This is a genomic window from Streptomyces enissocaesilis, assembly GCF_039533765.1.
Taxonomy (GTDB): domain Bacteria; phylum Actinomycetota; class Actinomycetes; order Streptomycetales; family Streptomycetaceae; genus Streptomyces; species Streptomyces enissocaesilis.
Genome location: NZ_BAAAUD010000061.1, coordinates 57,672 through 165,553, shown reverse-complemented (window position 1 = coordinate 165,553; position 107,882 = coordinate 57,672). Strand labels below are relative to the sequence as shown.

Sequence of the window (107,882 nt, the reverse complement as noted above, 5' to 3'; positions counted from 1 at the left end):
AGGCCGGGCCGGGCGGCGCCGCCGGCCGGCCCGCGGGCGCCGGGGCCGGAGGGCACCTGCGGCTGGGCCGCCGCGCCGGTCTTGGCCGGCGCCTGCTTGCCGCCCTGGGCGACATCGACGGGCAGCATGACCAGCGCGGTCGTGCCGCCGGAGTCGGAGGGGCGCAGCTGGATGCGGATGCCGTGCCGCAGGGACAGGCGGCCGACCACGAACAGACCCATGCGGCGCGAGACGGAGACGTCCACGGTGGGCGGCGAGGCGAGGCGCTCGTTGATCGCCGCGAGGTCCTCCGGCGACAGGCCGATACCCGTGTCGTGGATCTCGACGAGCACCCGCCCGTCGGGCAGCGCGTGACCGGTGACGCGGACCTTGGTCTGCGGAGAGGAGAACGACGTGGCGTTCTCCAGCAGCTCGGCGAGGAGGTGCACGAGGTCGTTGACGACGCGTCCCGCGACCTCGGTGCCCGGCACCGAGGACAGCTCGATGCGCTCGTACTGCTCCACCTCGGAGGCGGCGGCACGCAGGACGTCGACGAGCGGCACGGGCCGGGTCCAGCGGCGGCCGGGCTCTTCACCGGCGAGAACGAGCAGGTTCTCGCCGTTGCGGCGCATGCGGGTCGCGAGGTGGTCGAGCTTGAAGAGCGAGGACAGCTGGTCGGGGTCGGCCTCGCGCGACTCCAGCTCGGAGATGAGCGAGAGCTGGCGCTGGATGAGACCCTGCGAACGCCTCGACAGGTTGGTGAACATCGCGTTGACGTTGCCTCGCAGCAGCGCCTGCTCGGCGGCGAGGCGGACCGCCTCGCGGTGCACGTCGTCGAAGGCCGCGGCCACCTTGCCGATCTCGTCGCGCGAGTGCACACCGACGGACTCCACGGACGTGTCGACGTCCTGCGGGTCGGCCTCGGAGAGCTGCTTGACGAGCTCGGGGAGGCGGTCCTGGGCGACCCGGGTGGCGGTGTCCTGGAGCCGGCGCAGCGAGCGGATCATGGAGCGGGCCACGACGAACGCGCCGACGAGTGAGACACCGAGGACGAGCAGGATCAGCGCACCGTTGAGGATGGCGTCCTGCTGCGACTCCTCGCGCAGCTCACGGGCCTTCTGCTCCATCTCGTTGAGGAGCGTGGCCTCGATCCGCTTCATGGCCAGGATCTTGTTGGAGTCCGCGTCCGTCCAGTCCATGTACGAACGCGGGAGCTCACGCCTGAGCCCGCCCGACGTCTGCAGGATCCGGTGCGCGTACTTGTCGGCGGCCTCGATCTCGGGCTTGCCGGTGTCCAGCGACGCGGTCAGCTTCTCGGCGTCGCCCACGTAGACGGAGGCGAACGAATTGCGCGCCGCGTCCTCGTTCTCCATCGCGGACTTGGCGAAGAGCCGGTCGCCCTCGTTGAGCTTGCCCGTCTCCCGGTTGTTGGCCGGCAGCGCCGCGGCGATGATGGCGCGCTGGATGGAGGCGTACTCCTTGGCGGACGAGAAGGCCGCCAGGGCGCGCGTCCGCTTGATCATCTCCGGGTTGGAGGTGGCCTGCGCCATGTCCTGGGAGAGGCTCAGCAGCGAGGTGATCAGCTGGCTGTAGTTGTTGACCGTCTGCGAGTTGGACGTCTCCTGGTACGCGTCCTCGCGGATCTGGCGGATGGAGTTCAGCCGGCCGGCGATGTCCCGGAGGCTGACGCGGATGCTCCGGAGGCTCTCGTCGCCTTCCGTCTCGACGCTGTTCGTACCGGCGATGAACGCGTCCCTGGCCCGGTCGGTCCTGTCCCGGGGACCCTTCACCTTGAAGTCGGCGGGGCTGGTGCCGTTGGCGAGCGGACCGGCCGACTTGTCGCGCTCCTCCTGGAGCGCGGTGGCGAGCTCGGTCGCCTGCTTGGTCATCTCGGTCAGCAGCTGCATGTGCTCCAGCTGCTCCATGTCGTTCATGGACTCGTTGATACGCAGACCACCGAGCGTGGTCGCCGCGACCACCGGCAGGGCCAGCAGGGAGACCAGACGGGTGCTGATGCGCCAGTTGCGCAGGGCTATTCGCGAGCCGGTGGAAATGGGCTCGCCGGCTCTCACGGGAGCCGCCTGAGCAGCCTGCTCGCCGCCGCCCCTGGCCCCGGTGCGCACGGCACGATCGCCGCCACCGTCGCCGACCGCGGCCCGAGCGTGCTTCTGGGCGTGCTGGGGCGAGGATCCGCGGTCGGTCCCGCGCGGCTCCTGCTCCGCCGCAGCGCTGCCATCCCTCTTGAAACGTCCCTGCACTAGCGTCGCAACCTCTGGACCAGGCGTTCCTCCGCGCGAACGGCGGAACGGTGTCGAGTCGTGGGGCACCGAACGGCCCCATGGGTGGTCGTGAGTGACCGGCGCTTCTCCCCTTCCCGCCGCCACTCGGCGCTGCGTTGCGCCCTGCGCGCCGGCTGGAATCTCGCGGCGGTCCGGGGAATTCCAGCACAGTGCCGGATCTCCAACAAGGCCCGCGTGTCGGGCCGTGACCGGCGTGACACGGCGTGAGGGGCGCGTGACAAGTTGTAGAAACAGTTCAGGGGCAAAAGGGGCAAAAGTGAGCGAGTCGCTTAGGGGTGGGGGGTGTCCCAGTCCTGATGATCAGGAGCGGAATGATGGCTTCGGTGGGGCAATGTCCGTTTCTCCGACCACCAAATCCCGCCCGAAATGATCGATATGCCTGCCATCTCGTGAGGAAACTCACACACTGTTCCCGTCTGCTTCACATCTTTGACGGGGAAACGGGTGTTTAGCCTGACGCTTTACAGGGATGGCGAATCCGGCAATCACCGCGTCCGGCCGACGGGCGCCCGTACCGACAAGGCTTGAACAACAGATGAACACCACGACGATGTTCCGCAGCACCGCCAACCCGCGCCGCACCACGCTGGCGCACCTCGAGGACGCCAGGGACCTGCGGACGGCCGAGCGGCCGGAGCACCCCGTCGAGCTCCCCGCCGAGACCGCCAACCCGCGCCGGACCGTCCTCATGGAAGCCCCCGCCGCCTAGGCGGACGCGGCGGCGTCACGGGAGGCGGGACCCCTCGGCCGCGTTAGCCTGGAGCGTCAGTCTCCGGCCAGCCAGCAAGTAAGGGGCGGCAGCATCCCGTGCGCATCGCCAGGTTCTCCATCGACGGCAATGTCGCCTTCGGCGCGGTTGAGGGTCCCAGCGCCCCCGGCGCAGAGGCAGACCTCGTCCTCGACATCATCAAGGGCATCCCGTACGCCGACTTCGAGCTCTCCGGCGTCAAGGTCCCGCTGAGCAAGGTCCGGCTCCTGCCGCCCGTGCTCCCCAGCAAGGTCGTGGCCGTCGGCCGCAACTACGCGGAGCACGCGGCGGAGCTGGGCAACGCCGTCCTCGACGATCAAGGCCGTCCTGACGCGCCCCTCACCTTCTTCAAGCCGTCCACCTCGGTGACCGGCCCGGGTGACGACATCGCGTACCCCTCCTTCTCCAGCGAGCTGCACCACGAGGCCGAACTGGCCGTGGTCATCGGCCGCATGTGCCGTGAGGTCCCGCGCGAGCGCGTCAAGGACGTCGTCCTCGGCTACACCTGCGCCAACGACGTCACCGCACGCGACGTCCAGCAGCGCGAGAAGCAGTGGGCCAGGGCCAAGGGCTTCGACACCTCGTGTCCGCTCGGCCCCTGGGTGGAGACGGATCTCGACCCCGCCGACCTCACCGTCCAGTGCACGGTCAACGGGCAGCAGCGCCAGCTGGGGCGCACGAGCGACATGATCCGCTCCGTCGAGGACCTGATCGTGCACATCTCCGAGGCCATGACGCTGCTCCCGGGCGACGTCATCCTCACAGGGACCCCGGCCGGGGTCGGGCCCCTGAACGTCGGCGACGAAGTCGCCGTCACCATCGAAGGCATCGGCACTCTCACCAACAAGGTGATCAAGCGTGGCTAGCGCACCCGTACGTGTACGTTTCTGTCCCTCGCCGACCGGCAACCCCCACGTGGGCCTGGTCCGCACCGCCCTGTTCAACTGGGCGTTCGCCCGGCACAACGGCGGCACGATGGTCTTCCGCATCGAGGACACCGACGCCGCCCGCGACTCCGAGGAGTCGTACCACCAGCTGCTCGACTCGCTGCGCTGGCTGGGCCTGGACTGGGACGAGGGCCCCGAGGCGGGCGGCCCGCACGCCCCGTACCGCCAGTCGCAGCGGATGGACCTCTACAAGGACGTCGCGCAGAAGCTGATGGCGGGCGGTTACGCGTACGAGTGCTTCTGCACCGCCCTGGAGCTGGAGGTGCGCCGCGACGCCGCCCGCGCCGCCGGCAAGCCCTCGGGTTACGACGGCACCTGCCGCAACCTGAGCGCCGACCGCATCGAGCGGTACAAGGCCGAGGGCCGCGAGGCCATCGTGCGCTTCCGGATGCCCGACGAGCCGATCACCTTCACGGACCTGGTCCGCGGCGAGCTGACCTTCAACCCGGACAACGTCCCGGACTACGGCATCGTCCGCGCCAACGGCGCCCCCCTCTACACGCTCGTCAACCCGGTCGACGACGCGCTGATGGAGATCACCCACGTCCTGCGCGGCGAGGACCTGCTGTCCTCCACCCCGCGCCAGATCGCGCTGTACAAGGCGCTGATCGAGCTGGGCATCGCCAAGGAGATCCCGCGGTTCGGACACCTCCCGTACGTCATGGGCGAGGGCAACAAGAAGCTCTCCAAGCGCGACCCCGAGGCGTCCCTCAACCTCTACCGCGAGCGCGGTTTCCTCCCCGCGGGCCTGCTGAACTACCTCTCCCTCCTCGGCTGGTCCATCGCCGAGGACCGCGACATCTTCACGATCGAGGAGATGGTCGCCGCCTTCGACATCGCGGACGTCAACGCCAATCCGGCGCGCTTCGACCTGAAGAAGTGCGAGCACATCAACGCCGAGCACCTGCGCAAGCTCTCGGTGGAGGAGTTCACCGCGGCCTGCGAACCGTGGCTGAAGGCGCCGTACGCCAACTGGAAGCCCGACTCCTTCGACCGCGCGGCCTTCGAGCGGATCGCCCCGCACGCCCAGACCCGCGTGACGGTCCTGTCCGACATCACGGCCAACGTCGACTTCCTCTTCCTCGACGAGCCGGTCGAGGACGAGGCGTCCTGGGCGAAGGCGATGAAGGGCGAGCCGGTCCCGCTCCTCACCACCGCCCGTGCCAACCTCGAAGCGGCCGACTGGACCAGCCCCGAGTCCCTCAAGGAGGCCGTCCTGGCCGCCGGCGAGGCCCACGGCCTGAAGCTCGGCAAGGCCCAGGCCCCGGTCCGCGTAGCGGTCACCGGTCGCACGGTGGGCCTGCCGCTCTTCGAGTCCCTGGAGATCCTGGGCAAGGAGAAGACGCTCGCCCGCGTCGACGCGGCCCTGGCCAAGCTCGCCGCCTAGTCACGCCCGTACGCACGAAGGGCCCGGAAGCCGCACCGGCTTCCGGGCCCTTCCCGTGCCGTCTGGGCAGGTTGGTCCGCGCCGTGGTCCGGGACATCGGCACTGTGTTCTTCGGGGGGTTCTTCGGGGGCGACCCCCGGGCCCCCGGCCGGGGGCGGGCGGCGCGGGTATCGTCGGAGCATGCCGATCCGCGCCGTGGTCTGGGACATCGACGACACGATCTTCGACTACGCGACCGCCGACACCGCGGGCATGCGCGATCATCTCGCGGCCGAGGGCCTGCTGGACCGGTACGACTCCGTCGACCAGGCCCTCGACCGCTGGCGCGAGCTCACCGAGGTGCACTGGGCGCGGTTCGCCGCCGGCGAGGCCGGCTTCGAGGAGCAGCGGCGCGACCGCGTCCGGTCCTTCCTCGGCACGCCGCTGAGCGACGACGCGGCGGACGAGTGGTTCCTGCGGTACGTCGCCCACTACGAGGCCGCCTGGAAGCTGTTCCCCGACACCGTCCCGGCGCTGGACGTCCTGGCGGACGACTACCGCCATGCCGTGCTGTCCAATTCCAGCATCCACAACCAGGACCGCAAGCTGCGGATCCTCGGCGTGCGCGACCGCTTCGAGGCGCTGCTGTGCGCCGCCGAGCTGGGCTTTTCCAAACCCGCGGCCGAGGCGTTCCACGCGGCCTGCGACGCGCTGGACCTCCCCCCGCACGAGGTGGCGTACGTCGGCGACCAGCCCGACATCGACGCCCGGGGCGCGGACGCCGCCGGCCTGGCGGGCATCTGGCTCGACCGCGGCGGAGTCGGCGGCCGGCCGGAGCTCGTCCGGATCACCGGCCTTGAGCAGCTACCTGGCCTGTTGCGGGGCGATACCCGTTTTGGAGCGCCGTCCACCTTCGGGTAATGTTCTTTCTGCGCCGCCCGAGAGGGCCGAAAGGTCCGGCACGGGAAGCGCAAACCAAACAAACCCCCCACCAGGGGGTTGAGTTTTGGTGGGCTATGGTGTAATTGGCAGCACGAGGGTTTCTGGTTCCCTTAGTCTAGGTTCGAGTCCTGGTAGCCCAGCTCGCAGGAGCTGTTGATTCAAGTGCAGCATCTGCAAGGCCCCCGTTGTGTAGCGGCCTAGCACGCCGCCCTCTCAAGGCGGTAGCGCCGGTTCGAATCCGGTCGGGGGTACAGATCCTTTCTTTCCATCACCTTCGGGTCGCTCCCGGATGCGATGACGCAAGGATCGCTAGGGCCCCCGTTGTGTAGCGGCCTAGCACGCCGCCCTCTCAAGGCGGTAGCGCCGGTTCGAATCCGGTCGGGGGTACTGTTTAAACCGCATTGGTCTAAACCACCATGGGCTATGGTGTAATTGGCAGCACGAGGGTTTCTGGTTCCCTTAGTCTAGGTTCGAGTCCTGGTAGCCCAGCTCGCAGAGCTCGTTTCTGCAAGGCCCCCGTTGTGTAGCGGCCTAGCACGCCGCCCTCTCAAGGCGGTAGCGCCGGTTCGAATCCGGTCGGGGGTACGTACGAAGAAGGCCTCCCGCGCTGCGCGGGGGGCCTTCTCGCATACCGGCTGCCCGCACGGGCGGACCGGGCCCGCGCCCAGCGCTACGCTGTGCCGCGCACCGCAGTCTTACGCACCCGCCCACCCGAGGAGCGCCCGCGTTGGAACCCCTCGTACGCACCGCGGAGTTATGCGTCGTCCGGACCCGCCGGCCCGACGGACTCCGGATCGAAGGTGTCGTGGACGCACAGGGCCACCAGCACCTCCGTGCCGCCCTGAAGGCGGTCGAGCAGGTCGACGGAGACATCCAACTCGACCTGTCCCGACTGGAGTTCCTCGATCTCGGCGGGCTGCGGCTGCTGATGGCGTTCGCCCGGTCACGTGCTGCGGGAAGCCAGGTGGAGCTGGTGGGCCTCGCTCCGCATCTGCGTGAAGTGATCTCACTGGTCGGCTGGGACGAGACCCCCGGCCTGCGCCTGGGAGGCGGCCATGGCAACTGACAGTGGTACGAGCGGCGCGGGCTTCGTCCACCACGCCTCCCTGTACGACAGCGACGAGGCGTTCCTCGCGATGGCCCTCCCCTTCGCCGAGGAGGGGCTGGAGGCGGGGGAGCCGGTGCTCGCCGCGACCACGCCCGCCAACATCGAGCTGCTCCGCGACGCCCTCGGCGCGCGGGCCCACGGCCTCGACACGGCGGAGACGGCCTACTTCGGCCGCAGACCCGTGGAGCGCGTCTCCTCGTTCCTGCGCTATGTGAACCGCCGCGAGGTGCCGGGCCGGCGGACGCGGATCATCGCCGAGCCCCTGTGGGCGGGCAGGTCCGCCCGTCAGATCGCGGAGTGGAAGCGCATGGAGTCCGGGCTGAACGTGCTGCTCGCGGACGCCGACCTCTGGATGATCTGTCCGTACGACACCAGGACGGTTCCCGAGGACGTCGCGGCGGCCGCCCGCGCCACCCACCCGGGACACGTGGCCGGGGCGGAGATCCTGCCCTGCGCGGCGTACGTCGATCCGGACGCGTACGCGGCGGCGGACGCCCCGCTGCCCCCGCCGCCCCCGGGCGCGGACCGGCTGGACGGACCGGCCACACCTGCTGCCGTACGCGCCTTCGTGCGCGGCAGCGCCGCGGCGGCCGGCCTCGCGGGGACGCGCCTGGCGATGGCCGAGATCGTCGTGAACGAGGCGCTGGCCTGCCTGTTCGACCACGGGGCGACAGGTGCGCGGGTATGCGCCTGGGAGCAGCCCGGCATCGTCGCCTGGGATCTGTCCGCCACCGGGCCGGCGACCTCGGTTCCGGCGGCCTGGGCGGGGTTCGCGCCCCCCGGTGAGCGGGCCGGGCCGTTCGACGGGCTGTGGCTGATACGCAGCCTCTGCGAATCGGTGGAGATCCGCACGGTGGACGCCAGGCTGCGGCTGCGGCTCAGGTACTCCGGAAAGAACGACGCCGAGCGCATCTGAGCGGGGCGGCGCTCCGGCCCGCTCGCGGACCGGTACCCCCCCCTCGGCCTGGCCGGCCGCCCCGGCTGCCCTCCCGCCCTCAGCCGCCCGAGCGGCGCAGTGCCTCCGAGAGGCGTGCTGCCGAGTCGATGACCGCCTGGGCGTGCATCCGGCCCGGGTGGCGGGTCAGCCGCTCGATCGGTCCGGAGACCGAGACGGCCGCGACCACGCGGTTGGACGGGCCGCGCACCGGCGCCGACACCGACGCCACGCCCGGCTCGCGCTCGCCGATCGACTGGGCCCAGCCCCGGCGGCGTACACCGGACAGGGCGGTCGCCGTGAAGCGGGCGCCCTGGAGGCCGCGGTGCAGGCGCTCCGGCTCCTCCCAGGCCATCAGGATCTGGGCGGACGAGCCCGCCTTCATGGTGAGCGTGGAGCCCACCGGGACGGTGTCCCGCAGTCCGGACAGCCGCTCCGCCGCCGCGACGCAGATGCGCATGTCGCCCTGGCGGCGGTAGAGCTGCGCGCTCTCGCCGGTCACGTCGCGCAGGTGCGTGAGCACGGGTCCTGCCGTGGCCAGCAGCCGGTCCTCGCCCGCCGCGGCGGACAGTTCCGACAGCCGCGGGCCCAGGATGAACCGGCCCTGCATGTCCCTCGCCACCATCCGGTGGTGTTCCAGTGCCACGGCAAGGCGGTGTGCCGTGGGTCGTGCGAGCCCGGTCGCCGCGACCAGCCCGGCGAGGGTGGCCGGACCGGACTCCAGAGCGCTCAGTACCAGAGCTGCCTTGTCGAGAACGCCGACGCCGCTAGAGTTGTCCATGCGTCGATACTCGCGTCTCACTCTGTGAAACGCAAGTTCAATTTTTCCGGGAACTTGCGAATCTGTGGGGGAGGCCGCACAACGGCCCGCAGTCACCGCCCCGTACGGGGGTCGAGGCGAGGGCGATCCGATCTCTAGATGGGCCGGCGAAGACGCCGGCCGAAGGGAAAGCGATGGGTAGGACACTTGCGGAGAAGGTCTGGGACGACCATGTCGTCAGGCACGCCGAGGGCGAGCCGGACCTCCTCTTCATCGATCTGCACCTGCTGCACGAGGTGACCAGCCCGCAGGCCTTCGACGGCCTCCGCAAGAGCGGCCGCCGGGTGCGGCGGCTCGACCTCACCATCGCCACCGAGGATCACAACACCCCGACCCTCGACATCGACAAGCCGATCGCGGACCCGGTCTCCCGGATCCAGCTGGAGACGCTGCGCAAGAACTGCGCGGAGTTCGGCGTACGACTGCACCCGCTCGGCGACGTCGAGCAGGGCGTCGTCCACGTGGTGGGACCGCAGCTGGGCCTGACCCAGCCCGGCACCACCGTGGTCTGCGGCGACAGCCACACCTCCACGCACGGCGCGTTCGGCGCGCTGGCGTTCGGCATCGGCACGTCGCAGGTCGAGCACGTGCTGGCCACCCAGACGCTGCCGATGGCCCCGCCGAAGACCATGGCCATCACGGTCGACGGCGAACTGCCCGCCGACGTAACCGCCAAGGACCTGATCCTCGCCGTCATCGCGAAGATCGGCACCGGCGGCGGCCAGGGCTACGTCCTCGAATACCGCGGCTCCGCCATCGAGAAGCTCTCGATGGAAGCCCGGATGACCATCTGCAACATGTCGATCGAGGCCGGCGCGCGGGCGGGCATGATCGCTCCCGACCAGACCACCTTCGACTACCTGCGGGGCCGCGCGCACGCCCCGCAGGGCGAGGACTGGGACGCCGCCGTCGCCTACTGGCGGACGCTGCGCACCGACGACGACGCCGTCTTCGACGCGGAGGTCTTCATCGATGCCGCCGCACTGGCGCCGTTCGTTACCTGGGGCACCAACCCGGGCCAGGGCGCGCCGCTGTCGGCCAGCGTCCCCGACCCTGCTTCGTACGAGGACGCTTCGGAGCGCTTCGCGGCCGAAAAGGCCCTGGAGTACATGGGGTTGACCGCGGGGCAGCCGCTGCGCGAGATCAAGGTCGACACCGTCTTCGTAGGTTCGTGCACCAACGGCCGCATCGAGGACCTGCGGGCCGCGGCCGCGCTCATGGACGGCCGCAAAGTCGCGAGAGGCGTGCGCATGCTGGTCGTCCCCGGCTCCGTACGGGTCGCCCTCCAGGCGATCGAGGAGGGTCTGGACAAGGTGTTCACGGCCGCCGGCGCCGAATGGCGGCACGCGGGCTGCTCCATGTGCCTGGGCATGAACCCGGACCAGCTCGCCCCCGGTGAGCGCTGCGCGTCCACATCCAACCGCAACTTCGAGGGCAGGCAGGGCAAGGGCGGCCGCACCCACCTGGTGTCGCCGCAGGTCGCCGCCGCCACCGCGGTACTGGGCCACCTGGCCGCGCCCGTCGACCTGTCCGACGTTCCGACGCTCGTGGAGGCCTGATCACCATGGCCATGGAAGCTTTCACCGCACACACCGGCCGGGCCGTTCCGCTGCGCCGCAGCAACGTCGACACCGACCAGATCATCCCGGCCCACTGGCTGAAGAAGGTCACCCGCGACGGTTTCGAGGACGGGCTCTTCGAGGCATGGCGCAAGGACCCGGAGTTCGTCCTGGGCCGCCCCGAGCGGGAAGGCGCCACGGTTCTGGTGGCGGGTCCCGACTTCGGCACCGGATCCTCCCGCGAGCACGCCGTGTGGGCCCTGCAGAACTACGGCTTCAAGACCGTGATCTCGTCGCGGTTCGCGGACATCTTCCGCGGCAACTCGCTCAAGAACGGCCTGCTGACCGTCGTACTGGACCAGAAGGTCGTCGACGCGCTCTGGGACCTCGTCGAAGCGGACCCCGCGGCGGAGATCACCGTGGACCTCCAGGACCGCCAGGTGCGGGCCGAAGGCATTACGGCTGATTTCGAGCTTGACGAGAACGCCCGCTGGAGGTTGCTGAACGGTCTGGACGACATCAGCATCACCCTCCAGAACGAGCCCGACATTGCGGCTTACGAGGCCCGCAGGCCGTCGTTCAAGCCCAGCACGGTGCAGGTCTGACACCTTTCCGTCACTCTGTTGCCCCCCACCGCCCACGGTGGGGGGCAACAGCATGTTTCGGCCTCAACTCCTGTGGTAGACGCCGGAGATGGGAGGGGTCCGACGCATGGTTGCGGGGCCTTCTGGAGGCTCCAATTCCACTAGTTGCCCCCGCCGGAGGCGACAACTCGCCCCAGATGGCACAATCGGTGCATGGAACGCGACAGCCAACTCGAGCTCTACGAGGCGGTCGCGGACCGGTTGAAAGAAGCACACACAGCGGTGCGCACACTGCAAGTCCCGGAGGGCGTACGGATGGCGCTGACCCGGAAGCTGCTGGTCATAACGGCCGCGGCGAAACACGATCTCGCCGGTGCGGCAAGGCGCCTGGACAGGTTGATGAAGGACCTCGACGAGGGTCGATTCCCTGAAGGTGACTGAGACCTGCGGAACTCCGCAAGGTCTACTTCGTTGCGGCACTAGGGTGATTAGCCCGTTTCGTGTTTGATTTGCGGTATATATCTGCCTAACGTGCGAAAAAGCTTGAACACATTCGTTCTGGCAATGTCTCCGAAGGGGAAGACGTGAACAAGGCGCAGCTCGTAGAAGCGATTGCAGACAAGGTCGGCGGCCGTCAGCAGGCCGCGGACGCGGTCGACGCGGTACTCGACGCGATCGTCCGCGCAGTGGTCGCCGGCGACCGTGTTTCGGTCACCGGCTTCGGATCGTTCGAGAAGGTCGACCGTCCGGCCCGTTACGCCCGCAACCCGCAGACGGGTGAGCGGGTGCGGGTCAAGAAGACCTCGGTTCCGCGCTTCCGTGCCGGTCAGGGCTTCAAGGACCTGGTCAGCGGTTCGAAGAAGCTCCCCAAGGGCGGCGAGGTCGCCGTCAAGAAGGCACCCAAGGGCAGCCTTTCGGGTCCTCCCCCCACCATCGCCAAGTCCGCGACCAAGAAGGCCGCCACCAAGAGGGCGTCCGCAGCCGCGAAGAAGGCGGCCCCGGCCAAGAAGGCCACCGGCGCCGCGAAGAAGACCACCGCGACGGCGAAGAAGGCGGCCCCGGCCAAGAAGGCCACCGGCGCCGCGAAGAAGACCACGCCCGCGGCGGCCAAGAAGACCGCGCCGGCGAAGAAGGCCACCGCGAAGAAGGCGCCCGCCAAGAAGGCCACGGCGCGCAAGACCACCGCCAAGAAGACCGCTGCCGGGAAGTAGGAGCAGCAGAGCAAGGACTCACGCGCCGGGCCGGGCTCCCTACGGGGAGCCCGGCCCGCGGTGTGTCCTGGGCCCGTGACCGGGGGCGCGCCGGACCGCACTCCCGGGTCCGGCGGGTCTCCGGAGACCCGCCGGACCCGGGACCGTCAGAACGTCTGCAGGGTCACCAGGGTGATGCGCAGCGCCGCCCCCTCGCCGTCCCCCTCGATGCGCACCCGCTGCCCCGGACGCAGCAGCCGCAGGCCGCCCGCGTCGAAGGCCCTGGCGTCGAAGTCCACCGGGGTGCCGTCGTCGAGCAGCACACTGCCGCTGCGGGTCTCGGAGTCGTACGTGTACGCGGTCGCCTGCATGACCGCAGCGTATCGGCCGGTGACCGCCGCGCTCAGCCGGGCCGTGCGCGGGCCCACGCCGAGTGTCACGGCCGCCCGCAGATCGTCGCCCGTGTCCACGTCCCGGCGTACGGAATCGACTCCGGCGAGAGGTATTTCCCGGGCCCCGGATGCCGAATGACGGACGCGCGAAGGACCGCCGAAGAGCGGCGACAATTCCACCCCCGGAGCGGCGGAAAGCAACGTCGTGCCGATTCCGGCCGCGTCGGCCAGAAATGCGCGCGGAAATGCGGCGGCATATTCGAGCACCTGCCGCAATTCGGCGGGCCGCAGGGCCGGCAGATCGGCATTCAGCACGGCGACGGCGGCGCGGGGCCGCAGTGCCCGTACCGTGCGCGCCCCGTGCGCCAGCGCCGCGTTGAGACCCGCCGCCGGGGTGTCCGGCGCGATGCGCGCGCCGAGGGCGGCCAGGGCGGCGCCCGCGGGGGCGTCGTCCGTGACGACCACCACATCCCGCACGGCGGGGCAGGCCAGCGCGGCGGCCACGGTGTCCTCGGCGAAGGCCAGAGCCAGCCGTCGGCGCAATGCGTCGCCCGCCGCGGGAGAGAGCCTGCTCTTGGCCAGCGACAGGGGCTTCAGGGGGATGACCAGGGACCATGGAGCGGTCCGGAGCGTGTTCAGTGGCCGGCCCTCCGTCCCGTGCGCGTCGGGCCCCATTGTGGCCCGCGCGTACGGCGGGCAGGGGTCCGGGGCCCGGCCCGGGGCGTACGGTGTTCTCGACAGACAGGGGACCTGGAGCGACACTTGTGCGGCTGGCCAGGCGCATACGTACAAGCAGCCCGGTCTTAGAGGAAGGTGTCCGAGTGCCCCGCCGTAGAATCGGCTTCTGGTACCGCTTGGCGGCGGTCATCGCCAAACCGCCGCTGGTGGTGCTGTTCAAGCGGGACTGGCGTGGAATGGAGCACATTCCGGCCGAGGGCGGATTCATCACCGCGGTCAATCACAACTCCTACCTGGACCCGCTTTCCTACGGGCACTTCCAGTACAACACCGGACGCGTTCCACGGCTGCTGGCCAAGGCGGGCCTCTTCACAACCCCCTTCGTCGGCATGATGCTGCGCGGTACGGGCCAGATCCCCGTCTACCGCGAGACCACCGACGCACTCGACGCCTTCCGCGCGGCGGTCGCCGCCATCGAGCGCGGTGAATGCGTCGCCTTCTACCCCGAGGGCACCCTCACCCGCGACCCCGACATGTGGCCGATGGCGGGAAAGACCGGAGCGGCGCGCGTGGCCCTCATGACCAAGGCCCCCGTCATTCCGGTCGCCCAGTGGGGCGCCAACCTGGCGATGCCGCCGTACGCCAAGGAGAACAAGCTCCACCTCTTCCCGCGCAAGACACTTCAGGTGCAGGCGGGTCCGCCGGTCGACCTGGACCGGTTCTACGAGAAGGAACCGTCGCCCGAGGTGCTCCGCGAGGCGACCGAGGCCATCATGTCCGCCATCACCCAGCAGCTCGCCGAGCTGCGCGGCGAGCCCGCGCCCGCCGAGCCGTACGACCACCGCAGGGCCCGCGCGCAGCAGCGCCAAAAGGCCGAGGGAGAGAGCGCAAAGTGACACGCCAGCCGGTCAGGGCGGCCGTATTCGGAACAGGCTCCTGGGGCACGGCCTTCGGCATGGTGCTGGCCGACGCGGGCTGCGAGGTGACCCTGTGGGGCCGCCGCACCGAAGTCGCCGACGCCATCAACAACGGCCGTACGAACCCCGACTATTTCCCGGGCGTCGAGCTGCCCCCCTCGCTGCGCGCCACCACCGACCCGGCCGAGGCCGCCGAGGCCGCCGACTTCACGGTGCTCGCCGTCCCCTCGCAGACGCTGCGCGCCAACCTCGCCGCATGGGCGCCGCTGCTGCCCGCCGACACCGTCCTCGTCTCCCTCATGAAGGGCGTCGAACTCGGTACCGCCAAGCGGATGAGCGAGGTGATCGAGGAGGTCGCCAAGGCGCCGGCCGAGCGGGTCGCGGTGGTCACGGGCCCCAATCTCGCCAAGGAGATCGTGGCCAGGATGCCCGCCGCCGCGGTCGTCGCCTGCCGCGACGAATCGGTGGCCACCCGGCTCCAGTCCGTCTGCCACACCCCGTACTTCCGCCCCTACACCAACACCGACGTCGTCGGCTGCGAACTCGGCGGCGCGGTCAAGAACGTCATCGGCCTCGCCGTCGGCATCGCGGACGGCATGGGCCTGGGTGACAACGCCAAGGGCTCGCTCATCACCCGCGGCCTCGCCGAAACGACCCGTCTGGGCCTGGCGATGGGGGCCGACCCGCTGACCTTCGCCGGTCTCGCCGGTCTCGGAGACCTGGTCGCCACCTGCTCCTCGCCGCTCTCGCGCAACCACACCTTCGGCACCAACCTCGGCCGCGGGATGACGCTCCAGGAGACCATCGCGGTCACCAAGCAGACCGCGGAGGGCGTCAAATCGTGCGAGTCGGTGGCCGATCTGGCCCGTCGCCACGGCGTCGACATGCCGATCACGGACACGGTCGTCGACATCGTCCACCACGGGAAGCCGCCGATCGTGGCGTTGAAGGAGCTGATGTCGCGCAGCGCCAAGCCCGAGCGCCGCTGACTCCTCCCTCCCGTACCTCTTCCTCCCGCGCCGCTTCGCGGGCTTCGGGGCGCCGAGGCGGCCTCCGGCCACCGGCCCGGGGAGCCGGGCAGCGCGCCGCGCCCGCGCCCGCTCTCCACGACACCGGGTGTGCACGGTAGTCTCAACGCGATATGAGCAGCGAGAACCTCCCCCAGAGCCCTGCGCAGGAGCCCCGCAAGCCGCGCGTGGCCGTCGTCTTCGGCGGCCGCAGCTCCGAGCACGCCATCTCGGTCGTCACGGCCGGCGCCGTACTGCGGTCCATCGACCGGGAGAAGTACGACGTACTGCCGATCGGCATCACGACGGACGGCCGCTGGGCGCTGACCGCCGACGAGCCCGACCGGATGACCATCGCCGACCGGACGCTGCCGAGCGTCGAGAGCCTCGCCGAATCGGCCGAGGGCGGCGTGGTGCTCTCGGTCGACCCGGGCAGCCGCGAAGTCGTCTACAGCGAGCCGGGCTCGGTGCCCAAGGCGCTGGGCGAGGTCGACGTCGTCTTCCCCATGCTGCACGGCCCGTACGGCGAGGACGGCACCCTCCAGGGCCTCCTGGAACTCTCCGGCGTCCCGTACGTCGGCTCCGGTGTGCTCGCCTCGGCCGTCGGCCAGGACAAGGAGTACATGAAGCGGGTGTTCCTCTCCTTCGGGCTGCCGGTCGGCCCGTACGAGGTCATCCGTCCCCGGGAGTGGGAAAACGATCCTTCCGCCGCCCGCAAGAAGATCGTCGACTTCGCCGGCGAGCACGGCTGGCCGCTCTTCGTGAAGCCCGCCCGCGGCGGCTCCTCGATGGGCATCACCAAGGTGGACGACCTCTCCGGCCTCGACGCGGCGATCGAGGAGGCGCAGCGCCACGACCCCAAGATCCTCGTCGAGTCGCTGCTGCGCGGCCGCGAGATCGAGTGCGGCGTGCTGGAGTTCGAGGACGGGCCGCGCGCGAGCGTGCCCGCCGAGATCCCGCCCGTCACGGCCCACGACTTCTACGACTTCGAGGCGAAGTACATCGACTCGGCGTCCGGCCTGGTGCCCGCGCCGCTGACCGAGGAGCAGACCGCCGAGGTGCGCCGGCTCGCGGTCGAGGCGTTCGACGCCGCGTCCTGCGAGGGCCTGGTGCGCGCGGACTTCTTCCTGCTGGACAGCGGCGAGTTCGTGATCAACGAGATCAACACGATGCCGGGGTTCACGCCGATCTCCATGTACCCGCGGATGTGGCAGGAGACCGGGGTGTCCTACCCGGAACTCGTCGACCGGCTGATCCAGGCCGCGCTGCGCCGCCCGACGGGGCTGCGCTGACGGCAGGACCGCCCTGACCACGCGGGGGCCGGGCGGCAGCGCTAGAGGCTGTCCGGCACCGTCTTCTCCACCGGCCCCGCGAAGGCCGCCAACGGCGTGACGTCGTGGGCGTACTTCGCGGGGAGCGTGACTTCGACGTACGCCTCCCGGTACGTGGTGGTGAACCGCGGGCCGCCGTCCTCCTGCCGCTCCAGCAGCCAGTTGACGCCGTCCGCTTCCACCCCCTTCGCCTGCGGATCGCTCATCTTCTCCGGCCGGGGGACGCCGCAGCGCAGTACGATCGCCGGATCCCCCCATACGGCGGTGAGATCCGACTCCGGGTCGGCGGTGCGCCGTTTCTGCCCGTCGACGGTCTCGGGCAGCTCACGGTGCAGCGCCCGGCACACCTCGGCCTCTTGCGAGGACGGGGCGGGAACCGGGACCGCCACGGCATCGTCCGTGAAGGAGCATCCGGATGCGGCGAGCAGCAGAGCGGCGGACGACAGCGACAGAAGCCGGCGGGAAGTGGTCACCGGCCAAGGGTAGACGGGGGCTAGAGGTGCACGACCGGGCAGGTCAGGGTGCGGGTGATGCCGTCCACTTGCTGGATCTTGGCGACCACCATGCGGCCGAGATCGTCCACCGTGTCGGCCTGCGCGCGCACGATGACGTCGTAGGGTCCGGTCACGTCCTCGGCCTGGATCACTCCCGGAATCTTGCCGATGAGGTCGGCGACGGTCGACGCCTTGCCCACCTCGGTCTGAATGAGGATGTACGCCTGTACCACGGAACCTCCAGAGCGGCCACGAGGATCATGTGGGGGGAAAGAGACGCCACCGTATCGCGTCGTCGCGGGCAGCGGGGAGACCGCGCGGCCGTCGTCGTCCGGCGCGTGGCGTACGGAGATCAGAAGTTGACGTATCTGTTGACGGTACCTACAGCAGTGATGGCTCGCGACCGCAAGCGCACTGGGGCAGAAGGGGCACATCCATGAAGGGCACTGTGGGCGAGCTGGGGGAGTTCGGGCTCATCGACAAGCTCACCTCCCGGCTCACCACCACCCCGGCGGTACGGCTGGGGCCCGGCGACGACGCCGCCGTCGTGGCCGCACCCGACCGCCGGGTCGTGGCGAGTACGGACATCCTGCTCGAGGGACGCCACTTCCGGCGCGACTGGTCGACGGCGTACGACGTGGGCCGCAAGGCCGCGGCCCAGAACCTCGCCGACATCGCCGCCATGGGCGCGGTTCCGACGGCGATCCTCCTCGGCCTGGTCGTCCCCGCCGAACTCCCGGTCAGCTGGCCGACCGAACTCATGGACGGCATCAGGGACGAATGCCAGGTCGCGGGCGCCGCCGTCGTCGGCGGTGATGTCGTACGCGGCGACACCATCACCGTGGCGATCACCGCGCTCGGCGACCTGCGCAACCATGAACCGGTGACCCGGGCCGGCGCCCAGCCCGGCGATGTCGTCGCCGTCACCGGCTGGTTGGGCTGGTCGGCGGCCGGACTCGCGGTCCTCTCGCGCGGCTTCCGCTCGCCGCGCGCCTTCGTCGAGGCGCACCGGCGTCCCGAGCCGCCGTACCACGCCGGCCCCGCGGCGGCCGGACTCGGCGCCACCGCCATGACCGACGTCAGTGACGGGCTCGTCGCCGACCTCGGACACATCGCGCAGGCCAGCAAGGTCCGTATCGACCTGCGGTCCGGGCTCATCGACATCCCGAGCCAGATGTCGGACATCGGGCAGGCGGTGGGCGTGGACCCGCTCCAGTGGGTGCTGACCGGGGGAGAGGACCACGCCATCGTGGCGACGTTCCCGCCGGACACCAAGCTGCCCGCCCGCTGGAAGGTGATCGGCGAGGTCCTCAACCCGTCGGCGCTGCCGCAGGTGACGGTCGACGGGGCGCCCTGGACGAGCAAGGGCGGCTGGGACCACTTCGGGGACGATCACTTCGGCGACATCGAGACCGCCCCGTAGCCGGGGCGTACTAGATTCGCGGGTATGCGAATACTTCCTTGCGTCCTCACCGTCGCCGGATCCGACTCCGGCGGCGGTGCGGGCATCCAGGCCGACCTCAAGACCATGCTGGCCCTCGGCGTGCACGGCATGAGCGTGCTCACCGCGGTGACGGCGCAGAACTCCCTGGGTGTGCAAGGCGTCTGGGACCTGCCGGTGGAGGCCGTGCGGGCCCAGTACCGCAGCGTCGTCGACGACATCGGCGTACAGGCCGTGAAGACCGGAATGCTGTCCTCGGCCGAACTCGTCGAGGCGGTCGCCGAGCTGCTGGCCGGGACCGAAGCCCCGGTGGTCGTCGACCCGGTGGGCGTCTCCAAGCACGGCGACCCGCTGCTCGCCGCCTCCGCCCTCGAATCCGTACGGACGAAGCTCCTGCCCACGGCGACCGTCGCCACCCCGAACCTCGACGAGGTGGCCCAGCTCACCGGCGTACGCGTCGAGTCCGAGGCCGGTCTGCGGCGGGCGGCCGGAGCGCTGCTCGAATTCGGGCCCCGCTGGGTGCTCGTCAAGGGCGGACACCTGCCGGGCGACGCGGTGGACCTCCTGACGGACGGCACCGAGGAGCACTGGCTCCGCGCCCCCCGGCACGACAACCGGCACACCCACGGCACGGGCTGCACGCTGGCCTCCGCGATCGCCTCGGGCCTGGCGAAGGGGCTGGACGTACCGCAGGCCGTGGCCGCGGCCAAGGAGTACGTGACCGAGGCCATCGCCGCCGGATTCGCGCTCGGCGCGGGGATCGGGCCGGTCGACCACGGCTGGCGGCTCAGGAACAGTCAGGAGTAGTCCTTCGGCGCCCCGGGCAGGCGGGAGCGCGTCCGGGACCTCCGGGCACAAGAAGAACCGGCCCACCGCGAGGGTGGGCCGGTTCTCAAGCAACCAGAAGGTGGCCGCGCAAAAGGGGTCTCCCCTGCTCCGTCAAGAGCCCGGGGAAGTTACGTCAGCGCGAGACCTTGCCGGCCTTGATGCACGAGGTACAGGCGTTGAGCCGCTTCGGCGTCCGACCGACCACTGCACGCACGCGCTGGATGTTGGGGTTCCAGCGACGGGACGTACGGCGGTGCGAGTGCGAAATGTTGTTGCCGAAGCCCGGCCCCTTGCCGCAGACGTCGCAGTTGGCAGCCACGGGTCACTCCAAAGACTTCAGATGCACTTACAGGGATCCCGGCATGCCGGGATCGAAGAATCGAGTGGCGTAGCCGGGGGGAAGTCCCGATTTTCATCGGGCAACCGGAGCAGCATACATCGGCTGCTCCCGTACAACGAAACTACCACGGCTCCCGGTCCCCCCGTCCGGTCCCCCGGTTCCGCCCCCGCCTCCTGCGCGGCACACCGCGCGACTACCCTGCGGTGCAACCCGCTCTCAAGGAGGACGCCAGGTGCCGCAGACCCTCGACGCCGTCGCGGTACGCACCTGGTGCTCACTGGCCCTGGAGGCGCTGGGCAGAGCGCGCGAGGAGATCGACGCGATCAACGTCTACCCGGTCGCGGACGGGGACACCGGCACCAACCTCTACCTGACCGTGGAGTCAGCCGCCCAGGCCGTCGAAGCGGTGTTCACCGCGCACGAGACCGTCACCGCCGCCGCGCAGGCATCGGGCCCCGCTCTCGCGGATGCGGTACGGGCGATGGCGCACGGCGCCCTCATCGGTGCCCGGGGCAACTCCGGAACCATCCTGGCGCAGCTGCTGCGCGGCATGGCACAGGAGCTGTCCGACGGCGCCGCCGCCGACGCCGACGCTCTGCGCCGCGCACTGCGCAGGGCCGCCGAATCGGCGTACCAGGCGGTCGCGCACCCCGTCGAAGGCACCGTCCTCACCGTCGCCACCGCCGCGGCCACGGCCGCCGAGAGCACGGGCACCACCACCGCCGAGGTGGCGCGCGCGGCGTACGAAGGGGCGCGCACCGCACTCGACGCGACCCCCCACCAGCTGGCCGTGCTCGGCCGCGCGGGCGTCGTCGACGCGGGCGGGCGGGGTCTGGTGGCCGTGCTCGGCGCCCTGGTCGAAGCGGTCTCGGGCGAGGCCGTCGCCGTACGCAAGCGGGAAGCGCCCGCGCCGCTGCCCGCCGCCGACGGCTGTCCGGCCGACGCGGAGCGGGCCGACGCGGCGCAGGAGGGCGGCCCCGCCTTCGAGGTGATCTACCTCCTGGAGGCGGACGACGCGGCGGTGACCCGGCTGCGGTCCCGGCTCGACGGGCTCGGGGACTCGCTCGTCGTGGTCGGCGGCGACGGGCTGTGGAACGTGCACGTGCACGTGGACGACGCGGGCGCCGCGGTGGAGGCGGGCGTCGAGGCCGGCCGGCCGTACCGGATCCGCATCACGCACTTCGCCGCCGACCGGGTCGCGCCGTCCCGGGAACGCGCCCAGCGCGCGGTCGTCGCGGTCGTACCCGGCGAAGGTCTCGCGGGACTGTGCACGGAGGCCGGCGCGACCACAGTGCTCGCGCGCCCGGGGGAGCCGCCCGCGAGCGGGGAGCTGGCGGAGGCGATCCGGCGCGCCCACGCGCGCGAGGTCGTCCTGCTGCCCAACGACGCCGACCTGCGGCACACCGCGGCCGCGGCGGCGGAACAGGTCCGTGCCGAAGGGGTACGGGTCGCCCTCATCCCGACCCGCGCGGCGGTCCAGGGCATCGCGGCCCTCGCCGTCCACGAGCCGGAGCGCCGCTTCGACGAGGACGTCGTCGCGATGACGTCGGCGGCCGGCGCCACCCGCTACGGCGAACTGACCGTCGCCGAACGCCAGTCCTGGACGATGGCCGGCATCTGCCAGGCCGGCGACGTGCTCGGCCTGATCGACGGCGACGTGGCCGTGATCGGCTCCGACCTGACGGCGGCGGCCCGCACGGTCCTGGACCGGATGCTGGCGGCGGGCGGCGAAATGGTCACCCTGGTGCTGGGGGAGGCGGCGCCGGAGGGCCTGGCGGAGTACCTGGAGGCGTACGTCCGGGAGTCCCACCTGGCGGTGGACACGGTGACGTACGACGGCGGCCGCCAGTCGTCCCCCCTCCTGATCGGCGTCGAGTAGCGCCCTTCCCGCCCGCCCCGCCCCGGGAACAGTGCCTCCCGCGAGGGAACGTGGCCCGTTGTCAGTGGCGTGGTGTGCAATGGGTCCCGTGCCCGCGCTCGACGAACCACTCAAGAAGACGCTCGGCGGCACCACCGCGAAGGTGATGGCCGAGCACCTCGACCTGCACACGGTCGGTGACCTGCTGCACCACTACCCCCGGCGGTACGCCGAGCGCGGTGAGCTGACCCAGCTCGCCGACATCCCGCTCGACGAGCACGCCACCGTGGTCGCCCAGGTCGCCGACGCCCGCGTCCTGCGGTTCAACAACGGCAAGGGCCAGCGCCTGGAGGTGACCCTCACCGACGGCAGCGGACGGCTCCAGCTGGTCTTCTTCGGCAAGTCGATCTACCACCACCAGAAGGAGCTGCTGCCGGGCCGCCGCGGCATGTTCTCCGGCAAGGTCGGCATGTTCCGCAACATCCGCCAGCTCTCCCATCCGGCGTACGAGATGCTCGGCGAGGACAGCGGCGCCGATGCCGTCGAGGCCTGGGCGAACCAGCTGATCCCGCTCTACCCGGCCTGCTCCCAGATGGAGAGCTGGAAGATCGCCAAGACGGTCGACGTGGTCCTGGCCTCGATGGAGGCCACCGGCTGGCAGGAGATCGCCGACCCCCTGCCGCCCGCCCTGCGCCAGGGCCGCGGACTCACCGACCTGCCCGACGCGTTCCGCAAGATCCACCGCCCGCGCACGAAGGCGGACATCGCCGGGGCGCGGGACCGTCTCAAGTGGGACGAGGCATTCGTCCTCCAGGTGGCGCTCGCCCGGCGCCGGTTCGCCGAAACCCAGCTCCCTGCCGTCGCCCGCAGGCCCGCCCCCGGCGGGCTGCTCGACGCCTTCGACGCCAAGCTGCCCTTCACCCTCACCGACGGCCAGCAGAAGGTCTCCGGGGAGATCTTCGACGACCTGGCCACCGACCACCCCATGCACCGCCTCCTCCAGGGCGAAGTGGGCAGCGGCAAGACGATGGTCGCGCTGCGCGCCATGCTCGCCGTCGTCGACGCGGGCGGCCAGGCCGCGATGCTCGCGCCCACCGAGGTGCTCGCCCAGCAGCACCACCGGTCGATCACCGAGATGATGGGCGAGCTGGCCGAGGGCGGCATGCTCGGCGGCGCGGAGCGGGGCACCAAGGTCGTGCTGCTCACCGGCTCCATGGGCGTGCCCGCCCGCCGCCGGGCCCTCCTCGACCTGGTGACGGGCGAGGCGGGCATCGTCATCGGTACGCACGCGCTGATCGAGGACAAGGTGCAGTTCCACGACCTCGGCCTGGTCGTCGTCGACGAGCAGCACCGCTTCGGCGTCGAGCAGCGCGACGCCCTGCGCTCCAAGGGCAAGCAGCCCCCGCACCTGCTGGTGATGACGGCGACCCCGATCCCGCGCACGGTCGCGATGACCGTCTTCGGAGACCTGGAGACCTCGGTCCTCGACCAGCTCCCGGCCGGCCGCTCGCCCATCGCCACCCACGTCGTCCCCGCCAAGGACAAGCCGCACTTCCTCGCCCGCGCGTGGGAGCGCGTGCGCGAGGAAGTGGAGAACGGACACCAGGCGTACGTCGTCTGCCCCCGCATCGGCGACGGCGACGACGACCCGAGGGCCGCCGGGGCCGCCAAGAAGAAGCAGGCCGAGGAGGACCCCGAGAAGCGGCCGCCGCTCGCCGTCCTGGAGATCGCCGAGCAGATCGTCGCCGGTCCGCTCAAGGGCCTGCGCGTCGAGGTCCTGCACGGGCGGATGCAGCCGGACGACAAGGACGCAGTGATGCGCCGCTTCTCCGCGGGCGAGGTGGACGTCCTGGTCGCCACCACCGTCATCGAGGTCGGCGTGAACGTCCCCAACGCCACCGCGATGGTGATCATGGACGCCGACCGGTTCGGCGTGTCACAGCTGCACCAGCTGCGCGGCCGGGTGGGGCGCGGCGCGGCCCCCGGGCTGTGTCTGCTGGTCAGCGAGGCGCACGAGGCGAGTCCGGCCCGCGCCCGGCTCTCCGCCGTGGCCGCCACCCTCGACGGCTTCGAGCTGTCCCGCATCGACCTCGAACAGCGCCGCGAGGGCGACGTACTCGGCCAGGCCCAGTCCGGTGTCAGGTCGTCCCTGCGGATGCTCGCCGTCATCGAGGACGAGGAGGTCATCGTGGCGGCCCGCGCGGAGGCCGTCGCGGTCGTCGCCGACGACCCCGAGCTCGAACGGCTCCCCGAGCTGCGCACCGCCCTCGACGCCCTCCTCGACAAGGAGAGGGAGCAGTACCTCGACAAGGGCTGACAATGGTGGGGAGCGGCACCCCTTCCGCCCATGGCACACCCACCGCACACGACCCTAGGACCCGACACCCATGACCCGCGTGATCGCCGGCACGGCCGGCGGACGCCGCCTGGCCGTCCCGCCGGGCAACGGCACCCGCCCCACATCCGACCGCGCGCGCGAGGGCCTCTTCTCCACCTGGGAGTCGCTGCTCGGCACGCTCGAAGGCATCAGGATCGCCGACCTGTACGCGGGCTCGGGCGCCGTGGGCCTGGAGGCACTGTCCCGCGGCGCCGTGCACGCCCTGCTCGTCGAGGCCGACAGCAGGGCCGCCCGCACCGTCCGGGACAACGTCCGTACGCTCGGCCTGCCCGGCGCCGAAGTCAGGTCGGGCAAGGCGGAGCAGATCGTCACGGGCCCGGCCCCCGGGACGCCGTACGACGTGGTGTTCCTCGACCCGCCGTACGCCGTCACCGACGACGATCTTCGCGAGATCCTCCTCACACTCCGCACCCGGGGCTGGCTCACGGACGATGCCGTCGCCACCGTGGAGCGCAGCACAAGAGGCGGCGAATTCAAGTGGCCCAAGGGATTCGAGCCACTGCGGGCCCGTCGTTACGGCGAGGGGACGCTTTGGTACGGTCGCGCCGCCGCTACGTGCGAAGACGCACGATGACCGGACCGGAGAGCGAGGGACTACAGATGCGCCGCGCAGTCTGTCCCGGGTCATTCGACCCGATCACCAATGGACATCTCGACATCATTGCCCGAGCCTCCAAGCTGTACGACGTCGTACACGTCGCGGTGATGATCAACCAGTCGAAGCAGGGGCTCTTCACGATCGAGGAACGGATCGACCTGATCCGCGAGATCACCGCCGAGTTCGGCAACGTCGAGGTCGAGTCCTTCCACGGCCTCCTCGTCGACTTCTGCAAGGAGCGCGACATCCCGGCCATCGTGAAGGGCCTGCGCGCGGTCAGCGACTTCGACTACGAGCTGCAGATGGCCCAGATGAACAACGGCCTCTCGGGCGTCGAGACCCTGTTCGTCCCCACCAACCCCACCTACAGCTTCCTCTCCTCCAGCCTGGTCAAGGAGGTCGCGGCCTGGGGCGGCGACGTCTCCCACCTGGTCCCCCCGAGGGTGCTCGGCGCACTCACCGAGCGTCTCGCGAAGAAGTGACAATCTGACGGAACGTCACCAGGTGTCGGACGGGGGCCGACTGCCCGTACAGTCGTCCCGTCCGTCTCCAGCCGGAAGAACAGGTGGCGAGCACACGGTGGACGTGCAGAAGAAGCTCGACGAGATCGTCGAGGCGGTCGGCAGCGCCCGGTCCATGCCCATGTCGGCCTCGTGCGTGGTCAACCGCGCCGATCTCCTGTCGATGCTCGAAGAGGTGCGGCGCGCCCTCCCCGGTTCCCTCGCGCAGGCCCAGGAGCTGATCGGCGACCGCGAGCAGCTGACCGAGCAGGCCCGCAAGGAGGCCGAGCGGATCATCGAGTCGGCGCACGCCCAGCGCGGTTCGCTGATCTCCGACACCGAGATCGCCCGGCGCTCCCAGGAGGAGGCCGACCGCATCCTCGGTGAGGCCCGCCGGGAGGCGGAGGAGATCCGTGCCGAGGCCGACGAGTACGTCGACTCCAAGCTCGCCAACTTCGAAGTCGTCCTCACCAAGACCCTCGGCTCCGTCGACCGCGGCCGCGAGAAGCTGCTCGGCCGGGGCCCCGGCCTGGACGACCACGGTTACGCCGACGAGGAAGCCCCGGAGCGCAGCCACGACCCGGAGACGCTGAGGCAGCGCGCGGACGAGTACGTCGACACCAAGCTCGGTGCCTTCGAGGCCGTGCTCTCCAAGACCCTCGACGCGGTCGGCCGCGGCCGGCAGAAGCTGCACGGACGGGTGGCCTCGGACGAACTCGGCGCCCACATGGTGGCCCAGGACGAGGCGGGACAGCAGCACAGCAGCGACGCGGACTTCCTCGCCGACCTGGCCGAGCCGCAGCAGGCCGCGCACGCGCCGCACATCCCCGCGCAGCAGCCGTACGACCCGTACGCGTACCAGCAGCAGCAGCAACAGCAACAGCAGGACCCCTACGCGTACCAGCAGCCCCAGGACCCGTACGCCGAGCAGCAGCACGATCCGTACGCGTACCAGCAGCAGGACTCCTACGCGTACCAGCAGCAGGGCTACGACCAGGGCTACGGCGGGCAGCCGGAGATGGCCGGGCAGCCCCAGCAGCAACAGGCCGCCCTCGACGAGACCAGCCTCTTCGACACCAGCATGATCGACCTCGACCAGCTGCGGGAGTACGAGCAGGGGCGGTAGGGCGGCGGAGTGCCGGGGTCCGGATTGGGCCCTGGGCGAAGCGTCAAGTATCCTGGCTCTTCGGTCGCGCGTATGCCCGCGATCACTGCTGCCCGCTTCGCTTCCGCGACGGCGACACGGTGGCCCCCACAGCGAACCGAAAGCAGGAAGACCCCTGAACGCCCACCTCGACCACCGCAACCCCCTCGTGTTCGACACGCACGAGCTGGGCCGGCGTCCCGGTGCGCTCCAGCGGCTGACCCGCTCGGTGGCGGCCCCCAAGGACCTCGGTCTCGACGGGGTCATCGGCGTGCCCGAGGGCGCACCGGTGAATCTCAAGCTCCGCCTCGAATCCGTCATGGAAGGGGTGCTTGTCACAGGCACCGCCCGTGCGACGGCCAAGGGGGAGTGCGTAAGGTGTCTGGAGCCGCTGGAGCTCGACGTTGCAGCGGACTTCCAGGAGATGTTCTCGTACCCTGCCGCCGATGACCGGGGCCGCGCAAAAGCGGAACCGGCCGACGACGACGAGGACGACGAGGACACGCTCTACCTCGAGGACGGTCTGTTCGACCTCGAGTCCGTGCTGCGTGATGCGGTGGTGCTCGCACTGCCGATGCAGCCGGTGTGCCGGGAGGACTGCCCCGGCCTGTGCCCGCAGTGCGGGATCAGGCTGGAAGAGGACCCCGATCACAACCATGACGCCGTCGACATCCGTTGGGCGGCACTGCAAGGACTCGCCGGGACCATCCAGGACGGCGAGAAGGACAACACTGGCGACGCCGCCGAGTCGGGCGTCGACGAGAAGCAGGAGAAGTAGCCGTGGCTGTTCCGAAGCGGAAGATGTCGCGCAGCAACACGCGCCACCGCCGGTCGCAGTGGAAGGCTGCGGTCCCCACCCTGGTTTCGTGTGAGCGTTGCCAGGAGCCGAAGCTCCAGCACATCGCGTGCCCGAGCTGCGGCACGTACAACAAGCGCCAGGTCCTCGAGGTCTGAGCGGCTGGTGAGAGGCACGATGTCTGACGCCAAGGCGGAGAACGCCAAGAAGCCGGCGGAGAACACGGCCTCGTCCCACACGCTTCTGGAAGGGCGGCTCGGGTATCAGCTCGAGTCCGCCCTTCTGGTGCGTGCGCTGACCCATCGTTCGTACGCGTACGAGAACGGCGGTCTGCCCACCAACGAGCGTCTGGAGTTCCTCGGGGACTCCGTGCTCGGCCTGGTGGTCACGGACACGCTGTACCGGACCCACCCCGATCTGCCGGAAGGCCAGCTGGCCAAACTGCGGGCCGCGGTGGTCAATTCTCGTGCACTCGCGGAGGTGGGCCGCGGCCTCGAACTCGGCTCCTTCATCCGGCTCGGCCGGGGCGAAGAGGGCACGGGTGGCAGGGACAAGGCATCCATCCTGGCCGACACCCTCGAAGCGGTGATCGGCGCGGTCTATCTCGACCAGGGCCTCGGAGCCGCATCGGAACTGGTGCACCGGCTCTTCGATCCGCTGATCGAGAAGTCCTCGAGCCTCGGTGCGGGCCTGGACTGGAAGACCAGTCTCCAGGAACTCACCGCGAGCGAGGGCCTCGGCGTACCCGAGTACCTCGTCTCGGAGACCGGACCCGACCACGAGAAGACCTTCACTGCTGCTGCCCGCGTCGGTGGTGTCTCGTACGGCACCGGCACCGGCCGCAGCAAGAAGGAAGCGGAACAGCAGGCGGCGGAGTCCGCGTGGCGCGCCATACGCGCGGCCGCGGACGAGCGCGAGGCGGGGGCCGCGGCCCCCGCCGAGCCGACGCCGGTGACGGCCACGGCCGACGACGCGACCACACCGTCGGCTCCGGCCACTGCCTGAGCCGCGCGAGCACTGCCCGCTGGGCCCCCTGCCGGATTCCGGCAGGGGGCCCAGCGGTATGCTGCACCCGTGCCTGAGCTGCCCGAAGTCGAAGTCGTCCGGCGTGGGCTGGAGCGCTGGATCACCGGCCGTACCGTCTCCGAGGTGCAGGTGCTGCACCCCCGGTCCGTACGCCGCCACCTCGCGGGCGGCGAGGACTTCGCCGTACGCCTCAAGGGGCACCGCATCGGGGCCGCGCGCCGCCGCGGCAAGTACCTGTGGCTGCCGCTCGAAGACACCGACGCCTCCGTCCTCGGCCACCTCGGGATGAGCGGCCAACTTCTCGTACGGCCCGGGGCCGCCCCCGACGAGAAGCACCTGCGCATCCGCGTCCGCTTCGACGATGTGCTCGGTACGGAGCTGCGCTTCGTCGACCAGCGCACCTTCGGCGGGCTCTCGCTGCACGACAACACCCCGGACGGGCTTCCCGACGTCATCGCGCACATCGCGCGCGACCCCCTGGACCCGCTCTTCGACGACGACGCGTTCTGTGCGGCGCTGCGCCTGCGCCGTACGACCGTCAAGCGCGCCCTGCTCGACCAGTCGCTGATCAGCGGCGTCGGCAACATCTACGCGGACGAGGCGCTGTGGCGCGCGCGGCTGCACTACGAGCGCCCCACCGCGTCCCTCACACGCCCCCGCGCGTCCGAGCTCCTCGGCCACGCCCGGGACGTCATGAACGCCGCGCTCGCCGTCGGCGGCACCAGCTTCGACAGCCTCTACGTCAACGTGAACGGCGAGTCGGGCTACTTCGAGCGGTCCCTGGACGCGTACGGGCGTGAGGACGAGCCCTGCCGCCGCTGCGGTACGGCGATGCGCAGGCGCCCCTGGATGAACCGCTCCAGCTACTTCTGCCCGCGCTGTCAGCGCCCGCCGCGCCTCCCGTCGTAACGCGCCGCGGCGGCGGCGACTGCGAGGGCACTGGCGATGACGAGGGCGGTGGCGGTCAGAAGCCGAAGTTCTGGGTCCACCAGGGGCCGCCCGGGCCCATGTGCACGCCGACACCCAGGGTCTTGAAGTCGCAGTTGAGTATGTTCGCCCGGTGGCCTTGGCTGTTCATCCAGGAGTCCATCACCGCCTCGGCGTCGGCCTGGCCGCGGGCGATGTTCTCGCCGCCCAGACCGTCGATGCCCGCCTTCTCGGCGCGGTCCCAGGGGGTCGCCCCGTCCGGGTCGGTGTGGTCGAAGAAGCCGCGGGCGGCCATGTCCTGACTGAAGTTCTCGGCGAGCAGGGCCAGCGAGGCGTCGGCCCGGACCGGTGAGCAGCCCGCCTTCGCCCGTTCCTGGTTCACCAGGGCCAGGACGGTGGCCTCGGCGGTGGCTTCGGAGCCGGATCCGGTGGCGTTGCCGCTTCCACCGCCGCCGCCCTTCTCGTTCTCCGGGGCCTTCGTCGCGGGGGCGGAAGTGGTGCGTTCGGGCTTCGGGCTCTTCCGTGACTCGGCAGGCTTGCCGGCGCCGGTGCGGCTGTCCGCGACCGTCTGCCGCTCGGAAGGCTTCGCGGACGGTTTGGCCGAGGGCTTGGCGGACGGCTTCGCGGTTTTCGTGGGCTGCGTGGCCTGCGGCGAGGGCGACTTCGACGGCGCGTGCGCGCGCCCGTCGCCGTCGGGAGCGCGCGTCGTCACCGTGTCCGTGGGTTCCCCCGTGCTGCCGCCCTGCGTTTCGAGCCCGGCCGGGCCTTCGACGCGGACCCGGTCACCGGCACCGCCACCGCTGATGGAGAAGCTGTCCCCGCCGGGCAGCACCCCGGAGGTGACCGCCACGGCGCCCAGCGCCACGGCGGCGGAGACACCGAGCAGCCCGGTGCGTACGGGCGCGGTCCGCTTCTTCCGGCGGCGTGCACCACCCTGGTGCCGGCCTGCCGGATCGTCCGCGTGTTCCGCTGCGACGGGCCCGGCGGCGGAGCGACGATGGCGTCCCATCTGCTGTGCCTTCCTCATGCTTGCTCGACGTGGTCCACGTCAATGCGATTCACCCGAAAGAGTGAGGGCTTATTGCGTCGGGACTGTACGCCATGACGGATGGGGGCGAAGTGTCCCCTGGGCTATTGGCCCGTTAGCGTGCAGCCATGAACGAAGACGTACGGCTCACCGCTTGGGTACGCGGTCGGGTACAGGGAGTGGGCTTCCGCTGGTTCACCAGGGAAAATGCTCTGGAAATCGGAAGGCTCACCGGCTTCGCCCTCAATCTGGACGACGGCCGGGTGCAGGTGGTCGCCGAGGGGCCGCGTGAGAATTGCCACCGTCTGCTGGAGTGGCTGGGCTCCTCCGACACTCCCGGGCACGTCGACGGGGTGACTGAGATCTGGGGCACACCGCGCGGTGGCTATACGGGCTTCGCGATCCGCTGACCGCATCCCGGCGTACGGGCCTGCCGACGTGTTCCGGAGATGCCCATGTCAGGGGCCCGGGGCAGAAACGACCTGGTGGTTGCCAAGAAACGCTCGCCGTGGAAAGCTGCCGGGACAAGGATGATCTCCACGCCCCCAGGGCCCCGCAGCAGAGCCGGCGCCGCGCGTTCGCGGCCGCACGCCCCCGGGTCGCCCGTCGATACGGGGCGTGATCGTGTTGACCGTCAAACTTTTTGGTGAGACTCTGGAAGCCCCGCGCACCTTAGCTGTTTGGCATTGAGAACAACAGAGATGACAAGCACCGCGGGTGCGATTCCCTCACGACCCACCACCGCTTCGGTCGGTCACTCAGTGTGGAGGACCATCCATCATGGCAAAGGCGCTTCTCGGTTACGTCGGCGGCTCCGACCCGCGACTCCTCGCCGAGATGCGACGGCTTCAGCAGCGCGTTCAGGATCTTGAGTCCGAGCTCAACCGGATTCAGTCCGAGAACGACGAGCTGAGCGCCGCCGCTCACCACCGCGGAGATTCGCTGCTCGACAGCATCGACATCGACGTACCCCAGGCGGAGCCTGCGCTCACCTGATCGGGTTCGCAGAAGAACCCGTCGGGCTGTCCGTATCAGCCGCTTGAGATCTGCTCAAGATCTATCCAGCAAGACATTGCAAGGGACGCTTCGGCGTCCCTTCTTTCTTTCCGCCGTCCGGCGCTGGACCTCTTCCTTACCGTCTGATGTGCCCTGCGCGTTCATGGGTGAAACCGCCGGTGAAAGGTAGAGTGCGGCGGTGCATCTCAAGGCCATGACTCTCCGCGGTTTCAAATCTTTCGCATCGGCCACAACACTGCGGTTCGAACCAGGCATCACCTGTGTCGTAGGGCCCAATGGTTCGGGCAAGTCCAATGTGGTGGACGCGCTGTCCTGGGTGATGGGAGAGCAGGGAGCGAAATCGCTGCGCGGCGGCAAGATGGAGGACGTCATCTTCGCCGGGACGACCGGGCGGCCGCCGCTCGGCCGCGCCGAGGTCTCTCTGACCATCGACAACTCCGACGGCGCGCTGCCCATCGACTACGCCGAAGTGACCATTACGCGGATCATGTTCCGCAACGGCGGCAGCGAATATCAGATCAATGGCGACACGTGCCGACTGCTCGATATCCAGGAGCTGCTCTCCGACTCCGGTATCGGGCGGGAGATGCACGTGATCGTCGGGCAGGGCCGGCTCGACTCCGTACTGCATGCCGACCCGATGGGGCGCAGGGCTTTCATCGAGGAGGCCGCGGGTGTTCTCAAGCACCGCAAGCGGAAAGAGAAAGCGCTGCGCAAGCTGGACGCGATGCAGGCGAATCTCTCGCGCATACAGGATCTGACCGATGAGCTGCGGCGACAGCTCAAGCCGCTGGGGCGGCAGGCCGCGGTGGCGCGGCGGGCCGCCGTCATCCAGGCGGACCTGCGCGACTCCCGGCTGCGGCTGCTCGCCGACGACCTGGTGAAACTGCGCGACGCACTGCGCGCTGAGCTCGCCGACGAGGCGGCGCTCAAGGAGCGCAAGGACGCGGCCCAGGCGCAGCTGGAGGCCGCGCTGGCGCGCGAGGCCGAGCTGGAGGCGGAGGTGCGCCGCCTCGCGCCGCGACTGCAGCGGGCGCAGCAGACCTGGTACGAGCTGTCGCAGCTGGCCGAGCGGGTGCGCGGTACGGTCTCGCTCGCCGAGGCCCGGGTGAAGAGCGCGACGGCCGCCCCCGAGGAGGGGCGGCGCGGCCAGGGATTCAGGGATCCCGAAAGCATGGAGCGCGAGGCCGCCAGGATCCGTGAGCAGGAGGCGGAGCTGGCAGCCGCGCTGGAGGCGGCGCAGGGGGCACTGGACGACACGGTCGAGCACCGGGCCGGACTCGAACGGGAGCTGGCCGCCGAGGAGCGCAGGCTCAAGGACGCCGCCCGCGCCATCGCCGACCGGCGCGAGGGCCTCGCCCGACTGGGCGGCCAGGTCAACGCGGCCCGCAGCCGGGCCGGTTCGGCCCAGGCCGAGATCGACCGGCTGGCCGCCGCGCACGAGGGCGCCCAGGAGCGGGCCGCCGCCGCGCAGGAGGAGTACGAGCAGCTCAGGGCCGAGGTGGAGCAGCTGGACGCGGGCGACGCCGACCTGGCGGAGCACTACGAGGCGGCCAGGCGGGAGCTCGCCGAGGCGGAGACCGCGCTCACGGCCGCCCGGGAGGCGGCCACCTCCACCGAGCGCCGGCGGGCCGCGACATCCGCCCGGCACGACGCGCTGGCCCTGGGACTGCGGCGCAAGGACGGCACGGGCGCGCTGCTCGGAGCGCGGCCCCGGCCGGCCGGACTGCTGGGCCCGGCGGCGGAGCTCCTCACGGTGACCCCGGGCTTCGAGATCCCCGTCGCGGCGGCGCTGGGCGCCGCGGCGGACGCGCTCGCGGTGACCGACCCGGCCACGGCCGCCGACGCGATCCGGATCCTGCGCAAGCAGGACGCGGGCCGGGCGGTGCTCCTGCTGGGCAGTACCCCACCGCAGGCGGGCGGAAGTGTCTCCGCCCGGACCGAGGCGGACGGCGGCACCGGGCGCCCCGGTGGCCTCGGTGACCCCGGCGGCCCCGGGGACGGCCCCGGACAGGGAGACGCCTCTGCCCGGGGGGACCACGGCGCCCGGCCGGACCGTCCCGAAGAAGCTCCCGGCGCGTCGGCAGCGGAAGGCGCGGTGGCGGCCGCGCCCCGCCGTGCGGACGGCCGGGCTCCGGCCGTCGCCGACCTCGTGCGGGGGCCCGCGGAGCTGATGCCCGCGGTGCGGCGGCTCGTACGGGACATGGTCGTCGTCGGGACGCTGGAGGACGCCGAGGACCTGGTCGCCGAAGAGCCCGGACTGACCGCTGTGACCGCCGAGGGCGATGTCCTCGGGGCGCACTTCGCGCAGGGCGGGTCGGCCGGGGCGCCGAGTCTGCTGGAGGTGCGGGCCTCCGTCGACGAGGCCGCCGCCGAGCTGGCGGAGCTGGCCGTACGGTGCGAAGAGCTGGCCGGGGCGCAGCACCGCGCCGGGGAGCGGCGTGACGCGGCTGCCGCGCTCGTGGAGGAGCTGACGGAACGGCGCAGGGCCGCCGACCGGGAGAAGTCCGGGGTCGCGCAGCGGCTCGGGCGGCTCGCCGGACAGGCGCGCGGCGCGGCGGACGAGGCCGAGCGGTCGGCCGCTGCCGCCGCCGGGGCCCGCGACGCCTTGGAGCGCGCCACCGAGGAGGCACAGGAACTGGCGGAACGGCTGCTGGTGGCCGAGGAGTCCTCTCCCTTCGGAGACCGGGGGGAGGACGAGCCGGACATTTCCGTGCGGGACCGGCTGGCCGCCGACGGGGCCCGCGCCCGCCAGACGGAGATGGAGGCCAGGCTCCAGGTCCGTACGCACGAGGAGCGGGTGAAGGGCCTCGCCGGGCGGGCGGACGCACTCGACCGGGGGGCGCGCGCCGAGCGCGAGGAGCGGGCGCGCGCCGAGCAGCGGCGCGCGCGGCTGCGGCACGAGGAACAGGTGGCGGGGGCCGTCGCGTCGGGAGCGCGTCAGCTGCTGGCCCATGTCGAGGTCTCGCTCGTACGGGCCGATGAGGAGCGCGTCGCGGCCGAAGCGGCCAAGGCGGAGCGCGAGCGTGAACTGGTGGCGGAGCGCGACCGCGGCCGGGACCTGAAGGGCGAGCTCGACAAACTGACCGATTCGGTTCACCGCGGCGAGGTACTCGGCGCGGAGAAGCGGCTGCGCATCGAGCAGCTGGAGGTCAGGGCGCTGGAGGAACTGGGCGTGGAACCGACGGTACTGGTGGCGGAGTACGGGCCCGACCGGCCCGTGCCGCCGCCGCCCGTCGGGGGCGAGGAGGCACCGGAGGATCCGGAGGACGGCCGCGACCAGCCGCGGCCGTTCGTGCGCGCGGAGCAGGAGAAGCGGCTCAAGGCGGCCGAACGGGCGTATCAGCAGCTCGGAAAGGTGAATCCGCTCGCCCTCGAGGAGTTCGCGGCGCTGGAGGAGCGGCACAAGTTCCTCTCCGAGCAGCTTGAAGACCTGAAGAAGACGCGCACCGACCTGATGCGGGTGATCAAAGAGGTCGACGAGCGCGTTCAGCAGGTCTTCAGCGAGGCGTTCCGGGACACCGCGAGGGAGTTCGAAGGGGTCTTCGCGCGGCTCTTCCCGGGCGGTGAGGGCCGGCTGATTCTGACGGATCCGGACAACATGCTCACCACGGGGGTCGAGGTCGAGGCCAGGCCGCCGGGCAAGAAGGTGAAGCGGCTCTCGCTGCTCTCCGGCGGAGAGCGGTCGCTGACCGCCGTGGCCATCCTGGTGTCGATCTTCAAGGCCAGACCCAGTCCGTTCTATGTGATGGACGAGGTCGAGGCCGCGCTCGACGACACCAATCTCCAGCGGCTGATCGGGATCATGGAAGAGCTCCAGGAGAGTTCCCAGCTGATCGTGATCACTCATCAGAAGCGGACGATGGAGGTCGCCGACGTGCTGTACGGCGTCTCCATGCAGGGAGACGGTGTTTCCAAGGTCATCAGCCAGCGTCTTCGCTGACAGCCCTTAGGAGCCTTCAAAACTTGAACGCAAGCCACCCATGCCGTGGTCGCAAAATTCACTACGCCTTCCTCTTGACTTCGAAACTTGAAGGCATAGTCTCGGCAACGTCGTTTTTACCTTCAAGTGGTGGGCCACTCGATGTTGTGCCCCACTTGAAGTGCTTGCCCCCCACGCCAGGCAACGCGGCCAGGCACCAGGAGTTAATGTGACCAGCACTGCGCAACCACCGGCGTCCGGAGCCCGCGAAGCCCACCCGGATCACCTCGGCCACGTCATTTTCATCACGGCCGCGGCCGCGATGGGCGGTTTCCTCTTCGGCTACGACAGCTCCGTCATCAACGGCGCGGTCGAAGGCATCCGAGGCAAGTACGACGTAGGATCCGCGACCCTCGCGCAGGTCATCGCCATCGCCCTGATCGGCTGTGCCATCGGCGCCGCCACCGCGGGCCGCATCGCCGACCGCATCGGCCGTATCCGCGTCATGCAGATCGCGGCCGCGCTCTTCACGATCAGTGCCGTCGGCTCCGCGCTTCCCTTCGCCCTGTGGGACCTCGCCTTCTGGCGGGTCCTCGGCGGCATCGCCATCGGCATGGCCTCGGTCATCGGCCCCGCCTACATCGCGGAGGTCGCCCCGCCGGCGTACCGAGGCCGCCTCGGCGCCTTCCAGCAGGCCGCCATCGTCATCGGCATCGCCGTCTCCCAGCTCGTCAACTGGGGCATCCTCAACCTCGCCGACGGCGACCAGCGCGGCAAGCTGCTCGGCATCGAGGCCTGGCAGGTCATGCTCGGCGTCATGGTGGTCCCGGCCGTGCTCTACGGGCTGCTCTCCTTCGCCATCCCCGAGTCGCCGCGCTTCCTGATCTCCGTGGGCAAGGTCGACAGGGCCAAGGAGATCCTGGCCGACGTCGAGGGCAAGAACATCAACCTCGATCTGCGCGTCTCCGAGATCGAGCACGCGATGCGCAGCGAGCACAAGTCCACGTTCAAGGACCTCCTCGGCAGCCGCTTCGGCTTCCTGCCCATCGTCTGGGTCGGTATCGGCCTCTCGGTCTTCCAGCAGCTGGTCGGCATCAACGTCGCGTTCTACTACTCCGCGACGCTGTGGCAGTCGGTCGGCATCAACCCGAGCGACTCGTTCTTCTACTCGTTCACCACGTCGATCATCAACATCGTCGGCACCGTGATCGCCATGATCTTCGTCGACCGGATCGGCCGCAGGCCGCTCGCGCTCATCGGCTCGACCGGCATGGCGCTCGCCCTGGCCTTCGAGGCATGGGCCTTCTCCGCGAACCTGGTCGACGGCAAGCTGCCGCACACCGAGGGCATCGTCGCGCTGATCGCGGCCCATGTCTTCGTGCTCTTCTTCGCCCTCTCGTGGGGTGTCGTGGTCTGGGTCTTCCTCGGCGAGATGTTCCCGAACCGGCTCCGCGCCGCCGCGCTCGGCGTCGCCGCCTCCGCGCAGTGGATCGCCAACTGGGCGATCACCGCGAGCTTCCCGAGCCTCTCCGAGTGGAACCTCTCGGGGACGTACGTGATCTACACGGTCTTCGCCGTGCTCTCGATCCCCTTCGTGCTCAAGTTCGTGAAGGAGACCAAGGGCAAGGCGTTGGAGGAGATGGGCTAATCCCCGCTGCCCCTCTCCTCGACGACGGAACTGCCCCGGCTCAGCTTCTGAGCCGGGGCAGTTCCGTCGTGTCGCGCGGTCACGTCAGCCGGGTCGCGTCAGACGGACAGGTTTCCGGCGGGCTCGGCCTCGCGCCCGGCCTCGGCCCGCGGTTCCGGCGTCGCGGCCGGGGCCACGGGCTTCGTCCTCGGCAGCACCGCGTACAGCAGCGCCGCCACGACGACCGTCGCCGCCCAGCCCAGGCCGTTGCGCCCGATCCAGGAACCGGCGAGCGGCCCGGTGAACCAGTCGACCTTGGTGAACAGCAGGCCCGCCACCAGGGCGACGCCCCACGCCACCATGGCCTGCCAGGCGAAACCGGCCCGGTACCAGTAACCACTGGTGCGGGTGGTGTCCATGAGCGCCTCACCGTCGTACGTACGACGGCTGAGCATGTCCACACCGAACACGCCGATCCACGCGGAGAACGCCACGGCCAGCAGCGTCAGGAAGGAGATGAACGAGCCGAAGAAGCTCGTCGCCACCACCATCAGCAGGAAGCCGAAGATCAGGCTGATGACCGCGTTGACGCTCACGGCCCAGGCCCGCGGCACCTTGATGCCCAGTGTCTGCGCGGTGAAGCCGGCCGAGTACATCGACATCGAGTTGATCAGCAGCATGCCGATCAGGGCGATCAGCAGGTACGGAACGGCGATCCAGGTCGGCAGCAGCTCGCCGATGAAGGACACCGGGTCGGCGGCCGACGCCAGGTCCGGCGTACTGACGGCCATGACCGCGCCCATCACCACCATCGGCAGTACGACGACACCCGCACCGCCGACGGTCGTGGAGACCAGGGCCCTGCCCGACGCCGTACGCGGCAGATAGCGCGTGAAGTCCGGGCCCGAGGGGACCCAGCTGATGCCGCCGGCCGCGATGGTGCCGATGCCCGCGATCATCATCGCGGTGGAACCGGCGGGCTTGGCGAACACGGCGGACCAGTCGGTGCCGGCGATCAGATAGACCAGCACGAGCACGCTGAAGGCGCCGAAGAAGTACGTCGACCAGGTGCTGCACCGGCGCAGGGCGTTGATGCCCAGACCCGACACCAGGAAGGTGCACCCGACGAAGAGCAGCAGCGTCACGACGATCAGCGTGGTGTTGCTCTTGATGCCGAAGAGCAGATCGAGCACGGTCAGCACGGCGTACGCACCGGTCACCGCGTTGATCGTCTCCCAGCCCCAGCGCGCGACCCAGATCAGCGAGCCGGGGAAGAGGTTGCCGCGCTGGCCGAACACCGCCCTGGAGAGCGCCATGCCGGGGGATCCGCCGCGCTTGCCCGCGATCGAGATCAGGCCGACGAGCCCGTACGAGACGACGGGCCCGGCGACGGCCACGGCCAGCACCTGCCAGAAATTCAGGCCGTTGAAGACGACCAGGCCCGCGCCCATGGTGAGCAGGAGCACGCTGATGTTGGCGGCGACCCAGGTGGGGAAGAGCTCGCGGACGCGGCCCGAGCGCTCGTGGTCGGGAACGGGCTCGAGACCGCGGGTCTCTATCGCGCCCTCGGAGTCGGGGGCGGACGCTTCAGGCATGGGGGAACTCCGTGCGGTGGTGGGGGGATCAACAGCATCTTACGGGCACAGCTGCGCATGCTCCCCCCAAAAGGTCCAAATCCCTACCATGTACCTCGTGTGATCCTCCGAGGAGCCTCTTCGGGTACGGGTGTGGCTGATACTGGGTGGGTTATGGAAATCGTCATCCTTGCTGTAGTCATCGCCCTGGTCGCGATCGGCGCGATCAGCGGGCTCGTGGTCAGCAGCCGCAAGAAGAAGCAGCTGCCGCCCCAGGCGCCGCCGAGCACGCCGACCATCACCGCTCCGCCCACCGAACCGCAGGTCGGCGAGGACGCGGCGCCACCGCGCGACGAAGCGCGCCGGACCATCGAGGAGGTGGGCCTCCCGGACGCGTCGACCGCCGTCAGGGAGCCCGTCGCCGTCGAGGATCCGGTCGTCGCCGAACCCGTCGCGCCCGAGATCGAGATCCCCGAGCCCACCGCCGGCCGCCTGGTGCGGCTGCGCGCCCGGCTCGCCCGCTCGCAGAACACGCTCGGCAAGGGTCTGCTGACCCTGCTCTCCCGCGAACACCTCGACGAGGACACCTGGGAGGAGATCGAGGAGACGCTGCTCACCGCGGACGTCGGCGTCGCCCCGACCCAGGAACTGGTCGACCGGCTGCGTGAGCGCGTACGGGTGCTCGGTACGCGTACGCCGGGCGACCTGCGCCTCCTGCTCCGCGAGGAGCTGCTGAACCTGCTCGGCACGGACATGGACCGGGAGGTGAAGACCGAGAGCGGCCTGGACACCCCGGGCGTGATCATGGTCGTCGGCGTCAACGGCACCGGCAAGACCACCACCACCGGCAAGCTCGCCCGCGTCCTGGTGGCCGACGGCCGCAGCGTGGTGCTCGGCGCCGCGGACACCTTCCGCGCCGCCGCCGCCGACCAGCTCCAGACCTGGGGCGAGCGGGTCGGCGCGCGCACGGTGCGCGGCCCCGAGGGCGGCGACCCGGCGTCGATCGCCTTCGACGCCGTGAAGGAAGGCATCGCCGAGGGCGCCGACGTCGTACTCATCGACACGGCGGGACGGCTGCACACCAAGACCGGGCTCATGGACGAACTCGGCAAGGTCAAGCGCGTCGTGGAGAAGCACGGTCCGCTCGACGAGGTGCTGCTGGTGCTGGACGCGACGACGGGACAGAACGGCCTGGTGCAGGCGCGGGTGTTCGCCGAGGTCGTGAACATCACCGGCATCGTACTGACGAAGCTGGACGGCACGGCCCGGGGCGGCATCGTGATCGCGGTCCAGCGCGAGCTCGGCGTACCGGTGAAGCTGATCGGCCTGGGGGAGGGTGCGGACGACCTCGCGCCGTTCGAGCCGGAGGCGTTCGTCGACGCGCTCATCGGCGACTAGCCCGGGGTCCGGTCCCGGGCCTCGGCCCCGGCTGTCGGCCGGCCCTCGATCGACGCAAGGAATCGCCGGACGAGCTCGATGTGAGCCGTCCGGCGATTGCCGTTGCCGGGGCGCCGCTACGCCGGAGAGCGGTGCGCGATGTACGCCAGCGTTCCCAGCAGCAGCCGGGCCTGCGGCGGTGACTGCGCCGTGTCCAGCACCGGCGGCCGGAGCCAGCGGACCGGACCGAGGCCGCCGAGGTCGGACGGCGGCGCCACGATGTGGTCGCCGGGGCCCAGCCCGCGCAGATCGAGGTCCGCGTCGTCCCAGCCCATCCGGTAGAGCAGCCGGGGGAGCTCGGCGGCTGCTCCCGGGGCGACGAAGAAGTGGGCCCGGCCGTCCGGCGTCGCGGCCACCGGTCCCAGCGGCAGCCCCATCCGTTCCAGCCGTACGAGCGCCCGGCGCCCGGCGGACTCGGCGACCTCGATGACGTCGAACGTACGGCCCACGGGCAGCAGTACCGCCGCGCCGGGGAACCCCGACCAGGTCGTGGTGACCTCGTCGAGGGTGGCGCCCGCGGGCACCTCGGGCGCGAAGTCCAGCGGATGGGCGCCCGGCGCCCGGCACGCCGTGTCGCCGCACGAGCAGTACCGCGCTCCGGCGCGGGCGGAAACGGACTTCGCCGAGGCGGAGCCCGCCGGACCGGCGGAGCCGGCCGGCCCCGCTGCCGACGCTCTGGCGCCCGGCACCACCGCCCAGCCCCACAGTCCGGTGTACTCGGCCACCGTGGTGCAGTCCGACAGGCGGTCGCGGCGCCGTGCGCCGGACAGTGTCTCCCGGCCGATCGTGAAGCCCATGCCCCCTCCAACGGTTCGAGTGCACCGGTGGTTACGGTGCGGAGCCATTCTGTAACGCTCCGCTGTACCCGGACCGGTCCGGTCCGGCGGCGCACGGTGTCGTGAGAGGTGGTGCGGACCGGGCCGCACGCCCCGGCGCGCACCGCTCCGCCGACTCTCGATCGTTGTATGTCAAGTGAAGCGCGCCCGGCCCCGGGAGAGTTCATTCGAAGGGGTGGCGAATGGTGGCGTTTATGGAATCACCATGGCCGGATGGGTGATCGTAGGATTACTTTCGGTGCACGAACCGCCGGAGATCGCGACACGTGCGGGTATGCCGGAGGCAAGCCGGATTCCTGTTCGAGGGGGGCATTCCTCGGACGGCGGGCCGCAACTCGCGGCATTCTGTTACGGGTTCGTGCATAGAGGTTTCAGCGGATGGGGGCGTTCCAGTGGGCGGCAGTGGCGCAGGCGGTACGAACGCTGGAAAGCGCCCGAACGAGCAGCTGGGCTCGTGGTTCGTGCGCAGCGGCTGGTCGAAGGGCGAGCTCGCACGCCAGGTGAACCGCAGAGCGCGCCAGATGGGCGCGCACCACATCAGCACGGACACCTCGCGGGTGCGCCGCTGGCTGGACGGCGAGCAGCCGCGCGAGCCGATCCCGCGCATCCTCTCCGAGCTCTTCTCCGAACGGTTCGGCAGCGTCGTCGCCGTCGAGGACCTCGGACTGCGCTCCGCGCACCAGTCACCCTCCGTGTCCGGAGTCGACCTGCCCTGGGCGGGCCCCCAGACGGTCGCCCTGCTCAGCGAGTTCTCGCGCAGCGACCTGATGCTCGCACGGCGCGGCTTCCTCGGGACCTCACTGGCGCTCGCCGCGGGGCCCGCCCTCATCGAGCCCATGCAGCGCTGGCTCGTCCCCGGGTCCCCCGCCGTCCCCGACCGCCCGGAGACGGCCGCGTCCTCGCGGCGGCCGTCCCGGCTCTCGGGGCCGGAGCTGGACCTGCTGGAGTCCACGACCATGATGTTCCGCCAGTGGGACGCCCAGTGCGGCGGCGGGCTGCGGCGCAAGGCCGTCGTCGGACAGCTCCACGAAGTCACGGACCTGCTCCAGGAGCCGCAGCCCGAGGCTACGTCCAAGCGGCTCTTCAAATGCGCCGCCGAACTGGCCGAGCTGGCCGGCTGGATGAGCTACGACGTGGGCCTGCAGCCCACGGCGCAGAAGTACTTCGTGCTCGCCCTGCACGCCGCCAAGGAGGCCGGCGACAAACCGTTCGGCAGCTACGTCCTGTCGAGCATGAGCCGTCAGATGATCCACCTCGGCCGTCCCGACGACGCGCTGGAACTCGTCCACCTCGCGCAGTACGGCAGCCGCGACTGCGCCACGCCCCGGACCCAGGCGATGCTGTATGCGATGGAGGCCCGCGCCTACGCCAACATCGGGCAGCCCAGCAAGTGCAAGCGGGCCGTCCGGATGGCCGAGGACACCTTCGCGGACGCGGGCCTGGACGGCGAGCCCGAGCCCGACTGGATCCGCTTCTTCTCCGAGGCTGAGCTGAACGGCGAGAACGCCCACTCGTACCGCGACCTGGCCTATGTCGCCGGACGCAGCCCCGCCTACGCCTCGCTCTCCGAGCCCGTCATGGAGCGCGCGGTGGAACTCTTCGGCAAGGACGACGAACACCAGCGTTCGTACGCACTGAACCTCATCGGCATGGCCACCGTGCACCTGCTGAAGCGCGAACCCGAACAGTCCGTCGTACTGGCCGAAAAGGCTCTCGCGGTCGCCAGGCGCGTCCGTTCCGAGCGGGTGAACAACCGGCTCCGCAAGACCGTCGACACCGCCGCCAGGGACTTCGGCGACGTCGCCGAAGTCGTCGATCTCACCGACAGGCTCGCAGCCCAGCTGCCCGAAGCCGCGGAAGCGGTCTGAAGGCCCCGGCCCCCGCGCCGCCACAGACGCCGGCCGCGACCGGCCACCCCGTACAGCCCGACTCGGCTCCCCCGCGCCAGGCCAACCGGGTGGCGGTCGCGGCCGGTTTTCGCTGTGCGGTGCCTGCCGTGGGCAGAGGGTATCGGCGGTCCGCGGCCCCGGCCCGGCGGTTCACCCGTACGTAACACGCAGGACCCCTTCGTCACTGGTGCGAAACATCGGGCGGCATCGGCCGAAACCGCGCTGCGCCAACCTCATGGCCCATAAGCGGCGCACCCCTTTGCTGCCGAACCGGCCACCAGGCCGGCAGGCCACCAGGCTCCGCCCCCGCACGGGCCGCACCGACGACGAGGAGACGCCGATGCCTCCAGGCATCACGACGCTTGCCGCAGACACGACCGAACTGTCTGCCGCCAATACCGGCTTCATGCTCATCTGTTCCGCCCTGGTGATGCTCATGACGCCGGGCCTGGCCTTCTTCTACGGAGGCATGGTCCGCGTCAAGTCCACCCTGAACATGCTGATGATGAGCTTCATCAGCCTCGGGATCGTCACGGTCCTCTGGGTGCTGTACGGCTTCAGCCTGGCCTTCGGCACCGACATCGGCTCGGTCGTCGGCTGGTCGTCGGAGTACGTCGGACTGAGCGGCATCGGAGTCACCGAGCTCTGGGACGGCTACACCATCCCGGTCTACGTCTTCGCCGCCTTCCAGCTGATGTTCGCGATCCTCACCCCGGCCCTGATCAGCGGCGCCCTGGCCGACCGCGTCAAGTTCACCGCCTGGGCGCTGTTCGTCGCCCTGTGGGTCACCGTCGTCTACTTCCCGGTCGCGCACTGGGTGTGGGGCACCGGCGGCTGGCTCTTCGAGATGGGCGTCATCGACTTCGCGGGCGGCACGGCCGTCCACATCAACGCCGGCGCCGCGGCGCTCGGCGTCATCCTCGTCATCGGGAAGCGCGTCGGGTTCAAGAAGGACCCGATGCGCCCGCACAGCCTGCCGCTGGTGATGCTCGGCGCCGGACTCCTCTGGTTCGGCTGGTTCGGCTTCAACGCCGGCTCCTGGCTGGGCAACGATGACGGCGTCGGCGCCGTGATGTTCCTCAACACCCAGGTCGCCACCGCCGCCGCCATGCTCGCCTGGCTGGCGTACGAGAAGATCCGGCACGGCTCGTTCACCACCCTGGGCGCCGCCTCCGGCGCCGTCGCGGGCCTCGTCGCGATCACCCCGGCCGGCGGCTCGGTCAGCCCGCTCGGCGCGATCGCCGTCGGCGTCATCGCCGGTCTGCTGTGCGCGATGGCCGTCGGCCTCAAGTACAAGCTGGGTTACGACGACTCCCTGGACGTCATCGGCGTCCACCTCGTCGGCGGCATCGCCGGCTCGCTGCTCGTCGGCTTCTTCGCCACCGGCGGCGTCCAGTCCGACGCCAAGGGCCTCTTCTACGGCGGCGGGCTGGACCAGCTCGGCAAGCAGGCCGTGGGCGTCGTCGCCGTACTGGCCTACTCTCTGGTGGTCTCCGCGCTCCTCGCCTTCGTCATCGACAAGGCGATGGGCATGCGGGTCCCCGAGGACGACGAGGTCTTGGGCATCGACCAGGTCGAACACGCCGAGACGGCGTACGACTTCAGCGGAGCGGGCGGCGGTTCGGCCTCCCGCACGGCCGTGTCCGAGCCCGGCCGGACCGACAGGGCGGGCGCCGCGACGCAGAACAAGAAGGTGGACGCATGAAGCTCATCACCGCGGTCGTGAAGCCGCACCGGCTCGACGAGATCAAGGAGGCCCTCCAGGCCTTCGGGGTCCAGGGACTCACGGTCACCGAGGCCAGCGGCTACGGCCGCCAGCGCGGCCACACCGAGGTCTACCGGGGCGCCGAGTACACGGTCGACCTCGTACCGAAGATCCGGATCGAGGTGCTGGTCGAGGACAGTGACGCCGAACAGCTCATCGACGTGGTGGTGAAAGCCGCCCGTACCGGCAAGATCGGTGACGGCAAGGTGTGGAGCGTGCCGGTCGAGACGGCGGTCAGGGTACGGACCGGCGAACGCGGCCCGGACGCCCTCTGACCGGACGCCCTCCGACCGGAACGCATGAAACGGGAGCTGCTGGGTGACGAGCGTAGAAGTGACCACCGAACCGTCCGACGACTCGGGACCCAGCGGCTACGCGGCGGCCCGGCTGCGGCTTCTCCAGGAGAAGTCGCGGTCCGGGCCGCCGCGCCGCTCCGGCCTCGCCCGGCTGACCGACGACTGGCTGGGCGCGCTGTTCACCACGGCCGCCCTCGAAACGGGGGTGCGCGGCGCGGCCCTCGTCGCCGTCGGCGGATACGGCCGGGGCGAACTGTCGCCGCGCAGCGACCTCGACCTCCTCCTGCTGCACGACGGGAGCGCCGACAAGGCCGCGATCGCAGCCCTCGCCGACCGCGTCTGGTACCCGGTGTGGGATCTGGGCATCGCCCTCGACCACTCCGTACGCACGCCCGCCGAGGCACGTACCACCGCCGGCGAGGACCTCAAAGTGCACCTCGGCCTCCTCGACGCCCGGCACATCGCCGGTGACCTCGGCGTCACCGCGGGACTGCGCACCGCCGTACTCGCCGACTGGCGCAACCTCGCCCCCAAGCGGCTGCCCGAGCTCCACGAGCTCTGCCGGGAACGGGCCGTACGCCAGGGCGAACTGCAGTACCTCCTGGAACCCGACCTCAAGGAGGCGCGCGGCGGCCTGCGCGACGCCACCGCCCTGCGCGCCGTCGCCGCCTCCTGGCTCGCCGACGCCCCGCGCGAGGGCCTCGACGCGGCGCGGCGCCGGCTCCTCGACGTACGCGACGCACTGCACCTGACCACCGGACGCGCCACCGACCGCCTCGCCCTCCAGGAGCAGGACCAGGTCGCCGCCGAGCTCGGCCTGCTGGACGCCGACACCCTGCTGCGCGAGGTGTACGAAGCGGCGCGCACCATCTCGTACGCCGGCGACGTCACCTGGCGCGAGGTGAACCGAGTCCTGCGCGCCCGGTCGCTGCGCCCCCGGCTGCGCGCCATGCTCGGTGGCAGGACCCCTGCCACCGACCGCACCCCGCTCGCGGAAGGAGTCGTCGAGCAGGACGGCGAAGTGGTGCTCGCCCGCACCGCGCGCCCCGAGCGCGACCCCGTGCTCCCGCTGCGGGTCGCCGCCGCGGCGGCCCAGTCGGGGCTGCCCGTCTCCCTGCACGCCGTACGCCGCCTCGCGGCCGTCGCCAGGCCGCTGCCCGTGCCCTGGCCGGCCGAGGCACGCGAGGAGCTCGTCACTCTCCTCGGCGCGGGCGGGGCGACCGTCGGGGTGTGGGAGGCGCTGGAGGCCGAAGGGCTCATCACCCGGCTGCTGCCGGACTGGGAGCGGGTGCGGTGCCGTCCGCAGCGCAACCCCGTCCACACCTGGACCGTCGACCGGCACCTGGTCGAGACGGCCGTACGGGCCTCCGCGCTCACCCGCCGGGTCGGGCGCCCCGACCTGCTGCTGACCGCCGCCCTGCTGCACGACTTCGGGAAGGGCTGGCCCGGCGACCACTCGGTGGCCGGCGAGATCATCGCCCGCGACGTCGCCACCCGGATCGGCTTCGACCGGCACGACGTCGGCGTGATCGCCACGCTCGTACGCCACCACCTCCTCCTCGTCGAGACCGCCACCCGGCGCGACCTGGACGACCCGGCCACCGTCCGCTCCGTGGCCGACGCGGTCAAGGCGACCGGCACCCTCGAACTCCTGCACGCCCTCACCGAGGCCGACGCACTGGCCACCGGGCCCGCCGCCTGGTCCACCTGGCGCGCCTCGCTCGTCGCCGACCTGGTGAAACGTGTCGCCGCCGTTCTCGCCGGCGAAGCTCCGGCCGAACCCGAACCCGCCGCTCCCAGCGCGGAGCAGGAGCGCCTCGCCGTCGAGGCGTTCCGTACCGGCGGGCCCGTCCTCTCGCTGCGCGCGCAGCCGGAGGGCCACGGGGAGGAGGCGGCCGAGGAACCGGAGCCGCTCGGCGTCGAGCTGCTGATCGCCGTGCCGGACCAGCCCGGTGTCCTGTCCGCGGTGGCCGGTGTACTGGCGATGCACCGGCTGACCGTACGCACGGCGGAACTGCGGGCCGCCGAACTCCCGCCCTCGGTCGTGGCCGGCGCCCCCGCGTCGCGGGCCGGCGTGCTGCTGCTCGACTGGCGGGTGGCCGCGGAGTACGGATCACTGCCCCAGGCCGTCCGGCTGCGCGCCGATCTCGTACGCGCCCTGGACGGCTCGCTCGACATCCCGGCCCGCCTCGCGGAGCGGGAGCGCGCGTACGAGAAGAACCCGCGCAGGCGGGGCGCGCAGGCTCCGCCGCCCCGCGTCACGGTGGCCCCCGCCGGGTCCCGGCTCGCGACGGTGATCGAGGTGCGGGCACAGGACGCCCCGGGCCTGCTGCACCGCATCGGTCACGCGCTGGAGGCCGCGAACGTACGGGTGCGCAGCGCGCATGTGTCGACCCTGGGCGCGAACGCGGTCGACGCCTTCTACGTCACAGGCCCCGAAGGCGCCCCGCTTCCGGAGATCGAGGCGGCCGAGGTGGCCGGGGCGCTGGAGGGCGCGCTGCGGTAGGGAGCAGGGAGCAGGGGGCAGACCCCGACACGGACAGACAGTTACCCTGGGGGACGTCTGTGACCACCCGCCCCCTGACCCGAGGATTCGCGACCGCCGTGTTCGATACTCTTTCCGACCGCCTCGCAGCGACATTCAAAAACCTCCGGGGCAAGGGCCGCCTGTCCGAGGCGGACATCGACGCCACGGCACGTGAGATCCGTATCGCCCTGCTGGAAGCGGATGTCGCGCTGCCCGTGGTCCGGGCGTTCATCAAGCAGGTCAAGGAGCGCGCCGCCGGGGCCGAGGTCTCGCAGGCGCTGAATCCGGCGCAGCAGGTCATCAAGATCGTCAACGAGGAGCTCGTCGGCATCCTCGGCGGCGAGACCCGCCGCCTGCGGTTCGCCAAGAACCCGCCCACCGTGATCATGCTCGCGGGTCTCCAGGGCGCCGGCAAGACGACCCTCGCCGGAAAGCTGGGCCTGTGGCTCAAGGGCCAGGGACACTCGCCGATCCTGGTCGCCTGCGACCTCCAGCGCCCCAACGCCGTCAACCAGCTGAGCGTCGTCGCCGAGCGCGCCGGTGTCGCGGTGTACGCGCCGGAGCCGGGCAACGGCGTCGGTGACCCGGTCCAGGTCGCCACGGACTCCATCGAGTACGCCAAGAACAAGCTGCACGACATCGTCATCGTCGACACCGCGGGCCGCCTCGGCATCGACCAGGAGCTGATGCAGCAGGCCGCGGACATCCGCGACGCCGTCAGCCCCGACGAGGTCCTCTTCGTCGTCGACGCGATGATCGGCCAGGACGCGGTCAACACCGCCGAGGCATTCCGCGACGGCGTCGGCTTCGACGGTGTGGTGCTGTCCAAGCTCGACGGTGACGCCCGCGGTGGCGCCGCCCTGTCGATCGCCAAGGTGACCGGCCGCCAGATCATGTTCGCCTCGAACGGCGAGAAGCTGGACGACTTCGACGCGTTCCACCCGGACCGCATGGCGTCCCGCATCCTCGGCATGGGCGACATGCTGTCGCTCATCGAGAAGGCCGAGCAGACCTTCAGCCAGCAAGAGGCCGAAGCGATGGCGGCCAAGCTGGCGAAGGGCCCGAAGGAGTTCACGCTCGACGACTTCCTGGCCCAGATGGAGCAGGTCCGCAAGATGGGCTCCATCTCCAAGCTGCTCGGCATGATGCCCGGCATGGGGCAGATCAAGGAGCAGATCGCCAACATCGACGAGCGCGACGTGGACCGTACCGCCGCGATCATCAAGTCGATGACCCCCGCCGAGCGCCAGGACCCGACGATCATCAACGGCTCGCGCCGGGCCCGTGTCGCCAAGGGCTCGGGCGTCGACGTCAGCGCCGTGAAGAACCTGGTGGAGCGGTTCTTCGAGGCGCGCAAGATGATGTCGAAGATGGCTCAGGGCGGCGGAATGCCGGGAATGCCCGGCATTCCGGGCATGGGCGGCGGCCCCGGCCGTCAGAAGAAGCAGCAGAAGCAGGCCAAGGGCAAGCGCAAGAGCGGCAACCCGATGAAGCGCAAGCTGGAGGAGCAGGCCGCGGCCGAGCGCCGCGAGCAGGCCGCGCAGTCGGGCGGCGCGCTGGGCCTGCCGGCCGGCCAGAGCGGCCAGGACTTCGAACTGCCCGACGAGTTCAAGAAGTTCATGGGCTGACGCCCGGCCGCAGTGCGTGCAGCGCCGTGGGCGCCCGCCCCTTCCCGGGGCGGGCGCCCACGCCGCTCACTGCGTACGCGCGATCAGGTAGCGGAAGACGTTGGACATCCAGACCGTTCCGTCCCGCCGCATGTGGGGGTGGAGAGCCTCGGTGAGTTCCTTCCTCACCTGCGCCGGGTCCGTGGCCCGTACGGCCGCGTCGAACAGTCCGGTCGACAGGAGCCCGCGTACGGCGCTGTCCATGTCGGCGTAACCGAAGGGGCACGCGACCCGCCCCGAACCGTCCGGTTTCAGTCCGGCCCGCGAGGCCACGTCCTCCAGGTCGTCCCTGAGCGCGGGGCGCCAGCCGCGGCCGGCGGCGCGCGGGCTCTCGGTCAGCCGGGAGGCGACCCGCAGCACCGCGGAGGTCGCACAGCGCTCGGGCGGTCCCCAGCCGGCCAGGACCACTTCGCTGCCCCGCTCGGCGAGCGGTATCGCGCTTTCGAGCGTTGCGGCGAGCCCGTCGGAGTCACCGGCCGCGCAGCCCAGCGGTTCGAACGCGGTGACGAGGTTGTACGCGGGGACGGAGGTGTCGCAGACCTCCGCCGAACCGCCTTCGAACAACCGGGTGGATCCGTGAGGCGCGCCCTCCCGGCCGCCACCGCTCTGCGACGCGTCCGACAACAGGCGCTCACGGGCCAGCGCGACCCGGGCGGGGTCGGCTTCGACGCCTGTCACGTGCGCACCGCGCGACGCGGCGATCAGCAGGGCGAGCCCCGAGCCGCAGCCGAGACCGAGCAGCCGGGTGGCAGGGCCCACCTCGAGCCGCTCGTACGCCGCTTCGTACAGCGGGACCAGCATCCGTTCCTGGATCTCGGCCCAGTCACGGGCGCGTGTACCCGCGTCCGTCGCCGGCGGTGAAGCCGCGTTCGGGTGGTGCCGGACGAGCGTAGGTGTCATCGAAAGCGCCCCAATCCGCCGAGAGGTCATGACGTGTCCTGATGGACGTCCCCCGTGTGCGTGCGCTCGTACTCCCCGTATGTCAGGGAACTCCGCATCCGGCACCAAGTCCAGGGGTTGAAGGGCAATGCTTGCGTGCCCCTGCCGTGCGCCCCCGCGCTGGAGCGGATACCAGCTTCCAGAGTGCCGCCGACGAGCCGATCGCGCCACGGGAGGAGAACGCGGCCGTGCGTCGCCGCGGCCGTACCACGTCCGGTTCCGGGAAGCGGGGCGGTGCCGGAGGCCGGGAACGCCCCCGGTACTGTCGCTGTCGTGGTCCGCGCCCCCGGGAACGCCCGCCGCCGCCCGGGACACCACTCGCGCCGCCCGGAGCAACTGATGCCCCGGCGTGCGGTCTTTGTCTACGCGCCGGGGCGTACGCGCGGGTACGCCCCGTGTTGACGCGTGCTGGGCGACTCCTCCGCAGATCAGGGCACCCGCCCTCGTCAGGACGCATCAACGGCAACTGACGGGTACGTGCAAATTATTTGGGATGGCCCGGAATAGGAACACCGGGGCACCCCGGCTCGTTGTCACGACGTGAGCACGACACCACCTGTTCTCGCCGCAGAGCTGGCGCAGGCGTGGGCCGACATTCAGCGGTACCACCCCGAGCTGCCAGATCTAGCCGCGCCCGAGTCCCTGATCGGAGAGTCCTCCTCCGCCTGCGGAGCCGAACTCTCCTTCGAACGACTGCTGCACGAGGCAGTCCACGGCATCGCCGCCGCGCGCGGTGTCCGTGACACCTCGCGCGCCGGCCGCTACCACAACCGCAGATTCCTCGCGATCGCCGAGGAGATGGGGCTCGACCATCCCGAGGAGCCGCACCCCAGCAGTGGCTTCTCGCTGGTCTCGCTCAACCCCGAGGCGAGGCGGCGCTACCGGCCGACGATCGAGCGGCTCCAGCGCGCCCTCAAGGCGCACACGGTCGCGACCGCCGCAGACACCAAGCGCACCTTCCGCGGGCCTGCCGCCCGGCACGGCTCGTCCGGCGGCGGGGTGCGGGTCAAGGCCGTCTGCGACTGCGGGCGCAACGTCCGCGTCGTACCGTCGGTCCTGGCCCAGGCCCCGATCGTGTGCGGCGGCTGCGGGAAGCCGTTCCGTATCCCGGAAGTGGTGGCCGCGGCGAGCTGACCGTCCTTTTTGACACTGCTTCCGCCAGGTGGGCAGCGGTGCCGGCCGGGTGATGCCGTACCGCAGGTGTGTGGCACAATGGCTAGCTGTACTCGACAGCCGCACAGGAACCCTCTCGCCTCCGGCTGACGCGTCCATCGGGCACCCCGAGTACCGCAACCCCACGTGGCATCTTGTTGTGCCCCACCACGTCATAGACCAGGAGACACCACTCCAGTGGCAGTCAAGATCAAGCTGAAGCGTCTGGGCAAGATCCGTTCGCCTCACTACCGCATCGTCGTCGCCGACTCCCGTACCCGCCGTGACGGCCGGGCCATCGAGGAGATCGGCCTGTACCACCCGGTGCAGAACCCCTCGCGCATCGAGGTCAACTCCGAGCGTGCCCAGTACTGGCTGTCCGTCGGCGCCCAGCCGACCGAGCCGGTCATGGCCATCCTGAAGCTCACCGGCGACTGGCAGGCGCACAAGGGCCTCCCGGCCCCGGCGCCGCTGCTCCAGCCGGAGCCGAAGGCCGACAAGCGTGCCGCGTTCGACGCGTTCGCCAAGGGTCTCGAGGGTGGCGACGAGTCCAAGGGCGAGGCGATCACCCAGAAGGCGAAGAAGGCCGACAAGAAGGCTGACGAGGCTCCCGCGGCCGAGTCCACCGAGTCGACCGAGGCCTGAGCATGCTCGAGGAGGCTCTTGAGCACCTCGTGAAGGGCATTGTCGACAACCCCGACGATGTGCAGGTGGCCTCGCGTACCCTGCGCCGCGGACGCGTGCTGGAAGTCCGGGTTCACCCGGACGACCTCGGCAAGGTGATCGGCCGCAACGGCCGCACCGCTCGCGCTCTGCGTACGGTCGTGGGCGCCATCGGCGGTCGTGGCATCCGCGTCGACCTCGTCGACGTGGACCAGGTCCGCTGACAAAGTTGACCGTTTTACCTAGATACGCCGGCTCGGGCCGGGGAGGGCTCCAGGGCCCTCCCCGGCCCGTAGTCGTACGACAGGAGAAGAAGTGCAGCTCGTAGTCGCGCGGATCGGCCGCGCCCACGGGATCAAGGGCGAAGTCACGGTCGAGGTACGTACGGACGAGCCGGAGCTTCGGCTCGGACCCGGCGCCGTACTCGCCACGGACCCGGCCTCCGCCGGGCCGCTGACGATCGAGACCGGCCGGGTGCACAGCGGCAGGCTGCTGCTGCGCTTCGCGGGCGTCAAGGACCGTACGGCCGCCGAGGCGCTGCGCAACATCCTCCTCATCGCCGAGATCGACCCGCAGGAGACTCCGGAGGACCCCGAGGAGTTCTACGACCACCAGCTGATGGACCTCGACGTCGTCCTGGCCGACGGCACCGGGATCGGCCGGATCACCGAGATCACCCACCTGCCCTCCCAGGACCTGTTCATCGTGAAGCGGCCCGACGGCAGCGAGGTGATGATCCCCTTCGTCGAGGAGATCGTCACCGAGATCGACCTGGAGGAGCAGCGCGCGGTCATCACCCCGCCGCCGGGACTGATCGACGACAGCCAGGCCGAGGTCGCCTCGTCGAGGGACGAGGCCGACGGCGAGAGCGGTGACGAGAGCGACGGGAGCGGCAAGAGCGGGGACGGCGGCGCATGAGGCTCGACGTCGTCACGATCTTCCCCGAGTACCTGGAACCGCTGAACGTCTCGCTCGTCGGCAAGGCACGCGCGCGCGGGCAGCTCGACGTCCGTGTGCACGACCTCAGGGAGTGGACGTACGACCGCCACAACACGGTCGACGACACCCCTTACGGCGGCGGCCCCGGCATGGTCATGAAGACCGGTCCCTGGGGAGCCGCCCTCGACGACGCCCTGGCCGACGGCTACGAGAACGGGGCGCGCGGCCCGGTGCTGGTCGTGCCCACTCCCAGCGGCCGCCCCTTCACCCAGGAGCTCGCCGTGGAGCTCTCCGAGCGGCCGTGGCTGGTCTTCACGCCCGCGCGCTACGAGGGCATCGACCGCCGCGTCATCGACGAGTACGCCACCCGGATGCCGGTGTACGAGGTCTCCATCGGGGACTACGTCCTGGCCGGCGGCGAGGCCGCCGTACTGGTGATCACCGAGGCCGTGGCCCGGCTGCTGCCCGGTGTCCTCGGCAACGCCGAGTCGCACCGCGACGACTCCTTCGCGCCCGGTGCGATGGCCGACCTCCTCGAGGGGCCGGTCTACACCAAACCGCCCGAGTGGCGCGGCCACGGGATCCCGGACGTCCTGCTCAGCGGGCACCACGGGAAGATCGCCCGGTGGCGGCGGGACGAGGCACTGCGCCGTACGACCGCCAACCGGCCGGACCTCATCGAGCGCTGCGATCCCGCGGCCTTCGACAAGAAGGACCGCGAGATGCTGAGCATCCTCGGCTGGCGGCCCGGCCCCGACGGCCGATTTGGGCGTAACCCCGAGGCCGTGGAAGAATGAGCCGCTGCTGTACGTCCGGCGTGCGCCCCTGCCACAGGGGGAACGACGCCCGCCCGACGCGGACAGCGCCCCGAAACTCTCTTATCGAATTCCGTCGATGACCTGTGGCATCGGCGAGGAAGCAGACTCACATGTCCAGCCTTCTCGACTCCGTCGACTCCGCATCGCTGCGCACCGACCTTCCCGCGTTCCGCCCCGGTGACACCGTGAACGTCCACGTTCGCGTCATCGAGGGCAACCGCTCGCGTGTGCAGCAGTTCAAGGGTGTAGTCATCCGCCGCCAGGGTTCGGGCGTCCGCGAGACCTTCACGGTCCGCAAGGTCTCCTTCTCCGTCGGCGTCGAGCGCACCTTCCCGGTGCACAGCCCGATCTTCGAGAAGATCGAGCTCGTCTCCCGCGGTGACGTCCGTCGCGCGAAGCTGTACTTCCTCCGTGAGCTGCGCGGCAAGGCCGCGAAGATCAAGGAGAAGCGCGACCGCTGATCGCGGACTCGGCTCCTGGGACCGGCCGGATAGGCTCACGTCCCGATGGACACCGAACCGCACGACACGGAGCGCGGCCGCTCTCCCTCCCCTGTTCCGGGGGCGGGAGAGCGGCCGCGCTCCGTGCGCTTTCTCGACGCCCCGTGGCGCAGGCCGGCCCTGCTGGGCCTCGCGTGCACGGCTTTCCTGTTGCTGTTCAGCACCTTCGTGATGCAGCCCTTCCTGATTCCCAGCGGCTCGATGCAGCCCACCCTCGCCGTGGGCGACCGGGTGCTCGTCAACAAGTTGGCGTACCGTTTCGGTTCCGTACCGCTCCGTGGTGACGTGGTCGTGTTCGACGGCACCGGGTCCTTCGTGCGCGAGGAGCCCGCCGGGAACCCGGTCGCAGGGCTGGCGCGGTGGGCGGCCGCGGCCGTGGGGCTGGCCGAGCCCGCCGAGACCGATTACGTCAAGCGCGTGGTGGGTGTGGGCGGGGACCGGGTCGTGTGCTGCGACAAGCGGGGGAGGGTCGAGGTGAACGGCCGGCCGGTGGACGAGGAGTACCTGTACCCGGGCGACGCCCCGTCGCAGGTTCCGTTCGACATCGTCGTCCCGCAGGGCACGCTGTGGGTCATGGGCGACCACAGATCGCACTCCCGTGACTCCCGCGACCACCTGGGCGAGCCGGGCGGCGGCATGGTCCCCGTCGAGAAGCTTGTCGGGCGGGCGGACTGGATCGGCTGGCCGGTGGGCCGCTGGACCTCGCTGGAGGGGCCTCGTGCCTTTACGCGCGTCACCGCGCCCGGACCGGTCGGGTCCCATGGGTAACCGCGGGCGGGCACGGGCGAACCACCGTGCGGACACCCGGCTGCCGACGGGCACGCGGCCGACGGACGGGCCCGCGCTGCCGGGCAGGGCGGACCGGCGCAAGCTGGCGCGGCGGGTGAAGCGGCGGCGGCGGCGGTCGGCCGTGAAGGAGATACCGATCCTCATCACGGTGGCGCTGCTGATCGCGCTCGTACTCAAGACCTTCCTGGTACAGGCCTTCGTGATCCCGTCCGGCTCGATGGAGCAGACGATCCGGATCGGCGACCGGGTGCTGGTCGACAAGCTGACACCGTGGTTCGGGTCGAAGCCGCAGCGTGGTGATGTCGTGGTCTTCAAGGACCCCGGCGGCTGGCTGCAGGACGAGGAGACCGGCGTCAAGGACGACCCGGTGGTCGTCAAGCAGGTCAAGGACGCCCTGACGTTCATCGGGCTGCTGCCGTCCGAGGACGAGCAGGACCTGATCAAGCGGGTGGTCGCGGTCGGCGGGGACACCGTCCGGTGCTGCGACAAGGACGGGCGGGTCACGGTCAACGGCGTACCGCTCGCGGAGCCGTACCTGAATCCCGGCGACCGCCCCTCCGAGCTGGAGTTCGATGTGGTGGTGCCCGCCGGACGGCTCTTCGTGATGGGGGACCACCGGTCGAACTCCGCCGATTCCCGCTTCCACCTGGACGAGGAGTTCCAGGGCACGGTCGGGGAGGAGAAGGTCGTCGGGCGGGCCGTCGTCATCGCGTGGCCCTTCGGTCACTGGCGGCAGCTGGAGGAGCCCGGGACGTACGCGACGGTCCCTGACGCGCGCGGCGGGGCGGCCTCGGCGGCCGGGCCGTCGAATAGGGTGTCGTCCCAGGATCCGAACGCGGTGATCCTGCTCCCGACCCCTGCGGAACTCCCGCTCGTTATGGGAGTGGTGGGCCTGCGTCTGACATGGCGTGGGCGGTGGAACGGAGTGAGGAGTGGATGTGGGGGATTTGGCGGTCGGCGCACGATCCGAACGCGACGAGCCCGAGGAACGACCGGAGTCACCCGCAGCCGTGACTGATGACGCACGAGGCGAAGACACGACCAGCGACAGCGCAGGTACCAGCGGCGGCGGCAGCGCCAGCACGGGGCCGAAGAAGCCGCGCTCCTTCTGGAAGGAGCTGCCGCTGCTGATCGGCATCGCGCTCCTGCTCGCCCTGCTGATCAAGACCTTCCTGGTGCAGGCGTTCTCCATCCCTTCGGACTCGATGCAGAACACCTTGCAGCGGGGCGACCGGGTGCTGGTCGACAAGCTGACGCCGTGGTTCGGCTCGGAGCCGCAGCGCGGCGAGGTCGTGGTCTTCCACGACCCGGGCGGCTGGCTGGAGAACACCGCGGCGCCGGAGCCGAACATCGCCCAGAAGTTCCTCAGCTTCATCGGCCTGATGCCGTCCGCGGAGGAGAAGGACCTGATCAAGCGGGTCATCGCGGTCGGCGGCGACACGGTCGAGTGCAAGAAGAACGGGCCGGTCAAGGTCAACGGGAAGGCGCTGGACGAGAAGTCGTTCGTCTTCTCCGGCGACACCCCGTGCAACGACGAGCCGTTCGGGCCGCTCAAGGTGCCGGACGGCCGGATCTGGGTGATGGGCGACCACCGGCAGAACTCGCTGGACTCGCGTTACCACCAGGAGCTGCCGGGCCACGGCACGGTCTCGAACGACGAGGTCGTCGGGCGCGCCGTCGTGGTGGCGTGGCCGGTCGACCGCTGGTCCGTGCTGTCGGTTCCCGACACCTTCGACCAGCCGGAGCTGAGCGCGGCCGCGATGTCCGCGGCGCCCGGCGCGCTGGGGCTCGCGGGGGCGGTGCCGCTGGTGCTCTGGCGCAGGCGGAGGCTGACCGGCGGGCGTACCGCCGGGTAGGGTGCCGCTCGGATCAGCGATTTTCGATCTCCGAGGCGGGGAGCGCTGCGATGAGCGGAACAGGACGTACAGAAGGCGGCCGCGGCCGGCTCGGCAACGCATTGTCCGGGCTGGCCGTGGCCGTCGGCTGTGTGCTCTTCCTCGGCGGCTTCGCCTGGGGAGCGGTGCAGTACAAGCCGTACACGGTCCCGACCGATTCGATGGCCCCCTCGATCAAGGCGGGGGACCGGGTGCTCGCCCAGCGCATCGGCGGCGGCGAGGTGCGGCGCGGAGACGTGGTGGTCTTCACGGCCCCGGTGTGGGGCGATCTGCCGATGGTCAAGCGCGTGGTCGGGGTCGGCGGCGACAAGATCGCCTGCTGCGGCGAGGACGGCCGGCTCACCCTGAACGGCAAGCCCCTGGACGAGCCGTACCTGCGGGACGGGGAGCCGGCGTCGATCACCCCCTTCACCGCCGAGGTGCCCGAGGGGCACCTCTTCCTGCTGGGTGACGAGCGGCGTACGTCGGTGGACTCGCGGGGGCACATCCAGGACGCCGCGAGGGGCACGGTCGAGGTGAGCCGTGTGGACGCGCGCGTGGACGCGGTGGCCTGGCCGCTGGGCGGGATGATCGACCGGCCGGCGGCCTTCGCGGCACTGCCCGGCGGGGTTTCGGCGCCGGGGCCGGTCGCCCCCGTGCTGGTCGCCGTGGCGGCGGGTGTGGTGCTGATCTTCGGCGGGGCGGCGTACGGGGCTGTCGCGCAGCGGGTCGGGCGGAGCAAGGTGGGTACCGGTGGACGCGGTGGACGGTGAGGTGACGGTGGAAGCGGAAAGGGCGGCGGCGGGAGCGCAGGCGGAGCCTCTGGCGGAGGCCGGGCCGCAGGCGGAGGCACAGCTCCGGAAGGTCGCGCGGGTGATCCTGCTCGACCCGGACGACCGCGTCCTGCTGATGCACGGGTACGAGCCGGGGGACCCGGCGAACACCTGGTGGTTCACCCCGGGCGGCGGGCTCGAGGGCGACGAGACACGGGCCGAGGCCGCGCTGCGCGAACTCGCGGAGGAGACGGGGATCACAGAGGTCGAACTCGGCCCGGTGATCTGGCAGCGTCACTGCTCTTTCCGGTTCGACGGGCGACGTTGGGACCAGGACGAATGGTTCTACCTCGCCCGTACGGCGCAGACCGAGACCGCCCTGGACGGGTTGACCGTACTGGAGCGGCGGAGCGTCGCGGGGCTGAGGTGGTGGACCTCCGCCGAACTGTCCGCGACGCGTGAGACGGTGTACCCCATCAAGCTCGCCGGGCTGCTGCGTACGCTGCTCGACGAGGGTCCCCCTGGTACGCCGATGGTCTTGGCCCCGGAAGTCGCATAGGGGCGCACGGGGCTGGCGCACAATAGTGGGGACGCAAGGCTGAAGGGGAACATGCCATGAGCGCCGAGGACCTCGAGAAGTACGAGACCGAGATGGAGCTGAAGCTCTACCGGGAGTACCGCGACGTCGTCGGTCTGTTCAAATACGTGATCGAGACCGAGCGGCGTTTCTACCTCACCAACGACTACGAGATGCAGGTGCACTCGGTCCAGGGCGAGGTCTTCTTCGAAGTCTCCATGGCGGACGCCTGGGTCTGGGACATGTACAGGCCGGCGAGGTTCGTCAAGCAGGTGCGGGTACTCACGTTCAAGGACGTGAACATCGAGGAGCTCAACAAGAGCGATCTCGAGCTTCCGGGTGGCTGATTTCTCCACAACCGGCGGGTTGTCCACCAAGATCCACTAGCTGGCGGTGATCGCGGCACATTCGGTTCCGGAGGTGGGACCGGATGAACGCGAAGAATGCCACAGGAGCCCTCGGCCGGTACGGCGAGGATCTCGCCGCGCGCAAGCTCGTCGAGGGCGGTATGACCGTCCTGGAACGCAACTGGCGCTGCCGGGCGGGAGAGATCGACATCGTCGCCCGGGACGGCGACGCACTGGTCGTCTGCGAGGTCAAGACCCGCAGGGCCGGACCGTTCGAGCATCCCATGCAGGCCGTCAGGACCACGAAGGCGGAGCGGCTGCGCCACCTCGCCGAGCGCTGGACACACGAGCACGGAGGGCCGCCGCCGGGCGGAGTGCGTATCGACCTCGTCGGGGTGGTGCTGCCCCGGCGAGGAGCGCCCGTCGTCGAGCATGCGAGGGGGGTGGCGTGATGGGGTTCGCGCGTACGTGCTCGGTGGCCCTGGTCGGCGTCGAGGGCGTGGTGGTGGAGGTCCAGGCCGACCTGGAGCCGGGGGTGGCGGCCTTCACGCTGGTGGGGCTGCCGGACAAGAGCCTGGTCGAGAGCCGGGACCGGGTGCGGGCGGCGGTGGTCAATTCCGGCGCCGAGTGGCCGCAGAAGAAGCTCACGGTGGGGCTCAGCCCGGCCTCCGTGCCAAAGAGCGGCTCAGGGTTCGACCTGGCTGTCGCGGTCGCCGTGCTCGGGGCGGCGGAGCGTGTCGACCCCAGGGAGATCGCCGACCTGGTGGTGATCGGCGAGCTGGGGCTGGACGGCAGGGTCCGGCCGGTGCGCGGCATCCTGCCGGCCGTCCTCGCCGCGGCCGAAGCCGGGTACAGCCAGGTCGTCGTGCCGGAGCGGACGGCGGCGGAGGCCGCGCTGGTGCCGGGGGTCTCGGTCCTCGGCGTACGGAGCCTGCGCCAGCTCATCGCCGTGCTGACCGGAGCCGAGGTGCCCGAGGAGGAGCGGGCCGAGGAGGGGCGGCCCGACGCCATGTTCGCCGGGCTGATGGTGCCGGGTGCGGGGGTGGGCACCGGGCTGGCCGCCGGTGACCGTGCGGGCGGGGGTGACGGCGCCGACCTCGCGGACGTCGCGGGGCAGTACGCCGCGCGCACGGCCCTGGAGGTCGCTGCCGCCGGAGGCCACCACCTCCTGCTCCACGGGCCGCCGGGCGCCGGCAAGACGATGATGGCGGAGCGGATGCCGGCCGTCCTGCCGCCGCTGACCAGACAGGAGTCGCTGGAGGTGACCGCGGTGCACTCGGTGGCGGGGATTCTGCCGCCGGGCGAGCCACTGGTCAGGACGGCGCCGTACTGCGCCCCGCACCACTCCGCGACGATGCAGTCGCTCGTCGGCGGGGGCAACGGGCTGCCGAGGCCGGGGGCCGTTTCGCTCGCGCATCGCGGCATCCTCTTTCTGGACGAGGCGCCCGAGTTCAGCGGGCGGGCCCTGGACTCGTTGCGTCAGCCGCTGGAGTCGGGGCATGTGGTGGTGGCGCGCAGCGCGGGCGTGGTGCGGCTGCCCGCCCGCTTCCTCATGGTTCTGGCGGCCAATCCGTGTCCGTGCGGACGGCACACCCTGCACGGCTCGGGATGCGAGTGCCCACCGTCGGCGATCCGCAAGTACCAGGCGCGGCTGTCGGGGCCGCTGCTCGACCGGGTCGACCTGCGGGTCGGCGTGGAGCCGGTGCAGCGGGCCGATCTGCTGGGACAGGGCGGGCGCGGTGAGCCGACGGCGGTGGTCGCGGAGCGCGTACGGGAGGCGAGGGCACGGGCGGCGGCGCGGCTGGAAGGTACCCCGTGGAACACCAACAGCGAGGTGCCGGGGCATGAACTGCGTACGCGCTGGCAGCCCGCGCCCGGAGCCCTCGGCGCGGCCGAACGGGACATGGAACGCGGGCTGCTGACGGCCCGTGGCCTCGACCGGGTGCTGCGCGTCGCCTGGACCGTCGCCGACCTGGCGGGCTGCGACCGGCCCGACGACCGCCATGTCGGCCTGGCGCTGGAATTGCGGACCGGCATCGCGCGGGGCGCTCCCGCGCTGATCGGAGGCGCGGGATGAGCGGGACGGTGAGCGCGGGAGCGGGCGAAGACGCGGTCGAAGGGAAGGTCGAGGGCGCGGTCGGCAGCGCGGTCGACGGCTCGGGCAAGGGCCTGCCGGAGGGAGAGCGTGAGCGGGAGCGGCTGGCCAGGGCGGCGCTGACCCGCGTCATCGAGCCCGGGGACGAGACAGGCGGGCGGTGGCTGCGGGAGTGCGGCGCGGTGGAGCTGATGCGCAGGCTCACCTCGCTCGAATTCGACGAGGCCGCCGCGGCGCTGACCGGCGTGACGGGCAAGCGGCTCGGTGGTTACCGGATGCGGGCGGCGGCGGCCGACCCCGCGCGGGACCTGGCGGCGGTGGCCGCGGTCGGGGGGCGGTTCGTCTGCCCCGGCGACGAGGAGTGGCCCGGGCAGCTCGACGACCTGGGAGACGGCAGGCCGGTCGGGCTGTGGGTACGGGGACGGCCGCATCTGCGGATGTGGGCGCTGCGGTCCGTCGCCGTCGTCGGAGCCCGCGCCTGCACCTCGTACGGGGCGCACATGGCGGCCTCCCTCGGCACCGGGCTCGCGGAGCGCGGCTGGGTCGTGGTGTCCGGGGCCGCCTTCGGGGTCGACGGCGCCGCCCACCGGGGGGCGCTGGCCGCGGGCGGGGCCACCGTCGCGGTGCTGGCCTGCGGGGTCGACGTGGTCTACCCGCGCGGACACGCGGAGCTGATCGGACGCATCGCGGAACAGGGCCTGGTGATCGGTGAGTTGCCGCCCGGCAGCCATCCCACGCAGAGCCGGTTCGTCCTCAGGAACCGGGTGATCGCCGCCCTCACCAGGGGCACCGTCGTCGTGGAGGCGGAGTACCGCAGTGGCTCGCTGGTCACGGCACGCGGCGCGCAGCGGCTCGGACGCTTCACGATGGGCGTGCCGGGCCCCGCCACCAGCGGTCTCTCGGCGGGCGTGCACGAACTTCTCAGGGGCGAGGGCGTGCTGGTCACCGATGCCGCGGAAGTGGTGGAACTGATCGGGGACATCGGCGATCTCGCTCCGGCGCGCCGGGGGCCCGTACTTCCCAGGGACCTGCTGGACCCCGTCGCGGCACTGGTGCTGGAGTCGTTGCCGGCCCGTGGCTCCGTCGACGCGCACCGCGTCGCCCGGGGCGCGGGCACCACCCCCGACGACGCACTCGGCAAGCTGTACGAACTGCACTCCTTGGGGTTCGTCGAACGCCACGGTGACGGCTGGCAGTTGACGCCCGGCTCCCCGCACCGTGCGCATGTGCGGCGAGGCGGTGCTTGACCAGCGGCATTCGGGTGAAAGGGTGAGGGCGATGACCCTCTCAGCCCTCCCGGCAATCCCTCCGGGGCCGTTGTACACGGTGACGGCCCCGGGGCGGGACGTGTCCCGGGGCGTTCATCTGGAAGGGCGGCATCCCATATCCTGCGCGGACTGCGACACCTCAGTCACGCTACGCTCACGAGGGCCCCCCACTCAGACGCACGATCCCCCAGACGTCACAGCAGAACGGCTCAAGGCAACGCATGCCCCAGCACACCTCCGGGTCTGACCGCGCGGCAGTGCCACCCGCGGCGCGTGGCAGCGTGCGGCCCGCCGCACCCTCGTCGCTCGACGAGTTGTGGCGGTCGTACAAGACCACGGGCGACGAGCGGCTGCGGGAGCAGCTGATCCTGCACTACTCGCCGCTGGTGAAGTACGTCGCGGGGCGGGTGAGCGTCGGACTGCCCCCCAATGTCGAGCAGGCCGACTTCGTCTCCTCCGGAGTCTTCGGGCTCATCGACGCCATCGAGAAGTTCGACATCGAGCGGTCCATCAAGTTCGAGACGTACGCGATCACGCGGATCCGCGGCGCCATGATCGACGAGCTGCGGGCCCTGGACTGGATCCCGCGTTCGGTGCGGCAGAAGGCCAAGGCGGTCGAACGCGCGTACACGACGCTGGAGGCGCAGCTGCGCCGCACCCCCTCCGAGAGCGAAGTCGCCTCGGAGATGGGCATCGTCCTGGAAGAACTCCACGCCGTCTTCAGCCAGTTGTCGCTGGCGAACGTCGTCGCCCTGGAAGAGCTGCTGCACGCGGGGGGCGAGGGCGGCGACCGGCTGAGCCTCATGGACACGCTGGAGGACACCCACGCCGACAACCCGGTCGAGGTGGCCGAGGACCGGGAGCTGCGCCGGCTGCTGGCCCGCGCCATCAACACGCTGCCCGACCGTGAGAAGACCGTGGTCACGCTGTACTACTACGAAGGCCTCACCCTCGCCGAGATCGGCAATGTGCTGGGGGTCACCGAGAGCCGGGTCAGCCAGATCCACACCAAGTCGGTGCTCCAGCTGAGGGCGAAGCTGGCCGACGCGGGGCGTTGACGCGGTTGCTGAATCGTGCCTGCCGCACCGGCCGCGTCGTCACCGCGTCGCAGTCACGTCGTCATGGCGGCGGCTCATCCGTAGAGTGGGACCGTGCCAAGGATTCGAGCGGCCTCGGTGGCCGAGCACCGGACGATGCAGCGCGGCGCCCTGCTGGACGCCGCCCGCTCCCTGCTGTCGGAAGGCGGTACGGAGGCGCTGACCTTCCCCGCCCTCGCTGAGCGCACCGGTCTCGCCCGGTCGTCCGTGTACGAGTACTTCCGTTCGCGCGCCTCCGTCGTCGAAGAGCTGTGCGCCGTCGACTTCCCGGTCTGGGCCGCCGAGGTCGAGAGCGCCATGGAGCGGGCCGGCACCCCGGCGGGCAAGGTCGAGGCGTACGTACGCGCGCAACTGCTCCTGGTCGGCGACCGGCGCCACCGCGCCGTCGTCGCGATCTCCGCGAGCGAGCTCGACGCGGGTGCGCGCGAGAAGATCCGCGCCGCGCACGGCGGTCTGGTGACGATGATCGTCGAGGCGATCGGCGAGCTGGGACACGAGCAGCCCCGGCTGGCGGCGATGATGCTCCAGGGCGTCGTCGACGCCGCGGTCCGCCGCATCGAACTCGGTGCGGCGGAGGACCCGGACGTGATCGCGCACGCGGCTGTCGCGATGGCGCTGCACGGCGTCCGGGGCGGCTGACCGGCCCCATGGCGCGGTGCGCCCACAGCGCCGTCACGGCCAGGGCCGCCGCGGGGAAGCCGTCGGGCGTGTCCGCCGCGGCGGACACGGGCACCGGCGGCGGGCCCGTCGGCACACCGAAGACCGGCAGCAGGCGCGGCGGGCCGCGGCGGAGCAGGTGGCGCGGGAGCAGCGTCAGCGGGTCGAGATAGGTCTCGCCGCGGCGCAGGCCCCAGTGCAGACAGCCGGAGGGGCAGTGGAACGGGCCGCTCTGCAGTACGCCGACCACTTGTCCGACTCTCACCTCGTCGCCCTTGCCGACCAGCGCGTGCACCGGTTCGTACGTCGTCCGCAGCGGCGGCTCCCCCGTACCCGCCAGGGCGATGGACAGCACTCCGCGCCCGGCGACCGGGCCCGCGAAGGAGACCCGGCCCGAGGCCGCCGCCCGTACGGGCGCACCCGGCGCGGCGGCCAGATCCGCGCCGCGGTGTCCCGCCGTGTACGGCGACGGGGGCGGCTCCCAGGCCCGTACGACCACCGGGCGCCCGCCCACGGGCCAGGCCGCGCCGGGGATCGCGCCGGGGCCGGCGGCCGAGGCCCGGGCGGGGCCGCCGAAGAGCGCGACCAGGAACATCGGCACCAGAGGCGCCACCACCAGCACCAGCACAGTCATTCGTCGCATGCTGAAACCGTTACGCACCGGACCGGTCCGTGGGGATCATGACCCGGATCTGTGGACCGCCGGCCGGTTGTGGACATCACCGTCACCCGGCGCCGTGCAGGTCCCGTACACTTCTTGTGGCGATCCGGGTCACCGGGTCGACTTCGCACGCCCCGCCACCACCCACTTCGCGGTCGGTGGCCGCGCCGCTCGGTCCCTCGTGGCACGGCGCACCGGGGCGTCAGGCGCGACAGCAATCCTGCGGTCGCGGCAAACCGAGAAACCCAAGGAGTACGGCCATGGCCGTCGTCACGATGCGGGAGCTGCTGGAAAGCGGCGTCCACTTCGGTCACCAGACCCGTCGTTGGAACCCGAAGATGAAGCGCTTCATCTTCACGGAGCGCAACGGCATCTACATCATCGACCTGCTCCAGTCGCTGTCGTACATCGACCGCGCCTACGAGTTCGTCAAGCAGACCGTCGCCCACGGCGGCTCCATCATGTTCGTGGGTACGAAGAAGCAGGCGCAGGAGGCCATCGCCGAGCAGGCGACGCGCGTCGGCATGCCCTACGTCAACCAGCGTTGGCTCGGCGGCATGCTGACCAACTTCTCCACCGTCTACAAGCGCCTTCAGCGTCTGAAGGAGCTTGAGCAGATCGACTTCGAGGACGTGGCCGCGTCCGGCCTCACCAAGAAGGAGCTCCTGGTCCTCTCCCGCGAGAAGGCCAAGCTGGAGAAGACCCTCGGTGGTATCCGCGAGATGTCCAAGGTGCCCAGCGCCGTCTGGATCGTGGACACCAAGAAGGAGCACATCGCCGTCGGTGAGGCGCGCAAGCTCCACATCCCGGTCGTCGCGATCCTCGACACCAACTGCGACCCCGACGAGGTCGACTACAAGATCCCGGGCAACGACGACGCGATCCGCTCCGTCACCCTGCTCACCCGCGTGATCGCCGACGCCGTCGCCGAGGGCCTCATCGCCCGTTCCGGCGCCGCCACCGGCGACTCCAAGCCGGGCGAGAAGGCCGCCGGCGAGCCGCTCGCCGAGTGGGAGCGCGACCTGCTCGAGGGCGACAAGAAGGCTGACGAGGCCGCTCCGGCCGCCGACGCCGACGCCCCGGCTGCCGCCGACGCCGAGGCCCCGGCTGCCGCCGAGGCCGAGGAGAAGTCCGCCGACGCCGAGAAGGCCGACGAGGCTGCCGCTCCGGCCGCCGAGGCCGAGCAGGCCTGACACCCGTCACGGTCGATGACGGCGGGGGAGGGCGCGACGAGCGCCCGCCCCCGCCGCCACCCGTAGATCTTCGCTCCGACTTCGAGAGAGATTCACAAATCATGGCGAACTACACCGCCGCGGACGTCAAGAAGCTCCGTGAGCTCACCGGCGCCGGCATGATGGACTGCAAGAAGGCGCTCGACGAGGCCGACGGCAACGTCGACAAGGCCGTCGAGGCCCTCCGTATCAAGGGCCAGAAGGGCGTCGCCAAGCGCGAGGGCCGTTCTGCCGAGAACGGTGCCGTCGTTTCCCTCATCTCCGAGGACAAGACCTCCGGCGTCCTGCTCGAGCTGAAGTGCGAGACGGACTTCGTCGCCAAGGGTGACAAGTTCCAGGCCGTCGCCAACGCGCTCGCCGCCCACGTCGCCAAGACGTCCCCGGCCGACCTCCAGGCGCTGCTCGCGTCCGAGATCGAGTCCGGCAAGACCGTCCAGGCGTACGTCGACGAGGCCAACGCCAACCTCGGCGAGAAGATCGTCCTGGACCGCTTCGCGCAGTTCAACGGCGCCTACGTGACCTCGTACATGCACCGCACCATGCCCGACCTGCCGCCGCAGATCGGTGTCCTGGTCGAGCTGGACAAGGAAGACGCCGAGCTCGCCCGCGGCATCGCCCAGCACATCGCCGCCTTCGCGCCGAAGTACCTCGACCGCGACGAGGTCCCGGCCGAGGTCGTCGAGGCCGAGCGCCGCGTCGCCGAGGAGACCACGCGCGCCGAGGGCAAGCCCGAGGCCGCCCTCCCGAAGATCGTCGAGGGTCGCGTGAACGGCTTCTTCAAGGAGGCCACGCTTCTCGGCCAGCCGTACGCGCTGGACAACAAGAAGTCCGTCCAGAAGGTTCTGGACGAGGCCGGCGTCACGCTGAAGCGCTTCTCGCGCATCAAGGTCGGCATCTGAGTCCGTACGACGACTGACTGACGACCCGGTTAGGGTTTGACCAGTCGACCGCGTACGTACGGGCGACCGCAGATCTGACGAGGAGGCCATTGCCGCGCACGGGACTCAGTACCCCACCGGCAATGGCCTCCTTCGTATGTGCACTAGGAGCTCTCCATGACAAGTACCCAGAAGAGCGAAGACGGCAAAATGACCGGCCGTTTCATGCTGAAGCTGTCCGGCGAGGCGTTCGCCGGTGGCGGCGCCCTGGGTGTGGACCCCGACGTGGTGCACGCCATCGCCCGGGAGATCGCCGCTGTCGTACGTGACGGTGCCGAGATCGCGGTCGTCATCGGCGGCGGCAACTTCTTCCGTGGCGCCGAGCTCCAGCAGCGCGGCATGGACCGGGCCCGCTCCGACTACATGGGCATGCTCGGTACGGTCATGAACTGCCTCGCCCTCCAGGACTTCCTGGAGAAGGAGGGCATCGACTCCCGCGTCCAGACCGCCATCACCATGGGCCAGGTCGCGGAGCCGTACATTCCGCTGCGCGCCGTACGCCACCTGGAGAAGGGCCGCGTCGTCATCTTCGGCGCCGGCATGGGCATGCCGTACTTCTCCACGGACACCACCGCTGCGCAGCGCGCCCTGGAGATCGACGCCGAGGCCCTGCTCATGGGCAAGAACGGCGTGGACGGTGTCTACGACTCCGACCCCAAGAAGAACCCCGACGCGGTGAAGTTCGACGCGCTCGAGTACGGCGAGGTGCTCTCCCGCGACCTAAAGGTCGCCGACGCCACGGCCATCACCCTCTGCCGCGACAACGCGCTCCCGATCCTTGTCTTCGAACTGCTCGCCGAAGGCAATATCGCGCGCGCCGTCAAGGGTGAGAAGATCGGCACCCTCGTGAGTGCGCAGGGCACCCGGAACTGACCGGGTGGCCCCTGTGAGGGGATGGACAAAGCCCTGCCGGTCGGACACCGTGCAGGAGCAAGACGCGGGTTACTCCGGGCCTGAGTGCTGAGTGCCGGGCCCACTCAAGACATGCAGGAGCAAGTGGTGATCGAAGAAATCCTCCTCGAGGCCGAGGAAAAAATGGAGAAGGCCGTCGTGGTGGCCAAGGAGGACTTCGCCGCGATCCGCACCGGCCGTGCGCACCCGGCGATGTTCAACAAGATCGTGGCCGACTACTACGGCGCGCTGACGCCGATCAACCAGCTGGCCTCGTTCTCGGTGCCCGAGGCGCGGATGGCCGTCGTGACGCCGTTCGACAAGAGCGCGCTGCGCAACATCGAGCAGGCGATCCGCGACTCCGACCTGGGCGTCAACCCCAGCAACGACGGCAACATCATCCGGGTGACGTTCCCCGAGCTGACGCAGGACCGCCGCAAGGAGTACATCAAGGTCGCCAAGACCAAGGCCGAGGACTCCAAGATCTCGATCCGCTCCGTCCGCCGCAAGGCCAAGGAGACCCTCGACAAGCTCGTCAAGGACAAGGAGTCCGGCGAGGACGAGGTCCGCCGTGCGGAGAAGGAGCTCGACGACACCACCGCGAAGTACGTCACGCAGGTGGACGAGCTGCTCAAGCACAAGGAAGCCGAGCTGCTCGAGGTCTGATGAACGACTCTTCCTGGAGGGCCCCGGCGCGAGGTGAATACGCCGACGCGTGGGGTCCCTCCGACCAGGGGCCCGCACCGGCGGGTCCCGCCCACGATGCGCATCGGGCCGAGCAGACTCGCCCCATGCCCATCGTCCCGCCCGAGGAGCCCATGCCCACCCCGCCGACACCCCCGCAGAAGAAGCGTGCGGGGCGTGATCTGCGTGCTGCCATAGGGGTGGGCGTGGGACTCGGCGCGGTGATCGCCGCGTCGCTGTTCATCTGGAAAGCCGCCTTCATCGGCGTGATAGCGGTTGCCGTGGTGGTCGGGCTGTGGGAGCTGACCTCGCGGCTGGAAGAGCGCAAGCAGATCAGGGCCCCGCTGGTGCCGCTCGCGGTCGGCGGCGCGGCGATGGTCGTGGCGGGGTACGTCAGGGGCGCGGAGGGCACGTGGGTCGCCGTGGCGTTCACCACGCTCGCGGTGCTCGTCTGGCGGATGACGGAGTCGCCCGACGGTTACCTCAGGGACGTCACCGCGGGTGTCTTCGCGGTGTTCTACGTGCCGTTCCTGGCGACGTTCGTCGCGATGATGCTGGCGGCCGACGACGGCGTGCAGCGGGTGCTCACCTTCCTGCTGCTGACCGTGGTCAGCGACACCGGGGCGTACGCCGTGGGCTGGCGCTTCGGGAAGCGCAAGCTCGCACCGCGCATCAGTCCCGGGAAGACCCGGGAGGGGTTGGGCGGCGCGTTCGTCTTCGCGATGGCGGCGGGCGCGCTGTGCATGGAGTTCCTGGTGCACGGCGGGACGTGGTGGCAGGGGCTGCTGCTGGGTCTCGTGGTGGCCGCGAGCGCGACGCTCGGCGACCTCGGCGAGTCCATGATCAAGAGGGATCTCGGGATCAAGGACATGGGGACGCTGCTGCCGGGCCACGGCGGCATCATGGACCGGCTGGATTCGCTGCTGCCGACGGCTCCGGTGGTCTGGCTGCTGCTGGTGATCTTCGTAGGTTCCGGTTGATTTAATCCGGTTACCCTGGAGGGGCGCGTCGCCGCGAGCGACGCGCCCCTTTTCGACCCCGCAGCCCGCGGGGGTGATCCTGTGAGGTCTCCTGGCGCCGGCATCGCCTTGCCGCCCGCTCCGCGACAGCGGAGATCCGCCCGGCCTCGTCGTACTGAGGAGTTACCACCCATGGCACCCCCCACACCGGGAGAACTGACCTTCGTCGCGCCGCGCGGAGCCAAGAAGCCCCCGCTCCACCTCGCCGACCTCACGCCCGCCGAGCGCCGCGAGGCCGTGGCGGCGATCGGCGAGAAGCCGTTCCGCGCCAAGCAGCTGTCGCAGCACTACTTCGCGCGGTACGCGCACGACCCGGCCGAGTGGACCGACATCCCCGCCGGCTCGCGCGACAAGCTCCGGGCGGAGCTGCTGCCCGAGCTGATGACCGTGCTGCGCCACATCAGCTGCGACGACGACACCACGCGCAAGACCCTGTGGAAGATGCACGACGGGACGCTCGTCGAGTCCGTCCTGATGCGCTACCCGGACCGGGTCACCATGTGCATCTCGTCGCAGGCCGGGTGCGGCATGAACTGCCCGTTCTGCGCGACCGGACAGGCCGGACTCGACCGCAACCTGTCGACCGCCGAGATCGTGCACCAGATCGTGGACGGCATGCGCGCGCTGCGCGACGGCGAGGTTCCCGGCGGCCCCGCGCGGCTGTCCAACATCGTCTTCATGGGCATGGGCGAGCCGCTCGCCAATTACAAGAGGGTCGTCGGCGCGATCCGCCGTCTGACCGACCCGGAGCCGGACGGCCTCGGGCTGTCGCAGCGCGGCATCACCGTGTCGACCGTGGGTCTGGTGCCGGCGATGCTGCGCTTCGCCGACGAGGGCTTCAAGTGCCGCCTCGCCGTCTCGCTGCACGCGCCCGACGACGAGCTGCGCGACACCCTCGTGCCGGTCAACACGCGCTGGAAGGTCCGGGAGGTGCTGGACGCGGCGTGGGAGTACGCCGAGAAGTCCGGCCGCCGCATCTCCGTCGAGTACGCCCTGATCCGCGACATCAACGACCAGGCGTGGCGCGGCGACCTGCTGGGCCGCCTCCTCAAGGGCAAGCGGGTGCACGTCAACCTGATCCCGCTCAACCCGACCCCGGGCTCGAAGTGGACCGCCTCCCGTCCCGAGGACGAGAAGGCGTTCGTCGAGGCGATCGCGGCCCACGGCGTGCCCGTGACCGTACGGGACACCCGTGGCCAGGAGATCGACGGAGCGTGCGGACAGCTGGCGGCCACCGAGCGGTAGGCCGCCGGGAAGGCCCGTGTACGGTGGGCCGCACATCTTCATATTCCGACAGGGGAGCGCCACAGCGCTGAGAGTGCGGCACGCCGCAGACCCTCTGAACCTTGCCCAGGTCATTCTGGGTAGGAAGTTCGGTCACTACTCGAGCTGTTGCGCCCTGCCCGTTTTCCGCGGGCAGGGCCGCGTCTCTTCCTGGATGTCCCATCCCAGGAGGAATTCAGTGCACACCACCAAGAAGCTCGCGGCCACCGCCGTGGCCGCGGCGCTCGGCGTCTCGACGCTCGCCGCGTGCGGGGGCAAGGACGACTCCGGGTCCGGCAGCGGGCAGCGGAAGTCCAAGACCGTGACGCTGGTCAGCCACGACTCGTTCAACGCCTCCGACGCCGTGCTGAAGGCGTTCACCGAGGAGACCGGCTACACCGTCAAGGTCCTCAAGAGCGGGGACGCGGGCGCCGCGCTCAACCAGGAGATCCTGACCAAGGGCTCCCCGCGCGGCGACGTCTTCTTCGGCGTCGACAACACGCTGCTCTCGCGGGCCCTGGACAACGGCATCTTCACGCCGTACGAGGCCGAGGGGATCGGCGAGGTGCCCGCCGAGCTCCGGCTCGACCGCGACAAGCACCGCGTCACGCCCGTCGACACCGGCGACATCTGCGTCAACTACGACAAGAAGTACTTCGCCGACAAGAAGCTCGCGCCGCCGAAGACCTTCGACGACCTGGTCGAGCCGGCGTACAAGAACCTCCTCGTCACCGAGAACGCCGCGACCTCCTCGCCCGGCCTCGGCTTCCTGCTCGGCACGGTCGGGGAGTACGGCGACGACGGCTGGCAGGACTACTGGAAGAAGCTCAAGGACAACGGCGTCAAGGTCGTGGACGGCTGGGAGCAGGCGTACAACGAGGAGTTCTCCGGCTCCGCGGGCGGCAGGAAGGCCAAGGCGGACCGGCCCCTCGTCGTCTCGTACGCCTCCAGCCCGCCCGTCGAGGTGCTGTACGCGAAGCCGCGGCCCGAGGAGGCGCCGACCGGTGTCGCGACCGGCACCTGCTTCCGGCAGACCGAGTTCGCGGGGCTGCTGACGGGGGCGAAGAACGAGGAGGGCGGCAAGGCGCTCATCGACTTCCTCATCGGGAAGAAGTTCCAGGAGGACATGCCGCTGAACATGTTCGTGAACCCGGTGGTCGAGGACGCGAAGCTGCCGGAGCTGTTCACGGAGCACGGCGCGGTCGTCGACACCCCGCAGACCGTGGACCCGGAGAAGATCGCCGACCACCGTGAGCAGTGGGTCAAGTCGTGGTCCTCGCTCGTCCTGAAGTAACCGGGAAGGTGCGCGGGAGCGCGGTGCGGCTCGGCCTCATGGCCGCGCCCGTCGCGTTCTTCGCGCTCTTCTTCGCCTACCCCGTGACCGCGATCGTGGGGCGCGGGCTCCAGGTGGACGGTGTCTGGCGGCTCGGCCGGATCGGCGAGGTGCTCACCGATCCGGCCGTCCTCGACGTGCTGTGGTTCACCACGTGGCAGGCGCTCGCCTCGACGGCGCTGACCCTGCTGATCGCGCTTCCGGCGGCGTACGTCTTCGCCCGGCTCGACTTTCCCGGCAAGCAGCTGCTGCGCGCCGTGGTCACCGTGCCCTTCGTGCTGCCGACGGTCGTGGTCGGAACCGCGTTCCTGGCACTGCTGGGGCGGGGCGGGCTGCTGGACGAGGTGTGGGGCGTACGGCTCGACACCAGCGTGTGGGCGATCCTGCTCGCACACGTCTTCTTCAACTACGCGGTCGTCGTACGGACCGTGGGCGGCCTGTGGTCGCAGCTCGACCCGCGCCAGGAAGAGGCCGCGCGGGTCCTCGGGGCCGGGCGGTTCGCGGCCTGGCGGCGGGTGACGCTGCCGGCGCTGGTGCCGGCCGTGGCCGCCGCCGCGCTGATGGTCTTCCTGTTCACGTTCACCTCCTTCGGCGTCGTGCAGATCCTCGGCGGGCCCGCCTACTCCACCCTGGAGGTGGAGATATACCGGCAGACCGCGCAGCTCCTGGACCTGCCGACCGCCGCCGTGCTGACGCTGGTGCAGTTCGCGGCGGTGGGTGCGATCCTCGCCGTGCACGCGTGGACCGTACGGCGCAGGGAGAGCGCCCTGAAGCTCGTCGACGCGGCGCGGACCTCGCGGCCGCCGCGCGGGGCCGGGCAGTGGGCGCTGCTGGGCGGCGTGCTGGTGACGGTGGTGCTCCTGGTCCTGGTGCCGCTCGGGGTGCTCGTCGAGCGGTCGCTGGACGGGCCCGACGGGTACGGACTCGGTTACTACCGCGCCCTTCAGTCGGTGGGTGGGAGCGGGGGCACCTTCCTCGTGCCGCCGCTGGAGGCGGTGTGGAACTCGCTGGAGTACGCCCTGGTGGCGACCTCCGTCGCGCTGGTCGTCGGCGGGCTCGCGGCGGCGGCCCTGACCCGGCGCGCCGGGCGGCTCGTGCGCGGCTTCGACGCGCTGCTGATGCTGCCGCTGGGCGTGTCCGCCGTGACGGTGGGCTTCGGTTTCCTCATCACGCTCGACCGGCCGCCGCTGGACCTGCGGACGTCGTGGATCCTGGTGCCGCTGGCGCAGGCGCTGGTGGGGGTGCCCTTCGTCGTACGGACCATGCTGCCCGTCCTGCGGGCGGTCGACGGGAGGCTGCGTGAGGCGGCGGCCGTGCTCGGGGCCTCGCCGCTGCGGGCATGGCGGGAGGTCGACCTGCCGATGGTGCGGCGGGCGCTGCTCGTGGCCGCCGGGTTCGCCTTCGCCGTGTCGCTGGGCGAGTTCGGGGCGACCGTCTTCATCGCGCGGCCCGACAACCCGACGCTGCCGGTGGCCGTGGCGCGGCTGCTCGGGCGGGCCGGGGACCTCAGCTACGGGCAGGCGATGGCTCTGAGCACGATTCTGATGGTGGTGTGCGCGGTGTCGCTGCTGGTTCTCGAACGCGTGCGGCCCGACCGATCCGTATCCGGGGAGTTCTGATGTTGCGGCTGGACGGGGCGACCGTGCGGTTCGGGAAGCGGGCGGCACTGGACTCCGTGGACCTGGAGGTCGCCGACCACGAGATCGTGTGCGTGCTCGGGCCGAGCGGCAGCGGGAAGTCCACGCTGCTGCGGGTCGTCGCGGGCCTTCAGCCGGCGGACGCGGGGCGGGTGCTGCTCGACGGGCGCGACCAGCGCGGAGTGCCGGTGCACCGGCGCGGGGTCGGCCTGATGTTCCAGGACCACCAGCTCTTCCCGCAGCGCGATGTCGGCGGCAATGTCGCCTTCGGGCTGCGGATGCGGGGGGCGGGGAAGGCGGAGCAGACGCGGCGGGTCGCCGAGCTGCTGGAGCTGGTCGGCCTGCCGGGTGCCGGGCGCCGGGCGGTCAGCACCCTGTCGGGCGGTGAACAGCAGCGGGTCGCGCTGGCGCGGGCGCTCGCGCCGCAGCCGAAGCTGCTGATGCTCGACGAGCCGCTGGGCCAGCTCGACCGGGGCCTGCGCGAGCGTCTCGTCGTCGAGCTGCGTCAGCTCTTCGGGCGGCTGGGCACGACCGTACTGGCCGTCACGCACGACCAGGGCGAGGCCTTCGCGCTCGCCGACCGGGTGGTGGTCATGCGCGACGGGCGGATCGCGCAGACCGGTACGCCGCTGGAGGTCTGGCAGCGGCCGGCCTCCGAGTTCGTCGCCCGCTTCCTCGGCTTCGACAACGTCGTCGCGGCGACGGTAGGTGGCGAGGCCGCCGACACGGTGTGGGGCAAGGTTCCCGTCCCGGCCGGCTCGGCGCAGGGCGAGAGCCGTCTGCTGGTCCGTCCGGCGGGCGTCAGGATGGTCCCGGCCGCGGACGGGCTGCCCTGCACGGTCACGGCGCGCACCTTCCGGGGCAACCACGTCGCCGTACTGCTGCGGCCCGCGGACGGGCCGGAACTGGAGGCGGAGTGCGCGCCGCGGGACGCGCCCGAGGTGGGGGCGCAGGTGAGTGTCGCCTTCGCCGTGGAGGACGTCGTGGTGCTGGAGCCCCCCGCGTCAGGTTCGTCGGGTGACGTGCCGGGTGGCGCGTCAGGCGACGACGAGGCCCAGAGCGCCGGCGATCACGGCGGACTGTTCAAGGCCGACCGTCGCGCCTGACGGCTCCACCGTCAGCGGGTCCAGGGCCGGCAGATCGCTGCCGCGCAGGTCCGCGCCGGTCAGCCGGGAACTGTGCGGCATCGCCCCGGACAGGTCCGTCCCGGTCACGCTCGCCTTCTCCGGCCGCGCGGCCGTCAGGTCGGCCTCCCGCATCCGCACGCCGTCGAGGACGGCCCCGCGCAGGCCGGCGCCCGGCAGACCGACGGACGGCCAGTCCCCGCCGTTCACCTGGAAGAGCGTGAACGCCGCCGCCGATGTCTTCGCGATGCCGTGCCGCACGCGCAGGCGCGTGCTGGAGGCCGAGGGGCTCGGCATCGCCTTCCTGGAGGCGGCCGCCGCCGGACTGCCGGTGCTGGTGGGCGACTGGGGCGGCGCGCCGGACGCCGTACGGGACGGGGAGACGGGGTACGTCGTCGACGGGCGGTCGGGGACGGCCGTCGCGGAGCGGCCGGCGCGGATGCCCCCCGACCTCCTCCTCGCCCGGTCGACGGGCGGGAAGGGGCGGCACTGGTGCGTACGGAGTGGGGCTGGGACCGGTCGTACGAGCGCCCCGCCGGGTTACCCGGCGGCTAGCCGGGCCAGCGCCGCCGGCGCCTCTTCGACGGTGTCGACCAGGGCGATGCGAGACTCCATCGGGCGGGCCTTCGCCAGGGACCGGAGCAGGGGCCAGGCGGGGAGCCTCTCGGTCCAGTGGGCGCGGTTCACCAGCACCATGGGGGTCGGTTCGCCGCGCGACTCGTAGTAGTTGGGGGTCGCGTTGTCGAAGATCTCCTGGACCGTGCCGGCCGCGCCGGGCAGGAAGACGACACCGGCGTTGCAGCGCGCGAGGAGGCCGTCCTCGCGGGTGGCGTTGGCGAAGTACTTGGCGATGTGGCCGGCGAAGGCGTTCGGGGGCTCGTGGCCGTAGAACCAGGTGGGGATGCCGATGGAGTCGCCGCCGGACGGCCAGCGGTCACGGATCTCGAAGGCGGCGCGGGCCCAGTCGGTGACGGAGGGGGTGAAGGACGGGACCTTGGCGAGGAGCTGGAGGGCGTCGTCGAGTACGGCGTCGTCCCGGAGGGGGGCCAGGTACGCGCCGAGGTTCGCCGCCTCCATCGCGCCGGGGCCGCCGCCGGTGGCGACGGTCAGGCCGCTGCGGGCGAGGGTGCGGCCGAGGCGTGCGGCGCCGGCGTAGGCGGTGGTGCCGCGGGCCATGGCGTGGCCGCCCATGACGCCGACGACGCGGGCGCCGACGAGGTGTTCGTCGAGGGCGTCGGAGACGGCGTCGTCGTGGAGTGAGCGGAGCATCGAGGCGAATATGTCGCCGTCGGCCCCGGTGCGCTGGAACCAGGCGTACGCGAGGGCGTCGGGGGTGGCGTCGTACCCCTGCTCCAGGTGCTCGAAGAGGGTCTCGGCGGTGTAGAGCAGCCCGCGGTACGGGTCGAAGGGCAGGTCGGGGACGGGCGGGAAGACGAGGGCGCCGTCCGCGCGGACCTTGGCGAGGCCGTCGGGGTGCATGGGGCAGCCGAGGAACACGGCCCCGGAGGTGGTGACGGCGAGGAGGTCGGGGGTACGGGCCGTCAGGTCGACGGCCTGGACGCGGTAGCCGCCGAGCGAGCCGCGCGCGACGACGGCGTCGAACTCGGCGAGGGTCTCGATCTCGTGGTCGTGGTCGTGGCGGGCGTCGGGGTCCGTGAGGTGGGGCACGCGACGATGCTAGGCGGTGGGCGGTGCGGCGCGTCACCGGGGGGAGCGGGGCCCGGGACGGGCCCGGCCCCCGGGGCGGGGTCGTTCGGGCGGGACGTGGGCCGGGCGGGGATCAGGAGGTCAGGGGGAGGGCCGCCAGGACGGCCAGGGCGCAGGTCACGGGGGTGAACACGGTCAGGACGGCGGTCGCTCTCAGGGCCGCTGCCGTACGGAGGGCCTGGGCGGGGGCGCCCATGCGGGCCAGGGTCTCCGTGGTGGCCGTACGGGCGTGCTTCGCCTCCAGGGCCGCCATCAGCAGCGTGGCGACCGTGCAGCCCGTCACGAGCGCCGCGCCCAGACCGGTCAGGGGGCCGAAGGGGGCGGAGCCGGCGTCGCGCAGGGTCGCCGCGGCGATCGCCGCCGACGCCACCGCGCACACCACGCCCAGCGGGCGGCCGATCCGGCGGGCCTCGTCCATCAGGACGCGGCCCGCGAGCAGCCGCACCGCGCCCGGGCGGGCGCACTGGAGCAGGCGGCCGGCGAGGTGGGTCAGCCCGGGGCCCGCGAGGGCGAGACCGAGGGCGGTCAGGGCCCAGCCGGCCAGGACACCGGGCGGGACCGCGTCCAGCCGGCCCGGCAGCGGGAGCGGCGCGCCGGGGGCGCCGCGGCTCGCGTAGGTCTCGACCGCGAGGCCCGCGGCGACGAGGGCCACCCCCCACGGCAGACCGGCGGGGGACAGGGGCGCGGCGGGCTGCTCGCCGGTGCGCTTCGGGCGGCGCGGGCGCAGCGCCACGGCGCTCGCGGCCGCCGCCGTGACCGGCACCAGGCTCAGCAGGGTGAGCACGGCGGCCGACGGCAACGGCCGGCCCGCGGCCAGCAGTCCGGCCGCCGCACCGTCGAAGGGCAGGCGGACGAGACCGCCGCGCAGGTGGAGGAAGAGGAGGAACGCCAGCGCGCTGCCCAGGGCGCAGGAGAGCGCCGTGGACACGGCAGCGAGCATCGCGAGGCGGGCCGGGCCGAGACCGACGGCGGAGAGTCCCGCGCGCGGCGGGTCGGTGCCGGGTTCGGTACGGGCCACCGCCACCGCGAAGTACACGGTGGCCGCGAGCGGGGCCAGGCACCAGAGCAGGCGCAGCCCGGAGTCCCCGGACTGCGCGGGATGGCCCATCGCGTACCCCAGGGTGCACAGGAGGAGGAACCCCACGCCGCCCGATGCCACCGCGACCAGCAGTCGGCGCAGCAGGACCGGCGGGCGGGTGCCGCGGGCTAGACGGAGAGCGAGCACGCGGCCCGGCCTTCCGCACCGTCCGCCTGCACGGGGGTGACACGGTGCCCGTCGAGCAGCGACACCGTGCGGTCCGCGAGCATCGCCACCTCCGCGTCGTGCGTCGCGAGGACGACCGTGATGTGGTGCGAGCGGGCCGCGGCGGTGAGTGTGCGCAGCACCTGGGCCCGGTCCTTGCGGTGCAGCGGCGCCGTCGGCTCGTCCGCGAACAGCACCGTCGGCGTGCTGACCAGCGCGCGGGCGATGGCGATCCGCTGGCGCTGGGACTGCAGGAGCACGGCGGGCCGCTTGCGGGCGACGGCGCCGATGTCGAGCCGCTCCAGCCACTCCATGGCGGTCTTCTTCGCGGCGCGGTGCGAGGTGCCGTGCAGGAGGAGCGGCAGGGCCGCGTTCTCCCAGGCGTTCAGTTCCGGCAGGAGCCGGGGTTCGGGGTCGATCCAGCCGAACCGGTCGCGGCGCAGCCGCTCGCGCAGCACGGGACTCATGGTGTGCACGGGCGCGCTGTTGAACCACACTTCGCCCTCCTCGGGGACCAGCTGGCCGGAGAGGCACTGGAGGAGGGTGGTCTTGCCGCTGCCGCGCGGGCCCTCGACGGCGAGGATCTCGCCCTCGCGCACACCCAGCGAGACGCCGGTGAGGGCGGGGGAGCCGCTGTGCGAGTAGTGCAGGGAGCGTGCCCAGAGCACATCGTTGTCGGGCGGGGCCACCATGGCGTACACCTCACGTCTTGAATGTCACAGCGCGTCTTGAGTGTCACAGCAGATATCCCGTTCCCCCGTATGGCGGAACGAAGACGGGGCCGATCGGTCACTGGGCACCGTAAGTATTCAGGACGTGGTGGCGTGTCAAGCGCGCGGCCCGGATACGTCCGTTCTCACTCGAACGGGCGAATCCGGGCCGCGCTGGGGTCATACGATCAGAGCAGTCTCACTTGGCTCAGAGCTTGGTCCAGGCCTCCGTGAGCACCTGACGCATGATGCCCTCGATCTCGTCGAAGGTCTCCTGGGTGGAGATCAGCGGCGGGGCGAGCTGGACGACCGGGTCGCCACGGTCGTCGGCGCGGCAGTACAGGCCGTTCTCGAAGAGGGCCTTGGAGAGGAAGCCGTAGAGCACGCGCTCCGTCTCCTCGTCCGTGAAGGTCTCCTTCGTGGCCTTGTCCTTGACCAGCTCGATGCCGTAGAAGAAGCCGTTGCCGCGGACGTCGCCGACGATCGGCAGGTCGTTCAGCTTCTTCAGCGTCGAGAAGAACGCGTCCTCGTTGTCGAGAACGTGCTGGTTGAGGCCCTCGCGCTCGAAGATGTCGAGGTTGGAGCAGCCGACCGCCGCGGAGACCGGGTGGCCACCGAAGGTGTAGCCGTGCAGGAAGGTGTTGTCACCCTTGTAGAACGGCTCGGCGATACGGTCCGAGATGATGCACGCGCCGATCGGGGAGTAGCCCGACGTCATGCCCTTGGCGCAGGTGATCATGTCCGGTACGTAGTCGAACTTGTCGCACGCGAACATCGTGCCGAGGCGGCCGAAGGCGCAGATGACCTCGTCCGAGACGAGCAGCACGTCGTACTTGTCGCAGATCTCGCGGACCCGCTGGAAGTACCCGGGCGGCGGCGGGAAGCAGCCGCCGGCGTTCTGCACCGGCTCCAGGAAGACGGCCGCGACGGTCTCGGGACCCTCGAAGAGGATCTCCTGCTCGATCTGGTCGGCGGCCCAGCGGCCGAAGGCGACCGGGTCGTCACCGTGGATCGGCGCGCGGTAGATGTTGGTGTTCGGGACCTTGTGCGCGCCCGGTACGAGCGGCTCGAAGGGGGCCTTCAGGGCCGGCAGGCCGGTGATGGACAGGGCGCCCTGCGGGGTGCCGTGGTAGGCCACCGCGCGGGAGATCACCTTGTACTTGGTGTAGTTGCCGGTGAGCTTGTGGTACTGCTTCGCCAGCTTCCACGCGGTCTCGACGGCCTCGCCACCACCGGTGGTGAAGAAGACCTTGTTGAGGTCGCCCGGAGCGTAGTTGGCGAGGCGCTCGGCCAGCTCTACGGCCTTGGGGTGGGCGTACGACCAGACCGGGAAGAAGGCGAGTTCCTGAGCCTGCTTGTACGCGGTCTCGGCGAGCTCGTGACGGCCGTGGCCGGCGTTCACCACGAAGAGGCCGGAGAGGCCGTCGAGGTACTTCTTGCCCTTGTCGTCGTAGATGTAGGTGCCCTCACCACGCACGATGGTGGGCACGGGTGCGTTCTCGTAGGACGACATGCGGGTGAAATGCATCCACAGGTGGTCGTACGCGGTCTTGGAGAGGTCCTGGCTCACGACTATCGGGTTCCCCACATATAGGTCTGCTTCTTCAGCTTGAGGTAGACGAAGCTCTCGGTGGATCGCACGCCGGGGAGCGTCCGGATCCTTCGGTTGATCACTTCGAGCAGGTGGTCGTCGTCCTCGCAGACGATCTCCACCATGAGGTCGAAGGAGCCCGCGGTCATCACCACGTACTCGCACTCGGCCATGGCCGTGAGCGCTTCGGCGACGGGGTCGAGGTCGCCCTCGACGTTGATGCCGACCATGGCCTGCCGCCGGAAGCCCACGGTGAGCGGGTCGGTGACGGCGACGATCTGCATCACGCCCTGGTCGAGCAGCTTCTGCACGCGCTGGCGCACGGCCGCCTCGGAGAGGCCCACGGCCTTGCCGATGGAGGCGTAGGGACGGCGTCCGTCCTCCTGGAGCTGCTCGATGATCGCCAGAGACACGGCATCGACCGTTGGGGACGAGCCGTTCCCGGTTCTGGAATCTGCGCTTCTACTGGCCACCTCTTCACTGTGCACGACGTCTCGGCCGTTCCGCAACCCCAAACCGATGAAATTCGTTGTTTGGAGCCTCCGATCTTGCTGAATCCGAAGTTCCCGGCATACGGGTATGTCGAAAGCGATACCCGAGCGACTAGGGTGGGGATCTCAGCAATCGGACATCCGACCAGGGAAGGGGTGGCTGTGACCACCGAACTGCGCCGCCTGCGCAACTACATCGACGGAGAGTTCCGCGACGCCGCCGACGGGCGGACCATCGACGTGGTCAACCCGGCCACGGGCGACGTGTACGCCACCTCGCCGCTCTCCGGCCAGGAGGACGTCGACGCCGCCATGGCGGCCGCCGCCGCGGCCTTCCCGGCCTGGCGCGACACCACGCCCGCGGAGCGCCAGAAAGCGCTGCTCAAGATCGCGGACGCCTTCGAGGAGCGCGCCGAGGAGCTGATCGCGGCCGAGTCCGAGAACACCGGCAAGCCGCTCGGTCTCACGCGGACCGAGGAACTGCCCCCCATGGTCGACCAGATCCGCTTCTTCGCAGGCGCGGCCCGGCTGCTCGAAGGCCGCTCGGCCGGCGAGTACATGGAGGGGCTGACCTCCATCATCCGCCGCGAGCCGGTCGGCGTCTGCGCGCAGGTCGCGCCGTGGAACTACCCGATGATGATGGCCGTGTGGAAGTTCGCCCCGGCGCTCGCCGCGGGCAACACGGTCGTCCTCAAGCCCTCGGACACGACTCCGGCGTCGACCGTCCTGATGGCCGAGATCATCGGCTCGATCGTTCCCAAGGGCGTCTTCAACGTCGTCTGCGGCGACCGTGACACCGGCCGCGCGATGGTCGAGCACCCCGTCCCGGCGATGGCCTCCATCACCGGTTCCGTACGGGCCGGCATGCAGGTCGCCGAGTCCGCCGCCAAGGACGTCAAGCGCGTCCACCTGGAGCTGGGCGGCAAGGCGCCGGTCGTCGTCTTCGACGACACCGACATCGCCAAGGCCGTCGAGGACATCTCGGTCGCGGGCTTCTTCAACGCCGGCCAGGACTGCACCGCCGCGACGCGCGTGCTCGTACAGGAGTCGATCCACGACGAGTTCGTGACCGCGCTGGCGAAGGCCGCCGCCGACACGAAGACCGGGCAGCCGGACGACGAGGACGTGCTCTACGGCCCGCTGAACAACGCCAACCAGCTCAAGCAGGTCAGCGGCTTCATCGAGCGCCTCCCGGCCCACGCCAAGGTCGAGGCGGGCGGCGAGCGGGTCGGCGACAAGGGCTACTTCTACGCCCCGACCGTCGTCTCCGGCCTCAAGCAGGACGACGAGATCATCCAGAACGAGGTCTTCGGCCCCGTCATCACCGTCCAGTCCTTCACGGACGAGGCGCAGGCCCTGGAGTGGGCCAACGGCGTCGACTACGCGCTGGCGTCCTCGGTGTGGACCAAGGACCACGCGCGGGCGATGCGCATGTCCAAGAACCTCGACTTCGGCTGCGTGTGGATCAACACCCACATCCCGCTGGTCGCGGAGATGCCGCACGGCGGCTTCAAGAAGTCCGGTTACGGCAAGGACCTCTCGGCGTACGGCTTCGAGGACTACACGCGCATCAAGCACGTGATGACCTCGATCGAGGGCTGACCGGGACGCTGTTCCAGGAGGGCGGGCGATAGACAGACTGTCTATTGCCCGCCCTTCGCGCGTGGGACGAGAGTGGACGACATGAGTGATCTTGGCCGTGCCCGTGTGTCACGTCGTACGCTGCTCCGCGGATTCCCGGCGGCCGGCGCGCTGGCCGCGCTCGCCGGGTGCGGGGTGCCGGCGGCGTACGTCGAACCGGGCGACCGGGCCGCCGCCGACCGGTCGGAGCGCGACCACAGCCTTCGGTTCGCCAACTGGCCGCTCTACATCGACACCGACGACGGGAGCGCGTCGCGGCGGCCCACCCTCGACGCCTTCACCGAGCGGACCGGGATATCCGTCCGCTACACCGAGGAGATCAACGACAACGACGAGTTCTTCGGGAAGATCAGCCCCGCGCTGATGAACCATCAGGAGACCGGCCGCGACCTGATCGTCATCAGCGACTGGATGGCCGCCCGGTTCGTACGCCTGGGCTGGGTGCAGGAGATGGACCGGGCGAAGCAGCCGAACGTCGCCCGGTACCTCGATCCGCAATTGCGGACGCCCGCCTTCGACGAGGGGCGGCTGCACTCCGTGCCCTGGCAGTCCGGGATCACCGGCATCGCGTACAACCGCAGGAAGCTCGGCCACGACATCCGCTCCACCTCCCAGCTGTGGGCCGACGACCTGCGCGGCAAGGTGACGCTCTTCTCCGGACTCGACGAGAGCTTCGCACTGCTGATGCAGGGCAACGGCGCCGACGTGACGCGCTGGACCGCCGACGACTTCCACGCGGTGTGCGAGCAGATGGAGAAGCTGGTCAGACGCAAGCACATCAGGCGCTTCACCGGCAACGACTACATCAAGGACCTGGCGAGCGGCGACGTCCTGGCGTGCCAGGCGTACTCGGGCGACGTCGTCCAGCTCAAGGCCGACAACCCCGACATCGAGTTCGTGGTGCCGGAGGAGGGGGCGGAGCTGTGGGCGGAGAGCCTGATGATCCCCAACCTCGCCCGCCACAAGCGCAACGCGGAGAAGCTCGTCGACCACTACTACGCGCCCGAGGTCGCGGCGGAGCTGGCCGCCTGGGTCAACTACGTCTGCCCGGTGCCGGCCGCGCGCGACGTCCTGGCCTCCGCCAAGGACGAGGGGACCGCCGCACTCGCCGAGGACCCGCTGATCTTTCCCGACGACGTGATGCGGGAGCGGCTGGCGATCGCGCGGGACATCACGGCGCAGGAGCGCGTGGGGTTCGCGAAGAAGTGGAACACGATCGTCGGTCTGTAGCCCCGGGGGATCCGCACGCGGGCGTGGTGCGCGGTGCCCGTGCGGATTGCGTCCATTCGGCCGTCCTGCCGCAGGGGCCGACTCGCCTAGGGGCGAGGGCCCTCGGTGAGCGCGCACAGGACGTCGATCCGGTTGGTGGTGATGGAGTCGACGCCGCGGCCGATCAGGCGGCGCATCGTGAGCCCGGTGTCGGCGGTCCACGCGGAGACCAGCAGCCCGTCCCGGTGCACGCGGTCCGTCAGGTCGCGGCCGATCAGCCCGAACCGGTAGTTGAGCCAGCGGGGCTTCACCGCGTCGAGCAGCGTGGCGGGGGGCGGGGTGAGGGTCGTCCAGGTCATGGCGATCTCGGCGCCGGGGTCGGCGGCGCGTACGTCCGCCATGGCGGAGACGCCCCCGCAGTAGTACACGCGCTCGCCGGCCCCGGACTCGCGGACGACGCCGACCACCGTGCGCACCGACCCGGCGGTGGCCCCCGGCAGGTCGATCATGAGACGGCGGTCGCCGGCGGCGTGCAGCGCCTCGCGCAGGGTGGGCACGCCGCCGCCGGTGAGCTCGCGCAGGTCCTTCCCGGTGACGGACCCGAGCAGCCGGTCGTGGCCCCACAGCCGCTTGAGCGAGTCGTCGTGCAGCAGCACGGGAACGCCGTCGCGGGTCGGCCGGACGTCGATCTCGACGGCGTCCGCGCCCCGCTCCACCGCGGAGCGGAGCGAGGCGAGGGTGTTCTCACGGAACCGGTACGGGTCGCCGCGGTGAGCCACGGCGGTGACGGCGCGCAGGGACCGCGTGGAGCGCATGGACCGCCCGGACGCAGACCCGGACATGGAAAAGGACATGGGCCCATTGTCCGGGGCGTTACCGCCGCGCGAGCCAGTCCGCGGTGTACGCGTCGATCTCGGCGGCGATCCGCGCCTTGCCCGCCGGGTCGAGGAAGGACGCCTCCACGGCGTTCCTGGCGAGGCCGGCGACCCCGTGCTCGTCGAGGCCGAGCAGACGGGCCGCCACCCCGTACTCGCTGTTGAGGTCGGTGCCGAACATCGGCGGGTCGTCGCTGTTGACGGTGACCAGCACGCCCGCGTCCACCATCTCCTTCAGCGGGTGCTCGTCCAGCGTGGCCACGGCGCGCGTCGCGATGTTGGACGTCGGGCAGACCTCCAGCGGGATGCGGTGCTCGGCCAGGTGGGCCAGCAGCCCCGGGTCCTGGACGGCGCTGGTGCCGTGGCCGACGCGCTCGGCGCGCAGGTCGTTCAGCGCGTCCCAGATCGTCTGCGGCCCGGTCGTCTCGCCGGCGTGCGGCACCGAGCGCAGCCCGGCCGCGATCGCCCGGTCGAAGTACGGCTTGAACTGCGGACGCGGTACGCCGATCTCGGGGCCGCCGAGACCGAACGACACCAGGCCCTCGGGGCGCAGGTCCACGGCCAGCCTCGCCGTCTCCTCCGCCGCCTCCAGGCCGGCCTCGCCGGGGATGTCGAAGCACCAGCGCAGGACGGTGCCGAGTTCGGCCTCCGCCGCCCTGCGGGCGTCCTCGATCGCCTCCATGAAGGCCTTCTCGTCGATGCCCCGGCGGGTCGAGCTGAACGGCGTGACGGTCAGCTCGGCGTACCGGATGTTCTGCCTGGCCATGTCGCGGGCGACCTCGAAGGTCAGCAGCCGGACGTCCTCCGGGGTGCGGATCAGGTCCACGACGGAGAGATAGACCTCGACGAAGTGCGCGAAGTCGGTGAAGGTGAAGTAGTCCGCGAGCGCCTCGGGGTCGGTCGGGACCCTGGAGTCGGGGTGGCGGGCGGCCAGCTCGGCGACGATGCGGGGCGAGGCGGATCCGACGTGGTGCACATGCAGTTCGGCCTTGGGCAGCCCCGTGATGAAGGGGTGCAGATCGGTCATCGGATCCTCCGGATGTGCGGGTCGTACGGGCCCTGGGGGGCGGTTCAGAGGTCATCGTAGGCGGGCGGTACGGCCCGGAAAGCAGGCCGTAGCATGACGGAACCACGATGGGGGAGGCACATGTCGGACAACGCACAGCACCCCTCGGGCCCACAGCCCGAGCGGCCGCGGGATCCCTGGGCGCCGCCCGAGCACACGGTGCCGCCGGGCAGGCCGCAGGCCGGTCCGCCTCCGGTGCACGACCAGCAGACGATCACGTCGGTGCCGACCGGGGAACCGGCGCCGGGCTTCGGCCCGAGTACGGGAACGGGCGCCGCGGGGGCGGGAACGGGCACGGGCGCCGCCCCGGAGCAGGGCGCGGTACCGCCGCCGCCCCTCGCCCCCACCGGCCCGGCGCAGGCCCCGCCCGGCGAGTACGGCTACCCGGCCTACCCGGCGCCGCAGGCCCCGGCCCCGTACGGCGCCGGCGGCTATCCCGGATATCCGGGATACGGCGGCCCGGCCGGCTGGGCCGGACAGCAGGGCCCGGCGAACGGCTTCGGCATCACCGCGATGGTGCTCGGCATCATCTCCGTCACGTTCTTCTGCGCCTACGGCCTCGGCATCATCCTCGGCATCCTCGCGCTGATCTTCGGCATCCTCGGCCGCAAGCGCGCCCAGCGGGGCGAGGCGACGAACGGCGGCATGGCGCTGGCGGGGATCATCCTCGGCATCGTCGGTTTCGTGGCCGGCGCGGCGTTCATCGCGTTCATCGTCTGGGTGGTCGTCCAGTCCGAGAACGAGCGCGACAAGGAACTCGACTCGTACGACCCCTACGCGCACTCCTCGCTGGTGGTCGAGGCCCCCGCCCGGGGCTAGGGCGGGGGCCGGCCGGTCCTCCCTCTCCCCGTCCCACCTCGCGGACATCCCGCGGGCGCCCTGCGGACCGGATTCCCGCCCGGAGAATCCGGCCCGTCCGGCGTCGGAGGACGTCCGGCCGGGCGCGGGGGAGGGGAAGAACACCGTCGGCACCCGCTTCACCTGGGGTTTCGCCCGCTAACGTGGCCATGCCACGCCATTTCGGCGCGCGCCACGGACACTCCGTACGGTATTTCCTCCTCGACGCGACACATGGTCGACCGATTCCGTCGCGTAACCAAAAGGCAACAACGGAATCCCTTGTTGACCCTCTGTGGCTCTGTCAGGATCGGCACTCAAATCCAGCTGGAGCTACGCCGACACCCGCTGAGCGGGGAGAACGGCGGAGGAGAGCGTCATGGTCAACCGCTTCCCGGTGCAGGACCGATTCGCGGAGGGTGCGCAGTACATCGCCGGACAGCTGCGCGCGGGCACCTCGGGCCGGACACACGCCGTCGTGGACCCCGCGACCGGCGAGAAGGTCTACATGTACGAGCTGGCGTCCACCGCCGACGTCGACGCGGCGGTCGCGGCCGCCCGCGCGGCGTTCCCCGGCTGGTCGGGCGCCACCCCGGGGGAGCGCTCCGAGGCGATGCACCGCTTCGCCGCCGTGCTCGCCGAGCAGGCCGAGGACTTCGCGTACGTCGAATCGCTCCAGTGCGGCAAGCCGGTCAAGCTGACCACCGGGTTCGACGTGCCGGGCAGTGTCGACAACACCGCCTTCTTCGCGGGCGCGGCCCGTCACCTGGAGGGCAGGGCGGCCGGCGAGTACTCCGGCGACCACACCTCGTACGTACGGCGTGAGGCGATCGGTGTCGTAGGATCCGTCGCCCCCTGGAACTATCCCCTCCAGATGGCCGCCTGGAAGATCCTGCCGGCGATCGCGGCGGGCAACACCGTCGTCCTGAAGCCCGCCGAGATCACGCCGCTGACCTCGGTGATGTTCGCGCAGGCGGCGAAGGAGGCCGGCATCCCGGACGGTGTGATCAACATCGTCACCGGCGCCGGCAAGGACGTCGGCGAGCACCTTGTCGGACATCCGGACGTGGTCATGACCTCCTTCACCGGGTCGACCGCCGTCGGCAGGCGCGTCGCCGAGATCGCCACCTCCACCGTCAAGCGCCTCCACCTCGAACTCGGCGGAAAAGCACCCTTCGTGGTCTTCGACGACGCCGACCTCGAAGCCGCGGTGCACGGCGCGGTGGCCGGCTCGCTCATCAACACCGGGCAGGACTGCACGGCCGCGACCCGCGCCTACGTCCAGCGCCCGCTCTACGACGCCTTCGTCGCGGGCGTCGCCGAGCTGATGGAGAGCGTGCGCCTCGGCGATCCCTTCGACCCCTCCACCGACCTCGGGCCGCTCATCAGCCACGCCCAGCGCGACCGGGTCGCCGGTTTCGTCGAGCGCGCCCGTGCGTACGCCCGGGTGGTGACCGGCGGCGAAGCGCCCGCCGGCGACCTCGCCAAGGGGGCGTACTACCGCCCCACGCTCGTCGCCGACGCCCCGCAGGACAGCGAGATCGTCCAGGCCGAGATCTTCGGCCCGGTCCTCGTCGTGCTGCCCTTCGACACCGACGACGAGGGCATCGGCCTCGCCAACGACACCCCGTACGGACTCGCTGCCTCCGCCTGGACCCGAGACGTGTTCCGCGCGAACCGCGCCACCCGCGAGATCAAGGCGGGCTGCGTCTGGGTCAACGACCACATCCCGATCATCAGCGAGATGCCGCACGGCGGCTACAAGGCCAGCGGTTTCGGCAAGGACATGTCGTCGTACTCCTTCGAGGAGTACACGCAGGTCAAGCACGTGATGTACGACAACACCGCGGTCGCCCGCAAGGATTGGCACCGCACGATCTTCGGGGACCGGTAGTCACCCAGCCACCGCGCCGCACGACCAGCGGCCCCACCCACCCGAAAGGGCACTCACGCATGGAGCAGTACGAGCCCGACCGCCTCTCCGCGGCCCAGGTGGCCGCCGTGCGCCGCAGCCTGAGCACCGGCAGGGGCGCCCTCACCCGCCGCTCGCTGCTGCGCGCCTCGGGCGTCGGCGCGCTGGCGGCCGGCGGCCTGGGCACGCTGAGCGCGTGCGGCATCCCGCCCGCCGGGCGGGAGGGCGACGCGCCGGCCTCCGACGACCACTCGGCCGAGGAGAAGCGGGTCGCCTTCTCCAACTGGACCGAGTACATGGACGTCAGCGAGGACGAGAAGAGCCGGCCCACCCTGGAGGCGTTCACCCGGCGCACCGGGATCACGGTCAAGTACACCGAGGACATCAACGACAACGTCGAGTTCTTCGGGAAGATCAAGCCGCAGCTCGCGGCCGGCCAGGACACCGGACGCGACCTGATCTGCGTCACCGACTGGCTGGCCGCCCGGCTCATCCGGCTCGGCTGGGCGCAGAGGCTCGACCCGGCGCACCTGCCCCACGCGTTCGCCAACCTGTCCGCGCAGTTCCGCTCGCCCGACTGGGACCCGGGCCGCGCCTACTCGTACCCGTGGACCGGCATCTCCACCGTCATCGCCTACAACGCCAAGGCGACGGGCGGCAAGAAGATCGAGACGGTCGGCCAGCTGCTGGACGACCCCGCGCTCAAGGGCAAGGTCGGCTTCCTCTCCGAGATGCGCGACTCCGTCGGGATGACCCTGCTCGACCTGGGCAAGGACCCGGGGAAGTTCACCGACGACGACTACGACGCGGCCATCGCCCGGATGCAGAAGGCCGTCGACAAGAAGCAGATCCGCCGCTTCACCGGCAACGACTACACCGCGGACCTCTCCAAGGGCGACCTCGCGGCCTGCCTCGCCTGGGCCGGCGACGTCATCCAGCTCCAGGCGGACAATCCGGACATCAAATACGTGATCCCGGAGGCCGGCTACATCACCTCCAGCGACAACCTGCTGGTCCCGGCCAAGGCGCGGCACAAGGCCAACGCCGAGAAGCTCATCGACTACTACTACGAGCCGCCCGTGGCCGCCGAACTCGCCGCGTACATCAACTACGTCTGTCCGGTCGACGGCGTGCGCGAGGAGCTGGCGAAGATCGACGAGTCGATGGCCTCCAACACGCTGATCCTCCCCGACAGGGCGATGGCCGCCAAGTCCCACGCCTTCCGCTCGCTCAGCGGCAAGGAAGAGACGGCGTACGAGGAGAAGTTCGCCAAGCTCATCGGCGCCTGAGCCGTTGTCCGCTCCCGCTCCCGCCCCCTCTCGACACCCCTGGGACCACACCCCATGACGCAGAAGACGACAGAAGGCGGCGACGTCCGCCTCTCCGGGATCAGCAAGACCTACGGCTCGTTCACGGCCGTGCACCCGCTCGACCTGACCGTCCCGCAGGGCTCCTTCTTCGCCCTGCTCGGCGCGTCCGGCTGCGGCAAGACCACCACCCTGCGGATGATCGCGGGTCTGGAGGACCCGAGCACCGGCACGGTCTTCCTCGGCGACAAGGACGTCACCGACCTCCAGCCGTACAAGCGCCCGGTCAACACCGTCTTCCAGAGCTACGCCCTCTTCCCGCACCTCAGCGTCTTCGAGAACGTCGCCTTCGGCCTGCGCCGGCGCGGCATCAAGTCCGTGAAGAAGCAGGTCGGCGACATGCTGGACCTGGTCCAGCTCGGAGCCTTCGCCCGCCGCAAGCCGCACCAGCTCTCCGGCGGCCAGCAGCAGCGCGTCGCCGTGGCCCGCGCGCTCATCAACCACCCCCAGGTGCTGCTCCTCGACGAGCCGCTCGGCGCCCTCGACCTCAAGCTGCGCCGCCAGATGCAGCTGGAGCTCAAGCGCATCCAGACCGAGGTCGGCATCACCTTCGTGCACGTCACGCACGACCAGGAGGAGGCCATGACCATGGCCGACCAGGTCGCGGTGATGAACGGCGGCCGCGTCGAGCAGCTCGGCGCCCCCGCCGACCTCTACGAGAACCCGAGGACGACGTTCGTCGCCAACTTCCTCGGTACGTCCAACCTCATCGAGGCCGAGGTCGTCGAGGCTTCGGGCGAGGACACCGTGGTCACCTGCGGCGGCTCCAAGCTGCGCCTGCCCGGCGGCCGGTGCGCGTCGCAGCCCCGCAGCGGCGGCAAGCTGCTCGTCGGCGTACGCCCGGAGAAGGTCTCGGTCGCGCACGCCGACGACGCGGGCACGGTCGCGGACGGCCGCAACAGGATCACCGGCCGGATCGTCGCGTCCAGTTTCATCGGCGTCTCGACCCAGTACATCGTCGACAGCCCGGCCTGTTCCGACTTCGAGGTGTACGTCCAGAACATCGAGCGCGACGCGCGGCTCACCCCCGGCGCCGAGGTCGTCCTGCACTGGAACCCCGCGCACACCTTCGGCCTGGACGCCGGCCAGTCCCTGCTTGCCGGGACAGTGGGCTCCGCGGGCGTGGAGACGGTGGAGGAGAGCGCGTGAGCGTCACCGACGCGCCGCCCCTGGCGCCCGCACCGGCGGAGCCCCCGGCCCCGCGCAAGGCCGCCACGCGCAAGCGGCTCGTACCGTACTGGCTGCTGCTGCCCGGCATCCTGTGGCTGATCGTCTTCTTCGCGCTGCCGATGGTCTACCAGGCGTCGACCTCGGTGCAGACCGGCTCGCTGGAGAAGGGCTTCGAGGTCACCTGGCACTTCCGGACGTACTGGGACGCGCTGACCGACTACTACCCCCAGTTCGTCCGGTCGCTGCTGTACGCCGGCACCGCCACCCTGCTGTGCCTGCTGCTGGGCTACCCGCTCGCGTACATGATCGCCTTCAAGGCGGGCCGCTGGCGCAACCTCGTCCTGGTGCTGGTCATCGCGCCGTTCTTCACCAGCTTCCTGATCCGTACGCTCGCGTGGAAGACGATCCTCGCGGACGGCGGCCCGGTGGTCGACGTACTGAACACCCTGCACGTCCTGGACGTCACCAGCCTGCTCGGCTGGACCGAGGGCGACCGGGTGCTGGCCACGCCGATGGCCGTGGTCTGCGGCCTGACGTACAACTTCCTGCCCTTCATGATCCTGCCGCTCTACACCTCCCTGGAGCGCATCGACGGCAGGCTGCACGAGGCGGCCGGCGACCTCTACGCCACCCCGGCGACCACCTTCCGCAAGGTGACCTTCCCGCTCTCCATGCCGGGTGTCGTCTCGGGCACGCTGCTCACCTTCATTCCGGCGAGCGGCGACTACGTCAACGCGGAACTGCTCGGCTCGACCGACACGAAAATGGTCGGCAGCGTCATCCAGTCGCAATTCCTGCGGGTGCTCGACTACCCGACGGCGGCCGCGCTGTCCTTCATCCTGATGGCGATCGTGCTGGCCATGGTCACCGTGTACATCCGCAAGTCCGGGACGGAGGATCTGGTCTGATGTCTGTGCTTCGCTGGATACGGCGCAATCTCGTCGTCATCGCCGGGCTGCTGACGCTCGCTTACATGATCCTGCCGAACATCGTCGTGATGGTGTTCTCCTTCAACCATCCGAAGGGGCGCTTCAACTACGCCTGGCAGGAATTCTCCCTGGACGCGTGGAAGGACCCGTGCGGCGTCGCCGACCTGTGCGGCTCGCTCTCCCTCTCGCTCCAGCTCGCCGCCTGGGCCACGGTCGGAGCCACCGCGCTCGGCACGATGATCGCCTTCGCGCTGGTCCGCTACCGCTTCCGGGCGCGGGGCGCGATCAACTCGCTGATCTTCCTGCCGATGGCCATGCCCGAGGTCGTCATGGCCGCCTCGCTGCTGACGCTCTTCCTCAACATGGGCGCCGAGCTGGGCTTCTGGACCGTCCTCATCGCGCACATCATGTTCTGCCTGAGCTTCGTGGTGACGGCGGTCAAGGCGCGCGTGATGTCGATGGACCCGCGTCTGGAAGAGGCCGCGCGCGATCTCTACGCGGGTCCGGTCCAGACGTTCGTACGGGTGACCCTGCCGATCGCGGCGCCCGGAATCGCGGCGGGAGCGCTGCTCGCCTTCGCGCTCTCCTTCGACGATTTCATCATCACCAATTTCAACGCGGGCTCGACCGTCACCTTCCCCATGTTCGTGTGGGGATCGGCGCAGCGCGGCACACCCGTACAGATCAACGTCATCGGCACGGCCATGTTCGTCATCGCCGTGCTGACGGTTCTCGGCGGTCAGCTCGTCGCGAGCCGCCGGAAGAAGAGCGCACAGCCCCAGTAAGTCCTGAAGGAGTTGGAAACCATGGCCCCAGTCGCCATGCGTAGTGCAGCACAATCCCTTTCCGGCGCGAAGCCGGTGTCGTTCTGGCTGGACGATCCCGAAAAGCCCGCATCGCGGCCCGCCCTCACCGAGGACGAGCGCTGCGACCTGCTCGTCGTCGGCGGCGGATACAGCGGACTGTGGACCGCGCTCCTCGCCAAGGAGCGCGACCCCGGGCGGGACGTCGTACTGATCGAGGGACACGAGGTGGGCTGGGCCGCCTCGGGCCGCAACGGCGGATTCTGCGCCGCCTCCCTCACCCACGGCCTGAGCAACGGCATCTCCCGCTGGCCCGGTGAGCTGGCGAAGCTGGAGGAGCTCGGCGAGCGCAACCTCGACGCGATCGAGGAGGCGGTGGCGGCGTACGGCATCGACTGCGACTTCGAGCGCACCGGCGAGATCGACGTCGCCACCGAGCCGCACCAGCTCGAAGAGGTGACGGAGATGTACGAGGAGGCCCGGAAGCTGGGCTTCGCCGACGGCCTCGAACTCCTCGACCGGGACGCGGTGCGCGCCGAGGTCGACTCGCCCACCTTCATCGGCGGGCTGCTCGACCGGCGGGGCGTCGCCCTGCTGAACCCGGCCAGGCTGGCATGGGGACTCAAGCAGGCGTGCCTCGGTCTGGGCGTACGGATCTACGAGCACACCCGGGGCCTGGACCTGGTCTCCGCCGGCGCCGGGATGGCGGTGCGCACGCCGTACGGCCGGGTCTTCGCCCGCCGGGTGGCGCTGGGCACCAACATCTTCCCGTCGCTGGTCAAGCGGGTCCGCCCGTACACCGTCCCGGTCTACGACTACGCGCTGATGACCGAGCCGCTCACCGACGACCAGCTCGCCTCGGTCGGCTGGAAGAACCGGCAGGGGCTGGGCGACAGCGCGAACCAGTTCCACTACTTCAGGCTGAGCGCCGACAACCGGATCCTGTGGGGCGGTTACGACGCCGTCTACCCCTTCGGCGGCAGGCTCAGCGCGGAGATGGACCACCGCCCGGAGACGTACCTCAAGCTGGCCGGCCACTTCTTCCGCTGCTTCCCGCAGCTGGAGGGCGTGAACTTCAGCCACGCGTGGGGCGGCGCGATCGACACCTGCTCGCGCTTCTCCGCCTTCTTCGGGACGGCCCACGCGGGCAAGGTGGCGTACGCCGCCGGGTACACCGGCCTGGGTGTCGGCGCCACCCGCTTCGGCGCGGACGTCATGCTCGACCTGCTCGCGGGTGAGCGGACCGGGCGTACGGAGCTGGAGATGGTCCGCAGCAAGCCGCTGCCCTTCCCGCCGGAACCTTTCGCCTGGGCCGGTATCGGTATCACCAAGTGGTCGCTGGCCCGGTCGGACGACAACGGCGGCCACCGCAACCTGTGGCTGAAGACCATGGACAAGCTGGGGCTCGGCTTCGACAGCTGAGGGGGCCCGGGACCGGGTCCGGGTGAGCGGGACCGGACCCGGGGAAGGATTTCCGCCGTGCCCGGCCCGTCCCGCCGGACGGGCCGGGCACGCTCACCGGACGGGCCGGGCACGCTCACCGGTCCGGCGCCGCCGGAGTCCGGGAGGCGCGGGGCGGCCGCGCGTACCGCGCCGGAAGACGGTGGCCGAGCAGAAGCAGGACGAGGCACAGGCACCAGCTGCCGAGGACGTCCAGCGGCCAGTGGTAGCCGCGCAGGACCAGGCCGGCGCCGGTGGCGAGCGTGAGCACGAGGGCGAGGGCCGGTGGCCACCACCGGTGGCGGCGTGCGTGCGCGCGCAGGAGCAGGGCCGCGCCGCAGTAGGCGACGGCCGCTGTCGCCGTGTGCCCGGACGGGTAGTAGCCGGTGTCCTGCGTGAGCGGGCCCGGGCGGGCGATCCAGGACTTGAGCGGGACGACCAGCACGGGCACGGCCGCCATGGCGAGCACGGCGGCCGTCGCGCGGGCGAGCGCGCCCCGGCCACCGCGCCACAGCGCCCAGACGACGGCCGCGGCCAGCACGGGCAGCGCGACCGCCGTGTTGCCGAGATCGGCGAGGAATTCCGTGAGGGGGGCGGGGCCGTGGCCCACGAGGGCCCGGCCGGTCCGCTCGTCGGCGCGGCGCAGGGGGCCTGCTGCGGCGACCTGCCAGGTGATCAGCGCGAAGAGGAGCCCGAAGAGCCCGCAGAGGGCGAGGGGCCCGGGGAACCCGGAGTTCCTGAAGTTCCCGGATCTACCGGATTTCCCGGAGTTCCGGGAGAGGAAAGGCGGCTGTCCCGGAACAGGGGGGGTAGTTCCGGGGCAGCCGCCCGGACCGGGCTGCCGCGCGCCCCGGGGGGTGTGGGGCGAGCGGCCGTCCGATCGGTGAGGAGTTCCGGAGCCGAAGGCTCCGGCCGCGTGCGCGAAGGCACGACCAGGGCGGGGCAGGGAGGGCTCCGACCTGGAGCCGCCCGCAGTCTCCTGCGAGCGGGGTGTTTCTCTCATCTGCCGAAACCGTACGGCAGGGGGCGGGGGACCGACAGGAGGATCTCCATCCCGCCATCGGCCCCCCACCCTTTCTTCACAGCCGGCACCCGGTCACACGCCGGCGAAGGCCGCCTCGATGATGTCCAGGCCCTCGTTGAGCAGGTCCTCGCCGATGACGATCGGCGGCAGGAAGCGCAGCACGTTGCCGTGGGTGCCGCAGGTCAGGACCAGCAGGCCCTCCGCGTGGCACGCCTTGGCGAGCGCGCCGGCCGCGGCCGCGTTCGGCTCCTTGGTGTCGCGGTCCGTGACCAGCTCGATGGCGATCATGGCGCCGCGGCCACGGATGTCACCGATGATGTCGAACTTCTCGGCCATGGCGGCCAGACGGCCCTTCATGACCTCCTCGATGCGCTTCGCCTTCTTGTTGAGGTCGAGCTCCTTCATCGTCTCGATGGAGCCGAGCGCACCGGCGCAGGCGACCGGGTTTCCGCCGTACGTGCCGCCCAGGCCGCCGCCGTGGGGGGCGTCCATGATCTCGGCGCGGCCGGTCACGGCGGCGAGCGGCAGACCGCCCGCGATGCCCTTGGCGGTGGTGATCAGGTCGGGGACGATGCCCTCGTCCTCGCACGCGAACCACTGGCCGGTGCGGCAGAAGCCGGACTGGATCTCGTCGGCGACGAAGACGATGCCGTTGTCGTTGGCGAACTTCACGATCGCCGGCAGGAAGCCCTTGGCCGGCTCGATGAAGCCGCCCTCGCCGAGCACCGGCTCGATGATGATCGCCGCGACGTTGTCGGCGCCGACCTGCTTGGTGATCTGGTCGATGGCCTGCGCGGCGGCTTCGGGGCCGCAGTTCTCGGCGCCGGTCGGCCAGCGGTAGCCGTAGGCGACCGGGACGCGGTAGACCTCGGGGGCGAACGGGCCGAAGCCGTTCTTGTACGGCATGTTCTTGCTGGTCAGCGCCATCGTGAGGTTGGTACGGCCGTGGTAGCCGTGGTCGAACACGACGACCGCCTGGCGCTTGGTGTGGGCGCGGGCGATCTTGACGGCGTTCTCGACGGCCTCGGCGCCCGAGTTGAACAGCGCGGACTTCTTGGCGTGGTCGCCCGGGGTCAGCTCGGCCAGCGCCTCACAGACCTCGACGTAGCCCTCGTACGGCGTGACCATGAAACAGGTGTGGGTGAAGTCCTGGAGCTGCGCGGAGGCGCGGCGTACGACGGCCTCGGCGGAGGCGCCCACCGACGTCACGGCGATGCCGGAGCCGAAGTCGATCAGACGGTTGCCGTCGACGTCCTCGATGATGCCGCCGTCCGCGCGCGCGGTGAAGACGGGCAGCACGGAGCCCACGCCGCCGGCGACCGTGGCGGTGCGCCGGGCCTGAAGCTCGGCCGACTTCGGGCCGGGGATCGCGGTGACGACGCGGCGCTCCTGCGGGATTGCGGTCATGGGGGGCTCCTGGGGGGTATTCCGGACGCTTCTTCACCTCGCAGGCTAGGGGTGGTGGGCAGGGGGTGGCATGTTCCGTTCGGGAGAAGTGGCGGCGAGTCGTTGTCCGCGACGGACATAGCGGGGGCGGGCGCCCCGCCGGGCCACGGCGGGCGGGACGCCGGATCGCGCGGGGAGCGGGTCCGGAAACCACCGGGGTGCGTGGCGCGGAGCGCGGCGGTGACTGACGTCAAGGAGCCGTCGGCACTAGATTGACGCTGCGTAAGGGCGCGACCTGATCGGTCAGGGGGCAGGGGTTCATGGATACCGAAGGCACACAGCACAGCCACGGCGCACGCACGGGCGGCGGCCGCTCCGGACGCCACGCGGAGGGCGTGCGCCGTTCCGTGCCCCGCCCGGCGGAGCCCGTCGGCCCGGACGGCGCGTCCGCGTCCGCGTCCCCCTCCGTCTCCGCCTCCGCCCGCGGCGGAGCGACGGCGACGGCCGAATGGCTGCGCAGGCCCCGGCCCGAGGCGGAACCCGGGATCTGGCGGCTCGACCACCGCCCGAGGGCGGAGGAAGAGCCCGATGCCGTGCCCATGCGCCAACTGCTCAGCGGCGCGCTGATCGCCTTCCTGTGCGGCTGGCTGCTCTGGTCCCTGCTCTGGAACCGCTACCTCGAAGGGTGGTGGATCTTCATCGACAGCTGGTGGACGCTGCCCATGGGCATGCTGGTGCCCGACGCCTGGATGAACGAGAACCACCCCGACCATCCGTTCTTCGTCATGGTGGCGTACCTCTACTACGCCCTGGTCCTCACCCTGATCGCGGTGGGCATGGGGCGGGTCGGCAACTGGGGCGAGCTCTGGCAGCGGTACGGCGTGCCGCTCTGGCCGCTGTTCGTGCTGATGCCGGGGTTCTGGCGGGAGATGCCGACCACGGTCTGGTGGCTCGACTGGGCCTCGAGCCTCTACTACCTCCTCCTGACGGCGGCCGTCGTCGCGGCCGTCGGCAGGGCGGGCGCCTGGCCGAGGCTTCCGGCGGCCGCCCTGGCGCTGGCGGACCGGCTCGACACCACCAGGCCGAGGCCGGCGGCGGCCCTCCGCAGGGCGGCCGCCTGGCCGCCGCTGAGGCGTTGGCAGGCCGGAGACGGGCGGGAGGGGGCGGAGCCCAGGCAGGACCCCGCCGACTGGCCGGAGCTGCGGGACGCCGGCCTGCCGGAAGCCGCCGCGCGGCTCGCCGAGGCCACCCGGACGGGCGCCCTCGGCGAAGTGGACCACGCCCGCATCACGCGGGCATGGCAGGGCGTACGGGCGCGGCCCGAGCAGCTCGCCGCCTTCACCGGCGCGGTGCTCACCCAGGGCGCCGCCGCCTGCGCCCATCCCTCCGGCGTCCGCGACCTGCCCGTCCGTACCGCCGTGCACGACCTCGTCACCGCCCAGGTGAGGATCGGCACCGTCGCCGACAGCCCGCGCAACCCCTACGTCCGCCGCACCACCGGTGTCGCCCTGGAGCCCGCGCTGCTCGGCACCTCGCTGGTCGCGGTGGGCCCGGCCGGGTCCGGCAAGACCCTGCGGCTGACCCGGCCGGTCGTCGAGTCGCTGTGCCTCCAGGCGCTCGCGAACCGCGCCGCGGTGATCGCCGTCACCGGACAGGGCGCCGCACTCGCCCCCGACGAGGCGTTCGACGTGGTGGTCGGCGTAGGCCGCCCCGACTCCAGCCACGACCTCGATCTGTACGGCGGCGCCGACGACCCGGACGAGGCCGCCCGGGTGCTGGCGGAGGCGTTGGTGGGCGACCTGGTGCCGGACAGCCGGCGGGCCGCCACCGCGCTGGCCCAGCTCATCGGACCGTACCGGGCCGCCCACGGGCGTTTCCCCGCCGTACCGGAGCTGCGCGAGCTGCTCGACGGCGCGCCCGGGGCGTTCGGCCGGCTGCGCTCCGCGGTCGCCGGCGACCCGGCGCAGCTGCGCGAACTCGACGCCCGGGCGCGCCAGTCGGAGCGCGGCGACGACACCGGGGTGCTGCTCGCCGAGCGGATCGCCTTCCTGGACCGGCCGGCCTTCGCCCGGTTCTTCCGCACCGACGGAAGCGGTCCCCGGTTCTCGCCGCGCGGCATCGAGCACCCGGTGCGCGTCCGCGTCGACCTGCCCGAGCGCGGTCACGCCGAGGCGTCCCGGATCGTCGCCCGGCTGCTGCTCGCCCAGTTCACCGACGCCGCCCTCACCCGCTCCGACCGGTCCCTGTTCGCCTGCCTGGTCCTGGACGACGCGACGTACGCGGTCACCGCCGAGTCCGTACGCGCCGTCCAGCGGCTGCGCGCCGCCCACGCGGGCGTCGTCCTCGCGCTGCGCACCCTGGAGGACGTACCGGAGGCGCTGCGCGGGCCGCTGCTCGGCGCGGTCGGCTGCCGGATGGCGTTCGCGGGGATCGCGCCCTGGGACGGCGGACGGTTCGCGCAGGCATGGGGCACGGAATGGGTGCAGACCCGGGACGTCACCAACCGGCAGATCGTCTCCGACGAGCCGCTCACCAAGGCACTGCACTTCATGCGGCGCCTGGTGACCGGCAAGGCGGCGACGGCCGAGGCGGTCACGGTGCGCGAGGTGGAGCGGGAGCGCTGGTCGGCCTCCGACCTGGCGCACGCCGTGCCCGCCGGGCACGCGGTGCTCTCCCTGAGCGGCGTACGGGGGGAGAACACGCCTCCGCTGCTGGTCGATCTGCGGTCGTGACGCTCCTTGTCGTACGTCCTGGCAGAATCGAAGTACGCCGTTCGTACAGGACGGCGAAATCCTCTTCCCTAAGGTTCGACCGTCCATGCCGCCCACCCTCGCCTCCCTCGTCCACCACTCGGCGCTCAAGCTCACCGTCCGCGCCGGGGAGGACCGGCTGGACACGCCGGTGCGCTGGGCCCACGTCAGCGAGCTCCCCGACCCCGTGCCGTACATGGAGGGCGGCGAGCTGCTCCTCGTCACCGCGATGAAGCTGGAGGCCGAGGACCCCGAGGTCATGCGCCGGTACGTGCGGCGGCTGGCCGGCGCCGGCGTCGTGGGGCTCGGCTTCGCCATCGGCGTCCACTACGACGACGTTCCGCAGGCTCTCGTCGACGCCGCCACCGAGGAGGGCCTGCCGCTGCTGGAAGTGCCGCGCCGTACGCCCTTCCTCGCCATCAGCAAGGCCGTATCCGCCGCGAACGCCGCCGACCAGTACCGCGCGGTGACCGCCGGTTTCGAGGCGCAGCGCGAGCTGACGAAGGCGGCGCTGTCCGGAGACGGGCCCGGTGACCTGCTGGCCCGCCTCGCGTCGCACGTCAAGGGCTGGGCCGCGCTGTACGACGTCTCCGGCGCGGTGGTCGCCGCGGCGCCCGACTGGGCCGCGCGCCGCGCCGCCCGGCTCACCGCCGACGTCGAACGGCTGCGGGAGCGGCCGGCGCCCGCGAGTTCCGTCGTGGGCAGTGGCGGGACGGACGGCGACGCCGAGGCGGACGACCGGGTCGAACTGCAGTCGCTGGGCGCGGGGCGGCGCGTGCGGGGCGTACTGGCGGTCGGGACGGGGGCCCCGCTGGGGACGGCCGAGCGGTACGCCGTGCACTCGGCGATCGCGCTCCTGACCCTGACCACCGAACGGTCGCGCTCCCTGCAGGCGGCCGAGCAGCGGCTGGGCGCGGCGGTCCTGCGGATGCTGCTGGCGGGCGAGCCGGACCACGCGCGGGCCGTCGCCGGCGATCTGTACGGGGTGCTGCTCGACGCCCCGTTCCGCCTCCTCATCGCCGAGCCGGCGGCTGCGGAGCCGGAGAGCGCGTCCGCCGTGGGCGTGTCCGACCCGCTCCAGGGCCTGGCCGACGCGATGGAGTCCGCGGCGCTGCGGGCCGGCGAGCCGGTGCTGGTGGTGCCGGACGGCGACCGGCTGGTGGTGCTCGCGGCGGACGGGGGCGACGCGGTGAACGCCTGTCTCGCCCGTACGGAGGCGCAGCGCGGCGACGCGGCGCGGCCGCACGAGCCGGCGGGCGAGGACGAGCTGGTGGTGGGACTGTCGGCACCGGCGGGGCCGATCGCCGCGGTCGGGGCGTACAAGCAGGCGGAACAGGCCCTGTCGGTGGCGCGCCGGCGGGGGCGTGCGCTGGTCGAGCACGAGGAGCTGGCGGCGGGCTCGGTGATGCAGCTGTTGGCGGACGACGCGGTGCGGTCCTTCGCCGACGGGATGCTGCGGGCGCTGCGCGAGCACGACGCGAAGGGCCGGGGCGACCTGATCGCGTCCCTGCGGGCGTGGCTTTCGCGCCACGGGCAGTGGGACGCGGCGGCGGCGGACCTGGGCGTCCACCGTCACACGCTGCGCTACCGGATGCGGAGGGTGGAGGAGATCCTGGGCCGTTCGCTGGACGACGCGGACGTGCGGATGGAGCTGTGGCTGGCGCTGAAGGCGACGGCGGGGACGGGCTCGGGCTGAGTGGGCGGTGCGGGGGGCGGCACGTTCCGGCTGCACAGCCCCGGGGCCTGCGGCCCATGGCGGCCCCTCCGGCGTTCGAGGAGCGGGGACGGGGGCGGAGTCCCCGTCCGGGAAGGGGCGGGCAGGGGAAAATTCCGCTCCGCCCCCGCCCCCGGCCCTCGTACCGTCCCGCCCGGCCAGGGCGTACGCACGTGTCGTCCTCCAAAGCGGCGTCCCGCGCGCCCGCAGCACTCCACCCCGGACAAACGACCTCCCGCCTCCGCACCCCTACCGTGGGGGACATCAGCACCCACCCCCTCGGAAGGGCCGGAAACGACATGACTTCCCCCCACGCCTTCTGGCTCGCCGGCCGCCAGGCCACCGGCGAGGACGCGTTCGACGTCACGTCCCCCTGGGACGGCCGGCTCGTCGCGTCGGTGAGCATCCCCACCGACGCGCAGGTCGAAGAGGCCGTCGCGGCCGCTTACGCCGCCGAGGCCGAGTTCGCGGCGACCCCCGCGCACGTCCGCGCCGCCGCCCTCGACCACGTCAGCAAGCGCCTCGTCGAGCGCACCGAAGAGATCGCCCAGCTGATCTCCGCCGAGAACGGCAAGCCCATCAAGTGGGCCCGCGGTGAAGTCGGCCGCGCCGTCTCCGTGTTCCGGTTCGCGGCCGAGGAAGCCCGTCGCTTCAACGGCGGCGAGGCCCAGCGCCTCGACACCGACGCCGGCGGCGTCGGCCGCCTCGCCCTGACGCGCCGCTTCCCCCGCGGCACCGTCCTCGGCATCGCGCCCTTCAACTTCCCGCTGAACCTGTGCGCCCACAAGGTCGCCCCGGCCATCGCCGTCGGCGCCCCGATCATCCTCAAGCCGGCGCCCGCGACGCCCCTGTCCGGCCTGATCCTGGGCGAGCTGCTCGCCGAGACCGACCTCCCGGCCGGTTCCTGGTCGGTCCTGCCCGTCGCCAACGACAAGATGCCGGCGCTGGTCCAGGACGAGCGCCTGCCCGTCATCTCCTTCACCGGTTCCGAGACCGTCGGCTACGCGATCATGGACTCGGTGCCGCGCAAGCACTGCACCCTGGAGCTCGGCGGCAACGGCGCGGCCGTCGTCCTGGCCGACTGGGCCTCGGACGAGGACCTGGACTGGGCCGCGACCCGCATCGCGACCTTCTCGAACTACCAGGCCGGCCAGTCCTGCATCTCCGTGCAGCGCGTGATCGCCGACGCGTCCGTGTACGAGCGTCTCGTCCCGAAGATCGTCGCGGCCGTCGAGGCCCAGGTGACCGGCGACCCGAACGACGCCGCCACCGACGTCGGCCCGCTGGTCAGCGAGGACGCCGCCAAGCGCGTCGAGTCCTGGGTCGACGAGGCCGTCAGGGCGGGCGCGTCCCTGCTCACCGGCGGGAAGCGCGAGGGTGCCTCGTACGCCCCGACCGTCCTCGCCGACGTGCCGGCCGACGCCACGATCTCCTGCGAGGAGGTCTTCGGCCCGGTCCTGACGGTACGCAGGGTCGACGGCGAGGCCGAGGCGTTCGCCGCGGTCAACGACTCCAAGTACGGCCTCCAGGCGGGCGTGTTCACGCACGACCTCCAGACGGCCTTCTGCGCCCACCGCGAGCTGGAGGTCGGCGGCGTGGTCGTCGGCGACGTCCCCTCGTACCGCGCGGACCAGATGCCGTACGGCGGCGTCAAGCAGTCCGGCGTCGGCCGCGAGGGCGTGCGGTACGCGATGGACGACTACACGTACGAGCGGGTCATGGTCCTCACCGGCCTCGCCCTCTGATCTCGTACGACACCTGAGCCACGGCCGGAGCCCACTGTGCGGGGGCTCCGGCCGTTTCCCCGTGCCGCACACCGACCGGTGCGCCAGGGGTGGTGAGGATGCCGGGAATCGGGTAGATACGGACGAGTAAAACCGGGCGGTAATGCGACCGGCCGGGCCCCCGACTCGCGGCGAGGTGAGCTCCTCATGTCCGCACAACCGACCCAGCATCCCAAGGTCTCCGAGCGCGAAGCGCGCCAGGTCGCCGAGGCCGCGCGCGAACAGGACTGGCGCAAGCCCAGCTTCGCCAAGGAACTCTTCCTCGGCCGCCTCCGGCTCGACCTGATCCACCCCCACCCGATGCCGCCGCCGGACGACACCGCGCGCGGCGAGGCGTTCCTCGCCCGACTGCGGGACTTCTGCGAGACGAAGATCGACGGCGCGCGCATCGAGCGCGAGGCGAAGATCCCCGACGAGGTGATCAACGGGCTCAAGGAGCTCGGCGCGCTCGGCATGAAGATCGACACCAAGTACGGCGGCCTCGGCCTGACCCAGGTGTACTACAACAAGGCCCTCGCGCTCATCGGCTCGGCCAACCCGGCCCTCGGCGCCCTCCTGTCGGCGCACCAGTCGATCGGCGTACCGCAGCCGCTCAAACTCTTCGGCACGCAGGAGCAGAGGGACGCCTTCCTCCCGCGCCTCGCCCGCACCGACATCTCCGCCTTCCTCCTCACCGAGCCCGACGTGGGCTCCGACCCGGCCCGGCTCGCGACCACGGCCGTGCCCGACGGCGACACGTACGTCATGGACGGCGTGAAGCTCTGGACGACGAACGGCGTGGTCGCCGACCTGCTCGTCGTCATGGCGCGCGTCCCGGAGTCCGAGGGGCACAAGGGCGGTATCACCGCCTTCGTGGTGGAGGCCGACTCCCCGGGCATCACCGTCGAGAACCGCAACGCCTTCATGGGCCTGCGCGGCCTGGAGAACGGCGTCACCCGCTTCCACCGGGTACGGGTCCCCGCCGCGAACCGCATCGGCCCGGAGGGCGCCGGCCTGAAGATCGCCCTCACCACGCTCAACACCGGCCGCCTGTCCCTGCCCGCGATGTGCGTCGGTGCGGGCAAGTGGTGCCTGAAGATCGCCCGCGAGTGGTCGTCGGTGCGCGAGCAGTGGGGCAAGCCGGTCGCCCTCCACGAGGCCGTCGGCTCGAAGATCTCCTTCATCGCCGCCACCACCTTCGCCCTCGAAGCGGTCCTGGACCTCTGCTCGCAGATGGCCGACGAGGACCGCAACGACATCCGCATCGAGGCGGCCCTCGCCAAGCTGTACGGCAGCGAGATGGCCTGTCTGATGGCCGACGAACTGGTCCAGATCCGCGGCGGCCGGGGCTTCGAGACGGCGGACTCCCTGGCGGCGCGGGGCGAGCGGGCCGTCCCCGCCGAGCAGATCCTGCGCGACCTGCGCATCAACCGGATCTTCGAGGGCTCGACCGAGATCATGCACCTGCTGATCGCGCGCGAGGCGGTCGACACCCACCTCAAGGTCGCGGGCGACATCATCGACCCCGACAAGCCCCTGTCGGCGAAGGCGAGGGCGGGCGTGAACGCGGCGGGGTTCTACGCCAAGTGGCTCCCGAAGCTGGTCACCGGCCCCGGCCGGCTCCCCCGCTCGTACGCCGAATTCCACCCGGCGGGCCACCCGGACCTCTCGGTCCACCTCCGCTACGCCGAACGCACGGCCCGCAGACTCGCCCGCTCCACCTTCTACGCCATGTCCCGCTGGCAGGGCCGCATGGAGACGAAGCAGGGCTTCCTCGGCCGCATCGTCGACATCGGCGCGGAGCTCTTCGCGACGAGCGCGGCCTGCGTACGCGCCGAACTCCTGCGTACGACCACGGATCACGGCCGCGAGGCGTACCAACTGGCCGACGTCTTCTGCCGCCAGTCCCGCATCCGCACCGAGGAACTCTTCGCCCGGCTGTGGACCAACACCGACGACCTCGACCACAAGGTCGTCAAGGGCGTCCTGTCCGGCACCTACACCTGGCTGGAGGCCGGCATCATCGACCCGAGCGGCGAAGGCCCCTGGATCGCCGAGGCCGCCCCCGGCCCCTCGCAGCGGGAGAACGTCCACCGCCCGATCCGCTGAGGCACCCGCGCGCCCACGGCCCGGCGGGGGCGGCCACCGGAAGGCCGGCCGCCCCCGCCGGACGCCGGTACGTCCACAGGGCGAAACGGCCCGCCCCCACCGCGCCGCGCCCGGCAGGATGGGGCCTCGTGACCGTCGTAGACATCCCCGGCTCCAAGTCCGTGACCGCCCGCGCCCTCTTCCTCGCCGCCGCGGCCGCCGGAACCACCACCCTCCTGCGCCCGCTGCGCTCGGACGACACCGAGGGCTTCGCCGAAGGGCTGGGCAGGCTCGGGTACCGGCTGGAGCGCGGACCGGACGCCTGGCGCGTCGAGGGCCGCCCGGCGGGCCCCGCCGCCGGCGAAGCCGACGTCCACTGCCGCGACGGCGCCACCACCGCCCGCTTCCTGCCCACGCTCGCCGCCGCCGGCGCATCCGGTACGTACCGCTTCGACGCGTCCCCGCAGATGCGCCGCCGCCCGCTCGCCCCCCTCACCGACGCGCTGCGCGCGCTCGGCGTCGACCTCCGCCACGAGGGGGCGGAGGGCCACCACCCCCTCCGCGTCACCGCCGCCGGCGTCAAGGGCGGCGAAGTGACCCTGGACGCGGGCCAGTCGTCCCAGTACCTCACCGCGCTCCTGATGCTCGGCCCGCTCACCGCGGAGGGCCTGCGCATCACCGTCACCGACCTGGTCTCGGCGCCGTACGTCGAGATCACGCTCGCGATGATGCGCCGCTTCGGCGCCGAAGTGACGCGCGAGGGGGACACCTTCACCGTCTTGCCCGGCGGCTACCGCGCGACGACGTACGCCGTCGAACCCGACGCGTCCACCGCGAGCTACTTCTTCGCGGCGGCAGCGATCTCACCCGGCCGCGAGGTCACGGTCCCCGGGCTCGGCACCGGCGCGCTCCAGGGGGACCTGCGCTTCGTCGACGTACTGGAGCGGATGGGCGCGGAGGTCCGGGTCACCGCGGACAGCACCACCGTCCGCGGCACCGGTGTCCTGGGCGGCCTCACGGTCACCATGCGCGACATCTCCGACACCATGCCGACGCTGGCGGCCATCGCGCCGTACGCCGCCGGGCCGGTCCGTATCGAGGACGTGGCCAACACCCGCGTGAAGGAGTGCGACCGGCTGGAGGCGTGCGCGGAGAACCTGCGCCGGATGGGCATCACGGTCGCCACCGGTCCCGACTGGATCGAGATCCGGCCGGGGACCCCCCGCCCCGCCGAGATCGCGACACACGGCGACCACCGCATGGCGATGTCCTTCGCGGTCACGTCACTGCGCACCGAGCCCGGCGTCACGTTCGACGACCCCGGCTGCGTACGGAAGACCTTCCCGGCCTTCCACGAGGCCTTCGCGGCGCTGCGGCGGGCCTGGTAGCCCGGGGACGGAGCGGTGCCACGCGCCGCCCGCCGGAGTCCGCCGCCCGCCTCACGCCCCGACGGCCCCGTCGATGCCCTCCCGGAGGAAGTCGGCATGGCCGTTGTGCCGGGCGTACTCGTGCATCAGGTGCAGCATCACCAGCCGCAGCGACACGTCCTCGCCCGTCTTCGCCACGTGGCCGGTCACGTCCAGCGACGCCGCCTCCCGCTCGATGCGGCGCGCGTGCCCGACCTCCGCCTGCCAGGCCGCGAACGCCTCCGACCGGGTGGCCGAACCGGCGTCGTACGCCACCTGGAAGTCGCCCTCGTCCGACCACACCAGCGGTATGTCCTCACCGTTGATCACCCGCCGGAACCACGCCCGCTCCACCTCGGCCATGTGACGCACCAGCCCCAGCAGTGACAGCGTCGACGGCGGCATCGACCGCCGGCGCAGCTCCTCGTCGGTCAGCCCGTCGCACTTCATGGCGAGCGTCGCCCGGTGGAAGTCGAGAAAGGCGCGCAGCGTCTCGCGCTCACCCGCGGTCAGGGGCGGACCGATTCGTTCGGTGTTCAAGGGGAAGGCCTCTCTGTACGGGTCTCTACGGGTCTCTACGGGACCGGAGGGGCGCAGCCATGGAGCCGGCCGCCCCGTGCACCACCATCGTGCGGGTCACTCACGCACCAACAGAACCAGAGGTCAGGCATGTTCGGGGCGGGTAAGCAAGGCAGGCTGCGGCGCGGGGCGGCTCTCGCGATGGGCGGTGCCCTGTTCGCGGGCGCGGTCGCGTGCGGCGGCGGCGACGGTGGCGGCGGCGGCCAGGACGACAAGAAGCCCGGGGACCAGGCCGGGGCCACCGCGAGCGCGAGCGGGCCCGAGGTGCTCACCGAGGCACAGCTCACCGCCGCATCCTTCACCGACGGGGAGACGGTCGGCGAGTACACCGCGTCCGAGTTCACCCTCGGCGCTCCCCACGGCGACGAGTACGCTGCCGACCCCGCCGTCTGCCAGCCCCTCGTCAGCCTCGCCGCCGACGTCACCGACTACGACCTGAGGACCGAGGTGAGCCGCAAGGTCGGCGACCCCGGCGAGACGCTCGGCCTCACCGTCGACGTCCAGCTCCGCTCGTACGGAGACGGCGACGCGGCCCGCGTCATGAAGGACCTCGACAAGGCGGGCGAGGAGTGCGCCGACGGCTTCAGCGAGGAGCGCGCCGTCGCCAGGGGCACGTACCTCGAGGTCGAGCCGGTCGAGGCGCCCGCTTTCGGGGCCGGCGCGGACGAGGCCGAGGCGTACCGCTTCACGATCCTCGACCCGAAGAGGAAGCTCGAGCTCCACGAGTACCTCACGGTCGTACGGTCCGGTTCGGCCACGCTCTCCTTCCGCGCCGACATCCCCGGCACCCAGGACGCCGAGGACGCCGGGGGAGTGCCGCAGGAAGTCCTGGACGCCCAGTGGGAGAAGTTCCGGGCGGCGACCGGCGCCCATTGATCCGGGCGCTGTCCGGCCGGCGGGCCGTTGCGGCGACAATGGGGGGCATGAGCGACAGCCCAGCCCCCCTCGCCGACCCGCACATCGCCTTCGACCCGTCCGAAGGCCGCCGGGACATCGTCGTCCTCGGCTCCACCGGGTCCATCGGCACCCAGGCCATCGACCTGGTGCTCCGTAACCCCGACCGCTTCCGCGTCACCGCGCTCTCCGCGGCCGGCGGCCGGGTCAGCCTGCTCGCCGAGCAGGCGCGGCAGCTGCGTGTCCAGACCGTCGCGGTCGCCCGCGAGGACGCCGTGCCCGCCCTGCGCGAGGCGCTCGGGGAGCAGTACGGCACCGGCGAGCCCCTCCCCGAGATCCTGGCCGGACCCGACGCCGCCACCCGGCTGGCCGCCTCCCCGTGCCACACCGTGCTCAACGGAATCACCGGATCCATCGGCCTCGCCCCGACCCTCGCCGCCCTCGAAGCGGGCCGCACCCTCGCCCTCGCGAACAAGGAGTCGCTGATCGTCGGCGGCCCGCTGGTGAAGGCGATCGCCAAGCCCGGCCAGATCATCCCGGTCGACTCCGAGCACGCCGCGCTCTTCCAGGCCCTCGCCGGCGGCACCCGCGCCGACGTCCGCAAGCTCGTCGTCACCGCCTCCGGCGGCCCCTTCCGCGGCCGTACGAAGGCCGAGCTCGCCCACGTCACCCGCGAGGACGCCCTCGCCCACCCCACCTGGGCGATGGGGCCGGTGATCACGGTCAACTCCGCCACCCTGGTCAACAAGGGTCTTGAGGTCATCGAGGCACACCTCCTCTACGACATCCCCTTCGACCGCATCGAGGTCGTCGTCCACCCCCAGTCGTACGTTCACTCGATGGTGGAGTTCACCGACGGTTCGACGCTCGCCCAGGCGACACCGCCCGACATGCGCGGCCCGATCGCCATCGGCATCGGCTGGCCGGAGCGCGTCCCGGACGCCGCCCCCGCCTTCGACTGGTCCAAGGCCTCGACCTGGGAGTTCCACCCGCTCGACAACGAGGCGTTCCCCTCCGTGGAACTCGCCCGCCACGTCGGTACGCTCGCGGGCACGGCCCCCGCGGTGTTCAATGCCGCCAACGAGGAGTGCGTCGACGCGTTCCTCGCCGGGCGGCTGCCGTTCACAGGAATCGTGGATACGGTCGCCGAAGTCGTGGCCGAGCACGGGACTCCCCGTACGGGAACCTCGCTCACGGTCGCGGACGTCCTGGAAGCCGAGGCCTGGGCACGAGCCCGGGCCCGTGAAATCGCAGCACAGGCAACAGCGGAGGCTCGCGCAT

General features: G+C 71.2%; 97 protein-coding genes, 5 tRNA genes and 3 pseudogenes (2 of these 105 cut by a window edge). 83 read left to right on the top strand and 22 right to left on the bottom strand.

Going from position 1 to position 107,882, the window contains the following annotated elements; genetic code table 11:
• Window positions 1-2,237 (bottom strand): sensor histidine kinase (locus ABD374_RS31250; RefSeq protein WP_344499925.1); only part of this gene is annotated, 2,237 nt, incomplete at its 3' end.
• A gap of 577 nt (window positions 2,238-2,814) precedes the next feature.
• On the opposite strand from ABD374_RS31250, the gene ABD374_RS31245 reads away from it, so the two are divergent.
• The 11 genes from ABD374_RS31245 to ABD374_RS31195 all read left to right on the top strand — a co-directional run bounded on the left by ABD374_RS31245 (window position 2,815) and on the right by ABD374_RS31195 (window position 8,306).
• Window positions 2,815-2,988, top strand: a complete 174-nt coding sequence (locus ABD374_RS31245; protein WP_344499923.1) for a hypothetical protein — start codon at window positions 2,815-2,817, stop codon at window positions 2,986-2,988.
• 98 nt (window positions 2,989-3,086) lie between these two features.
• Window positions 3,087-3,893, top strand: a complete 807-nt coding sequence (locus ABD374_RS31240) for a fumarylacetoacetate hydrolase family protein (RefSeq protein WP_344499921.1) — start codon at window positions 3,087-3,089, stop codon at window positions 3,891-3,893.
• Window positions 3,886-5,361 (top strand): glutamate--tRNA ligase, encoded by a 1,476-nt coding sequence (gene gltX, locus ABD374_RS31235; protein WP_344499919.1) that lies wholly within the window; start codon window positions 3,886-3,888, stop codon window positions 5,359-5,361. The genes ABD374_RS31240 and gltX overlap by 8 nt, the downstream gene beginning before the upstream one ends.
• A 180-nt stretch (window positions 5,362-5,541) precedes the next feature.
• A complete protein-coding gene (locus ABD374_RS31230; RefSeq protein ID WP_344499917.1) occupies window positions 5,542-6,261 on the top strand; it encodes an HAD family hydrolase in 720 nt (239 codons plus the stop codon).
• Window positions 6,262-6,350: 89 nt separating this feature from the next.
• Window positions 6,351-6,422: transfer RNA gene (locus ABD374_RS31225), tRNA-Gln, on the top strand.
• A gap of 38 nt (window positions 6,423-6,460) precedes the next feature.
• A tRNA-Glu gene (locus ABD374_RS31220) sits at window positions 6,461-6,533 on the top strand.
• Between the two features lie 63 nt (window positions 6,534-6,596).
• A tRNA-Glu gene (locus ABD374_RS31215) sits at window positions 6,597-6,669 on the top strand.
• A gap of 30 nt (window positions 6,670-6,699) precedes the next feature.
• A tRNA-Gln gene (locus tag ABD374_RS31210) sits at window positions 6,700-6,771 on the top strand.
• 23 nt (window positions 6,772-6,794) lie between these two features.
• A tRNA-Glu gene (locus ABD374_RS31205) sits at window positions 6,795-6,867 on the top strand.
• A gap of 142 nt (window positions 6,868-7,009) precedes the next feature.
• Window positions 7,010-7,348, top strand: coding sequence for an STAS domain-containing protein (locus tag ABD374_RS31200; RefSeq protein WP_344499915.1), 339 nt, complete (start codon window positions 7,010-7,012; stop codon window positions 7,346-7,348).
• Complete coding sequence (locus ABD374_RS31195) at window positions 7,338-8,306, top strand: anti-sigma factor RsbA family regulatory protein (protein WP_344499913.1); 969 nt, start codon at window positions 7,338-7,340, stop codon at window positions 8,304-8,306. Before ABD374_RS31200 ends, ABD374_RS31195 begins: the two co-directional genes overlap by 11 nt.
• Before the next feature lie 79 nt (window positions 8,307-8,385).
• Here ABD374_RS31195 and ndgR read toward each other — a convergent pair whose 3' ends face one another.
• Window positions 8,386-9,105: an IclR family transcriptional regulator NdgR gene (gene ndgR / locus ABD374_RS31190; protein WP_028813744.1), complete on the bottom strand. Its 720-nt coding sequence runs from the start codon at window positions 9,103-9,105 to the stop codon at window positions 8,386-8,388.
• A gap of 173 nt (window positions 9,106-9,278) precedes the next feature.
• On the opposite strand from ndgR, the gene leuC reads away from it, so the two are divergent.
• The 4 genes from leuC to ABD374_RS31170 all read left to right on the top strand — a co-directional run bounded on the left by leuC (window position 9,279) and on the right by ABD374_RS31170 (window position 12,498).
• Complete coding sequence (leuC, locus tag ABD374_RS31185) at window positions 9,279-10,703, top strand: 3-isopropylmalate dehydratase large subunit (protein ID WP_344499911.1); 1,425 nt, start codon at window positions 9,279-9,281, stop codon at window positions 10,701-10,703.
• Window positions 10,704-10,714: 11 nt separating this feature from the next.
• Window positions 10,715-11,308 carry a 3-isopropylmalate dehydratase small subunit gene (gene leuD, locus ABD374_RS31180; protein WP_344499947.1) on the top strand — a complete coding sequence of 198 codons (594 nt, stop codon included), beginning with the start codon at window positions 10,715-10,717 and terminating at the stop codon, window positions 11,306-11,308.
• A gap of 192 nt (window positions 11,309-11,500) precedes the next feature.
• The gene (locus ABD374_RS31175; protein WP_344499909.1) at window positions 11,501-11,728 is read left to right on the top strand and encodes an SCO5555 family protein; all 228 of its coding nucleotides are present in this window, start codon (window positions 11,501-11,503) and stop codon (window positions 11,726-11,728) included.
• A 143-nt stretch (window positions 11,729-11,871) separates the two neighbouring features.
• Complete coding sequence (locus ABD374_RS31170; RefSeq protein ID WP_344499907.1) at window positions 11,872-12,498, top strand: HU family DNA-binding protein; 627 nt, start codon at window positions 11,872-11,874, stop codon at window positions 12,496-12,498.
• Window positions 12,499-12,872: 374 nt separating this feature from the next.
• Here the strand turns inward: ABD374_RS31170 and cofC are convergent.
• A pseudogene (cofC, locus tag ABD374_RS31165) lies at window positions 12,873-13,544 on the bottom strand (2-phospho-L-lactate guanylyltransferase); the annotation flags it as partial.
• Between the two features lie 146 nt (window positions 13,545-13,690).
• On the opposite strand from cofC, the gene ABD374_RS31160 reads away from it, so the two are divergent.
• From ABD374_RS31160 to ABD374_RS31150, 3 genes are all read left to right on the top strand, one after another.
• The gene (locus tag ABD374_RS31160) at window positions 13,691-14,443 is read left to right on the top strand and encodes a lysophospholipid acyltransferase family protein (protein WP_344499905.1); all 753 of its coding nucleotides are present in this window, start codon (window positions 13,691-13,693) and stop codon (window positions 14,441-14,443) included.
• Entirely contained in the window at window positions 14,440-15,453 is a 1,014-nt protein-coding gene (locus ABD374_RS31155; RefSeq protein WP_344499903.1) for an NAD(P)H-dependent glycerol-3-phosphate dehydrogenase, read from the top strand. The genes ABD374_RS31160 and ABD374_RS31155 overlap by 4 nt, the downstream gene beginning before the upstream one ends.
• Window positions 15,454-15,605: 152 nt before the next feature.
• Window positions 15,606-16,763 (top strand): D-alanine--D-alanine ligase family protein, encoded by a 1,158-nt coding sequence (locus tag ABD374_RS31150; RefSeq protein WP_344499901.1) that lies wholly within the window; start codon window positions 15,606-15,608, stop codon window positions 16,761-16,763.
• 41 nt (window positions 16,764-16,804) lie between these two features.
• Here the strand turns inward: ABD374_RS31150 and ABD374_RS31145 are convergent, their stop codons facing one another.
• Together ABD374_RS31145 and ABD374_RS31140 are read right to left on the bottom strand one after the other, a co-directional pair.
• Window positions 16,805-17,275, bottom strand: a complete 471-nt coding sequence (locus ABD374_RS31145) for a DUF3515 domain-containing protein (RefSeq protein WP_344499899.1) — start codon at window positions 17,273-17,275, stop codon at window positions 16,805-16,807.
• Between the two features lie 20 nt (window positions 17,276-17,295).
• Window positions 17,296-17,529 (bottom strand): Lrp/AsnC family transcriptional regulator, encoded by a 234-nt coding sequence (locus tag ABD374_RS31140; RefSeq protein WP_344499897.1) that lies wholly within the window; start codon window positions 17,527-17,529, stop codon window positions 17,296-17,298.
• A 203-nt stretch (window positions 17,530-17,732) separates the two neighbouring features.
• Between ABD374_RS31140 and ABD374_RS31135 the strand changes: the two genes are divergently transcribed.
• Both ABD374_RS31135 and thiD read left to right on the top strand, forming a co-directional pair.
• Window positions 17,733-18,719, top strand: a complete 987-nt coding sequence (locus tag ABD374_RS31135) for a thiamine-phosphate kinase (RefSeq protein WP_344499895.1) — start codon at window positions 17,733-17,735, stop codon at window positions 18,717-18,719.
• 24 nt (window positions 18,720-18,743) lie between these two features.
• Window positions 18,744-19,544 carry a bifunctional hydroxymethylpyrimidine kinase/phosphomethylpyrimidine kinase gene (gene thiD / locus ABD374_RS31130; protein ID WP_344499893.1) on the top strand — a complete coding sequence of 267 codons (801 nt, stop codon included), beginning with the start codon at window positions 18,744-18,746 and terminating at the stop codon, window positions 19,542-19,544.
• A gap of 154 nt (window positions 19,545-19,698) precedes the next feature.
• Here the strand turns inward: thiD and rpmB are convergent, their stop codons facing one another.
• A complete protein-coding gene (gene rpmB / locus ABD374_RS31125; RefSeq protein ID WP_093798831.1) occupies window positions 19,699-19,884 on the bottom strand; it encodes a 50S ribosomal protein L28 in 186 nt (61 codons plus the stop codon).
• 253 nt (window positions 19,885-20,137) lie between these two features.
• Here rpmB and ABD374_RS31120 point away from each other — a divergent pair, with 253 nt between their 5' ends.
• The 9 genes from ABD374_RS31120 to mutM all read left to right on the top strand — a co-directional run bounded on the left by ABD374_RS31120 (window position 20,138) and on the right by mutM (window position 29,134).
• Window positions 20,138-21,784: a DAK2 domain-containing protein gene (locus ABD374_RS31120; protein WP_344499890.1), complete on the top strand. Its 1,647-nt coding sequence runs from the start codon at window positions 20,138-20,140 to the stop codon at window positions 21,782-21,784.
• 79 nt (window positions 21,785-21,863) lie between these two features.
• Window positions 21,864-24,080 (top strand): ATP-dependent DNA helicase RecG, encoded by a 2,217-nt coding sequence (gene recG / locus ABD374_RS31115; RefSeq protein ID WP_344499888.1) that lies wholly within the window; start codon window positions 21,864-21,866, stop codon window positions 24,078-24,080.
• Between the two features lie 70 nt (window positions 24,081-24,150).
• A complete protein-coding gene (gene rsmD / locus ABD374_RS31110) occupies window positions 24,151-24,735 on the top strand; it encodes a 16S rRNA (guanine(966)-N(2))-methyltransferase RsmD (protein ID WP_344499886.1) in 585 nt (194 codons plus the stop codon).
• Window positions 24,736-24,761: 26 nt separating this feature from the next.
• The gene (gene coaD, locus ABD374_RS31105) at window positions 24,762-25,241 is read left to right on the top strand and encodes a pantetheine-phosphate adenylyltransferase (RefSeq protein ID WP_208857930.1); all 480 of its coding nucleotides are present in this window, start codon (window positions 24,762-24,764) and stop codon (window positions 25,239-25,241) included.
• A 97-nt stretch (window positions 25,242-25,338) separates the two neighbouring features.
• Window positions 25,339-26,385, top strand: a complete 1,047-nt coding sequence (locus tag ABD374_RS31100; RefSeq protein ID WP_344499883.1) for a F0F1 ATP synthase subunit B — start codon at window positions 25,339-25,341, stop codon at window positions 26,383-26,385.
• A 154-nt stretch (window positions 26,386-26,539) separates the two neighbouring features.
• Entirely contained in the window at window positions 26,540-27,181 is a 642-nt protein-coding gene (locus ABD374_RS31095; RefSeq protein ID WP_344499945.1) for a YceD family protein, read from the top strand.
• Window positions 27,182-27,183: 2 nt separating this feature from the next.
• The gene (gene rpmF, locus ABD374_RS31090; protein ID WP_003965982.1) at window positions 27,184-27,357 is read left to right on the top strand and encodes a 50S ribosomal protein L32; all 174 of its coding nucleotides are present in this window, start codon (window positions 27,184-27,186) and stop codon (window positions 27,355-27,357) included.
• Window positions 27,358-27,376: 19 nt separating this feature from the next.
• On the top strand, window positions 27,377-28,204 hold the full coding sequence (gene rnc, locus ABD374_RS31085; RefSeq protein WP_425577397.1) for a ribonuclease III: 828 nt from the start codon (window positions 27,377-27,379) through the stop codon (window positions 28,202-28,204).
• Window positions 28,205-28,273: 69 nt separating this feature from the next.
• Window positions 28,274-29,134 carry a bifunctional DNA-formamidopyrimidine glycosylase/DNA-(apurinic or apyrimidinic site) lyase gene (gene mutM, locus ABD374_RS31080; RefSeq protein WP_344499878.1) on the top strand — a complete coding sequence of 287 codons (861 nt, stop codon included), beginning with the start codon at window positions 28,274-28,276 and terminating at the stop codon, window positions 29,132-29,134.
• A 55-nt stretch (window positions 29,135-29,189) separates the two neighbouring features.
• On the opposite strand, the gene ABD374_RS31075 is transcribed toward mutM, so the two are convergent.
• Complete coding sequence (locus ABD374_RS31075; protein WP_344499876.1) at window positions 29,190-30,161, bottom strand: CAP domain-containing protein; 972 nt, start codon at window positions 30,159-30,161, stop codon at window positions 29,190-29,192.
• A gap of 146 nt (window positions 30,162-30,307) precedes the next feature.
• Between ABD374_RS31075 and ABD374_RS31070 the strand changes: the two genes are divergently transcribed.
• The 4 genes from ABD374_RS31070 (at window position 30,308) to ABD374_RS31055 (ending at window position 36,766) form a co-directional block, all read left to right on the top strand.
• Window positions 30,308-30,589, top strand: a complete 282-nt coding sequence (locus tag ABD374_RS31070) for an acylphosphatase (protein ID WP_344499874.1) — start codon at window positions 30,308-30,310, stop codon at window positions 30,587-30,589.
• Window positions 30,590-30,959: 370 nt separating this feature from the next.
• Complete coding sequence (locus ABD374_RS31065; protein ID WP_093798817.1) at window positions 30,960-31,175, top strand: hypothetical protein; 216 nt, start codon at window positions 30,960-30,962, stop codon at window positions 31,173-31,175.
• Window positions 31,176-31,374: 199 nt separating this feature from the next.
• Window positions 31,375-35,139 (top strand): AAA family ATPase, encoded by a 3,765-nt coding sequence (locus ABD374_RS31060; RefSeq protein ID WP_344499870.1) that lies wholly within the window; start codon window positions 31,375-31,377, stop codon window positions 35,137-35,139.
• 208 nt (window positions 35,140-35,347) lie between these two features.
• The gene (locus ABD374_RS31055) at window positions 35,348-36,766 is read left to right on the top strand and encodes a sugar porter family MFS transporter (RefSeq protein WP_344499868.1); all 1,419 of its coding nucleotides are present in this window, start codon (window positions 35,348-35,350) and stop codon (window positions 36,764-36,766) included.
• 98 nt (window positions 36,767-36,864) lie between these two features.
• On the opposite strand, the gene ABD374_RS31050 is transcribed toward ABD374_RS31055, so the two are convergent.
• Window positions 36,865-38,340, bottom strand: a complete 1,476-nt coding sequence (locus ABD374_RS31050) for a cytosine permease (RefSeq protein WP_344499866.1) — start codon at window positions 38,338-38,340, stop codon at window positions 36,865-36,867.
• A 153-nt stretch (window positions 38,341-38,493) separates the two neighbouring features.
• Between ABD374_RS31050 and ftsY the strand changes: the two genes are divergently transcribed.
• Window positions 38,494-39,717: a signal recognition particle-docking protein FtsY gene (gene ftsY / locus ABD374_RS31045; protein WP_344499864.1), complete on the top strand. Its 1,224-nt coding sequence runs from the start codon at window positions 38,494-38,496 to the stop codon at window positions 39,715-39,717.
• A gap of 116 nt (window positions 39,718-39,833) precedes the next feature.
• Here ftsY and ABD374_RS31040 read toward each other — a convergent pair whose 3' ends face one another.
• Window positions 39,834-40,553 (bottom strand): bifunctional DNA primase/polymerase, encoded by a 720-nt coding sequence (locus ABD374_RS31040; RefSeq protein WP_344499862.1) that lies wholly within the window; start codon window positions 40,551-40,553, stop codon window positions 39,834-39,836.
• Window positions 40,554-40,984: 431 nt separating this feature from the next.
• Here ABD374_RS31040 and nsdA point away from each other — a divergent pair, with 431 nt between their 5' ends.
• From nsdA to ffh, 5 genes are all read left to right on the top strand, one after another.
• A complete protein-coding gene (gene nsdA, locus ABD374_RS31035; RefSeq protein ID WP_344499860.1) occupies window positions 40,985-42,460 on the top strand; it encodes a transcriptional repressor NsdA in 1,476 nt (491 codons plus the stop codon).
• A 361-nt stretch (window positions 42,461-42,821) separates the two neighbouring features.
• Window positions 42,822-44,186 (top strand): ammonium transporter, encoded by a 1,365-nt coding sequence (locus tag ABD374_RS31030; RefSeq protein WP_344499858.1) that lies wholly within the window; start codon window positions 42,822-42,824, stop codon window positions 44,184-44,186.
• On the top strand, window positions 44,183-44,521 hold the full coding sequence (locus ABD374_RS31025) for a P-II family nitrogen regulator (RefSeq protein ID WP_274562355.1): 339 nt from the start codon (window positions 44,183-44,185) through the stop codon (window positions 44,519-44,521). Before ABD374_RS31030 ends, ABD374_RS31025 begins: the two co-directional genes overlap by 4 nt.
• Window positions 44,522-44,564: 43 nt before the next feature.
• Entirely contained in the window at window positions 44,565-47,048 is a 2,484-nt protein-coding gene (locus tag ABD374_RS31020) for a [protein-PII] uridylyltransferase (protein ID WP_344499853.1), read from the top strand.
• 98 nt (window positions 47,049-47,146) lie between these two features.
• On the top strand, window positions 47,147-48,697 hold the full coding sequence (ffh, locus tag ABD374_RS31015) for a signal recognition particle protein (protein WP_344499851.1): 1,551 nt from the start codon (window positions 47,147-47,149) through the stop codon (window positions 48,695-48,697).
• 66 nt (window positions 48,698-48,763) lie between these two features.
• On the opposite strand, the gene ABD374_RS31010 is transcribed toward ffh, so the two are convergent.
• The gene (locus tag ABD374_RS31010) at window positions 48,764-49,636 is read right to left on the bottom strand and encodes an SAM-dependent methyltransferase (protein ID WP_344499849.1); all 873 of its coding nucleotides are present in this window, start codon (window positions 49,634-49,636) and stop codon (window positions 48,764-48,766) included.
• A 579-nt stretch (window positions 49,637-50,215) separates the two neighbouring features.
• Between ABD374_RS31010 and ABD374_RS31005 the strand changes: the two genes are divergently transcribed.
• From ABD374_RS31005 to ABD374_RS30925, 17 genes are all read left to right on the top strand, one after another.
• Window positions 50,216-50,809 (top strand): hypothetical protein, encoded by a 594-nt coding sequence (locus ABD374_RS31005; protein ID WP_344499847.1) that lies wholly within the window; start codon window positions 50,216-50,218, stop codon window positions 50,807-50,809.
• A 216-nt stretch (window positions 50,810-51,025) separates the two neighbouring features.
• Complete coding sequence (gene rpsP, locus ABD374_RS31000) at window positions 51,026-51,472, top strand: 30S ribosomal protein S16 (RefSeq protein WP_093798808.1); 447 nt, start codon at window positions 51,026-51,028, stop codon at window positions 51,470-51,472.
• A gap of 2 nt (window positions 51,473-51,474) precedes the next feature.
• Window positions 51,475-51,714, top strand: a complete 240-nt coding sequence (locus tag ABD374_RS30995) for an RNA-binding protein (protein WP_003980229.1) — start codon at window positions 51,475-51,477, stop codon at window positions 51,712-51,714.
• A gap of 91 nt (window positions 51,715-51,805) precedes the next feature.
• A complete protein-coding gene (gene rimM / locus ABD374_RS30990; protein WP_344499843.1) occupies window positions 51,806-52,408 on the top strand; it encodes a ribosome maturation factor RimM in 603 nt (200 codons plus the stop codon).
• The gene (trmD, locus tag ABD374_RS30985; protein ID WP_344499841.1) at window positions 52,405-53,226 is read left to right on the top strand and encodes a tRNA (guanosine(37)-N1)-methyltransferase TrmD; all 822 of its coding nucleotides are present in this window, start codon (window positions 52,405-52,407) and stop codon (window positions 53,224-53,226) included. The genes rimM and trmD overlap by 4 nt, the downstream gene beginning before the upstream one ends.
• Window positions 53,227-53,357: 131 nt before the next feature.
• Window positions 53,358-53,708, top strand: coding sequence for a 50S ribosomal protein L19 (gene rplS, locus ABD374_RS30980; protein ID WP_344499839.1), 351 nt, complete (start codon window positions 53,358-53,360; stop codon window positions 53,706-53,708).
• 45 nt (window positions 53,709-53,753) lie between these two features.
• Entirely contained in the window at window positions 53,754-54,515 is a 762-nt protein-coding gene (gene lepB, locus ABD374_RS30975; RefSeq protein ID WP_344499837.1) for a signal peptidase I, read from the top strand.
• Window positions 54,508-55,554 carry a signal peptidase I gene (gene lepB, locus ABD374_RS30970; RefSeq protein WP_344499835.1) on the top strand — a complete coding sequence of 349 codons (1,047 nt, stop codon included), beginning with the start codon at window positions 54,508-54,510 and terminating at the stop codon, window positions 55,552-55,554. The genes lepB (ABD374_RS30975) and lepB (ABD374_RS30970) overlap by 8 nt, the downstream gene beginning before the upstream one ends.
• Window positions 55,484-56,392 carry a signal peptidase I gene (gene lepB, locus ABD374_RS30965; protein ID WP_344499943.1) on the top strand — a complete coding sequence of 303 codons (909 nt, stop codon included), beginning with the start codon at window positions 55,484-55,486 and terminating at the stop codon, window positions 56,390-56,392. The genes lepB (ABD374_RS30970) and lepB (ABD374_RS30965) overlap by 71 nt, the downstream gene beginning before the upstream one ends.
• Window positions 56,393-56,442: 50 nt before the next feature.
• Window positions 56,443-57,183 (top strand): signal peptidase I, encoded by a 741-nt coding sequence (gene lepB / locus ABD374_RS30960; protein ID WP_344499833.1) that lies wholly within the window; start codon window positions 56,443-56,445, stop codon window positions 57,181-57,183.
• A gap of 49 nt (window positions 57,184-57,232) precedes the next feature.
• Window positions 57,233-57,742 carry an NUDIX hydrolase gene (locus ABD374_RS30955; RefSeq protein WP_344499941.1) on the top strand — a complete coding sequence of 170 codons (510 nt, stop codon included), beginning with the start codon at window positions 57,233-57,235 and terminating at the stop codon, window positions 57,740-57,742.
• A gap of 56 nt (window positions 57,743-57,798) precedes the next feature.
• Entirely contained in the window at window positions 57,799-58,107 is a 309-nt protein-coding gene (locus tag ABD374_RS30950) for a DUF2469 domain-containing protein (RefSeq protein WP_003965949.1), read from the top strand.
• Between the two features lie 83 nt (window positions 58,108-58,190).
• Window positions 58,191-58,559: a YraN family protein gene (locus tag ABD374_RS30945; protein WP_344499831.1), complete on the top strand. Its 369-nt coding sequence runs from the start codon at window positions 58,191-58,193 to the stop codon at window positions 58,557-58,559.
• The gene (locus tag ABD374_RS30940; RefSeq protein ID WP_344499939.1) at window positions 58,559-60,184 is read left to right on the top strand and encodes a YifB family Mg chelatase-like AAA ATPase; all 1,626 of its coding nucleotides are present in this window, start codon (window positions 58,559-58,561) and stop codon (window positions 60,182-60,184) included. Before ABD374_RS30945 ends, ABD374_RS30940 begins: the two co-directional genes overlap by 1 nt.
• Window positions 60,181-61,449, top strand: coding sequence for a DNA-processing protein DprA (gene dprA / locus ABD374_RS30935; protein ID WP_344499829.1), 1,269 nt, complete (start codon window positions 60,181-60,183; stop codon window positions 61,447-61,449). Before ABD374_RS30940 ends, dprA begins: the two co-directional genes overlap by 4 nt.
• A 242-nt stretch (window positions 61,450-61,691) precedes the next feature.
• On the top strand, window positions 61,692-62,528 hold the full coding sequence (whiG, locus tag ABD374_RS30930; RefSeq protein ID WP_344499827.1) for an RNA polymerase sigma factor WhiG: 837 nt from the start codon (window positions 61,692-61,694) through the stop codon (window positions 62,526-62,528).
• 117 nt (window positions 62,529-62,645) lie between these two features.
• Window positions 62,646-63,206 (top strand): TetR/AcrR family transcriptional regulator, encoded by a 561-nt coding sequence (locus ABD374_RS30925; protein WP_344499937.1) that lies wholly within the window; start codon window positions 62,646-62,648, stop codon window positions 63,204-63,206.
• Window positions 63,207-63,444: 238 nt separating this feature from the next.
• Here the strand turns inward: ABD374_RS30925 and ABD374_RS30920 are convergent.
• Window positions 63,445-63,819 (bottom strand): annotated as a pseudogene (locus tag ABD374_RS30920) (peptidoglycan DD-metalloendopeptidase family protein); the annotation flags it as partial.
• A gap of 326 nt (window positions 63,820-64,145) precedes the next feature.
• Here ABD374_RS30920 and rpsB point away from each other — a divergent pair.
• The 9 genes from rpsB (at window position 64,146) to ABD374_RS30875 (ending at window position 73,988) form a co-directional block, all read left to right on the top strand.
• Window positions 64,146-65,078 carry a 30S ribosomal protein S2 gene (rpsB, locus tag ABD374_RS30915; protein WP_344499825.1) on the top strand — a complete coding sequence of 311 codons (933 nt, stop codon included), beginning with the start codon at window positions 64,146-64,148 and terminating at the stop codon, window positions 65,076-65,078.
• 101 nt (window positions 65,079-65,179) lie between these two features.
• The gene (gene tsf, locus ABD374_RS30910) at window positions 65,180-66,016 is read left to right on the top strand and encodes a translation elongation factor Ts (RefSeq protein ID WP_344499823.1); all 837 of its coding nucleotides are present in this window, start codon (window positions 65,180-65,182) and stop codon (window positions 66,014-66,016) included.
• Between the two features lie 156 nt (window positions 66,017-66,172).
• Complete coding sequence (gene pyrH, locus ABD374_RS30905; protein WP_344499821.1) at window positions 66,173-66,928, top strand: UMP kinase; 756 nt, start codon at window positions 66,173-66,175, stop codon at window positions 66,926-66,928.
• A 126-nt stretch (window positions 66,929-67,054) separates the two neighbouring features.
• Entirely contained in the window at window positions 67,055-67,612 is a 558-nt protein-coding gene (frr, locus tag ABD374_RS30900) for a ribosome recycling factor (protein ID WP_344499819.1), read from the top strand.
• Window positions 67,612-68,610, top strand: coding sequence for a phosphatidate cytidylyltransferase (locus ABD374_RS30895; RefSeq protein ID WP_344499817.1), 999 nt, complete (start codon window positions 67,612-67,614; stop codon window positions 68,608-68,610). The genes frr and ABD374_RS30895 overlap by 1 nt, the downstream gene beginning before the upstream one ends.
• A 171-nt stretch (window positions 68,611-68,781) precedes the next feature.
• A complete protein-coding gene (gene rlmN / locus ABD374_RS30890) occupies window positions 68,782-69,894 on the top strand; it encodes a dual-specificity RNA methyltransferase RlmN (RefSeq protein WP_344499815.1) in 1,113 nt (370 codons plus the stop codon).
• A gap of 217 nt (window positions 69,895-70,111) precedes the next feature.
• Entirely contained in the window at window positions 70,112-71,206 is a 1,095-nt protein-coding gene (locus ABD374_RS30885; protein ID WP_344499813.1) for a thiamine ABC transporter substrate-binding protein, read from the top strand.
• Window positions 71,207-71,244: 38 nt separating this feature from the next.
• Complete coding sequence (locus ABD374_RS30880; RefSeq protein WP_344499935.1) at window positions 71,245-72,864, top strand: ABC transporter permease; 1,620 nt, start codon at window positions 71,245-71,247, stop codon at window positions 72,862-72,864.
• Window positions 72,864-73,988 (top strand): ABC transporter ATP-binding protein, encoded by a 1,125-nt coding sequence (locus ABD374_RS30875; RefSeq protein WP_344499811.1) that lies wholly within the window; start codon window positions 72,864-72,866, stop codon window positions 73,986-73,988. The genes ABD374_RS30880 and ABD374_RS30875 overlap by 1 nt, the downstream gene beginning before the upstream one ends.
• Here ABD374_RS30875 and ABD374_RS30870 read toward each other — a convergent pair.
• The gene (locus ABD374_RS30870; protein ID WP_344499809.1) at window positions 73,920-74,303 is read right to left on the bottom strand and encodes a pentapeptide repeat-containing protein; all 384 of its coding nucleotides are present in this window, start codon (window positions 74,301-74,303) and stop codon (window positions 73,920-73,922) included. The two genes, ABD374_RS30875 and ABD374_RS30870, sit on opposite strands and share 69 nt — an antisense overlap.
• On the opposite strand from ABD374_RS30870, the pseudogene ABD374_RS30865 reads away from it, so the two are divergent.
• Window positions 74,233-74,561: pseudogene (locus ABD374_RS30865) on the top strand (glycosyltransferase); the annotation flags it as partial. The gene ABD374_RS30870 and the pseudogene ABD374_RS30865 sit on opposite strands and share 71 nt — an antisense overlap.
• Here the strand turns inward: ABD374_RS30865 and ABD374_RS30860 are convergent.
• From ABD374_RS30860 to ABD374_RS30840, 5 genes are all read right to left on the bottom strand, one after another.
• Entirely contained in the window at window positions 74,547-75,674 is a 1,128-nt protein-coding gene (locus ABD374_RS30860) for an LOG family protein (RefSeq protein ID WP_344499807.1), read from the bottom strand. The pseudogene ABD374_RS30865 and the gene ABD374_RS30860 overlap by 15 nt on opposite strands.
• Window positions 75,675-75,786: 112 nt before the next feature.
• On the bottom strand, window positions 75,787-76,938 hold the full coding sequence (locus ABD374_RS30855) for a hypothetical protein (RefSeq protein WP_344499805.1): 1,152 nt from the start codon (window positions 76,936-76,938) through the stop codon (window positions 75,787-75,789).
• Window positions 76,920-77,648 carry an ABC transporter ATP-binding protein gene (locus ABD374_RS30850; RefSeq protein ID WP_344499803.1) on the bottom strand — a complete coding sequence of 243 codons (729 nt, stop codon included), beginning with the start codon at window positions 77,646-77,648 and terminating at the stop codon, window positions 76,920-76,922. The genes ABD374_RS30855 and ABD374_RS30850 overlap by 19 nt, the downstream gene beginning before the upstream one ends.
• Window positions 77,649-77,874: 226 nt before the next feature.
• The gene (locus tag ABD374_RS30845; RefSeq protein ID WP_344499801.1) at window positions 77,875-79,254 is read right to left on the bottom strand and encodes an aspartate aminotransferase family protein; all 1,380 of its coding nucleotides are present in this window, start codon (window positions 79,252-79,254) and stop codon (window positions 77,875-77,877) included.
• Complete coding sequence (locus ABD374_RS30840; protein WP_344499799.1) at window positions 79,239-79,745, bottom strand: Lrp/AsnC family transcriptional regulator; 507 nt, start codon at window positions 79,743-79,745, stop codon at window positions 79,239-79,241. Before ABD374_RS30840 ends, ABD374_RS30845 begins: the two co-directional genes overlap by 16 nt.
• 165 nt (window positions 79,746-79,910) lie before the next feature.
• On the opposite strand from ABD374_RS30840, the gene ABD374_RS30835 reads away from it, so the two are divergent.
• Both ABD374_RS30835 and ABD374_RS30830 read left to right on the top strand, forming a co-directional pair.
• A complete protein-coding gene (locus ABD374_RS30835) occupies window positions 79,911-81,350 on the top strand; it encodes a gamma-aminobutyraldehyde dehydrogenase (RefSeq protein WP_344499797.1) in 1,440 nt (479 codons plus the stop codon).
• Between the two features lie 105 nt (window positions 81,351-81,455).
• A complete protein-coding gene (locus tag ABD374_RS30830) occupies window positions 81,456-82,619 on the top strand; it encodes a polyamine ABC transporter substrate-binding protein (protein ID WP_344499933.1) in 1,164 nt (387 codons plus the stop codon).
• 86 nt (window positions 82,620-82,705) lie between these two features.
• On the opposite strand, the gene ABD374_RS30825 is transcribed toward ABD374_RS30830, so the two are convergent.
• Both ABD374_RS30825 and ABD374_RS30820 read right to left on the bottom strand, forming a co-directional pair.
• Window positions 82,706-83,413 carry a glycerophosphodiester phosphodiesterase gene (locus ABD374_RS30825; RefSeq protein WP_344499931.1) on the bottom strand — a complete coding sequence of 236 codons (708 nt, stop codon included), beginning with the start codon at window positions 83,411-83,413 and terminating at the stop codon, window positions 82,706-82,708.
• A 58-nt stretch (window positions 83,414-83,471) separates the two neighbouring features.
• Window positions 83,472-84,500 carry an adenosine deaminase gene (locus ABD374_RS30820; RefSeq protein ID WP_344499795.1) on the bottom strand — a complete coding sequence of 343 codons (1,029 nt, stop codon included), beginning with the start codon at window positions 84,498-84,500 and terminating at the stop codon, window positions 83,472-83,474.
• Between the two features lie 120 nt (window positions 84,501-84,620).
• Here ABD374_RS30820 and ABD374_RS30815 point away from each other — a divergent pair, with 120 nt between their 5' ends.
• From ABD374_RS30815 to ABD374_RS30785, 7 genes are all read left to right on the top strand, one after another.
• Window positions 84,621-85,358, top strand: a complete 738-nt coding sequence (locus tag ABD374_RS30815) for a DUF4190 domain-containing protein (protein WP_344499793.1) — start codon at window positions 84,621-84,623, stop codon at window positions 85,356-85,358.
• 397 nt (window positions 85,359-85,755) lie between these two features.
• Complete coding sequence (locus tag ABD374_RS30810; protein ID WP_344499791.1) at window positions 85,756-87,270, top strand: gamma-aminobutyraldehyde dehydrogenase; 1,515 nt, start codon at window positions 85,756-85,758, stop codon at window positions 87,268-87,270.
• 59 nt (window positions 87,271-87,329) lie between these two features.
• Window positions 87,330-88,577 (top strand): ABC transporter substrate-binding protein, encoded by a 1,248-nt coding sequence (locus ABD374_RS30805; protein ID WP_344499789.1) that lies wholly within the window; start codon window positions 87,330-87,332, stop codon window positions 88,575-88,577.
• Window positions 88,578-88,631: 54 nt separating this feature from the next.
• On the top strand, window positions 88,632-89,804 hold the full coding sequence (locus ABD374_RS30800; protein WP_344499787.1) for an ABC transporter ATP-binding protein: 1,173 nt from the start codon (window positions 88,632-88,634) through the stop codon (window positions 89,802-89,804).
• Window positions 89,801-90,733 (top strand): ABC transporter permease, encoded by a 933-nt coding sequence (locus ABD374_RS30795; RefSeq protein WP_344499785.1) that lies wholly within the window; start codon window positions 89,801-89,803, stop codon window positions 90,731-90,733. The genes ABD374_RS30800 and ABD374_RS30795 overlap by 4 nt, the downstream gene beginning before the upstream one ends.
• Window positions 90,733-91,539: an ABC transporter permease gene (locus ABD374_RS30790; RefSeq protein ID WP_344499783.1), complete on the top strand. Its 807-nt coding sequence runs from the start codon at window positions 90,733-90,735 to the stop codon at window positions 91,537-91,539. Before ABD374_RS30795 ends, ABD374_RS30790 begins: the two co-directional genes overlap by 1 nt.
• Before the next feature lie 21 nt (window positions 91,540-91,560).
• Window positions 91,561-92,979 (top strand): NAD(P)/FAD-dependent oxidoreductase, encoded by a 1,419-nt coding sequence (locus ABD374_RS30785; protein ID WP_344499781.1) that lies wholly within the window; start codon window positions 91,561-91,563, stop codon window positions 92,977-92,979.
• 115 nt (window positions 92,980-93,094) lie between these two features.
• Here the strand turns inward: ABD374_RS30785 and ABD374_RS34790 are convergent, their stop codons facing one another.
• The gene (locus ABD374_RS34790) at window positions 93,095-94,000 is read right to left on the bottom strand and encodes a phosphatase PAP2 family protein (RefSeq protein WP_425577396.1); all 906 of its coding nucleotides are present in this window, start codon (window positions 93,998-94,000) and stop codon (window positions 93,095-93,097) included.
• 93 nt (window positions 94,001-94,093) lie between these two features.
• Window positions 94,094-95,428 carry a 4-aminobutyrate--2-oxoglutarate transaminase gene (gene gabT, locus ABD374_RS30775; protein WP_344499777.1) on the bottom strand — a complete coding sequence of 445 codons (1,335 nt, stop codon included), beginning with the start codon at window positions 95,426-95,428 and terminating at the stop codon, window positions 94,094-94,096.
• A gap of 299 nt (window positions 95,429-95,727) precedes the next feature.
• Here gabT and ABD374_RS30770 point away from each other — a divergent pair, with 299 nt between their 5' ends.
• The 5 genes from ABD374_RS30770 to aroA all read left to right on the top strand — a co-directional run bounded on the left by ABD374_RS30770 (window position 95,728) and on the right by aroA (window position 105,110).
• Window positions 95,728-98,139 carry a type IV secretory system conjugative DNA transfer family protein gene (locus ABD374_RS30770; RefSeq protein ID WP_425577395.1) on the top strand — a complete coding sequence of 804 codons (2,412 nt, stop codon included), beginning with the start codon at window positions 95,728-95,730 and terminating at the stop codon, window positions 98,137-98,139.
• An 85-nt stretch (window positions 98,140-98,224) separates the two neighbouring features.
• On the top strand, window positions 98,225-99,853 hold the full coding sequence (locus tag ABD374_RS30765) for a PucR family transcriptional regulator (RefSeq protein WP_344499775.1): 1,629 nt from the start codon (window positions 98,225-98,227) through the stop codon (window positions 99,851-99,853).
• Between the two features lie 317 nt (window positions 99,854-100,170).
• Window positions 100,171-101,616 (top strand): aldehyde dehydrogenase family protein, encoded by a 1,446-nt coding sequence (locus ABD374_RS30760; RefSeq protein WP_344499772.1) that lies wholly within the window; start codon window positions 100,171-100,173, stop codon window positions 101,614-101,616.
• A 186-nt stretch (window positions 101,617-101,802) separates the two neighbouring features.
• On the top strand, window positions 101,803-103,743 hold the full coding sequence (locus tag ABD374_RS30755; protein ID WP_344499770.1) for an acyl-CoA dehydrogenase family protein: 1,941 nt from the start codon (window positions 101,803-101,805) through the stop codon (window positions 103,741-103,743).
• A gap of 128 nt (window positions 103,744-103,871) precedes the next feature.
• On the top strand, window positions 103,872-105,110 hold the full coding sequence (aroA, locus tag ABD374_RS30750; protein ID WP_344499768.1) for a 3-phosphoshikimate 1-carboxyvinyltransferase: 1,239 nt from the start codon (window positions 103,872-103,874) through the stop codon (window positions 105,108-105,110).
• A gap of 51 nt (window positions 105,111-105,161) precedes the next feature.
• On the opposite strand, the gene ABD374_RS30745 is transcribed toward aroA, so the two are convergent.
• The gene (locus ABD374_RS30745) at window positions 105,162-105,668 is read right to left on the bottom strand and encodes a DinB family protein (protein WP_344499766.1); all 507 of its coding nucleotides are present in this window, start codon (window positions 105,666-105,668) and stop codon (window positions 105,162-105,164) included.
• A gap of 129 nt (window positions 105,669-105,797) precedes the next feature.
• Here ABD374_RS30745 and ABD374_RS30740 point away from each other — a divergent pair, with 129 nt between their 5' ends.
• Window positions 105,798-106,583, top strand: a complete 786-nt coding sequence (locus ABD374_RS30740; protein WP_344499764.1) for a hypothetical protein — start codon at window positions 105,798-105,800, stop codon at window positions 106,581-106,583.
• A gap of 47 nt (window positions 106,584-106,630) precedes the next feature.
• A protein-coding gene (gene dxr / locus ABD374_RS30735) for a 1-deoxy-D-xylulose-5-phosphate reductoisomerase (RefSeq protein ID WP_344499762.1) crosses the window boundary here: on the top strand, window positions 106,631-107,882 show its 5' portion. Its footprint extends 2 nt past the window's final position; only the first 1,252 of its 1,254 coding nucleotides appear in the window; the start codon lies at window positions 106,631-106,633; its stop codon straddles the right edge of the window (only 1 of its three bases is visible, at window position 107,882).
• A protein-coding gene (locus ABD374_RS30730) for a M50 family metallopeptidase (protein WP_344499760.1) crosses the window boundary here: on the top strand, window positions 107,881-107,882 show a 2-nt sliver of it. Its footprint extends 1,300 nt past the window's final position; a 2-nt sliver of its 1,302-nt coding sequence is all that appears in the window; its start codon straddles the right edge of the window (only 2 of its three bases are visible, at window positions 107,881-107,882); its stop codon lies off the right edge, out of view. The genes dxr and ABD374_RS30730 overlap by 4 nt, the downstream gene beginning before the upstream one ends.

Bases quoted from the DNA above. Each gene is read 5' to 3' on its own strand.
- rplS (WP_344499839.1), top strand. From the start codon at position 53,358: ATGTCCAGCCTTCTCGACTCCGTCGACTCCGCATCGCTGCGCACCGAC.
- ABD374_RS30940 (WP_344499939.1), top strand. From the start codon at position 58,559: ATGGGGTTCGCGCGTACGTGCTCGGTGGCCCTGGTCGGCGTCGAGGGC.
- ABD374_RS30880 (WP_344499935.1), top strand. From the start codon at position 71,245: ATGGCCGCGCCCGTCGCGTTCTTCGCGCTCTTCTTCGCCTACCCCGTG.
- rlmN (WP_344499815.1), top strand. From the start codon at position 68,782: ATGGCACCCCCCACACCGGGAGAACTGACCTTCGTCGCGCCGCGCGGA.
- lepB (WP_344499835.1), top strand. From the start codon at position 54,508: ATGGGTAACCGCGGGCGGGCACGGGCGAACCACCGTGCGGACACCCGG.
- ABD374_RS30995 (WP_003980229.1), top strand. From the start codon at position 51,475: ATGCTCGAGGAGGCTCTTGAGCACCTCGTGAAGGGCATTGTCGACAAC.
- ABD374_RS30850 (WP_344499803.1), bottom strand. From the start codon at position 77,648: ATGGTGGCCCCGCCCGACAACGATGTGCTCTGGGCACGCTCCCTGCAC.
- ABD374_RS31030 (WP_344499858.1), top strand. From the start codon at position 42,822: ATGCCTCCAGGCATCACGACGCTTGCCGCAGACACGACCGAACTGTCT.
- ABD374_RS31150 (WP_344499901.1), top strand. From the start codon at position 15,606: ATGAGCAGCGAGAACCTCCCCCAGAGCCCTGCGCAGGAGCCCCGCAAG.
- dprA (WP_344499829.1), top strand. From the start codon at position 60,181: ATGAGCGGGACGGTGAGCGCGGGAGCGGGCGAAGACGCGGTCGAAGGG.
- ABD374_RS30760 (WP_344499772.1), top strand. From the start codon at position 100,171: ATGACTTCCCCCCACGCCTTCTGGCTCGCCGGCCGCCAGGCCACCGGC.
- leuD (WP_344499947.1), top strand. From the start codon at position 10,715: ATGGAAGCTTTCACCGCACACACCGGCCGGGCCGTTCCGCTGCGCCGC.
- ABD374_RS30950 (WP_003965949.1), top strand. From the start codon at position 57,799: ATGAGCGCCGAGGACCTCGAGAAGTACGAGACCGAGATGGAGCTGAAG.
- ABD374_RS30805 (WP_344499789.1), top strand. From the start codon at position 87,330: ATGGAGCAGTACGAGCCCGACCGCCTCTCCGCGGCCCAGGTGGCCGCC.
- ABD374_RS30945 (WP_344499831.1), top strand. From the start codon at position 58,191: ATGAACGCGAAGAATGCCACAGGAGCCCTCGGCCGGTACGGCGAGGAT.
- whiG (WP_344499827.1), top strand. From the start codon at position 61,692: ATGCCCCAGCACACCTCCGGGTCTGACCGCGCGGCAGTGCCACCCGCG.
- ABD374_RS30765 (WP_344499775.1), top strand. From the start codon at position 98,225: ATGCCGCCCACCCTCGCCTCCCTCGTCCACCACTCGGCGCTCAAGCTC.
- leuC (WP_344499911.1), top strand. From the start codon at position 9,279: ATGGGTAGGACACTTGCGGAGAAGGTCTGGGACGACCATGTCGTCAGG.
- ABD374_RS31010 (WP_344499849.1), bottom strand. From the start codon at position 49,636: ATGACACCTACGCTCGTCCGGCACCACCCGAACGCGGCTTCACCGCCG.
- trmD (WP_344499841.1), top strand. From the start codon at position 52,405: ATGAGGCTCGACGTCGTCACGATCTTCCCCGAGTACCTGGAACCGCTG.
- ABD374_RS30895 (WP_344499817.1), top strand. From the start codon at position 67,612: ATGAACGACTCTTCCTGGAGGGCCCCGGCGCGAGGTGAATACGCCGAC.
- ABD374_RS30870 (WP_344499809.1), bottom strand. From the start codon at position 74,303: ATGCCGAGCCCCTCGGCCTCCAGCACGCGCCTGCGCGTGCGGCACGGC.
- ABD374_RS30875 (WP_344499811.1), top strand. From the start codon at position 72,864: ATGTTGCGGCTGGACGGGGCGACCGTGCGGTTCGGGAAGCGGGCGGCA.
- ABD374_RS30800 (WP_344499787.1), top strand. From the start codon at position 88,632: ATGACGCAGAAGACGACAGAAGGCGGCGACGTCCGCCTCTCCGGGATC.
- ABD374_RS31175 (WP_344499909.1), top strand. From the start codon at position 11,501: ATGGAACGCGACAGCCAACTCGAGCTCTACGAGGCGGTCGCGGACCGG.
- ABD374_RS31195 (WP_344499913.1), top strand. From the start codon at position 7,338: ATGGCAACTGACAGTGGTACGAGCGGCGCGGGCTTCGTCCACCACGCC.
- ABD374_RS31245 (WP_344499923.1), top strand. From the start codon at position 2,815: ATGAACACCACGACGATGTTCCGCAGCACCGCCAACCCGCGCCGCACC.
- ABD374_RS30815 (WP_344499793.1), top strand. From the start codon at position 84,621: ATGTCGGACAACGCACAGCACCCCTCGGGCCCACAGCCCGAGCGGCCG.
- thiD (WP_344499893.1), top strand. From the start codon at position 18,744: ATGCGAATACTTCCTTGCGTCCTCACCGTCGCCGGATCCGACTCCGGC.
- ABD374_RS31065 (WP_093798817.1), top strand. From the start codon at position 30,960: ATGGCAAAGGCGCTTCTCGGTTACGTCGGCGGCTCCGACCCGCGACTC.
- ABD374_RS31075 (WP_344499876.1), bottom strand. From the start codon at position 30,161: ATGGGACGCCATCGTCGCTCCGCCGCCGGGCCCGTCGCAGCGGAACAC.
- ABD374_RS30825 (WP_344499931.1), bottom strand. From the start codon at position 83,413: ATGCGCTCCACGCGGTCCCTGCGCGCCGTCACCGCCGTGGCTCACCGC.
- ABD374_RS31025 (WP_274562355.1), top strand. From the start codon at position 44,183: ATGAAGCTCATCACCGCGGTCGTGAAGCCGCACCGGCTCGACGAGATC.
- rnc (WP_425577397.1), top strand. From the start codon at position 27,377: ATGTCTGACGCCAAGGCGGAGAACGCCAAGAAGCCGGCGGAGAACACG.
- ftsY (WP_344499864.1), top strand. From the start codon at position 38,494: ATGGAAATCGTCATCCTTGCTGTAGTCATCGCCCTGGTCGCGATCGGC.
- recG (WP_344499888.1), top strand. From the start codon at position 21,864: ATGGGTCCCGTGCCCGCGCTCGACGAACCACTCAAGAAGACGCTCGGC.
- lepB (WP_344499837.1), top strand. From the start codon at position 53,754: ATGGACACCGAACCGCACGACACGGAGCGCGGCCGCTCTCCCTCCCCT.
- ABD374_RS31135 (WP_344499895.1), top strand. From the start codon at position 17,733: ATGAAGGGCACTGTGGGCGAGCTGGGGGAGTTCGGGCTCATCGACAAG.
- rsmD (WP_344499886.1), top strand. From the start codon at position 24,151: ATGACCCGCGTGATCGCCGGCACGGCCGGCGGACGCCGCCTGGCCGTC.
- ndgR (WP_028813744.1), bottom strand. From the start codon at position 9,105: ATGGACAACTCTAGCGGCGTCGGCGTTCTCGACAAGGCAGCTCTGGTA.
- lepB (WP_344499833.1), top strand. From the start codon at position 56,443: ATGAGCGGAACAGGACGTACAGAAGGCGGCCGCGGCCGGCTCGGCAAC.
- ABD374_RS31050 (WP_344499866.1), bottom strand. From the start codon at position 38,340: ATGCCTGAAGCGTCCGCCCCCGACTCCGAGGGCGCGATAGAGACCCGC.
- ABD374_RS31040 (WP_344499862.1), bottom strand. From the start codon at position 40,553: ATGGGCTTCACGATCGGCCGGGAGACACTGTCCGGCGCACGGCGCCGC.
- coaD (WP_208857930.1), top strand. From the start codon at position 24,762: ATGCGCCGCGCAGTCTGTCCCGGGTCATTCGACCCGATCACCAATGGA.
- pyrH (WP_344499821.1), top strand. From the start codon at position 66,173: ATGACAAGTACCCAGAAGAGCGAAGACGGCAAAATGACCGGCCGTTTC.
- ABD374_RS34790 (WP_425577396.1), bottom strand. From the start codon at position 94,000: ATGAGAGAAACACCCCGCTCGCAGGAGACTGCGGGCGGCTCCAGGTCG.
- ABD374_RS30740 (WP_344499764.1), top strand. From the start codon at position 105,798: ATGTTCGGGGCGGGTAAGCAAGGCAGGCTGCGGCGCGGGGCGGCTCTC.
- ABD374_RS30810 (WP_344499791.1), top strand. From the start codon at position 85,756: ATGGTCAACCGCTTCCCGGTGCAGGACCGATTCGCGGAGGGTGCGCAG.
- rpsB (WP_344499825.1), top strand. From the start codon at position 64,146: ATGGCCGTCGTCACGATGCGGGAGCTGCTGGAAAGCGGCGTCCACTTC.
- ABD374_RS30790 (WP_344499783.1), top strand. From the start codon at position 90,733: ATGTCTGTGCTTCGCTGGATACGGCGCAATCTCGTCGTCATCGCCGGG.
- ABD374_RS30820 (WP_344499795.1), bottom strand. From the start codon at position 84,500: ATGACCGATCTGCACCCCTTCATCACGGGGCTGCCCAAGGCCGAACTG.
- ABD374_RS31230 (WP_344499917.1), top strand. From the start codon at position 5,542: ATGCCGATCCGCGCCGTGGTCTGGGACATCGACGACACGATCTTCGAC.
- ABD374_RS30785 (WP_344499781.1), top strand. From the start codon at position 91,561: ATGGCCCCAGTCGCCATGCGTAGTGCAGCACAATCCCTTTCCGGCGCG.
- gabT (WP_344499777.1), bottom strand. From the start codon at position 95,428: ATGACCGCAATCCCGCAGGAGCGCCGCGTCGTCACCGCGATCCCCGGC.
- tsf (WP_344499823.1), top strand. From the start codon at position 65,180: ATGGCGAACTACACCGCCGCGGACGTCAAGAAGCTCCGTGAGCTCACC.
- ABD374_RS30755 (WP_344499770.1), top strand. From the start codon at position 101,803: ATGTCCGCACAACCGACCCAGCATCCCAAGGTCTCCGAGCGCGAAGCG.
- ABD374_RS31070 (WP_344499874.1), top strand. From the start codon at position 30,308: ATGAACGAAGACGTACGGCTCACCGCTTGGGTACGCGGTCGGGTACAG.
- ABD374_RS30770 (WP_425577395.1), top strand. From the start codon at position 95,728: ATGGATACCGAAGGCACACAGCACAGCCACGGCGCACGCACGGGCGGC.